The sequence below is a fragment of the Bacillus sp. JK62 genome (assembly GCF_053663455.1).
On sequence record NZ_JBSJQA010000004.1, the window covers coordinates 55,878 to 167,410 of the forward strand.

The 111,533-nt window shown below is 46.8% G+C and carries 122 protein-coding genes, 1 pseudogene, 7 riboswitches and 1 other annotated feature (2 of these 131 cut by a window edge); of the genes and pseudogenes, 90 read left to right on the forward strand and 33 right to left on the reverse strand.

The annotated features are described in order from the left end of the window. From ACWJJ4_RS11440 to ACWJJ4_RS11570, 27 genes are all read left to right on the forward strand, one after another. On the forward strand, positions 1-142 hold the final stretch of the coding sequence (locus ACWJJ4_RS11440; RefSeq protein ID WP_454021673.1) for a phage portal protein. 1,250 nt of this gene lie to the left of the window's left edge; 142 of the gene's 1,392 nt are visible here — the last part of the coding sequence; the start codon falls outside the window, past its left edge; the stop codon is at positions 140-142. 19 nt (positions 143-161) lie between these two features. Beyond that, positions 162-1,007, forward strand: a complete 846-nt coding sequence (locus ACWJJ4_RS11445) for an XkdF-like putative serine protease domain-containing protein (RefSeq protein ID WP_015417286.1) — start codon at positions 162-164, stop codon at positions 1,005-1,007. A 26-nt stretch (positions 1,008-1,033) separates the two neighbouring features. After that, positions 1,034-1,969 carry a phage major capsid protein gene (locus ACWJJ4_RS11450; protein ID WP_007407274.1) on the forward strand — a complete coding sequence of 312 codons (936 nt, stop codon included), beginning with the start codon at positions 1,034-1,036 and terminating at the stop codon, positions 1,967-1,969. Positions 1,970-1,985: 16 nt separating this feature from the next. After that, complete coding sequence (gene yqbG / locus ACWJJ4_RS11455) at positions 1,986-2,369, forward strand: protein YqbG (protein ID WP_094247025.1); 384 nt, start codon at positions 1,986-1,988, stop codon at positions 2,367-2,369. Further along, complete coding sequence (locus ACWJJ4_RS11460) at positions 2,366-2,722, forward strand: DUF3599 family protein (RefSeq protein ID WP_007610806.1); 357 nt, start codon at positions 2,366-2,368, stop codon at positions 2,720-2,722. Before yqbG ends, ACWJJ4_RS11460 begins: the two co-directional genes overlap by 4 nt. Beyond that, positions 2,719-3,222: an HK97 gp10 family phage protein gene (locus ACWJJ4_RS11465; RefSeq protein WP_121984194.1), complete on the forward strand. Its 504-nt coding sequence runs from the start codon at positions 2,719-2,721 to the stop codon at positions 3,220-3,222. The genes ACWJJ4_RS11460 and ACWJJ4_RS11465 overlap by 4 nt, the downstream gene beginning before the upstream one ends. Next, positions 3,219-3,665 (forward strand): phage portal protein, encoded by a 447-nt coding sequence (locus tag ACWJJ4_RS11470; protein ID WP_069473357.1) that lies wholly within the window; start codon positions 3,219-3,221, stop codon positions 3,663-3,665. The genes ACWJJ4_RS11465 and ACWJJ4_RS11470 overlap by 4 nt, the downstream gene beginning before the upstream one ends. Then, complete coding sequence (locus ACWJJ4_RS11475; RefSeq protein ID WP_003154839.1) at positions 3,662-3,871, forward strand: hypothetical protein; 210 nt, start codon at positions 3,662-3,664, stop codon at positions 3,869-3,871. The genes ACWJJ4_RS11470 and ACWJJ4_RS11475 overlap by 4 nt, the downstream gene beginning before the upstream one ends. Then, a complete protein-coding gene (locus ACWJJ4_RS11480; RefSeq protein ID WP_454021661.1) occupies positions 3,871-5,268 on the forward strand; it encodes a phage tail sheath family protein in 1,398 nt (465 codons plus the stop codon). The genes ACWJJ4_RS11475 and ACWJJ4_RS11480 overlap by 1 nt, the downstream gene beginning before the upstream one ends. 1 nt (position 5,269) lies before the next feature. Next, a complete protein-coding gene (locus ACWJJ4_RS11485; protein WP_003154837.1) occupies positions 5,270-5,713 on the forward strand; it encodes a phage tail tube protein in 444 nt (147 codons plus the stop codon). A 74-nt stretch (positions 5,714-5,787) separates the two neighbouring features. Next, positions 5,788-6,234, forward strand: coding sequence for a phage tail assembly chaperone (locus ACWJJ4_RS11490; protein ID WP_003154836.1), 447 nt, complete (start codon positions 5,788-5,790; stop codon positions 6,232-6,234). A 41-nt stretch (positions 6,235-6,275) separates the two neighbouring features. Next, positions 6,276-6,428, forward strand: a complete 153-nt coding sequence (locus ACWJJ4_RS11495; protein WP_015239684.1) for a hypothetical protein — start codon at positions 6,276-6,278, stop codon at positions 6,426-6,428. After that, on the forward strand, positions 6,416-11,335 hold the full coding sequence (locus tag ACWJJ4_RS11500) for a transglycosylase SLT domain-containing protein (protein WP_454021662.1): 4,920 nt from the start codon (positions 6,416-6,418) through the stop codon (positions 11,333-11,335). Before ACWJJ4_RS11495 ends, ACWJJ4_RS11500 begins: the two co-directional genes overlap by 13 nt. Next, positions 11,328-11,987: a LysM peptidoglycan-binding domain-containing protein gene (locus ACWJJ4_RS11505; protein WP_198863656.1), complete on the forward strand. Its 660-nt coding sequence runs from the start codon at positions 11,328-11,330 to the stop codon at positions 11,985-11,987. Before ACWJJ4_RS11500 ends, ACWJJ4_RS11505 begins: the two co-directional genes overlap by 8 nt. A gap of 13 nt (positions 11,988-12,000) precedes the next feature. Continuing rightward, on the forward strand, positions 12,001-12,978 hold the full coding sequence (locus ACWJJ4_RS11510) for an XkdQ/YqbQ family protein (RefSeq protein WP_039251762.1): 978 nt from the start codon (positions 12,001-12,003) through the stop codon (positions 12,976-12,978). Next, entirely contained in the window at positions 12,978-13,244 is a 267-nt protein-coding gene (locus tag ACWJJ4_RS11515) for a DUF2577 family protein (RefSeq protein ID WP_070081678.1), read from the forward strand. The genes ACWJJ4_RS11510 and ACWJJ4_RS11515 overlap by 1 nt, the downstream gene beginning before the upstream one ends. A 103-nt stretch (positions 13,245-13,347) precedes the next feature. After that, a complete protein-coding gene (locus tag ACWJJ4_RS11520) occupies positions 13,348-13,773 on the forward strand; it encodes a DUF2634 domain-containing protein (RefSeq protein WP_454021663.1) in 426 nt (141 codons plus the stop codon). Next, a complete protein-coding gene (locus tag ACWJJ4_RS11525) occupies positions 13,766-14,812 on the forward strand; it encodes a baseplate J/gp47 family protein (RefSeq protein ID WP_070081679.1) in 1,047 nt (348 codons plus the stop codon). Before ACWJJ4_RS11520 ends, ACWJJ4_RS11525 begins: the two co-directional genes overlap by 8 nt. Further along, positions 14,796-15,374: a YmfQ family protein gene (locus ACWJJ4_RS11530; protein ID WP_007407262.1), complete on the forward strand. Its 579-nt coding sequence runs from the start codon at positions 14,796-14,798 to the stop codon at positions 15,372-15,374. Before ACWJJ4_RS11525 ends, ACWJJ4_RS11530 begins: the two co-directional genes overlap by 17 nt. Beyond that, on the forward strand, positions 15,371-15,643 hold the full coding sequence (locus tag ACWJJ4_RS11535; protein ID WP_003154822.1) for a hypothetical protein: 273 nt from the start codon (positions 15,371-15,373) through the stop codon (positions 15,641-15,643). Before ACWJJ4_RS11530 ends, ACWJJ4_RS11535 begins: the two co-directional genes overlap by 4 nt. A 2-nt stretch (positions 15,644-15,645) precedes the next feature. Next, entirely contained in the window at positions 15,646-17,268 is a 1,623-nt protein-coding gene (locus ACWJJ4_RS11540; RefSeq protein WP_146276585.1) for a pyocin knob domain-containing protein, read from the forward strand. 12 nt (positions 17,269-17,280) lie between these two features. Further along, complete coding sequence (locus ACWJJ4_RS11545) at positions 17,281-17,652, forward strand: XkdW family protein (RefSeq protein WP_070081681.1); 372 nt, start codon at positions 17,281-17,283, stop codon at positions 17,650-17,652. 4 nt (positions 17,653-17,656) lie between these two features. Continuing rightward, a complete protein-coding gene (locus ACWJJ4_RS11550; RefSeq protein WP_071391956.1) occupies positions 17,657-17,854 on the forward strand; it encodes an XkdX family protein in 198 nt (65 codons plus the stop codon). 56 nt (positions 17,855-17,910) lie between these two features. Then, positions 17,911-18,672, forward strand: a complete 762-nt coding sequence (locus ACWJJ4_RS11555; protein WP_094247020.1) for a phage portal protein — start codon at positions 17,911-17,913, stop codon at positions 18,670-18,672. Positions 18,673-18,723: 51 nt separating this feature from the next. Continuing rightward, positions 18,724-18,987 (forward strand): hemolysin XhlA family protein, encoded by a 264-nt coding sequence (locus ACWJJ4_RS11560; RefSeq protein ID WP_003154815.1) that lies wholly within the window; start codon positions 18,724-18,726, stop codon positions 18,985-18,987. Positions 18,988-19,000: 13 nt separating this feature from the next. Next, positions 19,001-19,264, forward strand: a complete 264-nt coding sequence (locus ACWJJ4_RS11565; protein WP_003154813.1) for a phage holin — start codon at positions 19,001-19,003, stop codon at positions 19,262-19,264. Between the two features lie 13 nt (positions 19,265-19,277). Then, the gene (locus ACWJJ4_RS11570; RefSeq protein WP_024085195.1) at positions 19,278-20,156 is read left to right on the forward strand and encodes an N-acetylmuramoyl-L-alanine amidase; all 879 of its coding nucleotides are present in this window, start codon (positions 19,278-19,280) and stop codon (positions 20,154-20,156) included. Between the two features lie 34 nt (positions 20,157-20,190). Here ACWJJ4_RS11570 and ACWJJ4_RS11575 read toward each other — a convergent pair whose 3' ends face one another. From ACWJJ4_RS11575 to ACWJJ4_RS11600, 6 genes are all read right to left on the reverse strand, one after another. Then, complete coding sequence (locus ACWJJ4_RS11575) at positions 20,191-20,316, reverse strand: hypothetical protein (RefSeq protein ID WP_003154809.1); 126 nt, start codon at positions 20,314-20,316, stop codon at positions 20,191-20,193. A gap of 96 nt (positions 20,317-20,412) precedes the next feature. Continuing rightward, the gene (locus ACWJJ4_RS11580) at positions 20,413-20,583 is read right to left on the reverse strand and encodes a type II toxin-antitoxin system SpoIISB family antitoxin (RefSeq protein ID WP_003154807.1); all 171 of its coding nucleotides are present in this window, start codon (positions 20,581-20,583) and stop codon (positions 20,413-20,415) included. Then, positions 20,584-21,330 carry a type II toxin-antitoxin system SpoIISA family toxin gene (locus ACWJJ4_RS11585; protein WP_057079950.1) on the reverse strand — a complete coding sequence of 249 codons (747 nt, stop codon included), beginning with the start codon at positions 21,328-21,330 and terminating at the stop codon, positions 20,584-20,586. Positions 21,331-21,434: 104 nt separating this feature from the next. Further along, complete coding sequence (locus ACWJJ4_RS11590) at positions 21,435-22,433, reverse strand: inorganic phosphate transporter (protein ID WP_003154805.1); 999 nt, start codon at positions 22,431-22,433, stop codon at positions 21,435-21,437. A gap of 12 nt (positions 22,434-22,445) precedes the next feature. Beyond that, entirely contained in the window at positions 22,446-23,063 is a 618-nt protein-coding gene (locus tag ACWJJ4_RS11595) for a DUF47 domain-containing protein (protein WP_003154804.1), read from the reverse strand. A 285-nt stretch (positions 23,064-23,348) separates the two neighbouring features. Further along, on the reverse strand, positions 23,349-24,665 hold the full coding sequence (locus ACWJJ4_RS11600; protein ID WP_094247018.1) for an APC family permease: 1,317 nt from the start codon (positions 24,663-24,665) through the stop codon (positions 23,349-23,351). Between the two features lie 322 nt (positions 24,666-24,987). Between ACWJJ4_RS11600 and ACWJJ4_RS11605 the strand changes: the two genes are divergently transcribed. From ACWJJ4_RS11605 to ACWJJ4_RS11615, 3 genes are all read left to right on the forward strand, one after another. After that, entirely contained in the window at positions 24,988-25,938 is a 951-nt protein-coding gene (locus tag ACWJJ4_RS11605) for a ring-cleaving dioxygenase (protein ID WP_454021664.1), read from the forward strand. A gap of 183 nt (positions 25,939-26,121) precedes the next feature. Beyond that, positions 26,122-28,260 (forward strand): glycosyltransferase family 39 protein, encoded by a 2,139-nt coding sequence (locus ACWJJ4_RS11610; protein WP_094247017.1) that lies wholly within the window; start codon positions 26,122-26,124, stop codon positions 28,258-28,260. A gap of 11 nt (positions 28,261-28,271) precedes the next feature. Next, positions 28,272-29,243: a glycosyltransferase family 2 protein gene (locus ACWJJ4_RS11615; RefSeq protein WP_003154790.1), complete on the forward strand. Its 972-nt coding sequence runs from the start codon at positions 28,272-28,274 to the stop codon at positions 29,241-29,243. 86 nt (positions 29,244-29,329) lie between these two features. On the opposite strand, the gene ACWJJ4_RS11620 is transcribed toward ACWJJ4_RS11615, so the two are convergent. Further along, positions 29,330-29,506: a hypothetical protein gene (locus ACWJJ4_RS11620; protein ID WP_014417532.1), complete on the reverse strand. Its 177-nt coding sequence runs from the start codon at positions 29,504-29,506 to the stop codon at positions 29,330-29,332. 100 nt (positions 29,507-29,606) lie between these two features. Beyond that, a complete protein-coding gene (gene htrA, locus ACWJJ4_RS11625; protein WP_152036128.1) occupies positions 29,607-30,956 on the reverse strand; it encodes a serine protease HtrA in 1,350 nt (449 codons plus the stop codon). A 287-nt stretch (positions 30,957-31,243) separates the two neighbouring features. On the opposite strand from htrA, the gene ACWJJ4_RS11630 reads away from it, so the two are divergent. From ACWJJ4_RS11630 to ACWJJ4_RS11675, 10 genes are all read left to right on the forward strand, one after another. Then, positions 31,244-32,803 (forward strand): MFS transporter, encoded by a 1,560-nt coding sequence (locus tag ACWJJ4_RS11630; RefSeq protein ID WP_146283601.1) that lies wholly within the window; start codon positions 31,244-31,246, stop codon positions 32,801-32,803. A gap of 155 nt (positions 32,804-32,958) precedes the next feature. After that, positions 32,959-33,783: a M55 family metallopeptidase gene (locus tag ACWJJ4_RS11635; protein WP_007407248.1), complete on the forward strand. Its 825-nt coding sequence runs from the start codon at positions 32,959-32,961 to the stop codon at positions 33,781-33,783. A gap of 14 nt (positions 33,784-33,797) precedes the next feature. Next, a complete protein-coding gene (locus ACWJJ4_RS11640; protein ID WP_014304864.1) occupies positions 33,798-34,724 on the forward strand; it encodes an ABC transporter permease in 927 nt (308 codons plus the stop codon). 5 nt (positions 34,725-34,729) lie between these two features. Then, positions 34,730-35,677, forward strand: a complete 948-nt coding sequence (locus ACWJJ4_RS11645) for an ABC transporter permease (protein ID WP_077722106.1) — start codon at positions 34,730-34,732, stop codon at positions 35,675-35,677. Positions 35,678-35,682: 5 nt separating this feature from the next. Next, on the forward strand, positions 35,683-36,711 hold the full coding sequence (locus ACWJJ4_RS11650; protein WP_077722107.1) for an ABC transporter ATP-binding protein: 1,029 nt from the start codon (positions 35,683-35,685) through the stop codon (positions 36,709-36,711). After that, positions 36,708-38,327 carry a peptide ABC transporter substrate-binding protein gene (locus ACWJJ4_RS11655; RefSeq protein ID WP_146283600.1) on the forward strand — a complete coding sequence of 540 codons (1,620 nt, stop codon included), beginning with the start codon at positions 36,708-36,710 and terminating at the stop codon, positions 38,325-38,327. Before ACWJJ4_RS11650 ends, ACWJJ4_RS11655 begins: the two co-directional genes overlap by 4 nt. 87 nt (positions 38,328-38,414) lie before the next feature. Beyond that, positions 38,415-39,350 carry a S66 peptidase family protein gene (locus tag ACWJJ4_RS11660; RefSeq protein WP_146283599.1) on the forward strand — a complete coding sequence of 312 codons (936 nt, stop codon included), beginning with the start codon at positions 38,415-38,417 and terminating at the stop codon, positions 39,348-39,350. A gap of 36 nt (positions 39,351-39,386) precedes the next feature. Next, positions 39,387-40,454 carry a dipeptide epimerase gene (locus ACWJJ4_RS11665; RefSeq protein WP_217365440.1) on the forward strand — a complete coding sequence of 356 codons (1,068 nt, stop codon included), beginning with the start codon at positions 39,387-39,389 and terminating at the stop codon, positions 40,452-40,454. Then, entirely contained in the window at positions 40,451-41,350 is a 900-nt protein-coding gene (locus ACWJJ4_RS11670) for a C40 family peptidase (RefSeq protein WP_146283598.1), read from the forward strand. Before ACWJJ4_RS11665 ends, ACWJJ4_RS11670 begins: the two co-directional genes overlap by 4 nt. 3 nt (positions 41,351-41,353) lie before the next feature. After that, on the forward strand, positions 41,354-42,325 hold the full coding sequence (locus ACWJJ4_RS11675; RefSeq protein ID WP_071391950.1) for an ABC transporter ATP-binding protein: 972 nt from the start codon (positions 41,354-41,356) through the stop codon (positions 42,323-42,325). A 26-nt stretch (positions 42,326-42,351) separates the two neighbouring features. Here ACWJJ4_RS11675 and ACWJJ4_RS11680 read toward each other — a convergent pair whose 3' ends face one another. Together ACWJJ4_RS11680 and ACWJJ4_RS11685 are read right to left on the reverse strand one after the other, a co-directional pair. Continuing rightward, positions 42,352-43,401, reverse strand: coding sequence for a lactonase family protein (locus ACWJJ4_RS11680; RefSeq protein ID WP_024085204.1), 1,050 nt, complete (start codon positions 43,399-43,401; stop codon positions 42,352-42,354). Positions 43,402-43,471: 70 nt separating this feature from the next. Next, entirely contained in the window at positions 43,472-44,332 is an 861-nt protein-coding gene (locus ACWJJ4_RS11685; protein ID WP_094247011.1) for a dimethylarginine dimethylaminohydrolase family protein, read from the reverse strand. Between the two features lie 188 nt (positions 44,333-44,520). Between ACWJJ4_RS11685 and ACWJJ4_RS11690 the strand changes: the two genes are divergently transcribed. From ACWJJ4_RS11690 to ACWJJ4_RS11725, 8 genes are all read left to right on the forward strand, one after another. Further along, positions 44,521-45,039 (forward strand): acyl-CoA thioesterase, encoded by a 519-nt coding sequence (locus ACWJJ4_RS11690; RefSeq protein WP_017417623.1) that lies wholly within the window; start codon positions 44,521-44,523, stop codon positions 45,037-45,039. A 99-nt stretch (positions 45,040-45,138) separates the two neighbouring features. Continuing rightward, complete coding sequence (locus ACWJJ4_RS11695; protein ID WP_094247010.1) at positions 45,139-45,684, forward strand: GNAT family N-acetyltransferase; 546 nt, start codon at positions 45,139-45,141, stop codon at positions 45,682-45,684. A 12-nt stretch (positions 45,685-45,696) separates the two neighbouring features. Beyond that, positions 45,697-45,805, forward strand: a riboswitch (guanidine-I (ykkC/yxkD leader). A 66-nt stretch (positions 45,806-45,871) separates the two neighbouring features. Continuing rightward, the gene (locus tag ACWJJ4_RS11700) at positions 45,872-46,210 is read left to right on the forward strand and encodes a DMT family transporter (RefSeq protein WP_070081695.1); all 339 of its coding nucleotides are present in this window, start codon (positions 45,872-45,874) and stop codon (positions 46,208-46,210) included. After that, a complete protein-coding gene (locus ACWJJ4_RS11705; RefSeq protein ID WP_032874649.1) occupies positions 46,210-46,524 on the forward strand; it encodes a DMT family transporter in 315 nt (104 codons plus the stop codon). The genes ACWJJ4_RS11700 and ACWJJ4_RS11705 overlap by 1 nt, the downstream gene beginning before the upstream one ends. A 73-nt stretch (positions 46,525-46,597) precedes the next feature. Continuing rightward, positions 46,598-47,500, forward strand: coding sequence for a formyltetrahydrofolate deformylase (gene purU / locus ACWJJ4_RS11710; protein ID WP_017417625.1), 903 nt, complete (start codon positions 46,598-46,600; stop codon positions 47,498-47,500). A gap of 86 nt (positions 47,501-47,586) precedes the next feature. Then, positions 47,587-47,799: a binding site (T-box leader), on the forward strand. 70 nt (positions 47,800-47,869) lie between these two features. Further along, positions 47,870-48,982, forward strand: coding sequence for a glutamate 5-kinase (proB, locus tag ACWJJ4_RS11715; protein ID WP_044053138.1), 1,113 nt, complete (start codon positions 47,870-47,872; stop codon positions 48,980-48,982). After that, a complete protein-coding gene (gene proA / locus ACWJJ4_RS11720; protein WP_094247009.1) occupies positions 48,979-50,226 on the forward strand; it encodes a glutamate-5-semialdehyde dehydrogenase in 1,248 nt (415 codons plus the stop codon). Before proB ends, proA begins: the two co-directional genes overlap by 4 nt. A gap of 112 nt (positions 50,227-50,338) precedes the next feature. Beyond that, positions 50,339-50,764: an organic hydroperoxide resistance protein gene (locus ACWJJ4_RS11725; RefSeq protein ID WP_015388339.1), complete on the forward strand. Its 426-nt coding sequence runs from the start codon at positions 50,339-50,341 to the stop codon at positions 50,762-50,764. Between the two features lie 27 nt (positions 50,765-50,791). Here the strand turns inward: ACWJJ4_RS11725 and ACWJJ4_RS11730 are convergent, their stop codons facing one another. Further along, positions 50,792-51,238: a MarR family winged helix-turn-helix transcriptional regulator gene (locus tag ACWJJ4_RS11730; RefSeq protein ID WP_014304877.1), complete on the reverse strand. Its 447-nt coding sequence runs from the start codon at positions 51,236-51,238 to the stop codon at positions 50,792-50,794. A 137-nt stretch (positions 51,239-51,375) separates the two neighbouring features. On the opposite strand from ACWJJ4_RS11730, the gene ACWJJ4_RS11735 reads away from it, so the two are divergent. The 4 genes from ACWJJ4_RS11735 to ACWJJ4_RS11750 all read left to right on the forward strand — a co-directional run bounded on the left by ACWJJ4_RS11735 (position 51,376) and on the right by ACWJJ4_RS11750 (position 54,127). After that, positions 51,376-51,786 (forward strand): organic hydroperoxide resistance protein, encoded by a 411-nt coding sequence (locus ACWJJ4_RS11735; protein WP_003154758.1) that lies wholly within the window; start codon positions 51,376-51,378, stop codon positions 51,784-51,786. A 140-nt stretch (positions 51,787-51,926) separates the two neighbouring features. Continuing rightward, complete coding sequence (locus ACWJJ4_RS11740) at positions 51,927-52,511, forward strand: hypothetical protein (RefSeq protein ID WP_225979747.1); 585 nt, start codon at positions 51,927-51,929, stop codon at positions 52,509-52,511. 19 nt (positions 52,512-52,530) lie between these two features. Beyond that, on the forward strand, positions 52,531-52,995 hold the full coding sequence (locus ACWJJ4_RS11745; RefSeq protein ID WP_146283595.1) for a hypothetical protein: 465 nt from the start codon (positions 52,531-52,533) through the stop codon (positions 52,993-52,995). A 4-nt stretch (positions 52,996-52,999) separates the two neighbouring features. Further along, positions 53,000-54,127 (forward strand): glycosyltransferase, encoded by a 1,128-nt coding sequence (locus ACWJJ4_RS11750; protein WP_024085212.1) that lies wholly within the window; start codon positions 53,000-53,002, stop codon positions 54,125-54,127. 20 nt (positions 54,128-54,147) lie between these two features. Here ACWJJ4_RS11750 and ACWJJ4_RS11755 read toward each other — a convergent pair whose 3' ends face one another. Continuing rightward, positions 54,148-55,263, reverse strand: a complete 1,116-nt coding sequence (locus tag ACWJJ4_RS11755) for a BclA C-terminal domain-containing protein (RefSeq protein ID WP_146283594.1) — start codon at positions 55,261-55,263, stop codon at positions 54,148-54,150. A gap of 239 nt (positions 55,264-55,502) precedes the next feature. Beyond that, on the reverse strand, positions 55,503-56,687 hold the full coding sequence (locus ACWJJ4_RS11760) for an MFS transporter (RefSeq protein ID WP_077722115.1): 1,185 nt from the start codon (positions 56,685-56,687) through the stop codon (positions 55,503-55,505). 81 nt (positions 56,688-56,768) lie between these two features. Here ACWJJ4_RS11760 and yeiL point away from each other — a divergent pair, with 81 nt between their 5' ends. After that, on the forward strand, positions 56,769-57,440 hold the full coding sequence (yeiL, locus tag ACWJJ4_RS11765) for a transcriptional regulator YeiL (RefSeq protein WP_077722116.1): 672 nt from the start codon (positions 56,769-56,771) through the stop codon (positions 57,438-57,440). 48 nt (positions 57,441-57,488) lie between these two features. Here the strand turns inward: yeiL and metE are convergent, their stop codons facing one another. Further along, complete coding sequence (gene metE, locus ACWJJ4_RS11770; RefSeq protein WP_176283286.1) at positions 57,489-59,777, reverse strand: 5-methyltetrahydropteroyltriglutamate--homocysteine S-methyltransferase; 2,289 nt, start codon at positions 59,775-59,777, stop codon at positions 57,489-57,491. Positions 59,778-59,860: 83 nt separating this feature from the next. Further along, positions 59,861-60,015, reverse strand: a riboswitch (SAM riboswitch). Positions 60,016-60,154: 139 nt separating this feature from the next. Then, entirely contained in the window at positions 60,155-61,114 is a 960-nt protein-coding gene (locus ACWJJ4_RS11775; RefSeq protein ID WP_014304883.1) for a S8 family peptidase, read from the reverse strand. 219 nt (positions 61,115-61,333) lie between these two features. Here ACWJJ4_RS11775 and ACWJJ4_RS11780 point away from each other — a divergent pair, with 219 nt between their 5' ends. After that, positions 61,334-62,167, forward strand: a complete 834-nt coding sequence (locus ACWJJ4_RS11780) for an STAS domain-containing protein (protein WP_176283287.1) — start codon at positions 61,334-61,336, stop codon at positions 62,165-62,167. Positions 62,168-62,212: 45 nt separating this feature from the next. On the opposite strand, the gene ACWJJ4_RS11785 is transcribed toward ACWJJ4_RS11780, so the two are convergent. From ACWJJ4_RS11785 to ACWJJ4_RS11795, 3 genes are read right to left on the reverse strand one after another with little or no spacing between them, the layout of a single operon-like run. Then, a complete protein-coding gene (locus tag ACWJJ4_RS11785; protein WP_101562941.1) occupies positions 62,213-62,974 on the reverse strand; it encodes an energy-coupling factor transporter transmembrane component T family protein in 762 nt (253 codons plus the stop codon). Beyond that, on the reverse strand, positions 62,949-64,586 hold the full coding sequence (locus ACWJJ4_RS11790) for an ABC transporter ATP-binding protein (RefSeq protein WP_176283288.1): 1,638 nt from the start codon (positions 64,584-64,586) through the stop codon (positions 62,949-62,951). Before ACWJJ4_RS11790 ends, ACWJJ4_RS11785 begins: the two co-directional genes overlap by 26 nt. Next, positions 64,573-65,172 carry an ECF transporter S component gene (locus ACWJJ4_RS11795; RefSeq protein WP_003154744.1) on the reverse strand — a complete coding sequence of 200 codons (600 nt, stop codon included), beginning with the start codon at positions 65,170-65,172 and terminating at the stop codon, positions 64,573-64,575. The genes ACWJJ4_RS11790 and ACWJJ4_RS11795 overlap by 14 nt, the downstream gene beginning before the upstream one ends. Before the next feature lie 182 nt (positions 65,173-65,354). Then, a riboswitch (TPP riboswitch) is annotated at positions 65,355-65,468 on the reverse strand. Between the two features lie 148 nt (positions 65,469-65,616). On the opposite strand from ACWJJ4_RS11795, the gene ACWJJ4_RS11800 reads away from it, so the two are divergent. The 3 genes from ACWJJ4_RS11800 to mgtE all read left to right on the forward strand — a co-directional run bounded on the left by ACWJJ4_RS11800 (position 65,617) and on the right by mgtE (position 68,969). Beyond that, complete coding sequence (locus ACWJJ4_RS11800) at positions 65,617-66,879, forward strand: glycoside hydrolase family 18 protein (RefSeq protein ID WP_003154742.1); 1,263 nt, start codon at positions 65,617-65,619, stop codon at positions 66,877-66,879. 90 nt (positions 66,880-66,969) lie between these two features. Then, positions 66,970-67,107: a transcriptional regulator SplA domain-containing protein gene (locus ACWJJ4_RS11805; protein WP_003154740.1), complete on the forward strand. Its 138-nt coding sequence runs from the start codon at positions 66,970-66,972 to the stop codon at positions 67,105-67,107. Positions 67,108-67,213: 106 nt separating this feature from the next. After that, a riboswitch (M-box (ykoK) riboswitch) is annotated at positions 67,214-67,379 on the forward strand. A gap of 234 nt (positions 67,380-67,613) precedes the next feature. Beyond that, positions 67,614-68,969, forward strand: a complete 1,356-nt coding sequence (gene mgtE / locus ACWJJ4_RS11810; protein ID WP_014304888.1) for a magnesium transporter — start codon at positions 67,614-67,616, stop codon at positions 68,967-68,969. Positions 68,970-69,004: 35 nt separating this feature from the next. Here mgtE and tnrA read toward each other — a convergent pair whose 3' ends face one another. Beyond that, on the reverse strand, positions 69,005-69,337 hold the full coding sequence (tnrA, locus tag ACWJJ4_RS11815; RefSeq protein WP_003154734.1) for a MerR family transcriptional regulator TnrA: 333 nt from the start codon (positions 69,335-69,337) through the stop codon (positions 69,005-69,007). A gap of 194 nt (positions 69,338-69,531) precedes the next feature. Here tnrA and ACWJJ4_RS11820 point away from each other — a divergent pair, with 194 nt between their 5' ends. From ACWJJ4_RS11820 to ACWJJ4_RS11835, 4 genes are all read left to right on the forward strand, one after another. Then, positions 69,532-69,687: a hypothetical protein gene (locus ACWJJ4_RS11820; protein WP_003154733.1), complete on the forward strand. Its 156-nt coding sequence runs from the start codon at positions 69,532-69,534 to the stop codon at positions 69,685-69,687. Positions 69,688-69,775: 88 nt separating this feature from the next. Beyond that, positions 69,776-69,958, forward strand: a complete 183-nt coding sequence (locus ACWJJ4_RS11825) for a Fur-regulated basic protein FbpA (protein WP_003154731.1) — start codon at positions 69,776-69,778, stop codon at positions 69,956-69,958. Between the two features lie 142 nt (positions 69,959-70,100). Beyond that, positions 70,101-70,565 carry a MarR family winged helix-turn-helix transcriptional regulator gene (locus ACWJJ4_RS11830; RefSeq protein ID WP_007610911.1) on the forward strand — a complete coding sequence of 155 codons (465 nt, stop codon included), beginning with the start codon at positions 70,101-70,103 and terminating at the stop codon, positions 70,563-70,565. A 178-nt stretch (positions 70,566-70,743) separates the two neighbouring features. Then, positions 70,744-71,298 (forward strand): YkoP family protein, encoded by a 555-nt coding sequence (locus tag ACWJJ4_RS11835; protein ID WP_077722120.1) that lies wholly within the window; start codon positions 70,744-70,746, stop codon positions 71,296-71,298. Positions 71,299-71,307: 9 nt separating this feature from the next. Here the strand turns inward: ACWJJ4_RS11835 and ACWJJ4_RS11840 are convergent, their stop codons facing one another. Beyond that, positions 71,308-73,143 (reverse strand): DNA ligase D, encoded by a 1,836-nt coding sequence (locus ACWJJ4_RS11840; RefSeq protein WP_176283289.1) that lies wholly within the window; start codon positions 73,141-73,143, stop codon positions 71,308-71,310. Positions 73,144-73,145: 2 nt separating this feature from the next. Continuing rightward, entirely contained in the window at positions 73,146-74,027 is an 882-nt protein-coding gene (gene ku, locus ACWJJ4_RS11845; protein ID WP_025851726.1) for a non-homologous end joining protein Ku, read from the reverse strand. Positions 74,028-74,689: 662 nt separating this feature from the next. On the opposite strand from ku, the gene ACWJJ4_RS11850 reads away from it, so the two are divergent. From ACWJJ4_RS11850 to ACWJJ4_RS11865, 4 genes are all read left to right on the forward strand, one after another. Next, complete coding sequence (locus tag ACWJJ4_RS11850) at positions 74,690-75,259, forward strand: DedA family protein (protein WP_025851722.1); 570 nt, start codon at positions 74,690-74,692, stop codon at positions 75,257-75,259. A 246-nt stretch (positions 75,260-75,505) separates the two neighbouring features. Further along, positions 75,506-76,288, forward strand: a complete 783-nt coding sequence (locus ACWJJ4_RS11855) for a TerC family protein (RefSeq protein WP_025851720.1) — start codon at positions 75,506-75,508, stop codon at positions 76,286-76,288. Positions 76,289-76,564: 276 nt separating this feature from the next. Beyond that, a complete protein-coding gene (sigI, locus tag ACWJJ4_RS11860) occupies positions 76,565-77,320 on the forward strand; it encodes an RNA polymerase sigma factor SigI (RefSeq protein ID WP_003154719.1) in 756 nt (251 codons plus the stop codon). Continuing rightward, positions 77,317-78,495: an anti-sigma-I factor RsgI family protein gene (locus ACWJJ4_RS11865; RefSeq protein WP_071391927.1), complete on the forward strand. Its 1,179-nt coding sequence runs from the start codon at positions 77,317-77,319 to the stop codon at positions 78,493-78,495. Before sigI ends, ACWJJ4_RS11865 begins: the two co-directional genes overlap by 4 nt. Before the next feature lie 6 nt (positions 78,496-78,501). Here the strand turns inward: ACWJJ4_RS11865 and ACWJJ4_RS11870 are convergent, their stop codons facing one another. Both ACWJJ4_RS11870 and ACWJJ4_RS11875 read right to left on the reverse strand, forming a co-directional pair. After that, a complete protein-coding gene (locus ACWJJ4_RS11870; RefSeq protein WP_003154717.1) occupies positions 78,502-78,696 on the reverse strand; it encodes an alpha/beta-type small acid-soluble spore protein in 195 nt (64 codons plus the stop codon). A gap of 134 nt (positions 78,697-78,830) precedes the next feature. Then, entirely contained in the window at positions 78,831-79,532 is a 702-nt protein-coding gene (locus tag ACWJJ4_RS11875; protein WP_025851714.1) for a DUF1836 domain-containing protein, read from the reverse strand. Positions 79,533-79,680: 148 nt separating this feature from the next. On the opposite strand from ACWJJ4_RS11875, the gene htpX reads away from it, so the two are divergent. From htpX to ACWJJ4_RS11895, 4 genes are all read left to right on the forward strand, one after another. Further along, positions 79,681-80,574, forward strand: coding sequence for a protease HtpX (htpX, locus tag ACWJJ4_RS11880; RefSeq protein ID WP_007407207.1), 894 nt, complete (start codon positions 79,681-79,683; stop codon positions 80,572-80,574). Positions 80,575-80,733: 159 nt separating this feature from the next. Further along, positions 80,734-82,086, forward strand: coding sequence for a TrkH family potassium uptake protein (locus ACWJJ4_RS11885; RefSeq protein ID WP_014304894.1), 1,353 nt, complete (start codon positions 80,734-80,736; stop codon positions 82,084-82,086). 95 nt (positions 82,087-82,181) lie between these two features. Further along, on the forward strand, positions 82,182-82,856 hold the full coding sequence (locus tag ACWJJ4_RS11890) for a DUF421 domain-containing protein (RefSeq protein WP_165408971.1): 675 nt from the start codon (positions 82,182-82,184) through the stop codon (positions 82,854-82,856). Between the two features lies 1 nt (position 82,857). Further along, entirely contained in the window at positions 82,858-83,028 is a 171-nt protein-coding gene (locus ACWJJ4_RS11895; protein WP_003154711.1) for a hypothetical protein, read from the forward strand. A 41-nt stretch (positions 83,029-83,069) separates the two neighbouring features. On the opposite strand, the gene ACWJJ4_RS11900 is transcribed toward ACWJJ4_RS11895, so the two are convergent. Next, positions 83,070-84,092 carry an acyltransferase family protein gene (locus ACWJJ4_RS11900; RefSeq protein WP_128574873.1) on the reverse strand — a complete coding sequence of 341 codons (1,023 nt, stop codon included), beginning with the start codon at positions 84,090-84,092 and terminating at the stop codon, positions 83,070-83,072. Positions 84,093-84,347: 255 nt separating this feature from the next. Between ACWJJ4_RS11900 and ACWJJ4_RS11905 the strand changes: the two genes are divergently transcribed. Both ACWJJ4_RS11905 and ACWJJ4_RS11910 read left to right on the forward strand, forming a co-directional pair. Beyond that, positions 84,348-86,567 carry a PAS domain-containing sensor histidine kinase gene (locus ACWJJ4_RS11905; protein WP_070081716.1) on the forward strand — a complete coding sequence of 740 codons (2,220 nt, stop codon included), beginning with the start codon at positions 84,348-84,350 and terminating at the stop codon, positions 86,565-86,567. Beyond that, complete coding sequence (locus ACWJJ4_RS11910) at positions 86,564-87,061, forward strand: methylated-DNA--[protein]-cysteine S-methyltransferase (RefSeq protein WP_070081717.1); 498 nt, start codon at positions 86,564-86,566, stop codon at positions 87,059-87,061. Before ACWJJ4_RS11905 ends, ACWJJ4_RS11910 begins: the two co-directional genes overlap by 4 nt. Before the next feature lie 241 nt (positions 87,062-87,302). On the opposite strand, the gene mtnA is transcribed toward ACWJJ4_RS11910, so the two are convergent. The 3 genes from mtnA to ACWJJ4_RS11925 form a co-directional block, all read right to left on the reverse strand. After that, on the reverse strand, positions 87,303-88,364 hold the full coding sequence (gene mtnA, locus ACWJJ4_RS11915; protein ID WP_003154704.1) for an S-methyl-5-thioribose-1-phosphate isomerase: 1,062 nt from the start codon (positions 88,362-88,364) through the stop codon (positions 87,303-87,305). A 6-nt stretch (positions 88,365-88,370) separates the two neighbouring features. Further along, complete coding sequence (gene mtnK / locus ACWJJ4_RS11920; RefSeq protein WP_102421845.1) at positions 88,371-89,555, reverse strand: S-methyl-5-thioribose kinase; 1,185 nt, start codon at positions 89,553-89,555, stop codon at positions 88,371-88,373. A gap of 110 nt (positions 89,556-89,665) precedes the next feature. Continuing rightward, positions 89,666-89,821, reverse strand: a riboswitch (SAM riboswitch). Between the two features lie 91 nt (positions 89,822-89,912). Next, on the reverse strand, positions 89,913-90,692 hold the full coding sequence (locus ACWJJ4_RS11925; protein WP_167860087.1) for a carbon-nitrogen family hydrolase: 780 nt from the start codon (positions 90,690-90,692) through the stop codon (positions 89,913-89,915). A 92-nt stretch (positions 90,693-90,784) separates the two neighbouring features. Between ACWJJ4_RS11925 and ACWJJ4_RS11930 the strand changes: the two genes are divergently transcribed. The 6 genes from ACWJJ4_RS11930 to ACWJJ4_RS11955 all read left to right on the forward strand — a co-directional run bounded on the left by ACWJJ4_RS11930 (position 90,785) and on the right by ACWJJ4_RS11955 (position 95,793). After that, positions 90,785-91,957, forward strand: coding sequence for a pyridoxal phosphate-dependent aminotransferase (locus ACWJJ4_RS11930; protein WP_094246995.1), 1,173 nt, complete (start codon positions 90,785-90,787; stop codon positions 91,955-91,957). Between the two features lie 60 nt (positions 91,958-92,017). After that, positions 92,018-92,117: riboswitch (SAM riboswitch) on the forward strand. An 80-nt stretch (positions 92,118-92,197) separates the two neighbouring features. Then, positions 92,198-93,412 (forward strand): 2,3-diketo-5-methylthiopentyl-1-phosphate enolase, encoded by a 1,215-nt coding sequence (mtnW, locus tag ACWJJ4_RS11935; protein WP_146283588.1) that lies wholly within the window; start codon positions 92,198-92,200, stop codon positions 93,410-93,412. Continuing rightward, entirely contained in the window at positions 93,409-94,113 is a 705-nt protein-coding gene (mtnX, locus tag ACWJJ4_RS11940) for a 2-hydroxy-3-keto-5-methylthiopentenyl-1-phosphate phosphatase (RefSeq protein ID WP_146283587.1), read from the forward strand. Before mtnW ends, mtnX begins: the two co-directional genes overlap by 4 nt. After that, the gene (locus tag ACWJJ4_RS11945) at positions 94,071-94,700 is read left to right on the forward strand and encodes a methylthioribulose 1-phosphate dehydratase (protein WP_069473372.1); all 630 of its coding nucleotides are present in this window, start codon (positions 94,071-94,073) and stop codon (positions 94,698-94,700) included. Before mtnX ends, ACWJJ4_RS11945 begins: the two co-directional genes overlap by 43 nt. A gap of 15 nt (positions 94,701-94,715) precedes the next feature. Beyond that, a complete protein-coding gene (locus ACWJJ4_RS11950) occupies positions 94,716-95,252 on the forward strand; it encodes a 1,2-dihydroxy-3-keto-5-methylthiopentene dioxygenase (RefSeq protein WP_069473373.1) in 537 nt (178 codons plus the stop codon). A gap of 280 nt (positions 95,253-95,532) precedes the next feature. Continuing rightward, entirely contained in the window at positions 95,533-95,793 is a 261-nt protein-coding gene (locus ACWJJ4_RS11955; RefSeq protein WP_003154690.1) for an aspartyl-phosphate phosphatase Spo0E family protein, read from the forward strand. A gap of 210 nt (positions 95,794-96,003) precedes the next feature. Here the strand turns inward: ACWJJ4_RS11955 and ACWJJ4_RS11960 are convergent, their stop codons facing one another. Next, a complete protein-coding gene (locus ACWJJ4_RS11960) occupies positions 96,004-97,521 on the reverse strand; it encodes an ATP-binding protein (RefSeq protein WP_050556563.1) in 1,518 nt (505 codons plus the stop codon). 198 nt (positions 97,522-97,719) lie between these two features. Between ACWJJ4_RS11960 and ACWJJ4_RS11965 the strand changes: the two genes are divergently transcribed. After that, positions 97,720-98,166 carry a MarR family winged helix-turn-helix transcriptional regulator gene (locus tag ACWJJ4_RS11965; RefSeq protein WP_077722130.1) on the forward strand — a complete coding sequence of 149 codons (447 nt, stop codon included), beginning with the start codon at positions 97,720-97,722 and terminating at the stop codon, positions 98,164-98,166. Between the two features lie 35 nt (positions 98,167-98,201). On the opposite strand, the gene motB is transcribed toward ACWJJ4_RS11965, so the two are convergent. From motB to clpE, 3 genes are all read right to left on the reverse strand, one after another. Then, positions 98,202-98,987 (reverse strand): flagellar motor protein MotB, encoded by a 786-nt coding sequence (gene motB, locus ACWJJ4_RS11970; RefSeq protein ID WP_069473375.1) that lies wholly within the window; start codon positions 98,985-98,987, stop codon positions 98,202-98,204. After that, complete coding sequence (gene motA, locus ACWJJ4_RS11975) at positions 98,959-99,774, reverse strand: flagellar motor stator protein MotA (RefSeq protein WP_003154684.1); 816 nt, start codon at positions 99,772-99,774, stop codon at positions 98,959-98,961. The genes motB and motA overlap by 29 nt, the downstream gene beginning before the upstream one ends. Positions 99,775-99,942: 168 nt before the next feature. Then, positions 99,943-102,039 carry an ATP-dependent protease ATP-binding subunit ClpE gene (gene clpE / locus ACWJJ4_RS11980; RefSeq protein ID WP_454021665.1) on the reverse strand — a complete coding sequence of 699 codons (2,097 nt, stop codon included), beginning with the start codon at positions 102,037-102,039 and terminating at the stop codon, positions 99,943-99,945. A 401-nt stretch (positions 102,040-102,440) separates the two neighbouring features. Here clpE and ACWJJ4_RS11985 point away from each other — a divergent pair, with 401 nt between their 5' ends. The 6 genes from ACWJJ4_RS11985 to queF all read left to right on the forward strand — a co-directional run bounded on the left by ACWJJ4_RS11985 (position 102,441) and on the right by queF (position 107,283). Further along, positions 102,441-103,478, forward strand: a complete 1,038-nt coding sequence (locus ACWJJ4_RS11985) for a YkvI family membrane protein (protein ID WP_454021666.1) — start codon at positions 102,441-102,443, stop codon at positions 103,476-103,478. A 97-nt stretch (positions 103,479-103,575) separates the two neighbouring features. Beyond that, the gene (locus ACWJJ4_RS11990; protein WP_077722133.1) at positions 103,576-104,697 is read left to right on the forward strand and encodes a hypothetical protein; all 1,122 of its coding nucleotides are present in this window, start codon (positions 103,576-103,578) and stop codon (positions 104,695-104,697) included. A gap of 108 nt (positions 104,698-104,805) precedes the next feature. Next, positions 104,806-104,850, forward strand: a riboswitch (PreQ1 riboswitch). Between the two features lie 96 nt (positions 104,851-104,946). Continuing rightward, positions 104,947-105,606 carry a 7-cyano-7-deazaguanine synthase QueC gene (queC, locus tag ACWJJ4_RS11995; RefSeq protein ID WP_003154679.1) on the forward strand — a complete coding sequence of 220 codons (660 nt, stop codon included), beginning with the start codon at positions 104,947-104,949 and terminating at the stop codon, positions 105,604-105,606. After that, a complete protein-coding gene (queD, locus tag ACWJJ4_RS12000; protein WP_003154678.1) occupies positions 105,607-106,047 on the forward strand; it encodes a 6-carboxytetrahydropterin synthase QueD in 441 nt (146 codons plus the stop codon). Continuing rightward, positions 106,040-106,771, forward strand: coding sequence for a 7-carboxy-7-deazaguanine synthase QueE (gene queE / locus ACWJJ4_RS12005; RefSeq protein ID WP_003154676.1), 732 nt, complete (start codon positions 106,040-106,042; stop codon positions 106,769-106,771). Before queD ends, queE begins: the two co-directional genes overlap by 8 nt. A 17-nt stretch (positions 106,772-106,788) precedes the next feature. Continuing rightward, on the forward strand, positions 106,789-107,283 hold the full coding sequence (queF, locus tag ACWJJ4_RS12010; RefSeq protein WP_003154673.1) for a preQ(1) synthase: 495 nt from the start codon (positions 106,789-106,791) through the stop codon (positions 107,281-107,283). Between the two features lie 222 nt (positions 107,284-107,505). Here the strand turns inward: queF and ACWJJ4_RS12015 are convergent, their stop codons facing one another. Further along, a complete protein-coding gene (locus ACWJJ4_RS12015) occupies positions 107,506-107,715 on the reverse strand; it encodes a helix-turn-helix domain-containing protein (protein ID WP_101562959.1) in 210 nt (69 codons plus the stop codon). Between the two features lie 285 nt (positions 107,716-108,000). Here ACWJJ4_RS12015 and ACWJJ4_RS12020 point away from each other — a divergent pair, with 285 nt between their 5' ends. The 3 genes and pseudogenes from ACWJJ4_RS12020 to ACWJJ4_RS12030 all read left to right on the forward strand — a co-directional run bounded on the left by ACWJJ4_RS12020 (position 108,001) and on the right by ACWJJ4_RS12030 (position 109,307). Continuing rightward, entirely contained in the window at positions 108,001-108,339 is a 339-nt protein-coding gene (locus ACWJJ4_RS12020) for a GNAT family N-acetyltransferase (RefSeq protein ID WP_454021667.1), read from the forward strand. 282 nt (positions 108,340-108,621) lie between these two features. Continuing rightward, a pseudogene (locus tag ACWJJ4_RS12025) lies at positions 108,622-108,718 on the forward strand (hypothetical protein); the annotation flags it as partial. Between the two features lie 313 nt (positions 108,719-109,031). After that, positions 109,032-109,307: a DUF3219 family protein gene (locus ACWJJ4_RS12030; RefSeq protein WP_014304904.1), complete on the forward strand. Its 276-nt coding sequence runs from the start codon at positions 109,032-109,034 to the stop codon at positions 109,305-109,307. 72 nt (positions 109,308-109,379) lie between these two features. Here ACWJJ4_RS12030 and ACWJJ4_RS12035 read toward each other — a convergent pair whose 3' ends face one another. After that, positions 109,380-109,565, reverse strand: coding sequence for a YkvS family protein (locus ACWJJ4_RS12035; RefSeq protein WP_003154669.1), 186 nt, complete (start codon positions 109,563-109,565; stop codon positions 109,380-109,382). A 163-nt stretch (positions 109,566-109,728) separates the two neighbouring features. On the opposite strand from ACWJJ4_RS12035, the gene ACWJJ4_RS12040 reads away from it, so the two are divergent. The 3 genes from ACWJJ4_RS12040 to ACWJJ4_RS12050 all read left to right on the forward strand — a co-directional run. Then, positions 109,729-109,923: a hypothetical protein gene (locus ACWJJ4_RS12040; RefSeq protein WP_014304905.1), complete on the forward strand. Its 195-nt coding sequence runs from the start codon at positions 109,729-109,731 to the stop codon at positions 109,921-109,923. Between the two features lie 273 nt (positions 109,924-110,196). Then, entirely contained in the window at positions 110,197-110,820 is a 624-nt protein-coding gene (locus ACWJJ4_RS12045; RefSeq protein WP_070081729.1) for a cell wall hydrolase, read from the forward strand. Positions 110,821-110,935: 115 nt separating this feature from the next. After that, positions 110,936-111,533 carry the beginning of a polysaccharide biosynthesis protein gene (locus ACWJJ4_RS12050; RefSeq protein WP_039251635.1) on the forward strand. It continues 743 nt past the right edge of the window, so only the first 598 of its 1,341 coding nucleotides appear in the window; the start codon lies at positions 110,936-110,938; the stop codon falls past the right edge of the window.

Consider the following 111,533-nt stretch of genomic DNA (forward strand, 5'->3'; position numbering starts at 1 on the left):
TACGCCATTTATTTCCGCCGGCGCGGTCTCTCCTAATGACCTCCGTGATCTGGCGGGAAGAGTGCTCGGCAAGACGCTTGAGGAATGGCCTGAAGAGTACTACAGCCGGCCGGTGCTGAAAGGGAAAAAGGAGCAATTCTGAAAGGGGGTGAAAACATCTCGTGCCGAGAGAGTTGAGAAATGCTGTCATCAGTTTTGTGAGCTATGTCGATAAGGCGGCGAACCAAACGGAATTCTTTTTTACAAAATCAGCCGGAGGCCTTCCGTCATTTGAAAAAAAGGTGCAGGTGTTTACAAAAAACGAATCGGATGAGCAGAAGCTTGTTTACGGCATCGTTTACGAGCCGGATGTCCCGGATGCACATGGCGATTATATGACGGCTGAAGAGATTGAAAAGGCCGCTCACGGTTTTTTGGCGGACGCCCGCAACATCGATACAAATCATAACTTTGAAGGCGGGACCGGCGAGGTGGTGGAGTCGTACGTCGCCCCGGATGACTTTGAAATCGGGAATGCTGTGATCCGGAAAGGATCTTGGGTGCTTGTCACCAAAGCTTCCGATGAAGTATGGGATCAGATTAAAGCCGGTATCATTACGGGCTACAGCATGGCGGGAACCGCTGACGTTTACGAAGAGCCGGCAGAAAAGCAAGCCGGCTTATTCGGCGCGGTCAAGCAATTTCTCGACCGTGACCGCAAATCAAGAAACCGCAAGGGAGAGGACTTGAACAAGATGAGAAAAGAAGACGTAAGAGAATCGATTGAACACGCGCTGCACCCGCTTTTAAAGCGGCTTGACAGTTTGGACCAAAACACGGAAGACAAAGACGGGGCGGCTGCGCCGTCTGATGAAGAAAAGCTGAAAACGCTTGTTGAGGACATGCTGGCGCCGATTATTAAACGCATTGAAGCGCTTGAAAAAGTAAGAGGCGCATCAAAGCAGCCGGAAGAAGAGACGGGCGGGCAAGAGCCTGTTAAAAAATCCATTTGGAGCGGACTGCTTTAAGCCCAGTCAGAAGGAGGAACTGTAGAGTGAGAAATCAAGATATCATCAGAAAGGCGGAAATGTCACTTTCCGCTTTAAAAAGCGGCGGTTTAATGAACCCCGCACAAGCTTCAGCATTTATCCGCATGGTGCAGAACACGCCGACCATTTTCAGCGAATCGCGTGTGATTCAAATGGAAAATGACTCGCAGAAATTTGAAAAAATCGGTTTCGGCCAGCGTATTCTGCGTGCCGCTGAGGAAGGAAAAGCCTTAACTGACGATCAGCTGACCGTCCCGGCAACAAGTACGGTGCAGCTGAATACGAAAGAAGTCATTGCGGAAATTAATATCACCTATGACACGCTTGAAAACAATATTGAAAAAGACGGCCTGCAGCAGACGATCATGCAGATTTTGGCGGAGCGGGCGGCAGTCGATATTGAGGAGCTTGTCGTAAACGGCGATACATCTTCTTCTGATCCGTACTTGGCACAGCTTGACGGAATCCGTAAGCAGACTGTATCTCACGTCATTGACGGAAACGGGGAAGAGCTGTCCAGAGCGACATTTAAAAAAGGCTTAAAAGCCATTCCGGCAAAATATTTGCGCCTGCCTCAGGAATTCAGATTTTACACATCTCAAGGCATGGAGATTGAATGGAAAGACCGTGTGGCTGACCGTCAGACCAATCTGGGAGATCTTGCGGTGCAGGGCGGTTTGTCTTCAGCATTCGGCGTTCCGGTCAAAGGAGTGTCCAATCTGCAGCCGTACTCAGTCGGAGAAGGTGATTCCCAGTACGATGCGTCTGACATCATTCTGACTCACCCGAAAAATATCATTCTCGGTTTTTCACGGAATATCCGAATCGAAGTAGATAAAGATATTCGCAGCCGCAAATTTATTATCGTACTGACGGCTAAACTTGACAGCAAATTTGAAGAAGAAGATGCAAGCGCCAAAATCGTAAACGTTAAAGAATAAGACGGGGGTGGCAGTTATGTTAATTCAGCCGTCTGACGTTGTTTCATATTCAGTTTATGATCAAGTCAAAAACAGGCCGGAGCCGCTTCTTATACAGGACATTCTGGAGGCGGAGGCGGAAGCGGCCAGAATGGCGGGGCATTCGTTCACTGACCCTGTTTACTCACCGCTTCCCGAAAAGATTAAGCTTGCGTTATTAAAGCTTTCTCAATATTTTGCGCTGATCAACCAGAATGAAGCAGCCGCTTCCGCCTATCAATCTGAAAAGATAGGCGACTACTCGTATACGGTGGCAGGTGAAGGCGGAATCAGAAAACCGGCGGTGCGCCATCTGCTCTGTGAATATATCGCGCCGGGTTATTCCCCGGTTTCTGCACACGCAAAGGTGAGGCCTTTATGAGCTACGAACGGCTGCTCACTGACAGATGCGATATTTATCATGAGACGGTGTCAGTTCCGAAGGCCGGACGCTTCGGGATTCCCGCCGAAAAGCTCCAGCCTGTCTTTTCTTATCCGGAAGTGCCCGATGCTGAAGACGTGCCGTGTCTGTTTGTTGAAAAACAGCAGCAGCTTATTCAGCTTGAGCCTGATCATAAGGTATATCAGCGGTTTCTCGTTCATTTTCCGAAAGAGGCCGTTGTGCGTGTCAATGACAAAATCATTTGGGAAGGCCAGGCGTATATTCTGGAAATGCCGAAGAAAGCAAGACAGCACCATTGGGAGGTTATCGCTGTGAGAGATGACAGACTATGAACATAAAAAACCTTGAACAATGGAGTCGGTCGCTGCAAAAGGCGTCATCCGGAGAATTTGCCCGTCAGGCAGGCGAATGGCTGGAACAGTCAGGAGAGGATTTTCTCGACTTGGTACGGGAGGAGCTTATTCATTCGGGCGGGATTGATACAGAAAGCCTGCTGTCTTCTTTCCGAAAAGGAGCGCAGGATCACGTATGGATCATTGAAAACGGGGGACTGACCCTTGAAATCGGCACCAATGTAGAGTATGCCTCATTCATAAATGACGGACATTGGACCGTCTCAGATGAAAATGTCAGATGGGTGCCCGGGTATTTTCAAGGCTCCCGGTTCATCTATGATCCGTCAGCTTCAACGGGAATGGCGCTCAAAAAACAGTGGATCAGCGGAAATGGGTTTTGGGACAAAGCCCTTCTTTTGTATGAAACACTCTTCGCCGAATCGCTGGACAAGCGTTTCAATCAGTGGCTTAACACGTTGGGGGGAGATATCGGATGAATCGCGAGACCGGTTCAATCGCCGCTTTTTTGTATCAGCAGTGCGGCGTGCCCGTATATGAAAATGAACTGCCTGAACAATTTCAGGTGCCGTCACTTTACATCCCGCCCCCGTACGCTTTTGACGAGAATGACACAGTCTCCACCTTTAAGAAGACATACAGTCTGAATGTGAAGCTGTTCCATGCCGACTCGGTGCAGGCGCTCTATGCAGCCGACCGGATCGCCGATGCGGTGAGAGAATCAAGACAGCTGATCCCGCTGCTTACGGAATCAGGGGAGGATACCGGTGATTTCGTCCGCATCAGCCGTATCGAAACAAGAGTCGGAGACAAAGGCGAGGCAGTGATCACCATCCGCTGGACGAGCCGCTACTACTATCAGAAACAAACATCTCCCGCACTGCGGGATGTGGACATTAACAGCGGGGTGAAAGAAAAGTGAAACAATATAAAAAGAAAAACGCCGCAACTGCGGAACGAGCGGTTCTTTATGACACGGCGGATTTAACAAAGCACGCGAAGGAGCTTTTCGGCGTAAAACCCGAGATTCTCCAGGGGGCTTTATTCGGCGTGAAGCAAAAACAAATGACAAAAGCGCAAGCCAAGTCTTACATTGAAGCATTTTTAACCAAGGAGGTCATGCAATAATGAATGGCGGAACATTTACGCAAGGAAAAGAAAAAGAACGTGCCGGAATCTATTTTAACTTTAAAACAACCGCCCAGGAGCGGGTTTCGATCGGTGAACGCGGGATTGTCGCCCTTCCCGTCGCATCCGGCTGGGGGGAAGCGAAAACATTCGTTTCCATTTCAAGCGTTGAAGATTTGAATAAAAAAGTGGGGCTCAGTATTGAAGATCCGTCACTGATTCTGCTTCGTGAGGCGAAAAAGAAAGCAAAAACCGTTTTGATGTACCGTCTGACAGAGGGAATCAGAGCGAGCGCAGATCTTTCGCAAGGTGTTAAAGCAACCGCTTTGTACGGGGGTTCAAAAGGAAATGACATCATCATCCGCATCAGTGAAAATGTCCTTGATCAGACCGCTTTCGATGTGACCACTTACATGGATGAAGCGGAAGTTGACAAACAAACGGTGAAAAAAGCCGAAGAATTAAAAGCAAACGGCTATGTCACATTTACGGGAACGGGCGAACTGTTGGCTTCCATCCCGCTGACAGGCACTGAGGAAGAATCCGGGGAAACGTTAAACCCGCAGGCAGGCATCCGTCTCGCGGGAGGAACTGATAAAGCACCGGTCAACTCAGACTATACGGATTTTTTAGCTGCGGCTGAAACGGAGAATTTCGATGTCATCGCTCTTCCTGTCGCGGAAAACGATCAGCTGAAAGCGACATTTGCCGCATTCATTAAACGCCTTCGCGATGGGCAGGGACAGAAAGTGCAAGGGGTGACCGCCCATTACAGCGGGGATTATGAAGGCATTATCAATGTGACTGAAGGTGTGCTGCTGGAAGACGGAACTGAGATTAAAGCTGAAGATGCGACCGCCTGGGTGGCAGGCGCAAGTGCCAGCGCCGCATTTAATCAATCCTTAACATTCGTTGAATACGAAGGCGCCGTCGATGTGCTGCACCGCCTGACTCATGATGAAGTGATCGAACGTCTTTCCAAAGGTGAATTCCTTTTCTCTTATGATGCCCGTGATAAGTCAGTCAGCGTTGAAAAAGATATCAACTCATTGGTGACATTTACGGCAGAGAAAAACAAAAAGTTCGCGAAAAACAAAATCGTCCGTGTGCTTGATGCGGTGAATAACGATTTGACACGTGAACTGAAAGCCTTAATCAAATCGAAAAAAGGCACCGGAAGCGATCTTCCAGCGACAAATGACGGCCTTCAATTCGTCAAAACGATGATTATTCAATATTTGACAACGCTTCAGGATGCGGGCGGCATCGCTAACTTTGATTCAGACAAAGACATTACAATCGGCCTTAATGAAGACCGCGACGGCTTTTTAATCGATCTCGCCGTGCAGCCTGTGGATGCGGCAGAAAAATTCTACTTTAATGTGGAGGTAAACTAAGATGGCATTAAAAGCGCAAAACACAATTTCAGGAAAAGAAGGCCGTTTATTTCTCGACGGAGAAGAGATGGCGCATATTAAAACGTTTGAAGCAAACGTGGAAAAAAACAAATCAGAAGTAAACATCATGGGCCGCCGCATGACGGGACATAAAACAACAGGCGCCAACGGAACGGGCACGGCAACATTCTATAAGGTCACATCCAAATTCGCCGTGCTTATGATGGATTACGTGAAAAAAGGCAGCGACCCGTATTTTACGCTGCAAGCCGTTCTTGACGACAAATCATCAGGCCGCGGAACAGAACGCGTCACCCTGTATGACGTCAACTTTGATTCTGCAAAAATCGCCGGACTGGACGTAGACTCAGAAGCCCTCGAAGAAGAAGTGCCGTTTACCTTCGAAGATTTCGATGTGCCGGAAAAGCTTTCTGAAACGTTTTAATCAGAAACATTATGAGTGAAACAGGCCTTTTACAGGCCTGTTTTTTATAAAAAAAGAGTAAGGGAGTTTTCATCATGAGCGAAAAAAACGAACAAGTATATGATCTGTCATTCTTTATGCCGGGTAAAACAGTCGAGGCTGAGGAGATTCGGGTTCCGCTTTCAAAGCGTTTTGTCGATAAAAAAGGAAACATCGTGCCTTTTATTTTTAAAGCCATTACGACTGAGCGCATTGACGAACTGGAGAAGGAAAGCACGACATATAAAAATGTGAAGGGCAGAGGCCGCGTAAAAGACTTAGACAGCCAGCGCTTCTATGCGCGGATCGCGGTTGAATCTACGATTTACCCTGATTTCCGGTCTAAGGAGCTCCGCGACGCTTACAAAACGGCAGATCCGGTCGAGGTGGCAAAACGCGTTCTTTCAGTCGGCGGTGAGTATGCAAATTGGCTGAATAAAGCGATTGAGATCAACGGTTTTGAAGATGAATTAGAAGATCTGGAGCAAGAAGCAAAAAACTGATAAAAGATGGGAATAAGGAAGCCGTGTATCTCTATTACGCGATGCATGAGCTTCATTATTCTCCATCAGAACTGAAAGAGTTATATGAAGCACCGAGACATTTTAAGGCGCTGTTGTACGGTTTAATCGGTTACAAGCTGGACATTCTTGAAAAACAAGCGAAGAAAGGGGGAGCGACATCATGGCAAAGCTGACCGCCCGTTTTGAATTGGAAGATCGGGTTTCAAAGAAAATAAGGAAAATCCAAAATGGCTTCAGAGCGCTTGAGAAATACAGGAAAATGACAAAACGCCAAAGTGAAATTGATATACGCAAAGAGAGTAAATCTGTTTTAAGAACAATTGACCGCATCCAGCGCTCTATGAAAAGAAAGCTGGGCGCACAAATGATCTCTATTTCAGCTGAAGACGGAGCCAGTGCCGTCATTCAAAAGGTGCAAGCCCAATTAGCGGGTCTGCCTGCGTCTTTAACCGTTAAAATAGGAGCAAAAGACAGCGCGACAGCGGCATTTGAGAGATTGCGGGATCTGGCTGCCGGTTTTAAAGGATTTACCGTTTCACTGTATGCGTCAGACGAAGTGACTCCTGCCATGGAACGTATCAAACGCTACATGCAATCTGCGTTAAAGAACGGGTACTCTGTCACTATACGCGTCATAGATCACGTCATGAAAACAGTCGGCCGAATTTCAGCGGGGATTGATTCGCTGACGGGGAAAAACAATGTCATTCAATTATCGTTAAACGAAACGGTGACAGCACAGCTGGCTGCAATGCAAAAGAATATGCCGGACGTCGGAAAAGCTTCTGCATCTGCTGCTCCTGCTTCGCCGAAAAATGATTTTTCAATGCTTGACTCCATTGCAGACACCTTCATGAAAAAAGTCAATGACATCGCATCCAAATTTTATCCGGAAACAATCATAGCGGAACTGGATAAATTCGCTGCAAGCTTTATGAAGAAAGCGGACGAAATCGCAAGCAAATTCAGCCCGGCAACGATATTAGCCGAACTGGACAAGTTCACGACCTCATTCATGGGAAAAGTGGACGAGATTGCAAGCAAATTCAGCCCGCAAACGATATTAGCAGAGCTGGACAAGTTCACGACCTCATTCATGGGGAAAGTGGACGAGATTGCGAGCAAATTCAGCCCGGCAACGATATTAGCCGAACTGGACAAGTTCACGACGTCATTCATGGGAAAAGTGGACGAGATTGCAAGCAAATTCAGCCCGGAGACGATATTAGCAGAGCTCGATAAGTTCACGACCTCATTCATGGGGAAAGCGGACGAAATCGCAAGCAAATTCAGCCCGGAGACGATATTAGCAGAGCTGGACAAGTTCACGACCTCATTCATGGGGAAAGCGGATGAAATCGCGAGCAAATTCAGCCCGGCAACGATATTAGCAGAGCTGGACAAGTTCACGACCTCATTCATGGGGAAAGCGGATGAAATTGCGAGCAAATTCAGCCCGGAGACGATATTAGCAGAGCTGGATAAGTTCACGACCTCATTCATGGGAAAAGTGGACGAGATTGCGAGCAAATTCAGCCCGGCAACGATATTAGCCGAACTGGACAAGTTCACGACGTCATTCATGGGGAAAGCGGACGAAATCGCAAGCAAATTCAGCCCGGAGACGATATTAGCAGAGCTGGACAAATTCGCTGATTCGTTTATGAAAAAGGTAGACGGGGTCGTGAGTAAATTCAGTCCGGAAGCCATATTGAAAGTACTGGATAAATTCACTGATTCATTTATGAAAAAGGTTGATGACGTTGTCAGCAAATTCAGTCCGGAGACCATATTGAAAGAGCTGGATCATTTTACTGATTCGTTTATGAAGAAAGTCGACGACGTTGTCGGTAAATTCAGTCCTGATAAGCTAATCGACCGCGCCGAACAATTTGTAAATGACACGATTGACCGAATTTCTGAGAAATTCGATTTTCTCAATCCGGATAAGATTCTGGAAAAAGTGGAGCAGTTTACATCATCACTGTTCGGAGGCATTGATAAAAAGTTCGGCAAGTTCAGCCCTGATGCGATCATCGAAAAAGCCGAGGCATTTGTTGATAAAATTGTCAGCAAGATTGCCAAGAAATTTGAGAAATTCAGCCCGGACAAAATCATCGAAAAAGCCGGGGAATTAATAGAAAAAATATTTTCAGGAATCGCTGAAAAATTAGGCAAACTCAATGTCGGCGGATTATTAGGAGGCGGCACGAAAAAAGAAAAGAGTAAGGGGAGCCTTTCTGCCGGCGGCACCAACAGCCCGAAGCGTCCTGATCTGACAAAGGGTCCGCAGCGCACGGGACCATCACCGAAATCTTCAGGAAGGTCAGCCAAAAAAACCGGCGGGGCTTTGGGGGGCTGCTGCTGCTGTACCGGAGTGACGAGGGGTAAAAGCAGTAAAGTCGAAGGGCGGAATAAATCTTCGAAAAGAGGTTCCTCCGTAAAGGAAAGCAAACAGGCATCCGTAAACACGCCGAAAACAAAAGGGGCAGGTAAAGGCATCGGCGCGCTTTTGAAAGGCTTAGGGAATTCAAAGGCGCTGAAAGGCGGTATGAAAGGGTTAAAAGGTGCCGCTAAAGGAATTCCCGGCATAGGTGAATTGTTATCACTTACTGATTTAGCCGGCATCAATAAAGATAATGCAGGAGAGAAGGTCGGCTCAGCAGGCGGCGGTCTTGCAGGAGCCGCGGCCGGAGCGGCAATCGGCAGCGTTGTTCCCGGAGTGGGCACATTAATCGGCGGCGCGGTAGGCGGCATCGCCGGCAGTCTAGGCGGTTCCAGCTTGGGAGAGGCCTTTGATTCAGGGGCTTTGAAAGACACATGGAATGATATTTCCGAAGCGGCGCAAAGTGCTTGGACAACAATACAAGATACTTGGGGAAGCGTTTCATCCTGGTTCATGGAAAATGTATGGACGCCGGTTTCATCGGCTGTCGTCGGAGTGGCAACAAGCATCTGGTCAAATATCGTGAATGCGTGGACGACGATTCAAGGTGTCTTCAGCACAGTATCCGGCTGGTTTATGAGCACTGTCTGGGAGCCCGTAAAATCGGCTGTCGTCGGAGTAGCGACGTCCATTTGGAGTAAAATCACAGGAGCTTGGGATAAAATTAAATCTGTTTTCAGTACGGTATCCGGCTGGTTCATGGATATTGTCTGGAACCCGGTGAAAAACATGGTGGAAAAAGTCGGAAAAGGAATATCAGACGCTTTCACGACTGCTTTAGATACGGTAAAGGATATATGGAAAGGGTTAAGCGGCTGGTTTGAGAAACATATAAAAGAACCTCTTGTCAAAGTGGGAACAGCCATATCAGATGCTTTTTCTGCAGCATTCGACTGGGTGAAAAAGATTTGGGATAAAACCGGCGGCAAATTGATTTCAGGCGTAATGGACTTCGTCACAGGCGGCGGAGATAAAAAGAAAAAACCGGACAAAAACGCCACGGGCGGCTACATTACAAAGCCGACCATTTCCTGGATCGGTGAAGCCGGAAAAGAATTTGTCATCCCCGTCGACAACAATCGCGGCCGCGGGAAGATGCTGCTTTCACAAGCTGCGTCTAAGCTCGGCATGCGTGTTGTCGATGATATGGGTGCGGCTTCAACTCAATCTTCTGCTGTGCCGGCGGGAGCGGGCGGTGTTTCTTCTTCGGCGTCTGTATCGGCCGCTGCGTCTGTGGATGCTTCCGGATTTGCGGGGACGGCTTCATCACTCGGCAAACAGTTTACTGAAGGCTTTGACAGCGGAATCAGCAATAAAGCGGTGGATATGGACGGCTGGAAAGAGAAAAACATCGGTACGCCGTTTAACGCCCTTATTTCGTCTTCGCCCGATTACGGAAAGCAAGTCGCTGCGGGCTATGCCAAAGGTCAGAATACGTCACAGACGGGCACTGATTCGTTTTTAAAAACAAAGGTGAAAACACCTTATCAATCGGCGGTTAATCAATCGTCATCATGGGGCGCCGCCACAGTGAAAGGTTATTCGGCCGGACAGAATGCAAAAGATACGGGAACGTCGCAATACGTAAGCACACATATCAATAAACCGTTTGTTCAATCAAGAGATTCCGCGAACGGCTGGGGGTCAGGCCTGATCGGACACTTCGTATCAGGAATGACTGCAAAAGGAAGCGAAGTCAAACAGGCGGCCAAAGATATGGCCAAAAAAGTCGAGGACGCATTCAGGGAAGAGCTTGATATTCACTCTCCTTCCCGTGTCATGATGAGTCTCGGACGCTTTGCCTCAGTCGGCGTCGTCAAAGGTCTCAGCTCAGTTGACGTGAAAAAATACGCCGAAAAACAGGCAGGCTCGCTTGCAGCGGCCTTTTCCGGCATGGGTGCAGCGGGAGGAAGCGTCAAAGAATGGCTTTTGGCCGCAATGAAAGCAACCAATACGCCGATCAGCTGGCTTCCGGGATTAATGACGATCGCACAGCATGAGTCAGGCGGCAACCCTAATTCCATTAATCTATGGGACAGCAACGCCAAAGCCGGACACCCGTCACAGGGGCTTATGCAGACGATTCCGAGCACCTTTGAAGATCACAAAGCGCCGGGCATGAATGATATCAGAAATCCAATCCACAACGCCGCTGCCGCTATCGGCTATATTAAAAGCCGATACGGCTCGATCAGCAATGTCCCCGGGATTAAAAGTATGGCTCATGGCGGCCCTTACGTCGGTTATGCCAATGGGGGTCTGATTACCAAGGAGCAGATCGCCCGTGTCGGCGAAGGGAACAAACGGGAGTGGATCATCCCTGAAGAGCGGGGCATCCGCGGCCGTTATCTGCTGCAAAAAGCGGCTCAGGCGCTCGGAATGGAAGTGTCCGATCCGTCCCAGACGGAACCGGCGGCGCTTTCAGCCGGCACGGTATCCGCAGCCGTTAAAGGCGGCGGACAAACCGTTCAAAAAACGGGAACAAAAGAAATTAAAATCGAATTCAGCGGCGATCAGCATTTCCATAACGGACAGGACGCCGACAGCCTCGCCGCCAAAATCAAACAGGCGCTGATTGATGAACTGCAAAAAGACATTTATACCGGAGCAAAGGGGGCCGTTGCTTTTGACTAAATCTGTTTACGAATTTTGGCTGTCTCAGGGGAAGGACAAGCTCCGGCTTCCCGTTCTCCCTGAAGCGATTGATATCGCAAACAGCGTGCAGAATGATTCCGTGAAAGTCACCGGACTTGGAGAGGTGACGTTTATCGAAGAACCGGGAGCGAAAGAAATTTCGTTCTCTTCTTTTTTTCCGAAACGGTACAGCCCGATTGCCGAATATCAAAGCATTCCTTCGCCGGAAAAAGCCATTTCAGCCATTGAAACATGGATGAAAGCGAAAAAACCCGTTCAGTTTTTGATTACAGGGACAAAAATCAATGTCACATGCAGTATTGAAAGCTTTAATTACAGCGAAGGTGACAATGAAATCGGCGACCGGAATTTTGATATCGTACTGAAAGAATATAAAACCGCTTCGCCAAGAAAAATCAAACAAAAGAAAAAAACGAAAGCGAAGCGCCCGTCCAAAGCTTCACCCAAAACATATACCGTCAAAAAAGGGGATACGCTTTGGGACATCGCCGGTAAGTTTTACGGAAAACACACAGAGTGGCGGAAAATCTGGAACGCGAATAAAACCGCCATGATTAAGCGCAGCAAACGGAATATCCGGCAGCCGGGGCATTGGATCTTCCCGGGGCAGAAGCTGAAGATACCGCAATGAAACGGGTGAAAAGATGATTGAACTATTTGTCATAAAAGAAACGGAGTGGCTCGAGCTTGTCACAGAAAGCGTAACGCTGGAAGGACACAGATATCAGGCGCCCCGCTCCATCGAAGCGACGATTGTCGTAAAGCAGGGCAGCCAGACGTATTACGGCGTATCAGAAGGGGATACGGTTTTGTTCAAATGGAACGGAAAAGAGCTGTTCCGCGGCATTGTTTTTGCAAGAACGCCCGATGAGCATACCGTCGCCTTCACCGCATACGATATGCTCCAATACCTTGTGAAAAACCAGGACGTTTACGTGTTTTCCAACAAGCGCGCCGATCAAATATTAAAAAGGATCGCCAGCGATTTTCAAATTCCCGTCACATCCATTGCCAACACAGGCCATACCATTAAATCACTCGTTTTTAAAAATGATACAAGCCTTTACGATATGATGCTAAAAGCGTTAAAGCAGACAAAAAGCCAGACGGGGCGCAATTATCAGCTCTATTCAGAAAAAGGCAGGCTCGGCTTGCGTGAATGGCCGGAGCCGTCTGACATATGGGTGCTGGAAACAGGAGTTAATATTACAGGGTATCAATACAGCACCTCAATTGATGACACCGCAACCCGTGTTGTCATGCGGCTGCAAAAAGACAATAAAACGATAAAGGCTTCCGCCTCAGACAGCGCCGGCATGAAAACATTCGGCGTTTTGCAGTATACCGAAACGGTTTCTGACGACATTAACGAAGCCCAGCTGAAACAGCGCGCAAAAGTGAAGCAGGCTGAGAAAAAAGGCATTAAAAAAGAGCTGAAAAATATACAGGCGATCGGTATTCCTGGGTTGGAAAGCGGATTGCCTGTCTATATTTCAATTCCGGAAATCGGGCTGAAGAAAACCTATTATGTAGATACGGACCGCCATGAATTCCAAGGAACAAAACATACCATGACGATTGACGTCACGGAGAAAAATTCACTTCCGGAGGGGACATCCTGATGAGATTAAGTGATGCCATTAAACATTTAGCCGTCGGAGCGGTTGACGCCGAAGCGCCGGTGGAGCTGATCCCGGCCGAAGTGACCTCCGTTTCGCCGCTCGAGCTGAAACTGAAAGATCACGACAAACTTTTGATTCCGTCTGATGCACTCATTGTGCCGAAGCGGCTGAGATCCGGAGAAGATGATCAGCTCCAGGCGGGAGATCGGGTGATGACCGCCGCTTTAACAGGAGGACAGTCTTTCTTTGTACTGGACAAAATTTAACCGGCATCCGGACGGAGATATACGAGAATATCAGCCTATTAAAGCCGCTTCATCTGCCGAAGAGGGCTTTTTTACATGAACAAATCTAAAAGGAGCGGGTGCAATGGCCCTGACACCGGAAATCGAATTTGAAGATTTGGAGGATGCGAGTGAGGCCGTTGAGACTTCACAAACCTACCGAATTGATTTTGAAAACAACCAAATTACCAATGAACTGATAAACGGACTGGACGCAATCAGACAATTCGTCTATATCGCTCTTCACACAGAACGGTATTCATATTCGGTTTTCAGCCATGATATCGGAAACGAACTTCAGGAAGTGCTTTCAGATCAGAACACGACGGATGCTTATAAAAAAATGGAGATTCCAAGACTGATAGAAGAAGCCTTGCTGTATGATGACCGGATTTTGGCCGTTACCAATTTTGAGATTGAGAAAAAAGATGATGCCTTCATCGTCTCTTTTACCGTTGAAACTGATGAGGGCATGCTTGAGATAGAGGAGGTGCTGGGTGAGGATGTTTGAAGCTCAGACGTTTGACGACATTATGGACAGAATGCTGGCGCGCGTTACGGCGGACATTGATACGAGAGAAGGCAGCGTCATTTACAATGCGCTCGCGCCTGCGGCCGCTGAGCTCGCAAAGTCTTATATTTGGCTGGATACCGTGCTGGAGCTCGTGTTTTCCGATACGGCTCAGGGAGAATTTCTGGACAGGCGTGCTGCTGAAGCGGGAATTGAACGAACACCTGCCACAAAAGCTGTCAGAGCCGGAGAATTCACAGCGGGCATCACCATTCCGCCAGGCTCCCGTTTCTTCGTTGATAACCTGTATTTTCAATATACGGGGGATGGAACGCTTGAATGTGAAACAGCCGGTGAAGCGGGCAATGCCGGCATTTCAGGGCAAAACCTGCTGCCGCTTGATACGATACCCGGGCTTGAGAAAGCAGTCGTGCGCGATATATTGATTCCCGGCCGTGAGGAAGAAGACGACAACAGCTTAAGGGCGCGCTATTTTACCCGTGTCCGCCGGGAAGCAGTCAGCGCAAATAAACAGCATTATAAACAATGGGCCGAAGAGGTTGACGGCGTCGGCAGGGCGAAAATCTTCCCGCTTTGGAACGGAGACGGAACGGTGAAAGTTGTCATCACAAATGCGAATTTGGAACCGGCATCAGATATTCTGATCAAAAAAGTAAAGGATTATATTGATCCGGACGAAGGGCAGGGAGAAGGACAGGCGCCGATCGGAGCGGCAGTAACGGTGGAAAGCGCCGTATGGAAAGAAATCGAAATCTCCGCTTCCGTGCTGCCTGAGCTGAACAGCTCGATCGATGACGTAAAAGCGGAGATTGAAAAAGGCGTCCTGAATTTATTTAAGAAAATGGCCTTCGAAGAAAACACCGTCCGTTTATCACAAATTAACAACATCGTTTATAACTCGGCATCCGTCAGTGACTACGCCGATATCAAAATGAACGGTGCGGCGGAAAACCTCGTGCTCAGTGACGTGGAAATTCCTAAACTCAAAGAGGTGAGAATCCTTGAGCAGACTCGATGAGATGACGGCGTACCTCCCGCCGTTTTTAACCCGATTAAAAGAGATGGCACAACTGCTTGAGGCGGAAGCTCCTGAGTTTGAGCGGCAGAATAACGATATTTTCGATTTGACCGATCAGCTCTTTATCACGACGGCGACATGGGGGCTTGACCGCTGGGAAAAAATATTAAAAATACCGCGGGAATCAGGTGACACGGAGGATATGAGACGGCTCAGGCTGATTTCGAAGATGTCGAATATTCCGCCCATCACCCATCAAGCGATCGAGCAGGCGCTAAACCGTTTTTTAAAACATCCGTCAGCTTATGTTCGGATGTTCCCGGGGCAGTATCGTTTTTATGCCGATATCGGGCTTGATGACCTGCAGCACATGAACGAGCTGATTGAAACGCTTGAAAAAATCAAACCCGCTCATTTGGCGTATACACTGAGAGCCGCATTAAACGAAACACTGGAAATCAAAGACCGGGTCATTCTCAACAATCGGAGATACCGAAAAGTCAGTGAACTGAAGGTCGGTTATTCCGTCACACTCAACAATAACGAGGTGGTCTTACCATGATATCAGCTGCTTACAGACAGCGTGCCGCAGCCGATCTGAAAAACAGGATCACAAAAGTGCTGTTAAACGGCAAAGAAACTCCGATTGCGGACATTTCCGTAAAAGATGCCGCAGTCACCGTTCTCACACGCAGGGAAGAAGACGTCAAACACATTGAAACCGTGCAGATGCTTGACGAAACAGGAAGCGTCATTACAGAACGAAAAACAAATTTAGATCTCAGCAATAACAGAACGCTTGATTTAAGATTTACCTTTGAGGTGGTGTAACGATGGCTTACGAAGAAAAAACAGACTGGCTTCCGGACGATCCGATTAATGAAGATGATGTCAACCGCTGGGAAAAAGGCATAAAAGACGCCCACACGGATCTGGCGGCCCATAAAAACGACATGAACAACCCGCACAAAACGACAAAGGCGCAAATCGGCCTCGGAAACGTGGACAACGTCCAGCAGGCAGCAAAAAAAGATTTCGACCAGCACAATCAAGATCTGGACCGGCATGTGACGAAAGAAGAGCGGGCTGTTTGGAACGGTGCTCAGCTTTCTAAAATCACAAAAGATAATGGCTCCGCTTTTATTAATATCTCTGACGGACAGGATTTTCATCAGACCGCTGCCAGCCAGAATAAGACCTTTACTTTCTCAGCAGCTGCAACTGGAATAAATACCCCGCCTAAACCGTCAGAGGGTATATACCTTTATTCTTCAAAGAATAACGGAGAGGCGGTCGCTTTCTCAGATGACGGGGGATTTTGGAGAAAAACACTGAAAAACGGCATCTGGACGGAATGGATGCCATTTGAAACAGCTGCCGGAGCACAAGCAAAAGTAAATGAGCATGCCGACAAAACAGATCTTCATGTAACCAAATCTGACAAAGACAAATGGAATGCAGGGCAGTTATTCAATCTGACTGACAATGACGGGAATGCTAAAACGGTAACGGAAACAAACTTAGACAATATAAAAACGTCCGGCATCTACTATATATCAGTTCAGCATACGGAAAATAAGCCTGCGGAATACGGACAATTAATTGTCATGCAAAGAACCCGCGGAGCATCACCGACTTTTGTCCAAATGTTTATAGACACAGTGGCCGCCGGAAATCCCATATACGTCCGAAGTTTCAGCACTAAAGGCGTATGGTCGGAATGGAGCCAACAAGAAACAGATTCAGGCTCTCAAGCAAAAGTAGACGCTCACGCCAATAAAAAAGATATTCATGTCACACAGGCGGATAAAGATATGTGGAACGGCGCACAGCTTTCGAAAATAACAAACGATAACGGCGGCTATCTTCTGACAATTGGTGATGATGATAACTTTCTTGAAAAAATCGTTAAAAACGGCAGGGCGTTCGGCACCTTTTATTCAACCGGCAAAGCGGCAAACAGTCCGAGCAACGCTTCAACCCGCGGCATGTTTCATTTTACCTCTCTTGACAGTGAGGGGAAAGGAACGTTTGGGTATGTCCTTGCCGTCGATTATAAAAATAATATGTTCACGAACTATTTGGATTTGAACTTGGGCTGGCAGGGCTGGCGTCGCCTCGTTACCGAACTTGATACTGAGAATGTACCTTGGATAAATGTTCCTTATAAAAATGGGGCTAAATCAGGAGACAGGCCGCTTCAATACCGCAAAGTGGGAAACACCCTTCACCTGAACGGACACGTTCTTACGGACAGAGAAGTGGTGTTCGGGAGTGTGCCGTCCTCTTGTGCGCCGGCCAAAGGCGTTGTGACTATGGTTGCAGCCAGCGGCACCACCGGTTACAGCAAATTTATTATCTATTCTAATGGAGATATGAAGCTGACGGGAATTATGGCCAATATAGAAAATAACGTGAACGGCTATTATATTGACCTTGTTTTGGCACTCACGTAAAGGAGCGAGAATATGAAATTAATATTTCCGTATGACAATGACAACATTTATACAGGCACTCCGGTTGAGCTTTATCCGGATTCTGAGACAGGAGATTATATGATGCCGCCTAACGCTGCGGACTTTCCGCCGGAAATAAACGGCGAAGGCATGTGGCGCCCATTTTTTGATGAAGAGAAACATGAATGGGTGGAAACCGCTGACGAAGCATATAAAGAGAGCTTAAAAAAAGATACGGCTCCCGATTCAAACCAGCTTGCGGGCCTCGGCGGACAGCTGGCGAATGAGAAATTGGCCAGAAAAGCAGCCGAACAAGCGCAGCAGTCACTCGGCAGGCAATTAGCGTCTTTAAAACTGGAACTCTTACACGTAAAAGGAGAATGAAAAAATGAAAAAGCTTAACTTTTGGGTTTACGCCTTGTTTTATGAGTGGGCCTCAACAGAAATGGTAAAACAGGCTATGGGCTATGATGACTGCTCTGCCGAAGATCTGGCTGAAGGTGTGGCCGCGAAGTATGTCACACCTGAGGAATTTCAAGAAATAACGGGTGAAACATACGAAGACTATAAAAATGCTGTGTCATAAGCCAGACGGCTTTTTTTATTTGTCATTTTTAATAAATGAGAAAAGGAGGACGGCCGATGAAAAAGCATCCATTTGAATTTCCCGCCGATCAACTTGGCAGGCCCGGCGCTGTAAAAGCTTATCGCGGTAACAAAAACGATTATGTCACACCGGTTGCTGATTTGTCCGGAATGGCAGAGCTTCTTACCAATACGCCGCTAGAAGCGATTGAAGTTTACAGTCAATTCGGACAAGACCGTTTAGGAGCCGTCTTAATAAACAGAGCACAGGGGTGGGCTTATTCGGACCGCAGCGGAACTCTTTTTATCGAAGAGAGCGAGGATAACAATTCGTGGACAGCTTCACATTCTGTCGCAGTAAAAGGCGGAGTGCTGACCGCTTCGGGGTGGGTCTGCCTGACAAAAAGATATTACCGGTTCCGTTTTGAAAATGGAAATCAAAAACAGTCCGAATTTGTTTTATACCAATCTGTCGGTTCGGGCGGTGATATGGCGTTTTCATATACTGACGTGATTTTTCATGAAAATGCAGCAGAGGCGGGCGTGGGAAGCATCTTCTCAGCGGGCGCTTGGAAAAAACTTCTCGTCGAAATCACCGGCACGGCTGAGTCGGGCCATGTCGCGTTTTGGGGGAGATCCATCTCGGGAAAAAATGTGCCGATCAGAGGAATCAGGTCTGATGACGGGACATCAGCCGCCGGTACGTCAGGCACAGAAGAAGTGTGGTCGTTTGATATTGCCGGCTTTAAGGAAATCGTCATGGAAATCAAGAGCATTTCCGGCGGGAGCCTTTCTGTCAAAGGCACGGCATTTTCTTAAGAATGAAGCTTCCGAAGGGAGGTGAGAACAATGTAAGAGGGGGGAGCGGAAGTGCTTCTGGATGAACAAGCGGTGCAAAAAGAATTCGCAGGCATCAAAGGTGAACAAAAGGTGCTTGAACAGCGGGTAGCCGCATTAGAGCGGGTATCAGACCGGCAGGATCAGCAAATCATGACGCTGAATGAAAAACTGAACAAAATTGACGAAAACACAACATGGATTAAGCGGACCATTACAGGAGCGATCGTGACAGCAATCTGCACGGGCGTCATTGGCGGAGCCATCGCCATCATGTACAATCTGCTGCAAAAGTAAGGGGGAAACCGATATGAAATTCGCGGACAAAGGCACGGTCGTCAGGACGGTGCTTCTTTTGCTTGCTTTATTGAATCAAACTTTGCTGATGTTCGGCAAATCGCCGCTGAATATTCAGGAGGACCAGGTCAGCCAGCTTGCAGATACGCTGTATGCCGCCGGGTCGGCCGTTTTTACAATCATAACGACTGCCGCCGCCTGGTTTAAAAACAATTATGTTACAGCAAAAGGGAAAAAACAGCAGGCTTTATTAAAAATAAACAATTTATCGAAATAGGAGAGATGAGAATATGGTAAAAATCACACAGGATTTTATCCCGGCAGGAAACAATAACCGCCCAGGCTATGCAATGACACCGATTTACATTACGGTGCACAATACAGCCAATACCGCAGTCGGAGCTAACGCCAAAAGTCACGCAAGCTATGTGAAAAATCCCGATACACCGACAAGCTGGCATTTCACAGTCGATGATACGGAAATTTATCAGCATCTTCCGCTGAACGAAAACGGCTGGCATGCCGGTGACGGAAACGGGGACGGCAACCGTAAATCCATCGGTATTGAAATTTGTGAAAACGCAGACGGCAACTTTTCACAGGCCGTGGCAAACGCCCAATGGCTCATCCGCACATTAATGACGTCGCACGGCATCCCGCTTGCGAATGTCGTTGCGCACAAGCATTGGTCAGGAAAGCTTTGTCCGAGAAGACTGCTGGATACATGGGATGAGTTTAAAGCGGGAATCGGTTCTGAGGAAAGACAGACGTATACCGTCCAAAAAGGAGATACGCTGTCGGCGATCGCGCGGAAATTCGGCGTCAGCGTGGCCGATCTGCAGAAATGGAATAACATCGCTGACCCGAACCTGATTAAAGTCGGACAAGTGCTGATCGTCAGCCCGCCGGTTGAAGCACTGTATTCTCTTCCGGACGAGGTGATCAAGCTGACAGAGCCGTACACGTCCGGTGAAAAGGTATACCAGGTGCAAAACGCGCTCGCAGCGCTTTATTTCTATCCTGAAAAAGGAGCTGTCAATAACGGCATTGACGGTATCTACGGTCCGAAAACGGCAGATGCCGTGGCCCGCTTCCAATCTGTAAACGGACTGACGTCTGACGGCGTCTACGGTCCCGCTGTAAAAGCGAAAATTCTGATGCAGCTTTAACAAAAAAGGCTGAGTCCCGTTCACATTGCGGGATTCAGCCTTTTTTCTTTTTCAACCGGTTCAATAGCCCGAGATTCCTCGCCCGCATCCTCAGCGAATAAGCGGAAAGCCCGAAGCGTCCGTAATCCACAAACTTTACACGCCTGACAATTTTCTTCACATCATCACCTGTCGCATCTCTTTGTTGGTTTTATTATATGAAAGATAAGGAAAAAAGGAATAAGGACAAGAGCCGTGTCTCCTGTCCTTAGTGTAATCAAGCTTTTTTTTGTTTATACTTGTCAATCAGCCGCTCGTTTTCTTTGAAAATTCTGGCGGTATGAGGGCTGACCTGGTAACTTGCGATACTTGTCATTGAACGTTTTTTAAACATTTTGAACGGTTTCGCTCTTTGTTCCGGCTGCCCGTTTTGAAATGCCTGCTCCATTTAACCGTCACCTTCCTCTTCTATTGGCAGCATTAAATCATAAATGCTCGTTAGCGATGTGAAAAGCAAATAATCGAATTCCGTCAACAGGTTTTCCGACGTGAGTTTGATCACGTAATGGCGGTTCTGGACTGTAAACGGAATAAGCACAAGCCTGCCTTTTTGATCATAGTAGACGTCTTTACGGTTAAGACGGGACTGAACGTCCGCCGCATCAGGCATATGCTCCGTCAAGCGGTCCTTATCCGATTGTGCGGAATAGTCGCACAAGGAAGCCGTGACATTCATTTTTTCTCCATAAGCTGCCAGCAGTCTGCTGATGCCTTCCGCATAAGCTTCTGTACTTCCATAATATACATGGATCGGTTCATTTTTCAACAGATATTGATAGGTTTTCAGTTTTTCAAGATAGGAGTGAAGCATTTCGTTATTTTCTTCTAAAATTTCCCGCGTATCCGTCTCTAATTCATTGCCGGCGAGCTTTTTGATATACGCGCTCAAAAAGATAAACGCATCAATAAGGGCAAAGCAGACGGCAACAATCAAATATTGTCTCCATGCGGCAAAGAGCGATTCGGGATCATATGTCCAATAGACCATGGCGCCTACTACAAATAGTAAATACCACGTTTTACGGATGGCAAACATTTTTTCTTTTACCTTTGCCTCATACCGCCAGGATGCGTACACATATAAAATGAGTGCTGCCGCCATCGTCCACACCATGATCTGAAAAAACAAAAGCATGAGCATCCCTCACAATTCGAAAAATGGTCTGCTATGTTCATTCTATGTCATGACATCATTTTCCTGTCACAAAAAAAACCGCTTCTGTAAAGAAGCGGATGTCATCAGAAAAAGAGATCTAAGATGAAAAAGGCGATGGCGCCGAGTGTACCTGCAATCGGCAGGGTGATGACCCATGTAATGAGCATCCGTTTAGCCGTTCCCCAGTTTACGCCTTTTACGCGGTGGGAAGCGCCCACACCGAGAATGGAAGACGAAATGACGTGCGTCGTGCTGACAGGGAGATGAATAAACGTGGCCCCGAAAATAATGGCTGCGCCGGTTAAGTCGGCAGATACGCCGTTTACCGGACGGATTTTCATAATTTTTCCGCCGACGGTTTTAATGATTTTCCAGCCGCCGATGGATGTGCCGAGACCCATTGCCAGGGCACAAGAGAGCTGCACCCAAAAAGGAATGGCATCACTTTTATGTAAATTGGCCGTCATAAGCGCCATCGTAATGATACCCATCGCTTTTTGCGCGTCGTTCGTTCCGTGTGTATAGGACTGAATGGCAGCCGTCAAAATCTGCACTCTGCGGAAGCGTTTATTTGTTTTCGCCAGATTGCTGTCTTTAAAAATCAGCTTCACGATCGAATATACGATAAAGCCGAGAACAAAGGCGATAATCGGCGATAAAATAAGTGCTTCGATAATCTTAATGAACCCTTTATAATTAAGCGTCGCAAAACCTGACGCTGCAATGGCCGCTCCGGCGATCGCTCCGATAATCGCATGTGAAGAGCTGCTCGGAATGCCGAAATACCATGTGATCAAGTTCCAGGCGATTGCGGCGAGTAGAGCCGCCAGAATGACAACTGACCCGTTGTCTAATGTATAAGGATTCACAATGTCCTTCGTAATGGTTTTCGCCACACCGGTAAATGTCATCGCTCCGAGAAAGTTCATGATGGCGGCCATGACGATTGCGTGCCGCGGCTTCAGCGCTTTTGTCGAAACTGAGGTGGCGATTGCGTTTGCGGTATCGTGAAATCCGTTAATGAAGTCAAATACCAAAGCGCATATGACAATTAATATCGTTAAAAGTAATAGAGTATCCATTATAACCCCTCGTTACGCGTTTTTCATAATAATGGTTTCAAGGTTATTGGCAACGCTTTGGCAAGAGTCGGCAATTTCCTCAAGCGTTTCGTAAATCTCGCGGTACTGAATCACTTTAATCGGATCGGTTTCTGTGCCGAACAGATTTTTTAATGATTTACGGTGCAGGTTATCACAGCTGTGCTCGTATTCCTTAATTTTAATGGCGTGAGGGTGAATGTCCTTCAATCGGTTTTCTGCAAGCAGCTCAATCGTGATTAAAATTTCCTTCGCGCACTCTCTGATGTATCCGCTGAACTTATCGATATGCTCATCTGAAGAAGTGATCGAGAAAATCTCCATCATTGCAGAAAAATGTTCGATTCCGTCAAGCACGTCATCGAGGCTGTTTGTCAGCTCAAGGATGTCTTCACGTTCAATGGGAGTGATAAAAGCTTTGTTCAGCTCTTTAATCATGACATGAACATGATTATCTCCTTTTGTTTCAAACTCTTTTAACGTATCGGCAAATTCCTTTAAAGTCGTCTGGTTCGTCACTTTAAAGTTGACAAAGTATTCTGCGGTTTCGTCTATGTTTTTTGCGATTTCTGTTAAAAGGAGTGAGAACTTATCTTTTTTTCTTTTTATCATTAAAAACCCTCCATTGTTTGAATGAGACAATGCACACATCAAATTATTATATAGCCTTTTGTCGAAAAAAAACAGATAAAGTCGAAAAAAACGCCTCTTGATTTTTTCGTAAAAACGTGTCTCATCCTGTTTTTCTTATGTTACCCACTTCGCCAAAAAAACGTAACATACTTCGAATTCAGACATCTTGCTTAAAAAGTATAACAAAAGATGTGAATTTGCTGTCAACTTTTGCACGTGATTTTGCCAGAAAAAAAACGGCTCCCGTAAAAGGAACCGTTTTTGTCAGTTTTTTCTGCCGTTTTTCAGCCAAAAATAAAGCGGCAGCCCGGCGAGGCCGATCAAGAGGGACAGCGCGCAGCTCAGTGTATCTGTAATGATCGTGCTGATCAGCACAAACAGTGAACCCGCGATGGCCAAAACAGGAATGATCGGATACAAAGGCACGCTGTAGGCGCGCGGTTTTCCTCCGCTTTTTTTTCTGAGGATAAACACGGCGAAAAAAGCCATGACGTAAAAAATATAAATCATGAAAATAGAGATTTCAGACAGCTTATCGGGATTGCTGGCGATCATGAAAATAATGGCCAGCGCGATCTGAAATGACACGGCAATCCACGGGGTGCGGAATGTCGGATGCACCCGCGAAATCTGTCCGGCAAACGGCAGCTGTTTCCGTTCCGCCATCGCAAACGAGACACGCGGAAAAGCGAGAATCTTTCCGTTTAAACAGCCGAAGATGCTGACGATGATTCCGACGCTGATCAATTTTCCCCCGATGTCGCCAAACAGCATTCCGGCAGCTGTGCCGGTCGCATTTTCACCGAGTTTGACGATGTCGGTCGCAGGAAGAATGTGCAGCAGCGCAAGGTTAATGAAAAGATAAATGGCGGTGACGACCAAAAGTCCGCCCGTCATCGCTCTCGGGAGCAGCTTTTCCGGATTTTTCATTTCGCCGCCGAGTGCCGCAAGCAGAATCCATCCGTCATAAGCAAACAAGGTGGCCAGTATGGCAGCGCCGAAATTCATTTCCGACATGCTGCTTGTGACGGCTGTGAAAATATGCTGATCGCCTTTCCAAAGGCCGAACACGATCATGCAGATAATCGGAATCAATTTGCCGACAGTCGTAATTCCCTGTACGATGCCGCCATATTTCGTTCCGATAATGTTAATGATGCTTAAAAACAAAACGGCTGAAATCCCGATCAATTTAGACCAGCCGGAATCCCAGCTGAACAGATGGGCCATCAAGGAGCCGAAATACAAGCCGATTGCTCCGATAATGGCGGGGCCGTAAATGATAATTTGAACCCATCCGCACAAAAAGCCCCAAAATTCGCCGTACACTTCTTCGAGATATGTATAAAGTCCGCCCGTTTTCGGAATCTGAGTGCCGATTTCCGCAACGGTCAAGCCGCCGGCAAGCGTCAAAATGCCTCCTAACAGCCACGCGATAAGCGCGGTTTTCGCATCACCGGAGTAGGCAAGCACGGCGCCTGGTTTCATAAATACGCCGGAACCGATGATGGTGCCGATAACAAGTGAGAGGGCGATGGTAAGGCCGATCTCTTTTTTAAGTCCGTTCTCTTCAATCTGCATATCCTTTCCCTCCAGATGTAAAATCGTCATGCTGAAAAAACTATTTTCCATATTGTAAACCCTAATTGCTGAAACACGAATAAAATAAATTTTCTGATTTTGGTGTTTTGCCTAAAAGAGAGAGGTTTCTGCTTTTGAGAAGGAAAAAATTCGGTTTTAAAAGCGAACATTAATGGTTTTTTAATTTCAAAAGTTCGTTATTTTGAGAGCGGCAGTCTGCAGACCGTCTGTGAAGCAGATGGGTTGACTTTACGATCCGGATAACATAAATTGTATATATAAAATATCTCGAAATCGAGATAATTGACTGGAGGATAATATAATGAAAGTTAATGGAATACACCATGTATCAGCATTGACGGCTGATGCGCAGAAAAATTTAGATTTTTATCGAAATATCCTGGGGCTGAAGCTTGTGAAAAAATCGGTAAACCAGGATGAACCGACGATGTATCACTTATTTTACGGTGATGAATCAGCCAATCCGGGATCGGAATTGACGTTTTTCGAGATTCCGCGGATCGCGCCGTTCCATGCGGGGACAAACAGTATTTCTTCAATCGGCCTGCGTGTTCCGGATGCACAAGCGCTTCAATATTGGAAAAAACGATTTGAAGAGCATCAGGTCTCTCACAGTGAGATCGTGAAAATAGCGGGCAGGGACACACTCGCTTTTCAGGATCATGAAGGACAGCGGCTTGTGCTGACAGCTGACGAAAAAGGAAAAGACATCGGTGAAGCGGTGAAGCAAAGCGGCATACCGGAAGAATATTCTTTCCGCGGTCTTGGTCCCGTTGAATTAACCGTCCCGTACGCAGAACCGACGCTGCGTGTGTTAACCGATGTGCTGGGCTTCACTGAAATCGGGAAAGAAACACATGAAGACCGGGGCACGGTTACGGTGCTCGAATCCGGAAACGGTGGCGCGCGTACAGAAGTCCATCTCATTGAAAGAAACGATCTTCTGCGCGAGCGTCCTGGAAAAGGCAGCGTGCACCATGTGGCCTTCCGTGTTCAGAATGAGGAGGAGCTTGCTTTATGGCACCGCATCATTACGAAAGAAGGTTTCAGCAACTCAGGCATTGTAGAGCGTTATTATTTCAAAGCGCTGTACTTCCGGGAACCGAATGGAATTCTGTTTGAATTGTCAACGGACGGTCCGGGATTTATGGTTGATGAAAAACCTGAAGAGCTAGGCAAAACGGTTGCGCTCCCGCCTTATCTCGAACACCGCCGTTCTGAAATAGAAGCGCGGCTGAAACCGATTCAGTAAATCAGAAATAATGAAAGATGCCTTCCGGCTTGACGGGGGCATCTTTTTTTTGCTTTTTTACCCGTTTTGTCATTCTTTTTACCTATTTGTAAACGGCAAAATAATTGTCTTTGTTTATTAATAAATTTTTCACATTTGGTTGTTACACTTGTTCAAAGTTAAACAAAAGGAGTGAAAACACAGGTGAAAATGAAAAAACGCGAGATAGACGCAGTCTTAATCCTCATTTTACTCGCTTCCGCATTCTTGAATATGTACAACATCTGGAATGACGATACGGTGAATCCTTATTATACCGCAGCGGTAACGAGTATGCTTCAAAGCTTTCATAATTTCTTTTACGCTTCATTTGACGCAGCCGGATTTATCACGGTAGATAAACCGCCTGTTACATACCAGATTCAAACGATCAGCGCGCTGATATTCGGTATGCACGGGTGGAGCGTCATCCTGCCTCAGGCATTGGCGGGGGTAGGTTCAGTTCTATTCATGTACTTATTAATAAAGCCGACGTTCGGAAAAACGGCGGCGCGCATCGCTTCGTCTGTCATGGCGTGTACGCCGATTGCTGTAGCCGTAGCGCGCACAAACAATGTCGATGCGTTACTGGTCTTTTTCCTCTTGTTCGCCACATGGCTTCTCTTTAAAGCGATTCGAAAAGGAAAACTGATCTGGCTTTTGGCGGCATTTTTTGTCGTCGGAGTAGGCTTTAACACAAAAATGCTTCAGGCTTATATGATCTTACCGGCCTTCTTGCTGTTCTATATGATGGCGGCAAATACCACGATTAAGAAAAAAATCATTTCACTGGTAAGCGCGCTGGCCGTATTAGCAGCCGTTTCATTGTCATGGCCGCTCATTGTTGACAATATTCCTACAGACAAAAGGCCATATGTCGGAAGCAGCCAGACAAACTCCGTATTGGAATTGGCTTTCGGATATAACGGGATTCAGCGGCTGACGGGGCAAAGTTCCGGCGGCCAGGGCGGGCCCGACGGAAACGCATCGAAAGAGATGTCTTCTTCCGGCGGTTCTTCACAAATGCAAAAACCGCCCGGCCAGTCAGCAAGCGGAGACAAATCACAAACCGGCAGTATGACGGCACCTCCATCTAACGGCCAAATGCCAAGCGGCGGTCAAGGAGGCCCTCCAAGCGGCGGAGATGGCGGCAATGGCGGTCCTGGCGGAGGAAAAAGCGGTACAGGCACCGGCTCGAAAATGCAGTCAGGTTCAGGAATGTTCGGTACGGGAACACCCGGTCCGCTGAGACTCTTCCAACAAGAATTATCAGATCAGATCAGCTGGCTCCTGCCGTTTGCGATTTTTGGATTGGCCGGTTTATTGATCGCCGGGGCGAGAGAAAGAAGAAGATTATCAGCAGAACAGAAGGAAACGATCTTTTGGGCAGCGTGGCTTGTGCCGATTGCCGGATTCTTCAGTGTGGCGGAATTTTTCCACCATTATTATCTCATTATGCTGGCGCCTCCGATTGCTGCTCTTACCGGTGCGGGATGGGTCGCCCTCGTTCATCTGTACCGCGAGCAGACAGGCTGGAAAACTTGGCTTCTGCCGGCCGCTATTTTTGTGACAACCGGATTTGAGCTGTTTATCCTCAGAAACTACAATGATCAAATCGGCGCGGGCTGGAGCATCGGAGCAGGTGTTATCGGCGCAGTGGCTGCAATCGCCCTGTTCGTGTTCAAACAGCGTCAAAAACCGCTCAGTTACTATGTTTCACTTGCAGCCCTTCTCGTCTTGATGGTGATGCCGATTTATTGGGCGAGCACACCGCTTCTGTACGGAGGCAACAGCTCATTGCCTGAAACAGGCCCTCAGCTTGCGTCAGCAAGCGGAAAAGGCATGGGAATGGATAACGCATCTGTCAATACAAAACTGATCAACTATTTAGAGAAACATAACGCCGGAGCGGACTATCTATTTGCTACAACCGATTCCAACACAGCGGCGCCTTACATTATAAAAACGAAAAAAGCGGTCATGGCGATCGGCGGATTCAGCGGGTCTGACCCGGCCATTACGCTGACTCAATTTAAAAAGCTCGTAAAAGAAGGGAAAGTAAAATACTTCTTAACATCCGGAATGGGCAAAGGCGGAAACAACGATATTGTTGAATGGGTTGAGAAAAACGGAAAGAAAGTATCTTCAGACAAATGGCAATCAAGCACAGATCAGAAAACGAAAAATCATGATGCAGCTGATACAAAAAGCAGCAAGGCCGCGGGTAAAAACAGCCGGATGAGCGGCGGGCCGGGCGGAATGAATCAGTCAGCTTCACTATACGAACTTCAATCTGATGAATAGGAGGAAAAAACATGAGCAGACATATTCAATATTCAATAGTCGTCCCGGTTTATAACGAAGAACTCGTCATTCAGACAACCTATCAGCGCCTGAAAGAAGTCATGGATCAAACAAAAGAGCATTATGAATTGATCTTTGTTAATGATGGAAGCAAAGACCGCAGTATTGAGATTTTAAGAGAGCAAAGTCTGATTGATCCGAGAGTGAAAATTATTGATTTTTCCAGAAACTTCGGACATCAGATCGCGATCACAGCGGGCATGGATTATGCAGAGGGGAATGCAATCGCCGTCATTGACGCCGATTTGCAGGATCCGCCTGAATTAATCCTTGATATGATTGAGCAGTGGAAAGAAGGCTACGATGTGGTGTACGCCGTCAGAACGAAACGAAAGGGAGAAACCTTTTTCAAGAAACAGACGGCCTCTCTGTTTTACCGGCTGCTGCGGAGCGTGACTGATATTGATATTCCGCTTGACACCGGAGATTTCCGCCTGCTGGACAGAAAAGTCTGTGATGAGATGAAAAGATTAAAAGAAAAAAACCCTTTTGTCAGAGGACTCGTCAGCTGGGTCGGCTTTAAGCAGACTGCTGTAGAATATGAACGAGATGAGCGGCTTGCGGGGGAAACGAAATACCCGCTTAAAAAAATGCTGAAGCTTTCCATGGACGGGATCACAACGTTCTCTCATAAACCGCTCAAGGCGGCAAGCTATGCGGGAATGCTCATGTCCGGAGCGGGTTTTCTCTATATGTTTATCGTTTTATACATGAAGCTTTTTACAGACAGCACCATTACGGGCTGGTCCTCTCTGATTGTGATACAGCTGTTATTCAGCGGCATCGTTCTATTAATGCTCGGAATGATCGGCGAATATATCGGAAGGATTTATGACGAAGCAAAAGACCGTCCGCTCTATATCGTGCAAAAAGCGTACGGTATGAAAAACGAAAAGATTTATCGGGACCAGCATATGTCTTAACAAACACCCTGTCCGGCCGGCGGACAGGGTGCTTTTATGTAAAATAAAAGCCGCGGGATGACAGAATGTCCCGCGGCTTTTTTCATTCATCTGCGGCCGGTCTGCGTGTGCAGAGAGCGCATGATCAGTCCGGTTCCCGAAAGGTTCAGTAAAATGCTTGCACCAAGCGTCATTCCCCAAGCAGCGTTTTGCTGAGGAAGCTGAATGCTCAGCTGCAGCAAGATCAGGCCGGTAACGACCAGCAAAAGTCCGGTTTGTTTCATGTGTATGTATCCTCCTTTGCACACTGAGTCATACGGCTGATCCAGGCCTAAAGTTTCAGCTGTATATAAAAAAATCCAAGGCGGCTGCCTTGGATTTTTGTTAAGAAGATGTTTCTTCTTTTTGAGTCAGTTTCATTTTTTTCGTCATTTCCTTGCCGTTTCTGATAATCTTCACGTCAACGGTGCTGCCGACTTTCGTATTCTTGTAGAGAATATTGCGAAGTTCGCTGCCCGTGTCAGTTTCTTTCCCTTTTAAGCTGATAATGATGTCTTCTGCTTTTAATCCGGCTTTGGCAGCAGGGGATCCCTGCGCCACTTCGCGAATGTAAACCCCTTTATTCAGCTGTTTGCCGAAGAGGCCGAGTGTGCCTTCCTGATAGTTTTGCGGCACTTGTTCCAAGTCGATCATGCTCACGCCGATATAAGGGCGCTCCACCTGTCCTTTCGTGAGAAGCTCTTCGGCGATCGGTTTTACATCGTTGCTCGGAATGGCAAAGCCGATGCCTTCTACATCATTTTCGCTGATTTTCATGCTGTTGATGCCGATGATTTTGCCGTCTGTATTCAAGAGCGGTCCGCCGCTGTTTCCGGGATTGATGGCGGCATCGGTTTGGATGACGTTGATGCTTGACTCACCGGCTGACGTGGAGATCGAGACGGTTCTGTTTAAGCCGCTCACGATGCCCTGTGTGACGGTGCGGGAAAGGTCTTTTCCGAGCGGATCACCTATGGCGATGACGGATTCACCCGTTCTGAGAGCGGATGAGCTGCCGAAGCTTGCCGTTTTTGTTACGTGTTTATCACTGATTTCTAAAACGGCCAAGTCTGTCAGAGAGTCGCTGCCGACGAGTTTAGCTGTTACATCGGTGCCGTCATATAATGACACTTTAAGGGAAGAGGCGCCTTCGACCACGTGGTTATTCGTAATGATATACGCTTTGCCGTTTGCTTTCTTAAAAATAACGCCTGAACCCGATCCCGTTTCCGCATCATCACCCGATGAATTAGAGTTTGAATCTGAGCTTGATCCGAATCCGAATAAATCGGAACTGCTTTGCTGCTTTTGCAGATTAGTGATTCCGACGATCGCCGGTGAAATGTCTTCCACCATATTCGAAATGCTGCTTGAATTTGCCGATGAGCTGTTTGCCGATTTGCCGCTGCCGGATTCAGAAGATGTCTGCTTAGCGGTTACCGATGACGTTTCCTGAGCGGGAGCCGGATTGGAAGTATCTTGAGTCTGATGGTCTCCAAGCGGCGTAAATGTATAGATGCCGAGGGCGAGCCCTCCGCCGATCACTCCGCCGAGAAGCGGTCTGAACCAGCCGAAGCTTCGTTTTTTCTTGTCCTCGTCCGGCGCGGAATATCCGGCCGGCTGCGGGTTTTCTTTTACTAAAAGGACTTCCTGTTCTTTTTGGTCTGTCCGATTTTCATCACGATAGTTATCCATCATGTTCACTCCGTTTCTCTATTTCATCATAGCATGATTTGCCTATTATTACTGACTCCATCTTAAACAAAAAGTGTGGGATAATAATGAAAAGATTGTGGGAAATTGTGAAAAAGACGAAATCGGACGGCGGCGCTTTATATTGACAATTTCCATCGGATTTGAAATAATAAATGAGATATTATGTTCAATCCTTCACATGAAAAGATATGAAAAATTCTGTTAAGCTAATGGGGGAAATCTGTTAGCTTTTTCACTTTGTCAAATAGTAAGAAAGGAGCTGTCAAATGAAAGAAAAACATCACTGGATCATTTCTCTGCTTGCTGTGCTGGCGGTCGGGCCGGGGCTGATGTCGAATACCGCTCTTTCGGCTGTCCAAAGCCTTGTCCGGCAGACGGTCGGCGGGGAAAACTTTGACTCTCTTCATCCGATTATTATCGGTAATATGGCATTTGCCTTATTCGTGCCGGCGGGGCCGTATTTAAGAAAAAGATTCGGCTCCCGGCCTGTCTATATGATTTCGATGGCCGCGGGTGTCATCGGAGCGCTGCTTGCTGCTGTGACAAATGATATTTATCCGCTCGCCGCGGGCCGTTTTTTACAGGGAGCTGCGGCGGGCACTATGCTGATGATTATGATTCCGATGCTGGTGCTTTCGTTTCCGATTGAACGCCGGAATTACGCATTATTTGTGTTAATCGGCGGATTTTACGGGTCCGTCATTATGGGGACCGTTTTAGGCACGGCGGCGGCAAGCGCCGGCCATTGGCATTGGCTGTTCGGCATTTTTGGCCTGCTGTCTTTTTTCGGCCTCATTTTCAGTTATATGTGGCTGAGGGATGACGTTCATAAAAATGCTGAAAAATCTCCATTTGACGGCATCGGTTTTCTGTTAGCGGGTGTATCAGCTGTGCTGACCGCCTATACATTTATTCATCTGCCGAAATGGGGCTTTTCATCATGGCAGACATTGGCGGGATTTGGAGGAAGCATCGTCATTCTTCTGATCTTGCTGATTATGCAGTACAGAAACGAACATGCGCTGATTTCGATTAAACTTATGCTGATTCCAAAGCCGATTTTGGGTGTTTTCATGATCGCTGCGGGCAGTATTTCCATAGCGGTCAGTCTTTCTGCATTTCACGGGGAGCTTCAGACCGCATATCACATGTCACAAACTCAACAGATATTCCTTTATGCGAGCCTTTTGGGAGGCGTGGCCATCGCCGCTGTTATCAGTGCATTAGCATATGATAAAGTCGGTCCGGGCATGCTCGGCATAACAGGCTCTGTTATACTGGTGTTCGTGAATTTCCAATGGATGACGGCGGATCATCATATACCCCTTATTCTATTTGCGGGGCTTTTCGTGATGCTGGCGGCCGGGACAGGGCTTATCGTGGCAGCCGGACTGATGGGAGCCGCGTTGGGCGGACCGCTTCCGGAACTGGTGAAACGCATGACGGCCGTTCAGTTTTTGAGGCTGTTCATTTATATGGGCGCACCTGTTTTAATAGGGTATTTTACGAAAAGAGATGCTTCCGGCATGCTTCGGGGCGCGCGCGGCACACAATCGCCGCATGACCTGCTGATGGGGACATACAGCGATTTGTTTCTTATTGCTTTCATCTTAAGCTTGCTTTTAGTGTGTTTATCATTTGTCATGAATGCGACCGGCATGGGACATAAGCTGGCGCATAAACCGCATGCCGTCCGTAAGCAGGCGGATGAAGAGCCTTCGCCGCAGGCTCCTGGACCGATCAGGCATCAGGTCATTCCCGATCGCGAATACAGAAGTGCGGTCAGACAGTTTCGGGGTCACCCTATCAACAAAAACGGTATGTAACTTTTTCTATCAGCAAACCCTTTTCCCGGTGAAAAGGGTTTGTTTTTTCCTATAATGGCAGAATGGTATATTGCATGTTTCATCCTTTTTTAATATAATTTGTTAGAATATTCATAATTTAATATCGAAATTTTAAGTAAAAAAGGAGGCATTACATGAAACTGTATCTATCTGTGGATATGGAAGGGATTTCCGGACTGCCTGATGAAACATTTGTCAATTCCCGCATGCACAATTATGAGCGCGGCAGGGTTCTGATGACCGAAGAAGCAAACTGGTGCATCGCAGAAGCGTTTAATAACGGATGCACGGAAGTGACCGTGAATGACAGCCACTCAAAGATGAATAATCTGCTCGCGGAAAAGCTTCACCCTGAGGCAGAGCTGATTACGGGGGATGTCAAGCCGTTTTCCATGATGCAGGGGCTTGATGAATCGTATTCAGGTGTGATGTTTATCGGCTATCATGCGAGAGCGTCGATGCCGGGCGTCATGTCGCACAGCATGATATTCGGCGTCCGCCACTTTTACATAAATGATAAGCCGGTCGGTGAACTGGGGTTAAATGCCTATCTCGCCGGATTTTACGATGTCCCGGTCATCATGGCTGCCGGAGATGATTGCGCCGCAAAAGAGGCGGAGGAGCTGATCCCGAATGTGACGACTGCCGCCGTCAAACAAACCATTTCAAGAACTGCGGTCAAATGCCTGTCCCCTCAAAAAGCCGGACGGCTCCTGACGGAAAAAACAGCCTATGCGCTCAAAAATAAAGATAAGGTCAAACCGCTGACTCCGCCTGAAAGACCTGTATTAGGCATTGAATTTGCCAATTACGGACAGGCTGAATGGGCCCATTTAATGCCGGGCACAGAAATCATCCCGGGAACGACAATCGTTCAATTTCAGGCAAAAGACATGCCGGAAGCCTATCAGGCCATGCTCGTCATGACAGAACTCGCCATGAGAACAACATTCTGTTAAAGGGGTGAACGGCATTGCTGCGGTATTTTATCAAACGTTTTATCGCCATGATGATGACCGTCCTCGTCATCACCACTCTGACATTTGTCATGATGAAAGTGATACCCGGCTCGCCTTTTAACGAAGAGCGGGGCACAAACGAAGCGGTCCAGCGAAATCTTGAATCCTACTACCATCTGAACGAACCTCTTATCACTCAATACGCCATCTATCTAAAATCCATTCTTACCTTTGATTTCGGTCCTTCAATCAAAAAACCGTCAGACAGTGTAAACGCCATGCTTGAACGCGGATTTCCGGTTTCCTTCGAGCTTGGGATAACGGCGATCATCATCGCTGTGATTTCCGGACTCGCGCTCGGCATAACGGCCGCTCTCAGGCGCGGCGGCTTTCTCGATTATGCGGCCATGAGCCTTGCGGTGCTCGGGATTTCCATTCCGAATTTTATAATGGCTACGCTGCTGATTCAGCAATTTGCGGTTCATCTGAAATGGTTTCCGGCAGCTACCTGGACGAGTCCAGTTCACATGGTTCTGCCGACTGTTGCGCTTGCCGTCGGTCCCATGGCCATTATCGCGCGGCTGACAAGATCAAGCATGGCCGAAGTGCTGACTCAGGATTACATCCGCACGGCAAAAGCAAAGGGGCTTTCTCCCGTCAAAATTGTGATCAAACACGCATTGAAAAATGCTCTTATGCCTGTTGTGACAGTGCTCGGGACGCTTGCCGCAAGTATTTTAACGGGCAGTTTCGTCATCGAGAAAATTTTTGCCATACCGGGAATGGGCAAATATTTCGTAGAAAGCATCAATCAGCGTGATTACCCGGTCATCATGGGAACGACCGTATTTTACAGTGTGATTCTGATCGTCCTGCTGTTTCTGGTTGATTTAGCATACGGCCTGTTAGACCCGCGCATAAAACTTCATAAGAAAGGGTGATCCTGATGAATCTCCCGCAAGAAACGGTAAAACACACAGAAGTGCCTGATGACTGGTTTCAGCCGGGCGCGGAAAGAAAGGGTGAAACCGAGTCGGTCAAGCGTCCGAGCCTGTCTTACAGTCAGGATGCGTGGCGGCGGCTTAAAAAGAACAAATTGGCGATGGCCGGACTTGTGATATTATGCTGCCTGTTTCTATCGGCTGTGTTCGGCCCGCTGATATCACCGCACAGCGTGACGAGGCAGACGCTCGCCGAGCAGAATCTTCCGCCGTCTTTTTCACACTGGTTCGGAACCGATGAACTTGGCCGGGACGTGTTTACAAGAACGTGGTACGGAGCGAGAATCTCTTTATTTGTCGGTGTGATGGCGGCACTGATCGACTTTTTGATCGGCGTTATCTACGGAGGCGTCGCCGGCTACAAAGGGGGCCGGACAGACAGCGTCATGATGAGAATCATCGAGGTTCTCTACGGATTGCCGTATCTGCTCGTTGTCATTTTGTTAATGGTGCTGATGGGGCCTGGGCTCAGTTCCATTATCGTCGCTCTGACCGTGACGGGATGGGTCGGCATGGCGCGGATTGTGAGAGGGCAGGTGCTGAGGATGAAGCATGATGAACACGTATTGGCATCGAAAACGTTTGGAGCGAAAACATTTCGGATCATTAAGAAAAATCTGCTGCCGAATACGATGGGAGCCATTATTGTCCAAATGACGCTGACGGTGCCGGCGGCGATTTTTGCGGAATCATTTTTAAGTTTTCTCGGACTTGGCATTCAGGCGCCGTTTGCAAGCTGGGGAGTCATGGCAAATGACGGGCTGCCGGCGATTTTATCAGGCCATTGGTGGCGGCTGTTTTTTCCCGCTTTTTTCATTTCCTTAACGATGTACGCGTTTAACGTGCTTGGAGACGGCTTGCAGGACGCGTTAGACCCGAAACTGAGGAGGTAGGAAAAATGGCGCAGCAAGTTCTTTCCGTTCAAAATCTGCATGTTACTTTTTCAACATACGGAGGCACTGTAAAAGCCGTGAGAGGCGTCAGCTTCGATTTATATAAAGGTGAAACGTTTGCGATCGTCGGTGAATCGGGATGCGGAAAAAGCGTGACGTCACAAGCCGTGATGGGTCTTCTTCCGAAACATTCGGCAAAGATTGAATCCGGAAGCATACAATTTAAACAGAAAGACCTTTGCCGAATGTCGGATCGGGAAATGCGGGGAATCCGGGGGCGCGATATTTCTATGATTTTTCAGGACCCGATGACGGCGCTCAATCCGACTTTGACCATAGGGGATCAGCTTTCAGAAGCGCTGTTGGAACACCGCGCCATGACAAGAAAACAAGCTGAATCCGAGGTTCTCGCCATGCTGGATCTGGTCGGTATCCCGGACTCGAAATCCCGCCTGAAGCAGTACCCCCACCAATTAAGCGGGGGCATGCGGCAGCGGATCGTGATCGCGATGGCTCTGATCTGCGAGCCGGAAATTATGATCGCCGATGAACCGACAACGGCTCTTGATGTGACAATTCAAGCACAAATCCTTGAATTATTTAAGAAGATTCAAAGAAAAACAGGCGTGTCTATTATTCTGATCACCCATGATCTCGGCGTCGTCGCTCAGACCGCCGACAGAGTCGCCGTCATGTATGCGGGGAAAATCGCCGAAATCGGCACGAGGCATGATATTTTTTACCATCCGGCTCATCCATACACAAAGGGGCTGCTTCGTTCAGTGCCGCGGCTGGATATGGAGGATAGTGAGCTTTCGCCGATTGACGGGACGCCGCCTGATTTATTCGATCCGCCGGCGGGCTGCCCGTTTGCCGCCCGCTGCCCGGACAGGATGATCGTCTGTGAAAAGGTATACCCGGCAACAACCGTGAAATCCAAAAGCCATATCGTCAACTGCTGGCTTCAGGATCACCGTGCAGAGCGGCTGAAGCAGCAGCTGACGGCAGCAGAGGAAAAAGGGGGATTGAAATGAAAAAGAGATGGGCGATCGGTGTGATTGCTGTTGTTTCGTTTGCTCTGATGGGCTGTACAGCCAATGAACAGGCGGGGACAGAACCCGGCAAAGCAAAAGAACAGGGGGGTGAGACGGTGCTGCGGCTCAATAACGAAAATGAGCCGACCTCACTTGATCCGCCGATCGGATTTAATAATGTTTCCTGGCAGCCGCTGAATAACATCATGGAAGGATTGACGAGGCTCGGAAAAGATAATAAGCCCGAACCGGCCATGGCGGAAAGCTGGGAGGTGTCCGCTGATAAGCTGACATATACCTTCAATATCCGTGATAACGCCGAATGGACAAATGGCGATCCTGTCACGGCGGAAGACTTCGTGTACGCCTGGAAGCGGATGCTCGATCCGAAAACGGGCGCATCTTCCGCTTTTCTCGGCTACATGATCAAAGGCGGAGAAGAATTTAACAGCGGAAAAGGCAAACGAGAAGACGTGAAAGTCACGGCAAAGGATAAAAAAACGCTTGTCGTCACATTGGCGGCCCCGCAGGATTATTTTTTGAGCGTCGTGTCCAATCCGGCGTATTTCCCGATTAATGAGAAGGTCGCCAAGGCTGATCCGAAATGGTTCACTGAAGCAAAAACTTTTGTCGGCAACGGGCCGTTCAAACTGACGGAATGGAAGCATGACGACAGCATGACGATGGTCAAAAACGAGACGTATTGGGATAAAAAGACGGTGAAACTGGATAAAGTGACATGGGCGATGGTCAGTGACCGGAATACCGACTATCAGATGTTCCAGTCGGGGGATTTGGATACCGCCTTTGTGCCGGCAGAGCTGAGCGAGCAGCTGATGGGAGGAAAAAATGTCCGCACGTGGGATCAGGCCGGACTCTATTTCTATCGTTTTAACGTTAAAATGGAGCCGTTTCAAAATGAAAAGATCAGAAAAGCGTTCGCTGCAGCGATTGATCAGAAAGAAATCACGGATTATGTGACCAAAAACAGTGAAAAGCCGGCACATGCCTTTGTATCCCCGGGATTTACTCAGCCTGACGGGAAAGATTTCCGCGAAGCGGGCGGCAGTTTACTAACTCCGGATGAATCAGAAGCCAAAAAACTGCTGGAAAAAGGCATGGCGGAAGAGCATTATGACAAGCTGCCCGCCGTTACATTGACATACAGCACAAAACCGGAGCATAAGAAAATAGCGGAAGCGATTCAGCAGAAGCTCAAAAGTGTGCTCGGTATAGACGTTAAGCTCGCCAATATGGAATGGAACGTCTTTTTAGAAGAGCAGAAAGGACTGAAGTTCCAGTTCTCTCAAAGCTCATTTTTACCGGATTACGCAGATCCGATCAGTTTTCTTGAGGCTTTCCAAACGGATAATTCCATGAACCGCACCGGCTGGGGCAGCGCGGCATACGACGGCTGCATCAAGCAGGCAAAACAGGAAGCCGATGCCAAAAAACGTTTTGCGCTCATGCATAAAGCGGAAAAGCTGCTCATGAACGAGGTTCCGATCATTCCGATTTACTTTTACAATCAGGTGCATCTGCAGAACAGCGGCGTGAAGGGCATTGTCCGGCACCCCGTCGGGTACATTGATCTGAAATGGGCGGAAAAGTCCTGATCTTACAGCGGAAACATATGCCGCTCTTTTGCCGTTAAAGGAGCGGCGTGTTTCACTTTTCAATCCGGAAAGGAGATTGAAAAAGTCATGAACCATAAACCGAAAGCACTGCAAAAAGGCGACACGGTCGGTGTGATTGCGCCCGCAAGCCCGCCTGAGAGCGGGACGCTGCAAACCGCGCTGCTGTTTTTAGAGAATGAGCTTGGCCTTCAAGTGAAACTCGGCCGGGCGCTGAAGACCCGTCACGGCTATTTGGCGGGAGAAGACCGGGCGCGCCTCGATGATCTCCATGACATGTTTAGTGATCAGAATGTCAAAGCGGTGATATGCGCGTGCGGAGGATTCGGCACGGGCCGCATTGCCGCCGACATCGATTTCGGCTTAATCCGCCGCAATCCGAAAATTTTCTGGGGATACAGCGATATTACGTTTTTACATACCGCCATTCATCAAAATACGGGGCTCGTCACATTTCACGGCCCGATGCTGAGCACGGATGTCGGGCTTGAAGATGCTGATCCCCTGACAAAAGCGTCGTATCATCAGCTTTTTACAGAAACGGAATTCACCTATACGGAGGACATTTCTCCGCTGGAGGTGCTGACAGGCGGAAGGGCCGAGGGAGAGCTTTCGGGCGGCAATCTGTCGCTCATTACATCCACACTCGGCACGCCGTTTGAAATTGATACGAAAGACAAATTGCTGTTTATCGAGGATATTGATGAGGAGCCGTATCAAATCGACAGGATGCTGAATCAATTAAAGATGGCCGGAAAACTGTCAGACGCAGTCGGAATCCTGGTCTGTGATTTTCACCAATGCGAACCGAAGCATAAAGAAAAGTCTCTTACTTTAGAGCAAGTGCTGAACGATTACATTGTCAAATCAGGAAAGCCAGCGCTTAAAGGCTTTAAAATCGGCCATTGTTCACCGAGCTTCGCCGTTCCGATCGGGGCCCGCGCGGTTATGGATACGGCGGCCAAAGCGGTAACGATTGAATCGGGGGTTTCCGGAAGGGAGTGATCAGGTGTGAGGATTACAGATATTCAAACGGGACGGATGTCCGTGCCGCTGAAAAAGCCGTTTAAGACCGCTTTGCGCACGGTTTACAATGCTGAATCGGTCATTGTGAAGCTCACATTTGACAACGGTCTGACCGGCTGGGGCGAGGCGCCGCCGACGGTTGTCATTACAGGCGACAGCACGGACGGTATTGAAAGCGCAGTCCGCGATGTGCTGAAGCCTGCTCTCTTGGGGCGGAGCCTTTCCGGCATGGAAGCTGTTTTGTATGATATCAGCCGGCTGTTGGAAAGAAATCAAAGCGCAAAAGCTGCGGTGGATATGGCTGTATATGACGGATGGGCGCAAATGCACGGACAGCCGCTTTACCGGCTTCTCGGAGGCTATCGGAATACACTGGAAACAGATTTTACCGTCAGCGTCAATTCTCCTGAGGAGATGGCGGGGGATGCAGACCGCTATGTGAACAAGGGATTTCATATTTTAAAGATAAAAGTCGGCATAGGTGACATATCGGACGATGTTGCCCGGATTCAGGCGATCAGATCACGTGTCGGCGGTAACGTCAAACTGAGATTGGACGCCAACCAAGGCTGGACGCCGAAAGAAGCCGTGACTGCGATCCGAAAGATGGAAGACGCCGGCCTCGGCATTGAGCTGGTCGAGCAGCCTGTTCATAAAGACGATATCGCCGGGCTGAAGCAGGTCACCGATGCCGTAGACACGCCGATTATGGCGGATGAGAGCGTCTTTACCCCCCGTCAGGCCTTTTGCGTGCTGCAGACGAGAAGCGCCGATTTAATCAATATTAAGCTGATGAAAGCGGGCGGCATAAAGCAGGCGGAAACAATCAATGCCATGGCCGAAACATGCGGCGTGGAATGCATGGTCGGCAGCATGATTGAGACCAAGCTCGGCATCACCGCCGCGGCTCATTTTGCCGCGGGCAAACGGAATGTGACAAGGTTTGATTTTGATGCGCCGCTTATGCTGAAAGATGATTTGATTAAAGGCGGCATCACATACAGCGGCAGTCAGATTACGATTCCCGATGAACCGGGTCTCGGCATTATCGGTGTGTCGATACAAGAGGAGGCGAAAAGATGAGAGCAGCCGTTACAGCGGCGGCAGCCAACGTATGGACGCTGCCGTCATCTCCCCGTTCGTATGATGCGCCGATGCTTGAAAACCCGCCGCAGATCAGAAAATGGTTAGCGTCTATGGGATATGAAGAGCGGCTGCAATTATGTACAGACAACCTTGTCCAAACGCAAGCGCTTTTCGGGGAAGAGGTGATCATTCTCAAAGAGGAAGGGGAATGGGCTTTTGTTGCCGTTCCCGGCCAGCCTTCAAACAAGGATGCGCGCGGATATCCGGGCTGGATGAAAAAAAGCCAGCTTTCAAAAGACGGCTTTTATACATCTTCCCCCGCCGTATGGATTACCAAACCGACAGCTTTTTTATATCACACAAACGGCGAACCGGACTTGGAAGTAAGTTTCTTAACGCGTCTTCCGGCATCAGGACGTGAGAACGGCTTTTTTCGGGTTGTGACGCCTCTCGGAGAACGGTTCGTAAATGAAGCTGACGCAGACGAGTACCGGCATACGGAAGGACGGGTAGCCGATGTCATCGAAACGGGCATGATGTTTCTCGGGCTTCCGTATTTATGGGGAGGACTGAGCGGTTTCGGGTTTGACTGTTCCGGGTTTATGTATTCGATATTTAAAGCAAACGGCTATACCCTTCCCCGTGATGCAAAGGACCAAGCAAAAGCCGGGTGCGGCGCGGCGGTAAACGATATCCGGCCGGCTGACCTTTTGTTTTTCGCCTATGAAGAAGGAAAAGGCGCGATCCACCATGTCGGTTTGGCGCTGGGAGACGGCCGAATGCTGCACTCCCCGAAAACGGGAAAAACAATCGAAGTGCTGTCTTTGGAAGGAACGATCTATGAAAAAGAATTATGCACCGTACGCCGCTGTATAAGCGAAAAGGGGGAATAGAAAATGACGGCATCTCCGCTCCTTGAAGTCAGCGGGCTGAAAATGCATTTTGACGCAGGAAGAAAGAAAGCCGTAAAAGCAGTCGACGGTGTCAGTTTTCACATTAAAAGAGGGGAAACATTCGGACTTGTCGGAGAATCGGGATGCGGTAAATCGACGCTCGGAAGAGTTATTCTCCGTCTGTATGACCCGACGGCCGGTTCGGTATCATATGAAGGGACGGATATACACCGTGCCGCGGCAGAACAGCGGTCGGTCTTCTTCCGCAAGCTGCAGATGATTTTCCAAGACCCTTACGCCTCGTTAAATCCGCGCCTGACCGTAAGGGAAATTATTTTAGAGCCGATGGAAATCCACAATCTTTACAATACAAGAAAAGCCCGTCTGATGATGGCGGATGAACTGCTTGAAGCTGTCGGGCTCCACCCGGATTTCGGCAGCCGGTATCCCCACGAATTCAGCGGCGGACAGAGGCAGAGAATCGGAATTGCCAGAGCGCTCTCTCTGCATCCTGAATTTATCGTGGCGGATGAGCCGATTTCCGCGCTGGATGTGTCGGTACAGGCTCAGGTCGTCAACCTTTTAAAAAGGCTTCAGAAAGAGAAAGGGCTGACATTTTTATTTATCGCCCACGATTTATCAATGGTCAAGCATATCAGCGACCGGATCGGCGTGATGTATTTGGGCCGCATGATGGAAATTACAGAAAGCGCTGCGCTTTACCGGGAACCGCTTCACCCTTATACGAAGGCCCTTTTATCCTCAATCCCGATTCCTGATCCGCTTCTTGAGGACAAGCGTGAACGGATTATTCTGAAAGGGGAGCTGCCGAGCCCCCTTAACCCGCCGAGCGGCTGTGTATTCAGGACGCGGTGTCCTGAAGCGATGGAGCTCTGCGGTAAGATAACGCCTGAGCTTGAAGAAGTGAAGGCGGGGCGTTTTGTCGCCTGCCATTTATACAAAAAAGAAAGCTGACAATATAATGTCAGCTTTCTTTTTGATTAAACCTGATGCAGAAATGACACGCAGACCGGATACGGAACCGGAATGTCAGATTGAAGCAGAGTCAATTTGCCTGTTTCCGGATCGCGTTCAAACAAAACCAGATTTCCCGTTTCTTCGTTTGACGCGACAAGGAATGTCTCGGAAGGGTCAAACGCGAAATCACGCGGCCAGTTGCCTTCTGTCGGCACCCATTCAATAAGAGACAATTCACCGGAATATTGGTTGATCTTAAAGATGGCGATGCTGTCATGTCCGCGGTTGGCGGCATAAAGAAATCTGCCGTCTTTAGATATGCGGATTGCGCTGCCTTGCGATTTGTCCGTAAAGCCTTCAGGCAAAGCGGAAATGACCTGCAGCTCTCTGAATTCACCTAAGGTCGGGTTGTATTCAAGCGCGATGACTTCATTGCTGATTTCCGTCATGACATAGGCGTATTTTTCCGCCGGATGGAAAACGATGTGGCGCGGCCCTGAACCCGGTGCGAAAGAATGAGTTTTCACCTCTGTGAGCGAACCGTTTTTCATTTGGTACGTATACAGCGTATCCGTCCCTAAATCGACGGCTGCAATGTAGTTATGCTCAGGTGTATAGCCTGCGAAATGGGTATGCGGTTTCTCTTGTCTTTCATGAGGACCTGTTCCCGTATGAGCGGCTTCGGCAGCCGGCTCCTGCAGACTTCCGTCCTCATTGACGGGAAAGGCGTGCACTTTTCCGCTGTGGTAATTAGCGGTTAACACATATTCATGTTTATCATCAATGCTGACGTGGCATGGAGACGGGCCTTCAATCAGCTGGTGGTTTACAAACGTTAATTCCCCGCTGTTCTGATGAATCTGATAGGCTGCGACGCCGCCTTTTCCGTCTGCCTTTTCAATGGAATACAGCATGCTGTTATCAGAATTCGGAGTGACGTATGTCGGGTTGCCGAGCTTTGCTGCCAGCTTCGGCCGGCTGAGCCTCTTCGCTTCTGTATCAAGTTCAAAACAATAAATGCCTTCGCTTCCGCCTTTTGTATATGTTCCCGCGTATCCTATGTACTTAGCCATTCGGTTTCCCCCTTTAGAGTCTTGTCTTCTCTATATTAACGTATCTTGAAGGAAACTGCCTTGTAAATGTTTAAGATGTTCTGACAAGCGGCAAGGTGCAGCAGCGGAAGGAACCGCCTGACTTAATAATTTCGGAAAACTCGGTTTCAATGACTGTATAACCTCTTTTTCTGAGCTCGCGGTTCGTATGGCGGTGCTGCGGCAGGCTGATAATTGTCTGATTCCCGATGGACAGGATATTCGGGCCGAGCGTGAATTGCTCTTCTTCAGGCACTTCTATCATCTCAAAACGTTCGGCGAGAAGATCAATTTCTTTCTGCCGCAAGCCATTTTTGCAGTATAGCGCTTCTGTTTCCGAGATCATATTAAATACACAGTCCAAATGTAAGAAATCCTCCTTGAGAGGGATCGGCACAACAGTCATCTCCGGCAGCGCCTCCCGCAGCTCCCGGACAGCCGCTTTATCCGTGCGCTTGCTCAGCCCGGCGTAAACGGTGCCGTCTGCGATCAAGATGTCGCCGCCTTCAATGTTCGCTTTTTTCAGTTGCGTATAAGGGATTTTCTTATCGTCAAGCAGGTCTTGAAACACTTTTTCTTCTCCCTGCCGGACTGAAGCCGCCATGTTTGAAATAAACGCCGTCTCGCCTAAGACAAATCCGATATCCCGGGTGAATACCTGCTCAGGCAATGCGGGATCGGCAGGCAGCAGGACGACTTCAATCTGATGAGATCTTAAAATGTCAATAAACTCACTATGCTGTTTGAGGGCAACGGGTATGTTAATATTTTCTTGTTGGAAATGTTTCTGCGTTCCGTTAATAATATCCTTGATGGTCATGTGTTCCGGCCGGCATAAGATGACTGTCTGCAAAGCATCAAACTCACTGCGGCAAGCCGGTTTCCGCGTGGATTTGGGAATGGATACGTCCATGTGATATCCTCCTATCGGTATTCAATGTGCGTTTATTATTCCCGGATGTGATGAATAATGAAACATTTCTGATAGAATATCTAACCAACTTAATATTTAAAATTTTAGACAAAACGAGCAAAGTATTGTTTAATAGGGTACAGATGAAATGTCAAAACGACCAGACACCAAAGGGGAGTTTAAATAATATGAAGTTGCCAGAATCAAGATTTTGCAAAGAAACAAGGGTTGTCAAGACAAGCAGGGTTTTTCCGCTTGATACGAATAATCACAATACGCTGTTTGGCGGAAAGCTGATGAGCTATATTGATGATATCGCTTCAATTTCCGCGGCCCGCCACTGCCGGTGTGAAACAGTCACGGCCTCAATGGATTCTGTAGATTTTTTGCGCCCGATCGGCCAACAGGATTCCGTATGCCTTGAATCCTACGTCACATGGGTCGGCACATCCTCTATGGAGGTGTTTGTCAAAGTCATTAAAGAACACCTGATGACGGGTGAACGCGAGCTTGCGGCAACGTCGTTTCTGACATTCGTCGCGCTCGATTCAAATGGGAAATCGGTGCGCGTTCCGCGAATCGTGCCGGAAACCGAGGAAGAAATCATGCTTCACAATACGGCCGTACAGCGCGCCGGAGAACGAAAAAACCGCTTAAAACACAGCAAGGCCCTGGCCGAGGCGCTCGGAACAGATAAGCCTTGGTAATCGTCAAACCGCTTTTTTGAAAAGCGGTTTTTTTATGCTGAAAAAGGACTTTTCCTGCCGGATCCATAATCTATTACAGGGAAAGGAGACGTGGCGTGCATGATGAAACATAAGTCTTCCGGCACCATCCTGACAACCGGGCGTATCCGTCTGCGGACTATGCGGGATGACGATGAAGACAATTTGTACGGGCTGTTTACCGACAGAGAGGTCATGAAATATTATCCTTCTCTTAAAAGCAGACGGGAAACGAAGGAATGGATTGCCTGGAACAAACGATTGGCCGCAGGATACGGCGTCAGTCTTTGGATCGCAGAGGATAAAGTGTCGGGCGCATTTCTCGGTCAATGCGGAATCGTTCCGCAGACGATAAGCGGAAACACTTTGATGGAAATCGGCTATATGTTTGCCCGCCGCCGCTGGGGCTGCGGCTATGCGACAGAGGCGGCGAACGCCTGTCTGGACTACGGTTTTCATACGCAGCAATACGGACGCATAGCGGCGCTGATTGATCCGGAAAACGCTGCCTCCGTCCGCGTCGCGGAAAAAATCGGCATGGTGCCCGGTGAGACCGTTACCAAATGGGGGAGGCGGCTGACGGTATTTGACATCACATCTGACGTTGAACGTTTCGGCGAAATGTAGTATGATACGAACAGACATGTTTTCTAGGGTTCCGCATGTTCATACATGGCCTGGTCCGAGAGAAAACACATATGCGGACATATCCCGCATATGCACACGGAGGGAAAAAAGCCCGGGAGAGTCAATCTCATGTGAGACGACTATTCCGGGCTTTTTGTATTGTCCGGAAACAGAAAGGATGAAGAACATGAAATGGGGTTTAGTGGTCATAGCGGCCGTATTTGAAGTGGTATGGGTCACCGGCCTGAAACATGCTGATTCAGCACTGACGTGGAGCGGTACGATTACGGGAATCATCATCAGTTTTTATCTATTAATCAAGGCGACGGACAGCCTGCCCGTAGGAACGGTATATGCGGTCTTTACCGGACTCGGGACAGCGGGCACCGTGCTCAGTGAAATCCTGCTTTTCAAAGAACAGGCCGATCCGGTGAAAATCTTGCTGATCGGCGTTTTGCTGATCGGTGTCATCGGATTAAAGCTGGTCACACAGGATAAGCCTGAGACGAAGGAGGAGAAGGCGTAATGCATTGGATCAGCCTGATAGCCGCGGGTCTTTGTGAAATGCTCGGGGTCATTTTAATGAATCAATTTCAAAAAGAAAAGAAATTCAAGTGGATTCTCTTCATAATCGTCGGATTTGCGGCTTCTTTTTCCCTGCTTTCTTATGCGATGGAGACGATTGCGATGGGCACGGCCTATGCGATCTGGACCGGTATCGGCACGGCGGGCGGCGCTTTAGCCGGCATTCTTTTCTACGGCGAGCAGAAGGATGCGAAGCGCATCTTTTTCATTGCGCTTATTTTGTGCGCAGCCGTAGGGCTGAAAATTCTTTCGTAAATTGATTTTTATCAAATTTTCAGTATAATCTATAATAAGTTACGAATTATGAAGATACGAGGGATTAAAACAGATGAATTCATATATGACACAGCGGCTGAAAGAATACCGCCGCGGGAATGAGGAAAAAGGGCGCCTGCTTGTCAGCTGCCCCGATCAGCCGGGAATTGTATCGGCTGTGTCCGCGTTTTTGTTTGAACACGGCGCGAATATTATTGAATCAAATCAATATACGACTGACCCTGAAGGCGGACGTTTTTTTCTCAGGATCGAATTCGACTGCAAGGGCATTCGTGAGAAAAAAGAGGATTTAAAGCAGGCGTTCGCCTCAATCGCCCAGACATTCGGCATGACATGGAGCCTCTCTCTGGCAAGTGAGCTGAAGCGAGTGGCGATCTTTGTATCCAAAGAGCTGCACTGCCTTCATGAACTCATTTGGGAATGGCAAAGCGGCAATATGATGGCCGAAATTGCGGTCGTCATCAGCAACCATGAAGAGGCGAAAGAAGTGGTCGAGCCGCTGAATATTCCGTTCCATTACATGAAAGCTAACAAAGACATCCGCGCCGAAGTTGAGCGGCGCCAGCTTGAGCTGCTGGAGCGGTATAAGATTGATGTGATCGTTCTGGCCCGCTACATGCAGATTTTGACGTCTGATTTTGTATCTGCCCATCCGAATCGGATTATTAACATCCACCATTCATTCCTGCCGGCCTTTATCGGCGCTAATCCGTATAAACGGGCTTATGAGCGCGGAGTGAAATTAATCGGCGCGACCTCTCACTATGTGACGGACGATCTTGACGAAGGGCCGATTATTGAACAGGATATTGAACGCGTCGATCACAGAGATCACGCAGAGGATCTGAAGAATATCGGCAGAACGATTGAGCGGAGCGTGTTGGCAAGAGCCGTAAAATGGCATCTGGAAGACCGCGTCATCGTTCACGGAAACAAAACGATCGTATTTAATTAATGACGGTCCGCCGGGGAGGCGGGCTGTTTTTTATGGATGAAAATGTCTTGACAAGAACCTGTTTTCTTTGCATAATATAAAAAAATCATTGAGCGTTGAAGAGGATCAGTACGCAGAACTTTCTGTGACAGAGAGCAAAATGGCCCGCTGAAACATTTTGCCGCATGAAACCTGCCGAACCTGCCTTGGAGTCCTGAGGGGAAAACTCAGGCGCGATACCTGGCGTTACAGGAAAGCGGGACGCGTGAAAAACGCGTTCAAACAAGGTGGTACCACGGAAAGCCCATTTCGTCCTTATTTTTCAGGACGGAATGGGCTTTTTTTTATTGACGAGAGCCGGTTTGGATTGATTGCCACGGAGGAGAAACGATGAAAAAACAAAGAATTGTTGTGAAAATCGGGAGCAGCTCGCTCACCAACAGTAACGGAAGTATTGATGAAGCAAAAATCAAGGAACATACGGAAGCCATTTCTTTATTAAAAGAAAACGGGCATGAAGTGATCCTCATTACCTCAGGCGCGGTGGCAGCGGGTTTTTCCGCTCTCGGCTATCCGTCGCGACCCGTTACGATAAAAGGAAAACAGGCAGCTGCCGCAGTCGGCCAGACGCTTTTAATGCAGCAATATATGGACCATTTAAAAAGATACGGTCTGACGCCGGCACAAATTTTATTAACAAGAAATGATTTCTCAAAAAGAGAGCGGTACAGAAATGCCTATGCCACCGTAATGGAACTGTTGGAGCGCGGCGTCGTGCCGATTATTAATGAGAATGATTCCACATCAGTCGAAGAGCTGACGTTCGGTGATAACGACATGCTGTCGGCGCTTGTAAGCGGTTTGATTCATGCAGACCAATTAATGATTCTCACAGACATTAACGGGCTGTACGATGCCAATCCGAATGAAAACCCGGACGCAAAGCGGTTTGACTATCTGAATGACATCACACCTGAATTGCTCGGATATGCCGGGTCAGCAGGCTCAAAGGTCGGCACCGGAGGCATGAAGTCAAAACTTCTCGCCGCTCAGACCGCATTGTCGCTCGGGGTGAAGGTGTTTATCGGAACCGGCTCCGGACGTGAAAAACTGATGGTGATTTTAGACGGAAAAGGCGACGGCACTTATATCGGCGATAAAGATCTGTCCTCAGTGAATAATACACGGCAATGGATCATGTTTCATTCTCCGATATCAGGGGAAATCATCATTGATGGGGGAGCGGAGCAGGCGATGATCCATAACGGGTCAAGTCTACTCCCGGCCGGCGTCGCCGATGTCTGCGGCAGTTTTCCGAAAGGAGCCGTAGTGGAAGTCAGAGGGCCCGGCGGCATTATCGGCAAAGGGCAGACGCAGTACTCATCCGATGAAATTTTAGAAGCCAAAGGGAAGCGGAGCGACCAGCTTTCAGGAACGAAGCAGGTGGAAGTGATTCACAGAGATGATTGGGTGAATTTATTTGACGAGGGGGAACACAAATGAGTGAAGTATTGCAAAAAGCAGCTTTGGCAAAAGAAGCGGCTGCCGAAATGGTCATGAAAACGACGGCTGAAAAAAACGAAGCGCTCCAATGTATTGCAGACGGCCTCAGAAATGAACGGCAGCTGATTTTAACAGAGAATCAGAAAGATATTGAAGCAGGACAGAAAAGAGGATTGACACCTGACATTATTGACAGGCTGACGCTTGATGAAAAACGCCTGCTCGATATCGCGGACGCTGTGGAACTGTTAATCGGTCTTGAAGATCCCGTCGGTGAATCATTGGAGACCATTCAAAAAGAGAATGGATTATTCATTGAAAAAATCCGCGTGCCTCTCGGAGTAGTAGGCATGATCTATGAAGCCAGACCGAACGTTACCGTAGACGCGGCCACACTCTGTCTGAAAACCGGAAACGCGGTTGTGCTCAGAGGAAGTTCTTCCGCCATCCACAGCAACATAGCGCTTGTCAGTGTGATGAAGCGCGCACTTGGGCTGTCAAAGCTTCCGATTGATGCCGTTCAGCTCATAGAAGATACAAGCAAAGAAACCGCCAAACAGCTCTTTACATTAAATGACGGGCTGGATGTATTGATCCCGCGCGGCGGTAAAAATTTAATTGATCTTGTGGTCAGGGAATCAACCGTACCCGTTTTAGAAACCGGAGCGGGCAATTGCCACGTGTACATAGATGAGTCAGCAGATCCTCAAATGGCAAGCGAGGTCGTCATCAATGCCAAAACACAGCGTCCTTCGGTCTGCAATGCGATTGAATCTCTTTTGATTCATGAAAAATGGGCCGAAGAACACGGACGAAAGCTGCTGAATCAGCTGACAGAAAAAGGGGTGGAGCTCCGAGGAGATCAGGTGATATGCGGGCTGGAGCCTCAAGCGAAACAAGCAGAAGAAGCCGATTGGGGAGCGGAGTACCTGGCGCCGATTCTCAGTGTGAAAACGGTGCAGGACGTACAGGAGGCGGTCCGCCACATTCAGCAGTACGGCACAAACCATTCAGAAGCCATTCTGACGGAGAACGCCGAGCATGCGGCTTACTTCCAGACCGCCGTGGACGCCGCCGCCGTGTATCATAATGCTTCAACCCGGTTTACGGACGGTTTTGAATTCGGATACGGAGCCGAGATCGGCATCAGCACGCAAAAGCTTCACGCGAGAGGGCCGATGGGGCTTCCGGCGTTAACATCTACAAAAATCATCATCAAAGGAAACGGACAAATCCGGATATAATCTTTTAAGCTTATCCTTCAAAAGGGTAAGCTTTTTTTATGCGGAAAGATTGACGGCTTCTATTATATTTTGTAAAATTAAGTTGTACACAATATAATAGAGGTGAATTTACATGACAAAACCATTATTTACTGCAACCGTTTCAGCCGCAGGCGGACGTGAAGGGAAAGTCACGTCTTCTGACGGGGTGCTGAATCTTGATGTTGCCATGCCGGGAACGCCAAGAGCAAAAAAGCTCGAACAAGCTACAAACCCTGAACAGCTGTTTGCCGCAGGATATTCAGCCTGCTTTGACAGCGCTCTTCAACTCGTAGCAAGAAAAGAGCGTCTGAGTATTGAAACAGAGGTCACTGCGCATGTCAGTCTGCTGAAAGATGAAAGAGACCAAGGATATAAACTCGGTGTTACGCTTGAGGTCAAAGCATCCGGCATTGAGAAACAGGAGCTTGAAGCCCTTATCCAAAAAGCGCACGGTGTCTGCCCGTATTCAAAAGCGACGGCGGGAAATATTGAAGTGAAGCTTCTGGCAGCAGAATAAAAATAAGGATGCCCATTCGGGGCATCCTTATTTTTTGCCGTGCAGCGTTTTCAAAACCTCATAAAGCGACTGTTTTACCTGCTTTAATTCCTCTTTTGACAGTCCCGTCTGTTCCAGCATGGCAATGGGGATATCCGCCGCTGTATTCTGCAAGGCCCGTCCTTCATCTGTGAGCCTGATCGTCACGGATCGCTCGTCTTCAGCCGACCGCTTTCTCATGATGATTCCGTGCTGCTCCATCCGTTTCAGCATCGGTGTCAGCGTTCCGGAATCCAGGTGCAAAAGCTCACCCATCCGTTTCACATTCAGTTCTTCGTGCTCCCATAATAAAAGCAGCGCCAAATACTGGGGATAAGTTACGTTGAGCTTATCAAGCAGCGGTTTGTACCGTTTCGTCATTTCCCTTGAGCTTGCGTACAGCAAAAAACATAGCTGATTCTCCAGTTTCATATGTTCAAAATCTTTTTCTGCCATTACTTCTTTCACCAACTCTTTTTTGTTAACGTTACCCCTATTGTAGCCGAAAAACGGCCCATTTCCTATTGCAATCATGTTTAAAAATATGAGCAGGGGCAATATATACAGTAAGTACAATGAGGAGGCTGATAATAATGGCATTATTTACTTCAAAAGCGACCGCAGTCGGCGGACGAGCAGGACATATTAAATCCGAAGACGGGGTGCTGGATTTTGACATCATCATGCCGAATGCAAAAAAAGACGGAGAAACCGGCACAAACCCTGAACAGCTCTTTGCGGCAGGATATGCTGCCTGCTTCGGGGGAGCGCTTGAGCTCGCCGCCCAAAAACAAAAAATCGACATGACCTCTGAAATTGAAGGACAGGTCAGCCTTTTAAAAGATGAGAGTGACGGAGGTTACAAAATCGGTGTAACGCTCGTCATTGATACAAAAGATCTTGATAAAGAAACGGCGGAGAAGCTAGTGCACGCCGCTCACGAGTTCTGTCCGTATTCAAAAGCAACAAGAGGAAATGTAGACGTCAAACTTGAATTGAAATAAAGAAACGAACGAATATCCCGGATTTCATATCCGGGATATTTTATTAACGAAAACATCAGTAATGATCTCTTCCCTCCCGGAATAAGAATACGATATAGCACTTTTGCATAATGACACCAAGAGAAAAGAGGGAGAAATCGATGTCTCTTCCAAACATACCGAACATCACCCCCGACATTACACTCTCCAGATGTGAGACCCTGAACCTCCTTCTTTCATCCGTGGCTATGGAAGAAATCGGACTATCCCATATTCTGCAGGCGGAAGCGGAAAGGATTCAAATGTTTCTCAGCGCTTCCGGCGATCCCTCCTTAGGGGAATTATCATCAATCAATAGAAGCACTGAACGGCTCCTGCGCACCGTCATGAAATCACAACTCCTTTTGCAGACGAAGCTTGAAGACATTATCTACTTACAGGATGCTGAAGCCTGTATAGACCCGGACGATCCAAGTAATCCGAGTGATCCAGGCGATCCTGATGACCCGTGGAATCCGGATGATCCAAGTAATCCGAGTGGTCCGGGTGATCCTGATGACCCGTGGAATCCGGACGACCCAAGTAATCCGAGTGATCCGGGCGATCCTGATGACCCGTGGAATCCGGACGATCCCAGTGATCCGGAAGATCCGTGTGACGACCTGTTTTACGGCCGCATTGGCTGCTGTGAGTGCGGGGATTGTGAGGAATGCGATTGGAAGAAAAAAGGCGGGGAGCGTTCATAAAAAAAGACGGGTGAAGCATATGCCGTATCAAAACATCTCAAAAGCGAAACAGACATCTTTTGAAGCCTTGCATTGTCTCACGATGGCGCTGTTAAATATATTATCTGTGACCGTGGATAAAAGAAGGGGTTCAAATTACAAAGAAGAAATCAGGCTGTTCTCCGCATTGTGCCGCTGGCAGATGGAAACAGGCGGCCGGCTGTTTTTAATGATCAGCTTGGAAGAAGAACAGAAGCAGATGTATGAGCGGCACTTTCATGAAATGAAGACAGTGACGGAACGAACGAAAAAATTCATTTGTGAAAGCCCGCGCGAATTTCGGGCGCATCCCATTACGAAGCGGGCTGTCAGGCAGCTTCAGGAATGGGATGCAGAATCAACTGCCGAACCTGCCGTCAGATGGGTGCGGCCTGTCATCATAACGATGAACGGCACTCCTGAACGGCCTTGGTTCAATCAACAACTCCAAAATCGGGAAAGGTGAGAAAATGAGCGGAAATGCTGAATGTAAGCTGACTCTTTGCATGATTGTGAAAAACGAGGAGAGATACATCTCCCGTTGTTTATCAAGTGTACAAGACATCGCTGATGAGATCGTCATCGCAGACACCGGATCACAAGATAATACAAAAGATATATGCAAAAGCTTTCAGGCAAGAGTGTTTGATTTCGAATGGGAGAATGATTTCGCAAAGGCCAGAAATTACGCCCTTCAGCATGCCGAAGGGGATTGGATTTTAGTGCTTGACGCGGATGAAGAGCTCGATCAGGAGACGGGCCGTTTTTTAACTTCGCTGCTTCATGACGGATTACCGAGCCGGGGACTTTTGAAAATCATCAATTATACGGGGAAGCAGCTCGATGAAAACGAAGCGTTTGAAAGCATGCAGCCGAGACTGTTCCGCAATCATAAAGGCCTTCTGTATCAAGGCAGAATTCACGAGAATATCTCGGCTCCCAATGAGGAAGAAAACAATGCTTTTTTCACGCTCCCATGTGTGATTCATCACTACGGCTACTTGGAGCAGGAAGAAAAAATCAAGCAAAAACATAAACGGAATATCAGCATATTAAATGAAGAACTTTCAGAGGAAAATCCTGATCCGTGGCTAGTCTATCATTTGGCAAGTGAATGTTACAGAATAAAAGACTATGAAAAAGCATTACATCTTGTCAACGGCTCGATATTTCAATTTTTAAGTGAGAAACGAATGCCTCCGTCTCTTCTGTATTTTCTAAAATATACAATATTGCTTGAGCTCAAGCGATATGAAGAAGCCGAACAAGGAATTGAAAAAGTGCTCAAGCTTTATCCTGATTACAGCAATCTTCATTATTATAAAGGCCTTGTATTATATCATTTGGAAAAGTACAGAGCGGCAATCAAAGCATTTGAAGCCGGAACGCAGGTTGAAGGAGAAAACGCTGATCACTTCATTTTAAAAGGTGCCGCCGATTTCAGAGCTTTTTATTATATGGCGAAATGCCATGCTGCATTAAACCATGATATGACGGCCATCGCTTACGCCAAAAAATCCGTGAAATTCAATCCGCAATTTAAACCCGCGCAAGAACTTCTGTCTCAATTAAAAAAGGATCAGCGGACAAACGCCTGATCCTTTTTTTGCATGTTCCATTAAGATAATCGAATAATGTTTAAAGCTGCGCCGGCACTTCCTCCAAGCAATGTGGCCGCACCCAATAATCCGAACAGCTGGAGCTGAATGGTGCTGCCTGCTGTCAAAGTCACAATAAAGGAGTTATTGAAGTTTGCCAAAGACGCGACCGGGGCAATAATCGAACTTGCAGCCGGAGTGCCGTTGATTAAGATGCGCGAACTTACTAGCAGGCCGGCCGTTAAATTAATATGGTAGGAAATATAGTACCGTCCTGCCGGAGCAACGGTGAATACAGTATTTGCGGCATTAGCGGTAATATCCGCTGAGAGGTTTTGTTCATTCGGTAAGGAAATGGCCGTGCCGCCGTTAATAACTGCGACAACACCGCCGCCCGTATTGCTCGCATAGCCGGAAGTGGCTGTCAGACTTGTTCCGGTGCTTCCCGGAGGCCCTGTAATGCCGGTAGCCCCGGTAACACCGGTCGGTCCTGTAACGCCAGTAATTCCAGTTGATCCAGTACCGCCAGTAACCCCGGTAACACCGGTAGGTCCTGTGGAGCCAGTAGCGCCGGTGCTTCCCGCCGCAGCTAAAAGTGTATAGTCAGCTGAGGTTCCAGGGGTTCCCGACGGGCTGTTTACGTTTGCCACATAAGAGCTGCCGTTATACAAGACAACCTGTCCGGTCGTGTAAGTAGGGGCGGTCAGCGGATTAAAAGCAACAATCCCTTGAAGACCCGCACCGGTGACCCCTGTCGGCCCGATCGGTCCGGTTGGCCCCGTCGCTCCGGCCGGGCCGATTGCTCCCGTCGGCCCCGTGGCACCAGTCGGCCCCGCCAGTGTAGGGATATTTGAGATACTGTCCAATTTTGAACCGAGAAGAAGCTCCTGTTTCATTAAGCTGTCAAGCGTATCCCGGACGCTCTCATTCAGATTAAGAATATCCGCAAGACTTGACGGGGGTCCTGTTAATCCGGGAATCGTCCCGAGCGCGTATTGGATTTTTTCCCCTTCCGCATTCAGAATATGTGCCATTCCCAGCTCTTCCATAGCAATTGACGAAAGAAGAAGGTTAATGGTATCGTCTCTGGAAAGTGTAACGACAGGGGTGATATTGGGCAAATTAGGCTGTGACACAATGTCCCTCCTTATGAGTTGGCTGAAAATCATTTTATTACGAACAAAGTTCCCCCAAATGAGCGTAAGCAGTACTGTATCATTATATTCACTGATTCTGTCCAAGTTTCTGAACGAATTCCCTTCATTACTTTCATCATATATGAAGGAAATACTTTAAATATAGAGAAAATACATCGCACAGCATTCGCAAATCGTCAAAATGACAGCGGGACATGTGATCGTCTATAAAGCGATGGCTATATATCTTGTGCGTTTCCTGCAAAAACGCTCTTTTTCATTTCAAGTTTTCTGTATAAAAGGGCGAGAAGCATGGACGGTATCGTACAAACAATCATTCCGATAAAGGCATACCGGGGTTCAATTTCATATAAAAAACCTCCGAAAATAGTAAATACCGCAGTGCTCCAGCTGAGAGCAAGCGCTGAATATATGCCTTGGGCTTTCGGGATTTGCGCGGGTGAAATATTTTTAATTAAGTATTTCATAAATGCATAGTGTCCCATCGCGAATGAACAGGCATGCAACGTCTGCGCAATACAGAAAATGATGACATGCGGAAAGGCAAATACGAGTAACCAGCGTACGGTAGCACCAAGCGCCGCCAGGGCGAGCAAAGAGCCTGCCGTAAATTGATGAAAGTATCGGTCAGCGATTGCAAAGAAGATAATCTCCGCGATAACGGCGATGTTGATGATGATTCCGATGGCATATGCGGGCGCATCGATTTCCTGCAAAAAGAGATAACCGTAATTGTAGTAAGATGCATGTGCCGCCTGCAGTAAGATAACGATTGCGAGCACCAGACCGAAATATTTGATGCGAAATAAGGCAAACATGCCCTCTTTTCTTGCACGGTCTGTTTCCGGCCGTTTTGAAAGAACAGCTGGCGCATGCATAAAGCTGAGGCATGCGAATATCAGGGCGCCCAAAAGCAGTGCCCATAAAATCGCTTGATCTCCGAATATACCTGTAAAGACGGACAGGATGACGCCGGCTGAAACAAAACCCGCGGACCCCCACTGCCGGCTTGTCCCATAAGCCTTTAATTCGTTATGCTGTACAAGGACGCCGCAAGCGCTGTCTAAAGCAGGCATTAAAGCCGGGTAAAACACATGCAGCACTAATGTGACAAGAAGCAGGCTTTGAAAAGAATCAGCGGGAATATAACATAAAAGTGCGAGAAGCGTCCCGATTCTGGCGCCGTTTAATAAGGCTTTGCTGCTGAATTTTCCTGATAAATAAGGGAAGAAAAATAATGTGGAAATCCCTCTTGCCGCCAGGCCCAGACTCATAATGAAACTGGCTTCGGATACGGAAACCCCTTTTATATGCACCATCCATCCCGTCCAATAGGGCAGAAAAACACCCCATGTCATAAAAAAACTAAAAAAATGCAGACTCATCCAGCGATATGCTTTCATTCCCGTTCCTCCTTTAATTGGCATGTTATCATGTAAGGACATAAAGACAATATGAGATATCTCATATTTTTGGGGTGGACGATGGAAATTTATAAAGGCGAGAAAAAGCGGCATCAGTTAGAAAAACACTCAATCGCGCATTTATTCTCTTTCCCCGCTGAAGAGTTTATGGAAGTGCGCGAATATGAGCGGGACGAATGGATTATTCAAGAGGGCAGGAGACCTGACTTCCTGTTTTACGTGATTGAAGGAAAAGCGAAAATATATGTAACCCACCAAAACGGGAAAGTCTCTTTAATTAATTTTATCAACAAAAATGATTACATCGGAGAGATGGAACTATTACATGAAGTGTATTACACAAAAGGAATTCAAGCCTCAGCGAAAACTGTTTGTTTTGCTCTGCCTATTTACCGCTGCCGCGCGCAATTGCTGCAGGATGCGAAATTCCTGCGTGAGCTGGCTAAGTTTTTAAGTGCTAAGGCAACGCTTATGGCTTCGAAATATTCACAAAGTCTGGCGTTCCCGCTTGAAAACCGGCTTGCTGATTTTATTTTGCAGACGGCTTATAAAGGGGTTTATAAAGAGAAGCACGTAACGGTCTGTGATTATTTGGGTGTATCTTACCGTCATCTCTTGCATGTGCTGACGCAATTCTGCCAAAAAGGGTATTTGCAAAAAGAAGGGCGGGGCTATCAAATGAAGCAGTATGATTCATTGTATGAACTTGCAGAAGCGCTGCAGAATAAGTAGCACGCCCAGAAAAAACAGCCATCCGCAAATTACGGATGGCTGTTTTGATTATACAAGCTGAGCTTGTTTTTTTCGTGCCTGTTTCGCGGCGTCGACCATATTTTTTAATGCCGCAACGGTTTCTTCCTGCTGTCTTGTTTTCAGTCCGCAGTCCGGGTTTACCCAGAAGCGGTCAGTCGGACACACTTCAAGCGCGTCATCAATAATTTGATAGATTTCTTCAGTTGCCGGCACACGCGGGCTGTGAATGTCGTATACACCGAGTCCGAGGCCTTTCACGTAAGGATGTTCTTTCAGGTACTCTAAAAATCCTCCGTGGCTTCTGCTGTGTTCGATTGTAATGACATCCGCGTCAAGATCATTGATCGTATCTACGATATCTTCAAAGTTGCTGTAACACATATGCGTATGAATCTGCGTCTCGTTTCGCACAGAAGATGTCGTTAACCGGAATGCTTCTGCGGCCCAAGTTAAATATTCATCCCAATCCTGCGTTTTTAACGGCAGTCCTTCGCGGAGCGCGGGTTCATCCACTTGGATAATCTGAATACCGGCATCTTCAAGCGCTTTTACTTCTTTTCTGAGGGCAAGCCCGATCTGGAAGGCGATTTCTTTTCTTGAAATATCCACACGCGGGAATGACCAGTTTAAGATGGTGACAGGTCCCGTCAGCATGCCTTTCATGTGTTTTTCAGTCAGCGATTGGGCGTAGACCGTATCTTTTACCGTCATCGGTTCGATAAATTCGACATCTCCGAAAATGACAGGCGGACGTACGCAGCGTGAACCGTAAGACTGCACCCATGCATATTTCGTAAAGGCGAATCCGGCCAGTTTTTCACCGAAGTATTCGACCATGTCCGTCCGCTCAAATTCTCCGTGAACGAGCACGTCTAAGCCGATTTCTTCCTGAATGTCAACCCAGCGCTTCGTTTCCGCATTAATAAAGGCTTGGTACTGTTCATCCGTCCAATCTTTTTTGCGCCATTTTTGCCGTGCGCTCCGCACCTCGGCAGATTGAGGGAAGCTTCCGATTGTCGTCGTCGGCAGAAGAGGAAGACCGAGTGATTCATTTTGCAGCGCCAATCGTTCTTCAAAGCTTGCCGGACGGGAGAAATCTTTTTCCGTCAGCTGATTCAGCTCTTCTTTTTGAGCTGAGTTCGCTCCTGTTGCGAATGCTTTTAAAGCCTTAAGTGCCGCTTTTGATTCTTCGATCTGCTCACTGACGGCCGCTTTTCCGGACAGAAGCCCTTCTTTTAAGACGCCGAGTTCCGCCAGTTTTTCTTTAGCGTATGACAGGCCGTTCAGCAAATCCTTTTCAAGATGCTCGTCAGGGTGTTTCGCCACCGGCACGTGCAGAAGACTGCTTGAAGGCTGAATCCATAACTCCTCAACATCAGCGTGGCTGAGGATATCCAAAGCTGCATCAAGGCGTTCTTCAACATCGATTTTCCAAATGTTCCGGCCGTCGACCACACCGGCTGCCAGCACTTTATCTTTCGGGAAGCCGTGCTTTTTCAATTGCTCAAGGTTTCTGCCTTTATCATGCACGAAATCAAGTCCGATTCCCTGTACGGGATAAGAAACGAGTTCTTCATATGCATCAACTGAATCAAAGTATGTCTGCAGGAGGACATTCAGTCCTGAAAGCTCTTTTGTAATAGATTCATAGAGGTCTTTTGCGGCGCGGACATCTTCAGAAGAAGCTGTCACAAGGGCAGGCTCATCAATCTGAACCCATTTGACGCCTTCTGCTTCAAGCTCTTTCAGCAGCTGCACATAAAGAGGAACAAGGCGTTTTTGAATCGCTTTCGCTTCTGATTCTTCGTATCCTTTCGCAAGCGTGACGAATGTATACGGACCGACGATGACAGGTTTCGTTTCCGCTCCGAATTCTTCTTTGATCCGGCGGTAGTCGTCAAGCTGTTTGTTTCTCGTCAGACGGAATTCAATGCTTTCGTCATATTCAGGAACGATGTAATGGTAGTTGGTATTGAACCATTTCGTCATTTCACTGGAAACGGCGTCTTTTACACCGCGGGCAATCGCAAAGTATGTATCAACGGGATCCGTGATGCTGCGGAATCTTTCCGGAATCCAGTTAAAGCTGACGGCGGTATCAAGCACATGATCATAATGAGTGAAATCAGAGACCGGCACGATATCGATATGTTGGTCAAGCTGTGTTTTGACAGCTGATAAGAATAAACCGTCAAGCTTTTTAAGAAACGTTTCTTTATCAGTGTTTCCTTTCCAATAAGCCTCAAGTGCTTTTTTCCATTCTCTGTTCAAGCCGATTCTCGGAAAACCGAGGTTCGAAGTTTTGATTGTTGTCATTAAGTCTCCTCCTTTAAGTGAGATGTAACAAAAAAGCCTCTTTCTCATGAGAGAAAGAGGCTTTAACTTCAAAATGCAAGCCTCTCTTATCTCTCAGATCACGTCTGATGGAATTAGCACCGTGCCTTATGAGACAATCGTCTCGGCGCAAAAATCACGCGCCCCATTTCACAATGGAATTACGGTCGGTTGCTGTTGGGGTCAAAAGGCCAATCCCTCGCCCAACTCTCGATAAGAGAAAGTATTTCAATTTTTTTGAAAAGTTACATCATTTGTTGGTTATCTTATCAGCTTATTCAGATCACTGTCAATAGAAAATCTCACAATTTAAAAATTGGTGATGTGACAAACTGATCAATCATTATACGAGAAAAATATCAGAAAGACAGCAGCTGTGCCTGTTCGGCTCTTTCCATCAGTACTTCAGGCGCGTCTAAATACAGAAATCCGTTCCCGGCCAATGTTTTGGCGATGTCCAAAGGAAGGGTCCGCCGCACGAGCTGGGCGTAGACTTCAGCCTCAGAAAGCGTCCGCTGAAACGCGTCCTGTTCAAGCCCTTTTATTAAGGCAAGCGCTCCGCTCACATGCGGGGCGGCCATTGAAGTGCCCGTCAGCTTCCCGTATTTATGGTTGGGAAGGGTGGAGAGAATATTTTCTCCCGGAGCCACCAGGTCAATCTCTTTATTAGCGTTTGAAAATTCAGACGATTTACGGGCGATTGAGACTGATCCGACTGCGATCACTTCGTTGTAAGCGGCCGGATACGACAGTTCCTCTGTACGCTCGTCTCCGTCGCCTTCGTTTCCTGCCGCGCAAACGACCAGAACACCGCTTTTTACCGCATTTGTGACCGCTTCTTTCAGTTCAGGCACATCGCTTGGCCCGCCGAGTGACATGGAAATAATGTCCGCCTTTTGTTCAACGGCGTAGTTGATGCCGTTAATAATCCATTCGTATTTGCCGCTGCCGTTTTTCCCGCCGAGAACTTTAACGATTAAAAGGCTTGCTTCCGGCGCGACACCCGAAATTCCGCCGTTTGAATCATTGGCTGCAATCGTTCCGGAAACGTGTGTCCCGTGTCCGTTGTAATCGGAAATCACGTCTTCTTTGCCTCCGTCATCATCGGTGAAGTTTTTCCCGCCGACAATCCGGTCTTTCAAATCAGGATGATTGATGTCGCAGCCTGTGTCAAGCACCGCGATTTTAATATCCTTGCCTTTAAACCCTTTTGCCCACAACTCTGGCGCCTTAATCACTTTAATCCCCTCAGGAAGCTCGTTCACATCCATGATCTGTTCATCCGTGACATAAGGAATCAAATGCATTTCACCATTCATAAAAAAGCCCTCCTTTTTTATGCTTGCGAGTGGATACAAGGGTGTTGCTACTATTTTATGGCAGAGCATGCCGGCCGGAAAGAGTCATTTGAAGCATTTTCATAAAAAAGGCGTAATCTATCGGACTAAAAAATTTCAAATAAATGGATAGTTTGACAGCTTTCATTTTCATTCATGACCCGCTGACGCTATAATTGGAAATGGGAAAGGAGAAGAGAGATGAAGATAAATGAAGCGTTATACAGCTATTTTTCAGAACAAGTGGATCAAATTGCGAAAGAGTGGATCGAAACGATGGAAGATTCGGATCCGAATTCGATTTATTCTTTGACAAATCCCGTCATCACAGAAGAACTGACGGAGCAGGATAAAGAATTTTACCGGCATATTAATAAAATGTATATCATGCCGGAAAAAGAATTTTTAGAAGAGTTCGAGCGGTGGGTGATTGAGCTTGCGAAAGACCAGAAGCATCTGGATACTCCCGTCCAGTATGTGGTCCGTGAATTCATGAGAAACCGGAGACTATACATCAGTTATTATGATGCGTTTGCCGATAAACATGAATCTTCGTTTGCTCAGGGAGAAAGGAAGAAATGGGAGAATTTAATTACGCAAGTATTTGATTTTACGATTTACACGTTTGTCGATCATGCTGAGCATAACTCAAAAATGCAGCTGAATGCGCAAAGAGAAATGATTTTGGAGTTAAGCTCGCCGGTTATCACGCTGAGCAAACGGACGGCGCTGCTGCCGCTTGTCGGCGATATTGACACGGAGCGCGCCAAATTCATTCTTGAAAATACGCTGAGCACATGTGCAAAACGGCTGATTGAACATCTGTTAATTGACCTGTCGGGTGTAGTGGTTGTCGATACGATGGTGGCGCATCAGATTTTTAAATTAATTGAGGCGCTGAAATTGATCGGCGTCACGTCCACTTTATCCGGAATCAGGCCGGAAATCGCTCAAACCGCCGTACAGCTCGGCATTAATTTCTCAGATATTACGGTCAAGTCCAATCTCGCTCAGGCTCTCAATTATCATCAATAACATACATAACAAAACAGGCTGCCGAATCACTCCGGCGGCCTGTTTTTATATAAACAACAATGAAATGAGCCAGCTTGCCCCGAATAACAGAAGCACGAGCAGGAAAAAGCACCAGTCGGCGCGGCGCACAGTAACAGTTCTGTAAAACGTGCGGTTTCGGCTCCCCGTAAAGCCTTTAGATTCCATCGCGATCGCCGTGCGTTCCGCCTTTCTGATTGCGCCTGCCAATAGCGGAATGGTGAAGCGCCTGAAGGCGGAGAGCTTCCCTTTCAGCCCGGAATCAGACGCCGCACCCCTGATTCTGTGCGCCTGCCGGATGATCAGGATTTCATCTTTCAGAAGAGGGAGAAACCGGAATCCCGCGATAACGCCGTATGCAAGCTTGGGCGGCAGCTTACACTGCTGAATCAGACTGAGCATGAACAGAATCGGATCGGTTGTAAAAAGAAACATCATCGACAAAGCGGAAAAACATAGAATACGAAACGCGATAGAAATCCCGAGCGCCGCGTTATCACTGTTGACGGCAATCGGCCCGAGCTTAAACAGCAGATTGCTTCCGGTTGTCGGGACGTTTCCGAATACGGCGGCTGTCCATAAAGAACCGAAGGCCAGAATGACAAACGGAATCGTGAACAGCAGCCATTTTTTCAGCGGCACACGCCCCGCCGAGAGGACGCCTCCCGCAATGATGATATAAAACAAAGCAGGGGTGTACGGATTATAAATAAATGACAGCATAATGACGCATAACAATACAGCCGCCGCCTTTATTGACGGGTTAACAGCCTCCAGCCGCAAGTTCATTTCTCCGCCTCCTGTCGTGTTTCATCCATTCATACCGCAGCGGCAAAGCCAAATGTGCCTGCTCGGCGATCCCGATGTTATCAGAAAACAAAGCGTCGGGAGTTCCCCGGAATACCAGTTTCGTGCCGCAGAGCACAAGGATCGTGTCGGCATAATCCGAGACGAGTTCCATATCGTGTGTCACCATCAAAACAGCCGTTCCTTCCTTTTGAATCTCACGGAGCATTTGCATACACTCCCGCGCCGTTTTGGCATCCTGTCCGAAAGTCGGTTCATCAAGCATCAAAACGTTCACATTGTGCATAAGCATCGTCGCGACGCTGAGCCGGCGTTTTTGTCCTTGGCTTAAAGAAAACGGATGCTGTGAGGCATGGCGTCTCAGGCCGAATCGGGTTAACAGCTGAAGAGCTTTCTCCTTTGCGGCTCTGTTGCTTTCAAAACTGAACATCAGCTCTTGAATGACGGAATCTGTGACAAACTGGTGTTCAGGATTCTGGAAAACATATCCGATCTGCCGCCGCAGCTCTTTTTCAGAATAGGAATCAATCGGTCTGCCGTCTATTTTGATGTCTCCGCCCAGCGGACGGATGAGCTTGGCCGCAGCAGAAAGGAGCGTGGATTTTCCTGTTCCGTTAGGGCCGGCAATCGCGGTGATTGATCCTTTTTTTACGGAAAAGCTCACATCCTGAAAAATGACGTCTGCTCCTCTTGAGAATGACAGCCCGTGAACGCTCAGCGCGTCTTCTGCCGAAAGCGCAACGGGCCTGGGTTCAGGCAGAGATGGTACAGGTTCGTGAAACAGATTTTCTTTACACAATGTAAAAGGAATGCTGACGTGCTCCTGCAATGAGATCACACGCGGAATCGGAATGCCGAGCTGCATCAGCTCTTCAATCTTGGTTTCAAAGATAACATCCGTCTCTCCGTCCATCACCTTCTGACCCGTTTCGTCAAGCACAATCGTCCTGTCCATCCACGGCGCCCAGTGATCAAGCTGATGTTCGATAACGAGAAGGCCGAAGCCTTTTTTTGCTTGAAGATCTTTGATCAGCCGCACTAATTCACGTGCGGAATATGGATCAAGCTGTGCCGTCGGTTCGTCCAAAATAATGAGTTCCGGTTCCATTGCAATGATACAGGCAAGCGCCACTTTTTGTTTTGAACCGCCTGACAGCGAAGCGATCGTTCGCGTTTTCAGATGAGTGATCTCTAATTTTTCTAAAACGTCATCGATGATTGCGTCCATATCTTCTTTTGTATATTGCAAATTTTCCAGGCCGAAGGCGATTTCATCTTCAACCGTCAGCATGCAAAACTGCTGGTCCGGATCTTGAAACACGACGCCGATGGATCTGGCGGCGGGTTCTGTCAGATGTGAAAGAGGTGTTCCGTATAAAGAAACGGTTCCCGATTGAACCCCATCGCATGCTTCCGGGTACAGACCGTTTAAACAGAGAGCGAGCGAGCTTTTGCCGCATCCGCTCGGCCCGAGCAACAAAGCCCGCTCTCCTTTGCGGAGCTGAAAGGACACGTTTTGAAAAATCGGCTTTTCATCCTGATCATAAGAAAAGGTAAGACAGCTGGCCGATAGAAGGGGTTCAGATGCCTGCATCTTGGTTCACCTGTTTCTTTTTCTTCTTGAATTGTTTTCCGAGCGCCATGCCGTTCAGCACTCCTGTGTAAGCCAGCGCATCACTGATTGCTTTGCCGAGAAGGCCGGCAAGAAGCGCACCTGAGACCAGACGGATGAGAAGCATGACGGCTAATAAACCCGGATTCAAAACAGAGTATCCGGAAACGAACAAGTCATAAATGAAGCTTGTCACAGAAGACCCCATACCGGATAAAAGAAGCACGGGCAGGGTATACACCCGCCAGCGTGTCGCTAAAAAGACCGCTTCCGCACCGATTCCCTGTGCGATCCCGATCAGAATCACCATCGGTCCTGACGGATTTCCGAGTAAGCACTCCACAAACGCGGCGATGATTTCAGAAACGAGAGCCGCTCCCGGTTTTTGAATAATGTACGCGGCAATCACCGAGACGATAAACCAGATACCGTAAATCGGTTCATAACTCATCCGGCCGAAAAATCCTGCCGCTATATTGCTTGCATGAGTTGATACTAAATAAATGACAGCAAATACAACACTGATGACGGACATGACGACAATTTCTCTCATTTTCCAATTTTTCATTGTGATCTCCTGCTTTCTTATCGGATAGTTGTTTGTATGAAAGAGTTGATTTTACGAAAGACGATTGATCGTAAGTTTCATATTGCGGTGTCCTCCCCCGTTTTTTAATGAAAAATAAAAAACTGCATATCCGAGGGAATATGCAGCAGCAGAACGAAAACGCATGGGGAAAAACCCTGCGCTCCGGTCAATCTGCACTTCCCCACGCTGGTATTATCCAGATCGGGTTATAAGGGATCAAAACACGCTTGCCGCATGTTTTATCTCAGCCGATAACAGCACCCCTAGTGCGTTTCCTATACAGTTTTTTATGATGACATCATCATAGTTGATCATGTCTGATTTGTAAACAGCCTTTCTCCGAACAGAGTTTGGAATCGGACCGGAGGATCATTCATAAAGATAAGAAGACCCCTTTTGATCAAAAGGAAACGGAGGACATCTATGTTTGTTCATACAGTGCAGTCTGGCGACTCGTTATTTTCCATCAGCAGAAAGTACGGATATCCTGTTGACAGCATCAGAAGCGTCAACGGGCTTGAGGAAACGAATATCGTGCCGGGACAGGCGCTTTTAATCCCCCTTAATGAATATACGGTTCAGCCGAATGATACGTATGCCGTTATCGCAGGTAAGGCTTATGTGCCGCAGATGCAGCTGATGCAGGCAAACCCGGATATTCCGCCGAACCGGCTGCGGACGGGTATGAAAGTGAAGATCCCTGATATCTCTAACTATCTTGCGGGAACCCTGCAATTTTATGTCATTCGGACGCCTGAAGCGGATAGAGAGCTCATTAATGATTTTGCACCCTATTCATCGGCGATTTCTTTGTTTGAATATCATTTCGGCCCGAACGGAGATATCATGAATGATTTAAACGACAGAACCGCAATAGAAACCACATGGCAGAACAGAGTGCGCCCGCTTGCCGTCATTACGAATCTGACAGAAGGGGGATTCAGTCCGGAATTAGCCCATCAAGTGCTGCAAAATCCGGCGGCAAGAACGAATCTCGTCAACAATATCGTCTCCTTAACCGTAAGAAAGGGGTACGGCGGTGTAAATATCGATTTTGAACGGGTCAGAGAAGCTGACAGGGATCTCTTCACAGGATTTCTCCGGCAGTTAAAAACCCGGCTTTCAGAGCATCAGCTCGCGTTAACGATATCGGTTCCGGCGAAAACAAGTGATGCAGTGCCGTGGCTGAGGGGATATGATTACGGCGGAATCGGAGCCGTCGTCGATTACATGTTCATTATGGCGTACGACTGGCACCACGCCGGCAGTGAGCCGGGACCCGTGGCGCCTTTAACAGAGGTCAGGCAAACGATCAATTTTGCCATCAGCAGGGTGCCGAGAAGAAAAGTGATTCTCGGTGTTCCGCTGTACGGGTATGATTGGGTGATTCCGTACCGTCCGGGAACGATCGGATCCGCCATCTCCAATCAGCGCGCCATGGAAACGGCGATGAAGCATCAATCAATGATCCGTTATTCCCAGCAGGAGCGTTCCCCTTACTTCCGGTATACTGATGAAAATGGAAGAACGCATGAAGTGTGGTTTGAGGATGTACGGAGCATGAGTGAAAAAATGGTTCTCGTTCGGGAGTTCGGACTGCAGGCGATCGGCGCGTGGCAATTAACGCTCGGTTTCAAACCGGGCCCGTGGCTGCTTAGGAACTTTTTCACGATCCGAAAAATATAGCTGCATGTCCTTCTCCGCAAGTGATTTTTTCTTTCCTATGATAACGGAGCTTCTTTTGGACAATCTAAAATTGAAAAGGAGGTCTGTCATATGAAGAAAAGGGAAGAGCAGTATATCAACGAGGCTGAGTATGTACCGCACCCGACGAAAGAAGGGGAATACGCGCTCATGCTGCATGAATCCTATCATTTCCTTTCAGAAGAGGATGAAAGCGATTTGCCGGAATAAGGGTTTTATGCCTTTATTCCGTTTATTTTATAGGCATGTGCTGAAATCACAAATTTAAGGTTGACACATTCCTTTTTTTTCTGTAATCTCAGTGTGTCAATTCAAATAAGAACTTCGTTAGGTGAGGCTCCTGTATGGAGATACGCTGCTGCCCAAAAATGTCCAAAGACGCCAATGGGTCAACAGGAATCATCGACATAAGGTGATTCTTAACGCAGCTGGATGGCTGTCCTATGCCATACAGTGCTAAAGCTCTACGATTGGAGGCCCCGCACGTTTATTTGCCGTGCTTGTTTTCGCCTTCATATCGGAAGGTTTTTTTTATGCCTCAAAACGTACACGACTGAGCATGATAAGGAGGTGCGGAGTATGGATTCTCCCCATTCGAGTATGTCAGAAGAAGTACCCATATACAGCCAGATAACCAGTGACGACATGATGAGGAGACAAACCGCCGCACTTCCCTTGACGGACGGCGCGTCTCCGTAAAGGAGGTACGAGTCCCGATGGTCCAAAACATGACCTATGACGAACTCATATTACGCATTATCATTTTATTGCGGGACGGAAAAATAAAAGAATTCCGAAACATGATAGATGAGCTTCAGCCCTATGACATGGCATTTTTATTTAAAGAAATGCCGGAAAAGCACCGGGCCCGCTATCTGTCATATATGACGGTTGATGACATCACCGACATGATCGGAGAGCTGGAGCGGGAATTTCAGCTTGCCGTTTTGCATAAAGTCGGTAAAACGAAAGCCACTCTCGCAATGAATAAAATGGATAACGACGATCTCGCCGCTTTGCTGGAAGAGATGGATGAAGAACTGAAAGAACAGCTTTTATCCAGCATGGAGGCTGAGGAATCAAAGGCCGTACAGCTTTTGATGAACTATCCGCAAGAATCGGCGGGCCGGATGATGACGAACCGCTTCGTCTGGATTCCGCAGCATTATACAGTAAAAGATGCGGTCGTGAAGCTGAAAAGCTTTGCGGAAATCGCAGAATCAATTAACTACTTGTACGTGATTAATGACAGCAAGCAGCTTGTCGGGGTGCTCTCTTACAGAGATTTAATTCTCGGCGAGCCTGACGATAAAGTGCAGGATCTCATGTTTACGCGTGTCATCTCGGCCGGGGTGCTCCAAGACCAGGAAGAAGTCGCCCGGCTGATCCAGCGGTATGACTTTTTAGCCATTCCCATCGTGGAAGAAAATAATGTGCTTGTCGGTATTGTCACTGTCGATGATATTATCGACGTCGTGATCAAAGAAGCCGATGAAGATTACGAAAAATTCGCAGCCTCCGGTAAGGCGATTACATTTGATACGAAAGCATACGTGGCGGCGTACAGACGTTTGCCGTGGCTCATTCTGCTTTTGTTTATCGGATTGATTTCCGGAAGCATTCTGAATTATTTTGAAGATACATTGCAAAAAGTAGTCGCCCTCGCGTTTTTCATGCCGATGATCGCGGGAACGACGGGTAATACAGGCACACAGTCACTCGCCGTCGTCATCAGAGGACTGGCTAAAGAAGAAATGAATAAAAAAACCATCTTTAAACTGATTTTCCGTGAATTAAGAACCGGTATCTACATCGGCATCGTCTGTGCGATCGCGATAACGATTGTCGCAACCGTCTGGCAGAAAGACTTAACGCTCGGTTTTGTCGTCGGTTCATCGCTGCTTGCAACGTTGATTATCGGTACGATGGCCGGAACGATCGTCCCTATTATTCTTCATAAACTGAACATTGACCCGGCGATTGCGTCAGGCCCGCTGATTACGACACTGAACGATATTTTGTCCTTATTAATTTATTTCGGCATTGCAACTGCATTTCTTCATGCTTTATAAAAAAAGTCCGTCTCACAGGAGGCGGACTTTTTTGATCAGCGGTTTTTATACTTAAAATGAGCATTAAGCTGTCCTTCCAGCATTTTTTTGCGGAGCTGTGGGTCGTTTTTGAGAGCCTGTTCTTTTTTTCGCATGTCTTTTAAAATCTCGGCCGTCTGCACGCCGTCTTCCCGTTTGTTGGCAATATCCATCAGCCGCTCAACGTCCGCGAAGGAATACTTTCTCGTTCCCCGTGATGATCGCTGCGGGTAGATTAATTTCCGTTCTTCATAGTATCTGATCTGTCTGACTGACAATCCGGTTAATTCGCTTACAATGCCGATCGAGATTACTTTTTTATCTTTGTAAGATTGTTCGTCTGTCGTCATTTTTCCACCCCTGGATGTCTTTTACTCATATTATATAAGAAAAAAAGAGAAAAAACCTGACGCTTGTCAGGTTTTCTGACGCGGAATAGAAAATTTTAGAAAAAAAGCGGCAGAAAAATTGACAAGGTTAATGCATGGTCCTGTGCCCCGTTTTATTCTGTATTATACAGACACAATGAGGAGGAAGGATAGGAATGGAGAAAGAAAAAGCGGTTTCACTGGCAAAAGAAATCATTGAATTAGATATGAAACGCGATGAAATGCTGGAGGCGTTCATGCAGCTTGCCGGGGAACACGCTTTTCCGCTGCTCAGAGCCGTCCAGAACGGTCTTTACCGAAAAACATCATAATCTACAGAAGTTTTACAATGGCTTTATACATCCTTGATATAAAAGCGTTATTCTGATCATAGAATAACGGAAAACAAAGGAGGCCGTCATGAGTCGTTTGCTTCAAAATGCATTGGATAAAGAGAGAAACCATTATTCCAAAAAGCTTCTGCAGATCGGAGTCTATACGAAAGAAATACTTAATTCCATGACAATTACGGAGCTGAGAAAGGAATACGCGTATTTTTTTCGGAACATTCCCTATAAAGAACGGAACCCTTATACAAATTAAATGATGTATAAGGGTATTTTTTTATATAAAAAAGAAGGAATTCTGAAAAACGGCACGAATAGAATATAAAACAAAGAACGACTCTTATGAATTGTAAGGGTTTACATTATTTTTTTATAAAAATCTTAAATACGGGGTAGATATGATGAGATTATCATTTAACGAAGAAGAAGTGATGCGTTCGATGAATTTGTACAAAGTTTTTGCAAGGGCTTTCAAGAGTGTGTCTGAACACAGCATCCGCGACAGTAAAGAACACGGTTTTAATCCGACTGAATTTGCCGTTTTGGAGCTGCTCTATACGAGAGGACCGCAAAAGCTTCAGCAAATCGGGTCGCGTCTTTTGCTTGTCAGCGGGAATGTCACCTATGTCATCGACAAGCTTGAAAGAAACGGGTTTTTGGTCAGAGAACAAGACCCGAAGGACAAACGGTCTGTTTACGCCCATTTAACTGATAAAGGAAACGAGTATTTGGATAAAATTTATCCGATTCATTCATTGAGAATTGCGAGAGCGTTTTCAGGACTTATGCCTGAGGAACAGGAACAGCTGATAGCCTTACTGAAAAAAGCGGGAATTCACAGCCAGCATTTGCTTTTCCGTTAAAAGAAAGCGGATACAGACACTCTTCTTCATGAAGAGTGTTTTTTTCTGTTTCGGACAGTAGAGCCTGACGCGGTTTTTGCATAAGCTGATACAGGGCGGCATCATTATTTACCAATCATAATGTGACATGCCCCATGCCAAAATATGAGGGTGCTTTGAATATAAAGAAGGTGAACATGTGAGAAGCTGTCTGCTGTCTATATGGTACTTACTTGATCCGCTTTATTTCTTCTTTACCCGGCTGACGCTGATTGATAAACGGCAATCGAATGTATTCCGCGTCCGTTTGACTAGATATAAAGGAAAAGAAGTCATCCTGAGCGACGGAACCAGAATTAAAAAAAACGACGTGTTAGTTAAGATTCATCTTCATAATGTCAAACTCCTGAAAGAGCTGCAGCCTATTGAAAGCGCGGTCAGAAGGGGGATTATGCTATATCAGAAGGTATATCAATCCATGCCTCATTTAGCGGATTATATTAACCGGCATAAACGGAAAGACGAGATTAAGGGAGTCGTCGGCATTACAATGCTTCATAAAGGAGCGGCGAGACTCGGTTTTGATGTGATAAAACCGTCCAGCGGCTGCTACAGGCTGTTTAAGAAAGCGGCCCATCTTCCGATTTTATACTTTACTGCAAAACAGCTCACCCTCAAAAACATTCCTTACTCCTGCTATTTATTTATTTCCAAAGAAAAATTGATGTGCACGTATCAGACTGAAAAGAGCTGACAAAAAGCGTCAGCTCTTTCTCTTGATTTGCTCAAGCACGATTGAAAGCGGGCCGTCCTGCGGATTCCGGTAAAAATCATAAAACGGATCTCCCTCTGTCCTGACGCGGTTCACTACTGTATCGATCGTATAATCATCAGGTGTTAAAGAGGAGTTGACTTCGCTCCAATAAAGGGGAGCCGCAACCGTTCCCAATTCGTTGCCCCGGGTCGAATAGGGGGCGATAATGGTTTTCCCTTCGGCATGCTGCAAATAATCTAGGTAGAGCCTGCCGTTTCGGTTTTTGATAAACCGCTCTGTCGTAAAAAGATCCGGGCGCGTCCTGACGCAATAATCGGCGATGAGCATTGTGAAGGCACGGGTTTCTTCATAGGTGAATGCTTCCGGTGAAAGCGGGATGTAGAGCTGAATGCCTTTATTTCCGGAGAGCTTCGGGAATGACGTCATGCTGAATGAGTCAAACAGCTGTTTCAGCACATGCGCAGCCTCTACTGCCATGGGAAAATCATTCCTTGACGGAGGATCAAGATCAATGACGATTTCTGCGGGCCTTTCAGAATGAACTTTCTGAAACGGAACGTGAAATTCAAGCGCCAGCTGATTAGCCAGCCATAGAAGTGACGGTATGCTGCTGCATACGATGTGCTCGTGGCTCCCGTCAAACACGCTTGAGACAAAGTCCGGCGTGTAGTCCGGTTTGTTTTTTTGAAAAAAAGATTCGCCAGGCGCGCCGTGCGGATAACGGATCACCGTGACGGCCCGATCTTTAAGAAAGGGCATCAGAAAATCGCTCATTTTTACCATATAACTAAGGAAATCTGCTTTCGTTTTTTCACGTTTTTTAAAAACGATCTTATCCAGGCTTGTGAACTGCAGCTTCGGCGGCAGCGTTTTAGAGCGGAGGATAAGCTGCTGATACGTGCATTCCGTCCAATCCATTTCAAACTGAAAGGACACAAAAGATACTTCACGCAGCGTGTCCTGCAATATGGTTAAATACTGCACGGTCATGCAGATAGAAGGCTCAAGTGTATACTCGCCGCTTTTTTGTTTTTTTCCGTGGGTCTCCATAATGGTTCTGACGGCGTTTTTTTCTTCCGCCTGCATGCCGTGGGAAACGGAAGCGATCGGGACGACGATGCCGTCTTTCAAAACAGAGGCCGTCACATACCCGTTCTTCGGATTGAATCCGGTTAATAGCACGTGAGCCGTTTTCATATGTTTATACTTCTGCCAGTCGGGAGACCGTTTATTTTCCGACCAGCCGCTGGAAGCCCTTTTGGCTACGATACCTTCTCCGTCATGGCGGACGACCTTGTCCCAAAGCGCATTAAAGTCAGTGTGCTCCGGAATGTATTGAATCGCTTCTTCCGCTAAGTGATGAGGGCAGGCGGGAAGATTTGCTTCTTTAAGCAGCTTGGAAAGGGCGCGCTTCCGTTTCACATACGGTAATGAGACGGTGCCGGCGCCTTCCAGAACGAGGAGATCAAATGCCAGAAAGCGGCACGGCCGTCTATCAGCGGTGCTTTCAATTGCTTCCGTCCGTTTTAAACGTCCGCGGATTTGAAGATGCTCAAAGTCCGCTCTGTACGGATTGATTAAATAGACAAGCTCTCCGTCAAGCGTAATGGGGAACCTGTCTTTCATGTGCTGAAAACACCGGGCCGCAAAAGCCGTGATTTCCGGAAATTGATTCGTCAGCGTCTGTCCGTTTCTGCTGGTTAATGTAACACCGCTTTCGTCTATGCGGAGAAGACAGCGGAATCCGTCATACTTTACCTCATAGCGCCACTCGCTGCCTTCAGGCGGTACAGAGGTCAAAATCGGCTGCATCGTCAGCACCATGATTAAGACGTTCCGGCTTTTTGTCTGGTCGTCTTCTGCTTTTTGCCTCCGCCGCCTGCTGACGCTGTGTCTTTTGTCCGTGCCGGTGCAGCCTGTTCGCGATTCGGCCGCTTCGTCCGGTCAATGCTTGCCTGAAGCGCGCTGACAAGATCAATGACATCTTCTCGCGGGCCGGCAGGAGCAGGTGTCACACCCGCTTCTTCATGTTCGAGCTTATCGTTAATTTTGGCGAGAAGGGCTTTCCGGTATGTGTCTTCATATTGTTCTGGGTCAAACTCGGTTGTCAGCTCATTAATTAACGTAATCGCCGTCTGCAGCTCTTTTTCATTAATGGCTGTCTGCTCAGGAACGCCCGGCACATGTCCGGCATTTCTGACTTCATCCGGATAATGAATGGATTCCATCACGATACAGTTGTCATACACGCGAAGAATTGCAAGCTGCTGTTTAGAGCGGATCGTAATGGAGGCAATCCCGATTTTACCCGTCGTCCTCAGCGCTTCCCGCAGAAGTGTATAGGCTTTTGTGCCGTTATCTCCCGGCCCGACATAATATGATCGGTTAAAATAAATCGGATCAATTTCCTGCAGCTGGACAAAGTCAACAATCTCAACCGCTTTTTCTTCATGTTCCTGTTTTACGTCTTTCAAGTCTTCGTCTGTCATAATGACGTATTTCCCTTTTACATACTCATAGCCTTTCACGATTTCATCAGGCTCCAGACTCTTTTCACATCCGGTGCAGATTTTTTCGTATTTAATCGGCGCATGGTCTTCTTTATGAAGACTGCGGAATTTTATATCTTTATCTTCAGTGGCCGCAAAGAGCTTGACCGGGATATTGACGAGGCCGAAACTGATCGAACCCTTCCACATCGTGTGCATGAATAAAAACTCCTTTTTGTCTTTATTGTGGATAAACGGGTCCGTTCCATGTGTAGCAACTTATGGGTGATGCGGCGCTTCATGGAGCGGCTGTTCCATTTCCTCATGCGGTAATGCCCGGCTGAAAAGGAAATCGCATTCTTATTCATCTATTTACAATCAGTGAATCGGTAAGTTCTTTAAAGCGCTGAAGTCCCCGAAAATCATCAATGATAATCAAAAAGAGTATACAGAATCATTCCCCGGGAAATGCCCACACATTTCCATGTAGTGACTGAGAGTTTCCCGCTCCCATAAAACAGATTCGGTGGCAAAGATCCCGGCAAAACGCACTGCCCATATGAACTGAATCCCGGTCAGCCGCCGCTTACCGCGAAGGGTAACTTTTCCAGAGATCTTAAGTGATGTAACCGCCGCCAGACGAGCAATCAGGAGAAAGGCGGGATGTTGTATTGCGCATGTCATTCCCTCCCGCTATACCGATCTGAAACGACTCACATTTATAACGGGCATGTCTAAAAGATATTTCAGCCTCAAGGTTTTGTGTTAAAATCATTCTTAAGTTTCAGAATATAGACGTAAGCCGGGAGTGATAGATCATCGAAGATTTCATCATATCAATAATTGAAGCGTTTAAAAGCTTATCTTACGCCGGAATTTTTTTGGCGCTCAGTATAGAATTCATCCCGGCGGAAATTGTTCTTCCGCTTGCGGGCTATTGGGTCTCAAAAGGGGATATGACGCTTGCCGGAGCCGTGTTTGCCGGTTCGCTCGGCGGTGTTTCAGGTCCGCTTGTCTTATATGGGATCGGCAGGCTGGGCGGTCGGCCGTTTTTGCTGAAATATGGAAAGTGCATATGGATAAAACCCGAATCCCTGCAGAAATCAGATGATTTCTTTCAGAAGCACGGAGGTTTGGTAGCGTTCAGCGGCCGTTTTATACCGGGGGTCAGGACGCTGATTTCTTTGCCGTGCGGCATTGCAAAGATGAATATCTGGGTGTTCTCTCTATATACATATGCAGCGATGCTGCCGATTACATTTGCTTACGTATACCTCGGAATGAAACTCGGGGAAAATTGGAAAAGCGTCGGTTCCATTCTCGATCAATATATGCTTCCGCTAGGTATATTCATTGTGTTGCTTCTCGTTCTTTGGATGTTTTTGAAGAGAAGAAAACAGCGGATCAAAACAGAAAAAATTTCTCAATTTGTTAAAAAAGTTAAGCGTTGACAAATGATGAAACAGGCTTTATTATGAGCGTATAAACAAATATTTCTTGAAATCCCAAAGGGGAGTAGCGTCCGGATATTCCGGAAACAAAGTCGTCAATTCATGGATCATATCCATCGGCTTTGTTGGCATGCCAATCATTCATGTCTAGCAAGACCTTTGCCTTATATCGGCAAAGGTCTTTTTTGCGTAAAAAAACCGCCGGTATAAGCTCGGATGATAGAAAAAAGAAACGGAGGGAATGGATTGGACTTTGCATTATTATTGGAGTATGGATGGGTTCTTCTTGTTTTAATCGGGCTGGAAGGGATTTTGGCGGCGGATAACGCGCTGGTGATGGCTGTGATGGTGAAGCATCTTCCAGAAAAACAAAGGAAGAAGGCTTTATTTTACGGATTGGCGGGCGCATTTATTTTGCGTTTCGGGTCGCTGTTCGCTATTTCTTTTCTGGTGAATGTTTGGCAGGTCCAGGCCGTCGGCGCTTTATATCTGTTTTACATTGCGGTCAGCCATTTGCTGAAGCGGTATGTATTCAAAGATAACGCCGGTCAGAAAAAGCAGAAAGAAAGCGGGTTTTGGCAGACTGTCTTGAAAGTGGAGCTCGCAGACATCGCTTTTGCCGTTGACTCCATTTTAGCGGCGGTCGCGCTTGCCGTAACGCTTCCGGGGACACGGCTTCCCGCCATCGGCGGCTTGGACGGCGGTCAGTTTCTCGTTATTTTAGCCGGCGGCGTAATCGGTTTAATCATTATGCGTTTTGCGGCATCAATGTTCGTATCCTTACTGAAAACCAGGCCGGGCCTTGAAACGGCGGCATTTGTGATTGTCGGATGGGTAGGCGTGAAGCTCGCTCTTTATACGTTGGCCCATGAGGAACTCGGTATAATTCCGGCAGATGTCATCCATTCGGCGGCCTGGAAAATCATTTTCTGGGCGGTTCTGGCTGCCATTGCGGTTTGCGGATGGTTTATGTCAGGAGCAAAACAAACAGAGTCCGGCGCGGCATCGGAAAAAAGAGAACACGCGTAAAATGATCAAAAAGGGAGTCTGGCTTTTTAAAAAGCAGGTTCCCTTTTTTGTTTGAAACGCTTACATTTAAGACATATGATAACAATTTTATAACAGCATTGTTACAAAAAACACAGAGAAAACCCCCTTAATTCTGCATGGGGGCACGAAATCATGTATAGTACGTCTTATTGGCTTGTCATAATTGAGACAAATGAAATCGATTTCTCTTTTTCTTCCTTTGCGAATCCCTACTAAATTAGCTATGATTATGAGTAGTTATAGGGAGGAACTGAGGTGAAACCAGTGCTTAGCCTTTTGTTTAAATTGGGAAAAAAGAAGCAAACGCTTGAAACATCTGTTGAAAAAATACAAAAAGGCGACAAAGATCTGCAGAACGATTTAATACAGCAATATAAGCCTTTTATCGCGAAGACGGTTTCATCCGTTTGTAAACGATATATAGATGAAAAAGACGACGAATTCAGCATCGGGCTGATCGCGTTTAACGAAGCCATTGAAAAGTATTCGGCTGAAAAAGGTAATTCGCTGCTTGCATTTGCAGAGCTGATTATAAAAAGAAAAGTGATAGACTATATCAGAAAAGAAGCAAGAACCGCTCAGCATATCAATATGGATGTGCAGGAAGGCGACGACCAGGAATCTTCGCAGAGCCTTATCGAAGCGGAGCTTTCCATTGATGAATACCGCAAACAGATAGAGCAGGAACAGCGCCGGGAAGAAATTCTTTTTTTTCAGAAGCAGCTGAAAGAATACGGCCTGTCTTTTAAAGAGCTGCTGGAACAATCGCCGAAGCATACAGATGCGAGGCAGAATGCGATTAAGGTAGCCTATACGCTTGTTGAAAATGAAGAGCTGGCGTCCATTTTGCACCAGAAAAAACAGCTTCCTGTCAAACAGCTGGAGCAGCTCGTATCGGTCAGCAGAAAAACGATCGAACGGAACCGAAAATATATCATCGCCATGAGTATTATTATTACAGGTGATTATATTTATTTAAAAGATTATCTTAAAGGGGTGTTGCACTCATGAGAAGAGGGATCATAGTAGAGAAAAATAAAAAATTCGTCACGTTGCTAACCCCTGACGGACAATTTTTAAAAACAAAAAATGATCACCGCACTTGTGAAATCGGAGAGGAAATTACGTTCGAAGGCGAAACGCGTATGGGAAGAAGGGCCAGCTTTTTTGATTTTCTGAAACTGCGCCCTTTTAAATTGGGAGTGTTTACGATGACTGCTATTATTTTGTTTATTTTAATTTTGCTCCCGGTTTTTTCTGATAACAAAGCTTACGCGTATATGACGCTTGACATTAATCCCAGCATTGAAATGGCTTTAAACAGCAAATATGAAGTCATTGAACTGACACCGCTGAACCATGACGCCAAACAGGTCATCAGTGATATCGGAGATTGGAAAAGCAGCGATTTTAAGGAAGTCATCAGTAATATTATTACCGATTGCAGCAAGCATGGATATGTAAAGGAATCAAAAGAGATTTTAATTTCCACGGTTTATGAAAATACAGATGACAATACATATAAAAAAGGCGTTAAAAAACAGCTGGCTGACATGACTGAAAAATATAAGGGCACCTACCAGGTCCAATCGCTTGAATCTGATATGGAAACAAGAGAAAAAGCAAAACAGGAAGGGATGTCAACAGGCAGCTACATAAGAAGAAACGAAAAGAAAACAGAAGAAAAACAGTCTGAAAAGCAAACCGACAGCAATGAAACAGATCAAAAAGATACCGAAACAGACGCTGATCAAAGCAAGCAGCCGGACACAGAAAAGCCGGCGGCTGATGAAAAGACAGCTCCTGATGAAGAAAAGGCAGCAGAGAAGCCGGAAAACAATGAAACAACGCCCGGCACGGAAGAAGCGAAGCCGGACAGTCAGGACGGCAGTCAGCAAACCGACAAAAATGCAGCTTCCGGATCAGAAGAAAACACACAGAAGGAACAAGATGGGGAAACAGAGCAGCCCCCAACACAAAATCCTCAGGAAAACGGAAATGACAAAGAGCCTAAGCAAAAGTATTACAATCATTACTGGAATCAGCGGAATCATGATCGCAATGAACATTGGGACTCCTATCGGCATCATGAAGATTCATCAGACCGCAGGAATCCGAACGGCTACCGGCACGGAAAGGAGAATGCCGATAAATATCAAAATTCGCCGAGAAGTCCCGGCGAATAAGCTGCATTATTGATTTTTCCCGTTTAATTGTGATTGAGCCTGCTGTACAAGACGTTTTGTCATTTCCCCGCCTACAGAGCCGTTTGCGCGTGCTGCTGTATCAGAGCTAAGGTTCACGCCGAATTCTTGAGCCACTTCGTATTTAAATTGGTCAAGTGCCTGCTCAGCCCCTGGAACTAAGAGTTTATTTCTGCTCGCCATCTTTTTCATCTCCTTTTCTCTGGCAAGATGTGTTTACGCATTTTAGTTTCAAACGGAACGGTATTGATTATGCTGGCAATTGTTGTACAGCAAAAAACCCCGGCGCAGACACCGGGGCGAAGAAGCGTTATGAATTATAATAAATGGCTGGTCATTTTGTAGGCTGAGGCTTGAATATGGAAAGTCAAAACGGAGAGCACCGTGACCGCGATGATGGATCTGATATCGTTCCATTGTCCGCTTCCGAGTTCTTTAAAGCAGCCTTTGAGCTTGTCCGTCTGCTCTTCAACGAGCTCCTGCAGGCTCGTTTCCTTCATCGGCGGGTTTGCCTTATGATGAAGATAATCAATCACTTGGGCGCAGCTTTCATAGTAGCTGATCGGGCTGATGACGTCGTCTGATCTGTCTGTGATCGTGTTAAAAGCGATTTTTAATATGCCGCGTATATGTTCGAAGTCATAAATTGATTTTAAATCACGTACAATGAGAAGGATGACAGCTTGTTCAATTGTATATTTTTTGCCGAGTAAGGGGTGGCCGATTAAATCTTTAATATCGCGTTTCACCCAGTTTTGGACGGCGGTTGATTTTAAAGACGTCAGCTCGCACAGATTTCCCAGCTCGACAATCTCGTTAGTTGAAAGCCCGTATTCCTTTTTCTCTTTTTTTCGTTCGAATCTCGTCAGAAATTCAGGGATATGCAGACGGCTTTCCGCTTCATCCAATGTCATATCCGCTGATTGCAATAAGATTTGGAGAGGAGTTGCGTCTCCTTGGCCTTTTAACGCGTAAAGAAGCCGGACCATATCAGTTCGGGTCAGTTTAAACGTGTTCATGGTTCACCTCTGATTGATTACGTGTTCACTTTCTAATATCACTGAGAATTACATTAACATCATACGTCGAAATTGTTGCATTTTCAAACAGATCATTTATAATTTAATTAAATAAGTTCTTTTGATCTTAAAAAAGACGGAGGTAATTATGGCGAAAAGAATATTTCTGTTTATTTTAACGAACCTTTTGGTCATTACGACAATCGGAATTGTGCTTACGATTATTACAAGCGTTACCGGTGTCGGCTCGTATATACAAAATGGCCGCATTGATCTGATGGCATTGCTCGTGTTCAGTCTTGTCGTCGGTTTTGTCGGTTCTTTTATTTCTCTCGGAATGTCCAGATGGATGGCCAAAACGATGATGGGCGTCCGGGTGTTAAATCCGAAGAAACAGTCACTCAGCTATGAAGAACAGCAATTGGTTGACCGTGTGCACAGATTGTCCCGTGCCGCAGGGATGACGAAAATGCCTGAAGTCGGCATTTATCATTCCCCGGAAGTCAATGCTTTTGCGACCGGACCTTCTAAGCGCCGTTCGCTTGTCGCGGTTTCTTCAGGTTTATTGCAGCAGATGGATGATGCTGCGGTGGAAGGGGTTCTTGCCCATGAAGTCGCACACATCACAAACGGTGATATGGTCACGATGACGCTGCTGCAGGGAATCGTCAATACGTTCGTCGTATTCCTTTCCCGAATCGCGGCATGGGTTGCAAGCCGCTTTGTCAAAGAAGACCTCGCACCGGTCGTGCATTTTATCGCGATGATCGTATTTCAGATTATCTTTTCCATTCTCGGCAGTCTTGTCGTCTTTGCCTACTCGCGGCACAGAGAGTTTCACGCTGACCGCGGCGGTGCAGACCTTGCCGGCAAGGATAAAATGATTCACGCTCTGCGTACGCTGAAGTCTTATACAGGACATGTGAATGAAGAAGACCAGACGGCGGTGCAGACGTTAAAAATTAACGGCAAAAAGCATTCGTCACTGTTCTCCACACACCCTGATCTCGATGAGCGTATCCGCAGGCTGGAAGCAAAATAATAAACAAAACCTCTGACAATCGTTTCAGAGGTTTTTTTGTTTAAAGATCGGCAAATTACATAAGGTAATGAAAAATCTTTCTAAAAAGACCTTTAAAAATTCTCCCAATATCATTAGAATAATTACGTACTACATTTGAGAGGCAGAAGGAACTATCTTATGAAATTAAAACTGAAAAAATTCATACAGATCTTGTCGCCTGCACAGCTGATTGCATTATATTATTTTCTTGCTGTGACGGTGGCATTTATTTTGCTAAGTCTGCCGGCCGCCCACAAACAAGGGGCCAGCTGGTCGTTTATAGACGCGCTGTTTACGGCTGTCAGCTCAGTCAGTGTCACCGGTTTAACGGTCGTCAACACGGCTGATACATTCAGCACGGCCGGGATTGTCATTTTGGCTTTCGTGCTTCAATTCGGCGGAATCGGCATTATGACGCTCGGAACATTCGTCTGGCTCATTATGGGCAAACGGATCGGTCTGCGGGAACGGAAGCTCATTATGGTGGATCAGAATCAATCGCAGTTTTCCGGTATCGTCAACCTGATGAAGCAAGTGCTGTTTTTGATTTTATTAATCGAGTTTTTAGGCGGCATCATCTTAGGAACATATTTTTTAACGTATTATGATTCGTTTGAACAGGCGTACTTGCACGGATTCTTTGCGAGCGTCAGCGCCACGACAAACGGCGGTTTTGATATTACGGGAAATTCACTCGTCCCGTTCAGACATGACTATTTCGTGCAGTTTATTACGATGCTTCTGATTATTTTCGGTGCGATCGGTTTTCCGGTGCTCGTAGAAGTAAAAGACTTTTTGTTTTCAAAACAGCGCAGATACTCATTCACGCTGTTTACGAAAATTACGACCGTTACGTTCGGAATGCTCGTTTTGTTCGGAGCCGTGGGCATTTACGCGCTTGAAGCAAGCCATGTTATGAAGGGGAAAAGCTGGCATGATGTTTTATTTTTATGTCTCTTTCAATCAACTGCTACGCGAAGCGGCGGGCTTGCGACAATTGATATCAGCCAGCTGTCGGCGCCGACATTATTTTTCATCTGCGCCCTCATGTTTATCGGCGCATCACCGAGCTCGGTCGGCGGCGGAATCCGTACGACGACGTTTGCGCTTAACCTTCTTGCCCTGTTTCATTTTGCCAGAGGGAATAAAGCGGTCAAGGTCTTTAAACGCGAGCTTCATCAGGCTGATGTCATGAAGTCGCTGGTCGTTACGATGATGGCGATTCTGCTCGTGTTCGGGTCGACGCTGATTCTTTCCGTGACGGAGACAAATCAGACGCTCCTCGGACTGCTTTTTGAAGTGTGTTCCGCTTTCGGAACGACGGGCCTGTCGCTCGGGATTACTCCGCATTTAAGCGATATCGGAAAATGTGTGATCATGATTGTGATGTTTATCGGCCGGATCGGCATTTTGACTTTCCTTTATTTGATCGGCCGAAAAGAAATCGAAGCAAATTATCATTATCCGAAGGAAAGGATGATTATCGGCTGACACCGCTTTTCAGAAAGCGGTGTTTTTTTATTGCCGTAAAATGGATGAGTGGAAACAGTTTCTTTGGAGATTCTACTTGTAAAGAGGTGACGTCATTGTTTGCCGTATTTTGGAAGTCGGTAGTTATGATAGCGGTCGGTACCTTTTTATTGCGGATCGCCGGACGGAAATCAATCAGCCAGCTGTCGGTGACCCAAACAGTCATCATGATTTCGATCGGTTCGATTATTATTCAGCCGTTTATTGAACATAATTTATGGGAAACCATTTTCGCGGCGGCGATTTTTATTGTGGTGTTAATCCTGATGGAATATTTAGAAATCAAATCAAGCTTTTTTGAGTTTTTATTTTCAGGAAAAACCGTCGCCGTTGTCAGAAACGGAAAAATCATCCCGGAAAACTTAAAAAAAATGCGTTTTACCGAAGACCAGCTGTCAATGAGGATCAGGCAGGAAGGCCTCGGAGACATTCAAGATTTTAAATATGTGCTGCTTGAGCCGAACGGACAGATCGGCTATGAACTCATTGATGAGGCCAAAAACGTGACAGTGCGCGACTTAAAAAAAATGCTTAATGAATTCAAAACAGATTTGCTGACAGAAGGAGGAAATCAAATGAAACGCAAAGCAGCAAAGAATGAAGCTTTGACCAACAACAACACACCGACTGAGAGCATGGACAAAGATGCATACAAAACACAATATGACGGTGATCCCGGACTGAGAGGCGCAAACCGCAAATCAAAACACGGCAAACAAGGAGGCGAGTAACATGACGAAAAAAAACCGCCACAGCAAAGACATGCAAAACCATAAAAAGCCGATGGACCCTAAATTGCTTGAAGAAGAGTTTTCAAGCGAGCTCGGTGATTATAACGCCGGAAAATGGATTGAAACGCTTGAACAGACGAAGCCGAAGAAAAAAGAAGACGGCAAAAAATAAAAAATACCTCTTAGGCGGCAACGCTTAAGAGGTATTTTGCATTATTTCGAATAAGCACCGTTTCTTGTTCCTTTCACCGCTTGAAGCAAGCCTGTTATCCGCAGCTCAATAAATGGCTGTGCGGCCGTTTTCACCGCATTGCTGGAGAGAATGGACGTAAGGGCGGCCGTTAACATTAAGAGTATGACTAAATTCTGATAATCAGACAAGTGATCTTCAAGCCCGATCTGCCGCAGCGTTTTTATAATGAATCCATGCAGCAGATACACGTAAAACGTTCTCGTACCCCATTTCGTAAAGAAATAACGCTTTTGCGGAACGAGCGCCAAAAAGCTGAAAGTGGCGGCAAAGGCCAAAACATACCAGCCGATCCGTGACAGACCGCTCAACAGCGACACTGTGCCGAATGTAGAATAAGGCTCCGATCCGAACAGCCACGAGTAATCAAAATCAATGCACCAGCATAAGAGGAAAACAATCCCCAGTACGCCCGCGGCAATCTGCCTGCCCCTTTTAGCCCGCAGTAAATCAAAGTGCTGTTTTTTCAAATAAAACCCGACGAGGAACATCGGAAGAAAGACAAACGTCCGTGAAAGACTCAGCGTGCTGCTGATAAAATCAAGATACCCAATCATGACGGCAAGCCCGCAGCTCACACCAAGCGCCCACATTTTCGGCAGCTTCGTAAAGGGATAAAGCAGCAGATTCCAAAAGAATAAGCTGACTAAAAACCAGAGAGACCATTGCGGATCAATCGGATTGACGCTTGTCATGCTTTCATCCTGAATCAAGTAGTAAAAAACCGAGTAAATGCCCTGAAAAATCAGGTACGGAATAATCAGCTTCACAGCGAGCTTCTTCACATAACCTTTCCGCTTAAAGTTTTTTGCGAAATAGCCGGAAACCAGGATAAAGGCCGGCATATGAAAAGTATAAATGAATTTGTAGAGATGGAGCATAAACTCATTTCCGTTAATAAATGACCGGAGGATATGGCCGAACACCACCAGAAAAATCAAGATAAACTTGGCGTTGTCAAAGTAACTGTCTCGCGATTTTGTCATAGCATCACCTTCTCTTCAAAAATCATCCACTGCATGATTATTTCCTGTTGGTGTTCATTTTAAAATAAAAAACAAAAAATTGAAGGAGGACAAAAGGGATTGTTAGGATGATGTAACGGGGAGGTAAGGATCGTAGAAAAAGACTTTAACTTGTCATATCATTGAAATTTTCTGAAATGTATAGGGCGAATGAAGGAAGATGAGGTATTTTGTAGAAATATTGAGGGATAGGTTTTTGAAGAAGGAGTGTACTGAATGGCTGAAACTCTGGATTTGCAAACAAACGAGTCGCTGAAAGAGCAGCTGAAGCGGATGAAAGAGGAAAATGACCGCCTGAAGAGTGAATTGAACCGGTATCATGTGATTATGAATAACACGCTTGATGCCATTTTTATATGCCGTAAGGAAATGAAAATCGTCCAGGCGAACGAGGCTGCGGCCCGGATGATGCAGATTGAGGCAGAGAGCCTTATTAACCGCTCCGTCCTGGACTTTTTATATTCCGTGCCTCAGGAAGAACTGAATAAGGCCGTGAAAAGGTTTTTAAAAAAAGGCCATCTGTGGAAAGAGGTGCCGATTAAGCTTGACAGCGGCGCGACGAAATACATTGAATTCCTCGCCAGAGACGGAATTGGGGAGGATTATTTTTTTGTGGTGATGAGGGACATCTCCTCTAAAAAAATATTAGAGCGCGAATTCTCCATGAACGAGCAGCTGTTTAAAGATTTGTTTGACAGGGCTGTCGACGGCATCGTGCTGTTTGATAAGGACGGCGGGTTTATTGATGCGAACCTCTCTTTTTGCAAAAGCTTTGAGATCGGCCAGAATGAATTGTCCCATCTGTCGCTCCGCCATTTTACCGACGGAGAAAACAAAAAGCATCTGAAAGAAATCTGGGAAACCCTCCGCAGAAAAGGAAACGCCAAAGGAGAACTGCCCGTCAAGCTTCGGTCCGGTGAAGAGAAGCTGTTTGAATTTACGATTACGTCCAACTTAATCAGCGGGTTCTACATGTCCATTATGAGAGACATAACAGAGAAACGGTTGATGGAATTGAAACTCTTTAAAAGCGAAGAGCGATTCCGCGAAATTTTTGAAAACGCCATGGACGCGATTGTCATTTGGTCTGATGACGGAAAGATTGCCAAAGCAAACGAATCGGCGTGCCGCATTTTCGAACTGCCGATGGATAAGCTGGTGGAGACGAATTTATGTACGTTTATCGTTGATCCGCAGAAAAAATACAAGCAGATTAAGAAGAAATATGAAAAATACGGGGAAATCCGTGAAGAAATGCTGTTTCAGATGGCAAACGGCCAATACAAAGAGCTTGAGTTCACATCAAAACGAACCATACTTGAAGGTCAGCATTTAACCATTTTAAGAAATGTCAGCGATCGTAAGCGGATGGAAAAAGAATTGCGGGAAAGCGAGCTGAAATTCAGAAAAGTATTCAACGGCTCAATGGACGGCAAGGTCTTATTTGACAACCAATTCCGTATTATTGACGCGAATCCTCTCGCAAGCCGTATACTCGGCATGCCGGATGAGGAGCTGAGAGCGTACACCGTTCCGGATATTCTTTCTTTATTTGATATTGAAAACGCGGGTGTTCCCGCCAGAAAGATTGATTTAGAAGGAATGGATAATGAAATCCCCTTCCTGTTAAGCAGCAGTGACAGCCGCAAACTGGAATTCTCCTTCAAAAGAAATATCATTCAAAATATGAATCTGGCCATCTTTAAAGATGTCACAGAGGCCAAAGAGCTTGAAGAGAGGCTGCGGAAATCCGACACTCTTCATGTTGTAGGGGAGCTGGCGGCGGGCATCGCCCACGAAATCAGAAACCCGATGACGGCGCTGAAAGGGTTCATTCAGCTTCTTCAAGGAAGCATTGAAGGCGAATATTCTCTGTACTTTAACGTCATTACCTCAGAATTAAAACGCATCGAGTCTATCATCACTGAATTTTTAATTTTAGCGAAACCTCAGGCGATATTATATGAAGAAAAAGACGTGACGCAGATTATGAAAGACACGGCTGATCTTTTGAATGCCCAGGCCAATCTTGTCAATGTGCAGATTCATCTGAACCTGACCGGAAACATCCCGCCGATTTACTGTGAACCGAATCAATTAAAACAGGTGTTTATCAATATTTTAAAAAACGCCATTGAAGTCATGCCGGGCGGCGGCAATATCTATGTGACCATCCAGCCTTCTGATCAAGACCACATTTTGATTTCTTTTCAAGATGAAGGAACGGGTATTTCCGAAGACAAATTAAAACGTCTGGGCGAGCCATTTTACACGACAAAAGACAGGGGAACGGGCCTCGGTCTCATGGTCAGCTATAAAATCATCGAAGAGCATCAGGGACGCATTCATGTGGAAAGTGAAGAAGGGAAGGGCACGGTTTTTCATTTGACACTTCCGATCCGGCAGAATACGGAAGAAAGAAGGAGCGGGGAATGATCTGTTTTACAAGTGTAAAAGCGCCATTTGGAACCGTCATCGTAACAGAGGAAGAGAGCTTTATTACCGGCCTGTTTCTCACCGGGGAAGATTTTGAGGAATGGCAAAAAGACGCACCCGGCGTAAAGCCGTGCGAAACCGCTTTGCTGTCGGAGGCGAAACAGCAGCTGGCATCATATTTTTCAGGAGAAAGAAAGCAATTCTCTCTGCCTCTTAGACAAAAAGGCACAGCCTTTCAGGAAAAGGTATGGAACGCGCTGACGATGATTCCTTACGGGGAATCCCGAAGCTACGGCGATATGGCTGAAGCGATCGGAAAACCGAAAGCGGTGCGCGCCATCGGACAAGCCAATAAACGAAACCGGCTGCCGATTTTTGTCCCGTGCCATCGGGTAATCGGCAAAAACAGCGCCTTAACGGGATACGCGGGCACGAAGACGGATGTAAAAGCGGTGCTGCTGAACATCGAACAAATATCCTATAAAGAAAAATAAAACATATGGCACGTTCCGTTTTTTCGCGTCCGACATATCATTTTATTAAGTGAAAAAAGTTGGTCTGGCGAAAAAGGAGGACGAAGCCTGATGAAAATGAGCCGTCCGCAAAAGATAGCCGGTTATGCAGAGCTGTTTTTTAAAATGCATCTCATTACAGCCGCCCAAAAAGATGAAGTGATTACATTGTGCAGACAAAAAAACCGCTGAGATTGCCTGAGGCAACATCATCAGCGGTTTTTCAGCTCAACTGGCAGTCAGCGAATAATTGTTCAATTTCTTCCGTGTAAGAACCGGTCACAATTCCTTTCTCGGTGATAATGCCTGAAATCAGGCTGCCCGGTGTGATGTCAAAGGCCGGATTGAAGACCGGCACATCTTCGGGAGCGGTGCGTATGCCTGAGATCTGTCTGACTTCATCCGGATCTCTTTCTTCAATCGGAATCTGATCGCCGTTTTCAATCTGCAAGTCAAAGGTCGAAAGCGGTGCGGCCACAAAAAACGGAATCTGAAAGGCGTTTGCCAAAATAGCGAGGCCGTACGTTCCGATTTTATTGGCCGTATCTCCGTTTTTAGCAATTCTGTCAGCGCCGACAATGACTGCTGAAATATGTTTTTCCTTCATTGTATGGGCGGCCATGCTGTCCGTAATGAGGGTGACATCAATTCCGCCCTGCATCAGCTCCCACGCCGTCAGCCGTGATCCTTGGAGAACGGGTCTTGTTTCACATGCGTAGATATGAAGGCCGAGGTCTTTTTGTTTCGCTAAGTAAAAGGGAGCAAGCGCCGTACCGTACCGGCTTGTAGCAATCGAGCCCGCATTGCAGATGGTCATGATCTGATCGCCTTTTTTAAAAAGGTGCAGCGCATTTTGGCCGATCATTCGGCAGGTTTCTTCATCCTCAATCTGAATTTGAATGGCTTCATGAACGAGTGTTGTCTTCGCTTCATTGATTGAAATCGCATCCCTGATGGAATCCGTCAGTCTGTCAAGCGCCCACGCGAGGTTGACGGCAGTGGGCCTCGAACTGTTTAAATACGCTTTGACATCCGCGAACTGACGTCGGAAATCTGAAAGGTCGCGGGCTTCAAATGACTTGGCGGAGAGCGCGAGTCCGAATGCCGCGGTTATACCGATGGCAGGGGCGCCCCTTACTTTCAGCGTGACAATCGCGTCGAATACATCTTCCTTTGTTTCAAGTTCCACATACTCAGTGACGTCGGGAAGCTTTTGCTGATTTAAAATGCGGATGTAGGTTTCTTTCCATTCCACAGAACGGGGGATGGCAAATTCATTGGTCATGCTGCATCATTCCTTTACACGGAGCTTAAATTGGTCCAGAACCTCGGTGATATGCTTCAGTTCTTTTCTGTTTTCGATATAATAGGCGCCGATCTCAAGCGCCAGCTTCTTCCGTTCGATTCGTTTGTCAAACGGAGTGATTTCATCTAAGTCAGCCACATGGGCGAGTCCGATCGTGCGCCGGATCAATTCGCATCCCGCAAAACCGACCGCTTCTTCAAACGCGTTTTTCAGTGTGTCTTCCAGCAGGTGTCTGCGGGAAGGCAGGCAGTCTTTCTCCCATGCTTCACTGAATGTTTTCACAAATGTATCCCATACGGCGGCAGTATGGTCATATAACGGCTGTCTGTCGTCACCGTCGCGGCTGAGGGCGTTTAACAGCAGATTGGCGATAAATTGGCCGATATCAAACCCGATCGGTCCGAAGAAAGCAAACTCGGGATCAATCACCTTTGTTTCAAGTTCATCGGCGAAGATGCTTCCCGTGTGCAGATCGCCGTGAACCAATGTTTCCGCGGAATTCAGAAAGATGGCTTTCAATTCGTCAGCGCCTTCTTTCAGCCGGGAATTGTTCCAAACTTTTTCTGCGTATGGGCGCAGCTCCTCTTCAAAATCGTTTGTCTCATGGTCGAGAAACGGTTCTGTAAACACAAGCCTTTCTGTAATATTGCAAAGCTCAGGATTTGTAAACTGCTTTGCGAGCTGCTGCTTTACTTTCGCATCGAGCGCATAATCGGATGAGTAAAAAAGCGTTTTCCCTAAAAATTCACCGATATGAACCGATAAGTTCGGATAATGCTGCCCTTCCAGCAGCCCTTTTCTTGAAATCTGCAAATGTGAGAGGTCTTCCATTACCGTGACGGCCATTTCAGTATCGGAATAGTAAACGGCCGGAACGAGGTGCGGCACGTGTTCGCCCTGGCGGATGAGGGCGCTGCTTTCGATTCTCGCCCGATCAATTGTAAGCGGCCAGCTTTCACCGACGACTTTCGCGTAAGGAATCGCCTGTTTGATAATCAGTCCTTTTTGGTTTTCTTTATCGTAAACATGGAAGACGTAATTTAAATTGCCGTCGCCGATTTCACGGCATGTCAGAGTGCTTTTGCTTTGGAATAAGCCGAGCTTGACAGCTAACGCGGCGGCGGAGCTTTCTGTTAATTGTTCATAAAGACTTGTTTTAGTTGCTGACATGGATTTACCCTCCAATTATGTAGTGGTAGTAAGAGATCGTGACGGAGAATACGCCCGAAAAAAAAGCCTCCTTCTCTGAAAGAGAAGGAGGCTGAAACAGTGCAGTCCGCCTCTTATCTCTCAGATAACATCTGATGGAATTAGCACCGTGCCTTATGAGACAATCGTCTCGGCGCAAAATGTACGCGCCCCATTTCACAATGGAATTACGGTCGGTTGCTGTTGGGGTCAAAAGGCCAATTCCCTCGCCCAACTCTCGATAAGAGAAAATATATTGATTTGTATCACAATTCGGATTAATCAGTTGATGAAAATATTAGCAGGTGCCGGATATTCTTGTCAACGTTTTTTTGAAAATTAATATAAATCACGCCGCAAGTCTTGGAAAACCGGAATGGTTCCGCGGACGGCCGCGCTTTCTGACACATCAATTTCCGCCCGGACTGAGCCTTCCGTCCGGTCTCCTTCGGCTAAAATCCGGCCCCACGGGTCAATAATCAGGCTGTGGCCGGCAAATTCATTATCGGGATTGGACCCCGTGCAGTTAGAGGCTGCGACAAAACATTGGTTTTCAATTGCTCTGGCGATAAGCAGGCTTCGCCAATGATCAAGGCGGGGCAGAGGCCATTCCGCAGAGATAAACAGGACATTCGCGCCCTGGGACGTATGCTTTCTGATCCATTCGGGGAAACGGATATCATAGCAGATCAGCCCGGCGCACTTGACACCGTCAAGCTCAAAGGAACCGTCGCTGTTTCCTGCTGACAAGTAAAGGTGTTCATCCATCAGCTGAAACAGATGGGCTTTCTGATACCGCTTCACGATCTGTCCGCTGTTATCGGCGATGTACATGGTGTTATAGACATCTTCGCCTTCTTTGACCGCAAAAGATCCGGCAACGAGGTGTACGTTGTATGTTTTTGCCGTTTCTTTAAGCCACTGTTTCGAAACTTTGCCGTTTTCATCCGCCAGCTGGTCTAGCCGTGTGAGATCATAGCCGGTCGTCCACAACTCAGGAAGCACGATTACATCCGCATGGCGGCTTTCTTGCTCAATCAAAGATTCTGCTTTTTTAAAATTTTCTGAAGGATTTCCGTATGAAATATCAAATTGCAAACAGGAAACGGTCCATTTCATTTTTTAACACCTCAAGTTTCTCTTTACTTTTTTTATTTAACCATATATGATGATGGACTATCATTTCAAGACATTTTTAGAAGGTGAAAAATATGAACTTTGAAATCTCAGATGTACTCAAACAGCTGCCGGAACAATTTTTCGCATCATTGGTGCAAAAAGTGAATCAAAAGCTGAAAGAAGGCAGAGACGTCATCAATTTAGGGCAGGGAAACCCTGATCAGCCGACGCCTCAGCATATCGTTGAAGAAATGAAGCGTGCCGTCGAAAGGCCGGAAAATCATAAATACTCCTCATTCCGGGGCGCTTACAGCTTCAAAAAAGCAGCCGCTGCATTTTATGAAAGGGAGTACGGGGTCACGCTTGATCCGGAAACGGAAGTCGCCGTGCTGTTCGGAGGCAAGGCGGGACTTGTTGAGCTTCCGCAATGTCTTTTAAACCCGGGAGATACCATTCTGGTGCCTGATCCCGGATATCCTGATTACTGGTCGGGCGTCGCCCTTGCGAAAGCGAAAATGGAAATGATGCCGCTGACGGAAGAAAGAGGGTTTCTCCCTGATTACAGCGTAATTCCTGAAAAGGTGCGGAGCGAGGCGAAGATGCTGTATCTCAATTATCCGAATAATCCGACCGGCGCTGTGGCGACTGAGGCGTTTTTTGAGGAGACGGTCGGTTTTGCGGAACAAAACGGCATTTGTGTCGTTCATGATTTCGCGTACGGAGCCGTCGGTTTTGACGGGCATAAACCGCTGAGCTTTTTACAGACGGAAGGCGCAAAAGAGACGGGAATCGAAATCTATACCTTGTCCAAAACGTATAATATGGCGGGCTGGCGGGTCGGATTTGCCGTCGGAAACGCTTCTGTTATCGAAGCGATCAACCTTTATCAGGATCATATGTTTGTCAGCCTGTTTCCCGCGGCGCAGCAGGCGGCGGCAGCCGCTCTTTTAGCGGATCAGGCATGCGTCGCAGCGCAAAATGACAGATATGAATCAAGACGCAATGCATGGATTAAAGCCTGCCGCGGTATCGGCTGGGATGTGACGGCTCCGGCGGGCTCCTTTTTTGCATGGCTCCCTGTGCCCGACGGTTATACGTCACAGTCGTTTTCAGATCTGCTGCTCGAGAAAGCGGATGTCGCCGTCGCTGCCGGAAACGGGTTCGGAAAATGGGGGGAAGGCTATATAAGAGTCGGTCTTCTGACAAGTGAAGAAAGACTTAAAGAAGCTGCGGAACGGATCGGGAAACTGAATCTTTTCACCTGAAAAAGCATTGACATATCAGGATAACAATGCGATAATTCAAAATACTTTATAAAATCATTATTCTTATCAAGAGCAGGCAGAGGGACGAGCCCGATGAAGCCCGGCAACCGACTGATAAAGCACGGTGCTAATTCTTGCAGCAGGAGCTGAGAGATAAGATTCGGACATAACACGAAGCCTCTTTCTGCTCATACGGAAGAGGTTTTTTATGTTTTGTGAAAGAAAGAGAGGCGTTCACGCATGAGCGAAGTATTGGCAACATATCTTCTGACAAACACAACGGACAGTGAAAAGCGGGCGGAACAGATTGCGGCGGGGCTGACGGTAGGCTCCTGGACTGACCTGCCCCTGGTGAAGCAGGAACAGCTCAGAAAACATAAAGGCCGGGTCGTAAAAGTTGAGGAGAAAGAAGGAACCTCAGAAAACGAAACACAATCCGTCATCACTATCGCCTATCCTGAGGCGAACTTTTCAAGAGATATTCCGGCCGTCCTGACGACGGTATTCGGAAAGCTGTCACTGGACGGAAAAATAAAATTGACTGATCTTGAATTTTCCGAAGGGTTTAAACGCTCCCTTCCCGGGCCGAAATTCGGTATATACGGCATCCGCAAACTGCTGGGCGAATTTGAAAGACCGCTTCTGATGAGCATATTTAAAGGCGTGATCGGACGGGATCTCGCCGACATTAAAGAACAGCTCAGACAGCAGGCGCTCGGCGGCGTGGATCTGATTAAAGATGACGAAATTTTCTTTGAAAATGAACTGGCTCCGTTTGAAACCCGCATTATCGCAGGAAAACAAGTCCTGAAGGAAACCCGGGAGGAGACGGGGCATAAAACGCTGTATGCCGTAAACCTTACGGGAAGGACCGCTGAACTGCGGGATAAAGCGAGGCGCGCGGCAGAACTCGGGGCGGACGCGCTTTTATTGAATGTGTTCGCTTACGGTTTAGATGTGATGCAGAGCCTTGCCGAAGACAGGGAAATCCCGCTTCCGATCATGGCGCATCCGGCAGTCAGCGGCGCGTTCACATCATCTCCCGTTTACGGCTTGTCGCATGCGCTTTTGCTCGGCAAGCTGAACCGCTATTGCGGCGCTGATTTCAGCTTATTTCCGTCACCTTACGGATCCGTTGCTCTTCCGAAGGAGTCCGCGCTTGCAATCCATGATGAATGTGTAAAAGACGATGTCTTTCATCCGTCGTTTGCCGTCCCGTCAGCAGGCATTCACCCCGGTATGGTGCCATTGTTGATGCGCGATTTCGGCATCGATCACATCATCAATGCCGGCGGTGGCATTCACGGCCATCCGAAAGGAGCCGAGGGCGGCGGAAAAGCGTTCCGCGCCATCATTGATGCGGTGCTTGAAGCGCAGCCGATTGAAGAAAAAGCCGCGTCGTGCAAAGATCTTCAGCTCGCATTAGACAAATGGGGAAGGGTGGAAGCCGTATGACCCGCACACCGCTGATTATTTGTGATTTCGACGGCACGGTCACCATGAACGACAACATTGTCAGCATGATGAAAGAATTCGCGCCTCCTGAGTGGCTTGAATTAAAAGACGGTGTTCTGTCTAAAAGCATATCAATCCAAGAAGGGGTCGGCCGGATGTTCGGACTGCTGCCGAGCAGCTTAAAAGAAGAACTGACCGGCTTTATTCTGAAGGATGCGAAAATACGGGACGGCTTTTTGGATTTTGTCTCGTTTGTCCGGTCAAACGGCCTCCCGTTTTATATCGTAAGCGGAGGAATGGACTTTTTTGTGCATCCGCTTTTGGAAGGGATCGTAGAAAAGGAGCGGATTTTCTGCAATCATGCATCCTTTGACAATGAATATATTCATATAGACTGGCCGCACGCCTGTGACGGAGGCTGCACCAATCAATGCGGCTGCTGCAAACCGTCAGTCATCCGGAAGCTGTCCGATCAGCAGAAATTTCTCATTATGATCGGTGATTCGGTCACGGATGTCGAGGCTGCAAAGTTATCCGATATGTGTTTTGCGAGAGATTATCTTTTGACTGAATGCAAAGAACTCGGCCTCCGGCATCTGCCTTTTCAAGATTTTCATGAGGTGAGAACAGGCATTGAAAACATCGGGGAGGTGCAGGCATGGCTGCAAAAGAAGAACGCTGGCGCGAACTTGCCGAGGTAAAGCGCGAGCTGGCCGAAAGAGACTGGTTCCCGGCAACGAGCGGGAATCTTTCCATCAAAGTATCCGACGCGCCGCTGACTTTCCTCGTTACGGCGAGCGGAAAAGACAAACGAAAAGAAACAGACGAAGATTTTCTCTTAATCGATGAGAACGGGAAGCCCGCTGAGACCGGCCATTCTTTAAAACCTTCAGCGGAAACGCTTCTCCATACTTACTTATACCAAAAGACAGACGCAGGCTGCTGTCTGCATGTCCATACCGTCAATAATAATGTCATCTCAGAGCTTTACGGGGATGAAAAACAAATCACTTTTCAGGGGCAGGAGATGATTAAGGCGCTCGGATTATGGGAGGAAAACGCGTCCGTGACCGTTCCGATCATTGACAACCCGGCGCACATCCCGGCATTAGCCGAAAGCTTCGCGCACCATGCGGACGCCGGCTCAGGCGCGGTGTTAATCCGCAATCACGGCATTACGGCATGGGGGCGGACCGCATTTGAAGCGAAAAGGGTGCTGGAAGCCTATGAATTTTTATTCAGCTGCCACCTCAAGCTTCTGTCACTTCGGCCGCAGCTAGTAAAATAAAAGGAGGAATAGAAAATGGCGACCATCAGAATTCATGACGAAAAGAATACGCTCATTGAAAAACAGGAAGAAGTAGCGCGCTTCTTAGACGAACAAGAGGTGATCTATGAGCAGTGGAACATTGAAAAACTTCCGTCTGAGCTTTCGGAGAAATACAATCTGACAGAAGATGAAAAAGAAAGGATTCTCGCAGTGTTTGACAAGGAGATTCAGGATATTTCAGCCCGGCGCGGATATCAGTCTCAGGATGTCATTTCTTTATCAGATACCACGCCGAATCTTGATGAATTATTAAAAAATTTCCAAAGAGAACATCACCACACGGATGATGAAGTCCGCTTTATCGTCAGCGGACACGGCATCTTCGTCATTCAAGGCAAAGACGGCACATTTTTCGACGTCCGTTTAAATCCGGGAGATTTGATTTCAGTTCCGGAGAACATCCGCCACTACTTTACGCTTCAGGAAGACCGCCGGGTCGTCGCAATCCGAATTTTCGTGACGACAGAGGGCTGGGTGCCGATTTACGAAAATGAAAGTGTGCAAAACTGATAGACGCCCGAACCTCTCATGCCCCCGCCGGCATGAGAGGTTTTTTATTGTAATATAAAGTCAGCTGTGGCTGTTTTTTAAATCTTGAATATGCCGCATTCTGTTTATATCATTACCTGAATGGGTATTATTCTCGTATTCATGCTAAAGATTCCAATATGAAATGAAAAAATAAGTTATTTAGTAAAAAAATGTTTACAAATAAAGTATAATCTGTAATAATGCTCAATAACCCAATCAAACTTGTTTCCTATTCTTTTAGCGGTGAGGGGTGAAGTGAATGGGCAGTTATTCTGAACAAGAAAAATTGCTTGTATCTATTGATAAAAAAAGAAAAATGATGATAGATGCGGCTAACAGGCAAGGGTTTACAGGATATGACACGATCAGGCACAGCCAGGAACTGGACTGTCTGATGAACGCGTATCAGCAGCTGGTAAACCGTGATCGTACACATCACCAAGGAATACAGGGCCTTGTGAAGAAAATAGGCTTGTTCTCCCGCGGTGACGTCATGCCTGCATATGAAGCAAACAAATGATTGATGATAAAACAGATAACGAAGACTGAATGCGCTTCCTGATCAAGCGCCGCATCCGAAAGATGACCGCGTACAGTCAGCAGATTTTTCCGCTGGCACGGCTCACGAAGCGCCTCGTACTATCTGCCGGCTATGATGCCGTTCCTCTGGTATATCCTCTTACACATATTCTTCTTTAAATAAAAAACACCCCGATCCAGGGTGTTTTTTTCATCGTGAAGCGGCAGGGAGGGTAATGGTGACCTCTGTCCCCTTATCGACTTCGCTTTGAATGTCAATCGAACCGCCGTACATCAGCATGATTCGTTTACATACGACAAGGCCGAGGCCGGTGCCTTTTTCCTTTGACGTTACAAACGGAAGAAAAATGTGTTCAAGCATATCTTCAGAAATGCCCATTCCGTTGTCGGCCACCTTAATGACTGCTTTATGGTCGCGGGCTTCTAAATAGATGGACAGCCGGCCGCCTTCCTGCATGGATTCCAGTGCGTTTTTTGCGACATTTAAAATCACCTGTTTAATATGGTCTTTCGTACAGTTGACCTTGAGCGGCCGATTGACGAGAATCTCCACATTCACTTCCACATTATACAGATTCCCTTCAGAATAAATAATCGGCATAATCTCATCAAGAATATCCTGCAGCGAGTTCACTTCCAACCGTTCAGCAGTAGGTTTACCGAGCACTAAAAACTCACTGACAATCTGATTGATCCGTTTAATCTCCTGCTCAATAATTGAGAAATACAGCTGATCTTCCTCCGATTTGTATTTTTTCTGCAAAAGCTGAATGAAGCCGCTGATCCCTGTAAGCGGGTTGCGGATTTCATGGGCGGTGCTGGCGGCAAGCGTTCCGATCAGCTCCAATTTCTGCGCTTCATTTTGAGCGCGCTCCAGCTGGGTCTTGCGCTTAAGCAGATAATATTGAACGAGGATGAACAGAATATTCAGCAGCACGGCAATACTGGACATCGGCAGCAGCACGCTTTTGGTCAGCTCGTTCAGCTCAACCGGTTTCGGATAAACATTGATATTCCAATTAATATCATCCAGATAGCCGCTGACCGGTTGCACCCCTTCTGATTGATCAGCCCGTCCGCTGGCAAATATCACTTTATTCTGATTGGTTGCCTTGACATAAACGTCAGGGCTCAGCATATTGATCATATTTCTCAAATAATCGACTTGAATGGCGGCTACTAAATAATCCGTGACTTCCCGTTTTGCGTCTAACACCGGCACGCAGATCGTGAAGATGCGCTGGCCTGTAATTCTGCTGGAGTAGTCATTTGTGATAACCGTTTTTTTCGTCTTTTTCGCCTTCGTAAAATACGGTCTGTCGGCCAAATTCACCTTTGATTTCAGATCAGTCGTGCTTGCGATGACATCACCTTTGGAATTCAGCATATACAGACCGCTGAATCTGGGTTCATCCTCAAAAGCCTGATCGAGAATATCAATGATCTTTTCTTCATTGACAGGCTTATCGACAGCGATCGCAAGTGTTGTCATCCGGGCTTTTGTTTCACCGATTAAATAATTGAGCTTATTGCGGTGAAGGTTGAGCATCATACTGGCTTCCTGTATGTGTTTATCGGCTATTTTCTGCTTTTCTTTTTCATAAATGAAAAAGCTGATAATAAGTGCCGGGATGATCACCAATATGAGATAAAGTTTGATCTTTCCCCGGGCACCTTTAAATGTATTCACTCTGCATCGCTCCAACATTACACTTGAATAGAGGTATTATATCATTTTTATACTTCTTTAATAAGAAAAAATAACCAAAATGATAGAAAAACAAATTATTTTATTAAGGCCAGACAAAAAGAAGAGAAATTTTGGAAACATTTTTGTTGACATTTTTCATTTTGTTTATTAATGTTTCTCTGTAACGGTTTCTTTTGTAAAAGGATGATTGAATGTATGACGGATAAAACAGAAAACTCATTGAAATTATTTATTGTACTGTCACGTGCGTACCGATCTATTAACGACCATATGAATAAACATATTCATAAGCACGGTCTGAACCCGACGGAATTTGCGGTGCTTGAGCTGCTGTACCACAAAGGCAACCAGCCGCTTCAGCAGATCGGCGACAAAATTTTATTAGCGAGCGGAAGTATTACATACGTTGTTGACAAATTAGAGAAAAAAGAACTTCTCATCAGAAAAGCCTCGCCGACTGACAGAAGAGTGACTTTCGCACAAATTTCCGAAAAGGGAATCCGTCTTTTGGACGATATTTTCCCTAATCATGCTGAAGAAATTAAAGAAATGATCAGTGTGCTGAGTGATGAAGAGATAGAAATGTGTACGGAAATGCTGAAAAGAGTGGGGTTAAACGCTAAACATTTTCATCAGAAATAAAAAAGGAAGCCGTTTGAAAGGCTTCCTTTTTTATTTTACTGATTTTGGTCAGTCGCGGCGTTTCTAGGCTGTATCAATACCTCGACGCGCCTGTTTTTGCTGCGCCCTTCAGCGGTTTTGTTCGACACGGCCGGTTTATACTCTCCGAAACCTTTGGCGCTGAATACTTTTGCGTCAAGTTTCGGGTTTTCCGTGAGAATAGCCATGAAGTTGACGGCCCGCATGACGCTTAAATGCCAGTTAGATTGATATTGTGAGTTTTTAATCGGCACATTGTCCGTATGTCCGCTGATGATAATGTTCCTCGGCGGATTCAGCACAAGGAGATTCGAGATTTCCTTGGCAAGCGGAATATCTTCCTGACGGATATCCGCCCGTCCGGAATCAAAAAAGATACTGTCTTTAATGGTAATTAAGAGCCCTTCTTTAGTCATCTTTGTTTCCAGCTGAGTTTCAAGCTTTTTGTTTTTTATAAATTGATTGACTTGCTTTTGCACGCCTTCAAGTTCTTCGCGGTCGGCTGCTTCTCTTTCTTTCTTTTTCTGTTCTTTATCTTTTTCCTTGTCTTTTTTTAACTGATCAATGCCGTCTTTTTCGTTTTCAGGAGGGGTGACGCTTGAATATTCAAGAACACCCGTGCCTCCGGTAAACACGGCGTTAAATGATTTAGACAGCATTTGGAATTTCGCCGCATCGACCGAGCTCATGGCGAACAATACAATGAACAGAGCCAAAAGAAGGGTGAGCAAATCCGCGTACGGGATCAGCCAAGACTCATCCACATGCTCGTCATCATGCTTCTTCTTCTTTTTTCTCGCCATTGTTTGCCTCTCCTTCTTGTTCAGCGACTTTTGCGCGTTCATTCGCAGGAAGATACATGAGAAGTTTTTGTTCGATCACTTTCGGGGCCTGTCCTTCAAGCACTGACAGAACGCCTTCGATCATGATTTCACGCAGTTTGACTTCCTGCTTTGATTTGCGTTTCAGTTTGTTGGCGAAGGGATGCCAAAGTACATACCCTGTGAAAATCCCGAGAAGGGTGGCGACAAACGCCGCACTGATGGCATGTCCGAGCGCCTCGGTATTGTTCATGTTGGAAAGAGCGGCGATAAGGCCGATGACCGCACCCAAAACGCCGAGTGTCGGCGCATATGTGCCGGCTTGTGTAAAGATGGCTGCGCCGGCCTGGTGTCTGTCTTCCATCGCTTCAACTTCCTCAGTCATAATATCTCTGATAAATTCTGCGCTTTGTCCGTCAACCGCCATGCTCAGGCCGTTTTTCAAAAATGCGTCATCCACGTCTTCAATGCTTGCTTCTAATGCGAGCAGACCTTCACGTCTGGCGATTTGCGCCCATTGAGAGAACATAGGAATTAATTGCGCAATTGTCAGCTGTTTGTTTTCTTTAAACAGCACTTTAAAAAGGGCAGGCACTTTTTTGATTTCTTTTCCGGGGAATGCGATGATCACCGCAGAAATCGTACCGAACAAAATAATCAGAATAGCTGCCGGGTTAGCGAGTGCGCTTAAGCTGACCCCTTTCAGCACCATGCCCACGCTTAAAGCAATCACGGCGAGGATGATACCGATAATCGATGTTTTATCCATAGTTTTCACCAAATCCTTTATACTAGCTTTCTATGGTTAATATCGGTGGCAGTGCATGGAACTTTAGGGTGATTGAGAAATTGTTCCCGAATTCTTCACAGTTTCTCCCTTCCGGCATGGAGAAAAAACAAAAAAGCGGCTCCCCGCGAGGAGGGAACCGCTTTTTTCTTATTGTGCCCGGACTTTGATGCCGTCCTCTTCCATTACGACATGGAAGGCATTGATTTCGTTGTCATCCAATAGAAGATCTGTCATTTCGTCCTCGATCAATTCTTGGATGGTTCTTCTGAGCGGGCGTGCTCCGAAAGCGGGGTGGTAGCCGATTTCAGCGATTTTTTCTTTCGCATCATCGGTGACGCTCAGGCTGATGCCGCGCTCTTTTAATGTGTCTTCAAGCTCTGTGAGAAGCAGGCTGACGATTTTCACGAGATGTTCTTTTTTCAGGGATTGGAATTCAATAATGCTGTCAAACCGGTTTAAAAACTCCGGTTTGAAGAACGCGCTCAGTGAATCAATCAGCGTTTGTTCTTCCATGACGCTCTCTTCAGATTGGAATCCGACTTTCACCTGTTTTTCGCCGGTTCCAGCGTTGCTAGTCATAATCAAAACGGTATCTTTGAAGCTGACCGTTCTGCCCTGGCTGTCTGTCAGACGGCCGTCCTCCATAATCTGCAGAAACATATGCTGGACATCAGGATGGGCTTTTTCAATCTCGTCGAGCAGCACGATGCTGTACGGATTGCGGCGCACTTTTTCCGTTAATTGACCGGCTTCATCGTGTCCGACATATCCCGGCGGTGAACCGATAATTTTTGATACGGCGTGTTTTTCCATGTATTCACTCATATCGAGACGGATAATGGAATCTTTTGTACCGAACAGTTCATCTGCGAGTGTCTTTGATAACTCGGTTTTTCCGACTCCGGTCGGTCCGACAAAGAGGAAGGAGCCGACAGGTCTGTTTTTGGATTTTAAGCCGGCGCGGCTTCGTCTGACCGCTTTCGCCACTTTTTTCACGGCTTTTTCCTGACCGATGACACGCTGATGAAGATGCTCTTCAAGTTCCTTCATTTTGACTTGTTCATCAGCCTGGAGTTTTCCGACCGGAATGCCTGTTTTCTGTTCAATGATGGCTTGAATATGCTCCGCGCCGATTTCAGGTGAAGAGGCCGGTGTTTCATGCGCCAGCTGCTTTTCCAAAGCCGCTTCTTCATCACGCAGTTTCGCGGCAAGCTCATAATTTTCTTCCCGAAGCGCTTTTGTTTTCTCCGCGTCAATTGCTTTGAGTCTCTCAGCCGCATCTTCTTCATTTACGGTATCAAGTTCCAGGTTCGCCTTAGAGCCGGCTTCATCTAATAAGTCGATCGCTTTATCCGGCAGGTGGCGGTCCTGAATGTAACGGGATGAAAGCGTAACACAGGCGTTTATCGCTTCATTGCTGAATGTGACGCCGTGGTATTTCTCGTATTTATCTTTAATGCCTTCCAGAATGCTGATGGCTTGTTCTATTGTAGGCTCGTGAACCATGACAGGCTGGAAGCGTCTTTCAAGCGCCGCATCTTTTTCAATCTGGCGGTACTCTTTCAGCGTTGTCGCCCCGATGACCTGCAGCTCGCCTCTGGCAAGGGCCGGTTTCAGGATGTTCCCGGCATCCATTGATCCCTCGGCAGAGCCGGCGCCTACGAGAAGGTGAATCTCATCAATGAACAAGATGACATTTTTCCGTTCTTTTAATTCGTTCATTAATTGTTTCATTCTTTCTTCAAACTGGCCTCTGATCCCTGTATTGGCGACGAGAGAAGCGACGTCAAGCAGGTAAAGCTCTTTGTTTTTCAATTTGTTCGGCACATCGCCTTCAGCGATTTTAAGCGCGAGGCCTTCTGCAATAGCCGTTTTACCGACGCCCGGTTCACCGATCAGCACCGGATTGTTTTTATTCCGGCGGTTCAAAATTTCAATTACGCGCGCCACTTCATTATCGCGGCCGATCACAGGGTCAATCAGACCTGCTTTTGCGCCGTTTGTGACGTTTTGAGCGAGCTCGTCGAGCAGGCCTTTTTCAGGGCCGGCCTGCTGTTTATTTTGATTGGGAGCGAAACCTTGCTCAAACGGGAATCCGAATGATTGCGGCCCCATGCTCATAGACGGTTTTCGGGTTAATTCTGTATAACATGTTTCACATAAAACGAATTGTTTTTGAATGGAATTGACTTGCATGTTCAGGCGAATCGTCGCCTCGTTTTTCTGACAATGTTGACAACGCATTTGCCAAAACCTCCTCGAAAAATGTTTGATCATCTTTGACCAAATGGGTTAGAAAATAAGGCCGAAACTTTGACCTTCTTTGATTATTAGTATACTCTGACCTTCTTTGACTTTCAAGTATTTTGTTTCAAACCCCGAAAAATAAATGTTTACAGCATGATAAGTGATATTCGTGAGGTTTGATTATTTTTGACCAATATAGTCGGAAAGGAAATGAAATGCTTTGACCTTTCTTGATGAAGAGTATACGCCGGCCCTTTTTTTCTTTCAATATTTTTGCTTAGAGGAGAGAGCTGAATCTGTTTTTTCCGGGGAAGGACGATTTGTTCGTCTTTTCGGGAGACTTGTCTCATAAGCATATATAAAGGCCTGGACAAATCTGCGTTTAGCCGGAGGGTGAAATGGGACAAACAAAAGGTTCTGCAAGTCAGCTTGCATTTGTATACGTAGGCACGGTTGTAGGAGCCGGTTTTGCCACGGGACGGGAAATCGTTGAGTTTTTTCTGAAGTTCGGCTGGATCGGTCTGTTCGGTATCGTGGTAAGCGGTCTGATGTTTACATATTTAGGCGCCAAAATCATGATTATTTCCAAACGGATTCATGCAGCATCTTATCAGGAATTGAACACATATTTATTCGGCCAGTCCATCGGCCGCGCCGTGAACATGTTTATGATGTTTATATTGCTGGGAGTGACCTCTGTCATGCTGTCCGGAGCTGGAGCGCTGTTTCATGAACAGCTTGGCTGGCCCGCACAAGCGGGGATCCTTCTGACGATCGTACTGAGCCTTGCCGTCATGACAAGCGGTGTTAAAGGTGTGTTCGGCGTCAATATATTGGTGGTGCCGCTTTTAATTTCTTTCTCTTTTATCGTGACAGCTGATTCATTTGTATTTACAAGCACGAGAAACGCGGACGAATGGGTATGGCCTGATAAGTGGAACTGGCTTTTGTCCGCCGTCTCTTACGGCGCGTTAAATTTATCGCTCGCCCAAGCCGTCCTTGTGCCGCTTGCGAACGAAATGTCTTCAGAGAAGGTGATCAGAAGGGGAGCTTATTTAGGCGGCGTTCTGTTGACACTGGTGCTTGCCGCGAGCTTCTTATCATTATCGGTGCTGCCGGATGTGCTGGAGTTTGACATTCCGATGGCTCAAGTTGTCTATTCGTATTCGCGTTCGCTTCATATCATTTATTTGTTTATTATTTTCGGGGAAGTGTTTACGTCGGTTATCGGCAATTTATACGGATTGGAAAAACAATTAAACAGTTTTCTTCATATAAAAAGTACATATATTTACGGCGGCATTTTGGCGTTTGCTTTCATTATCAGCCAAATCGGTTACGGTCAGCTGATTTCCACCGTTTATCCAGTGTTTGGGTATGTGAGCCTCGCTTTCATCGGCGCATTGATTTGCAAAAAAATCCCGAAAGAAAAATAAGGATATAAGGAAAATGTCTGTATTTTTTGGGAATTCCCCTTCTTTTTCCCTGCCATTTCTGTATAATAAATTGGGAAATGATGGGGAGGAGTAAGAGATGAAGGATCGACGTGTATTATTGGGATTTATTTTTATTTGTATCGGCATTGCGTTTTTTTTACAGAAGGCGGGAGTTATACATATATCCGCAGGTTCGGCGTGGCCGTTTCTTTTCATTATAATGTCCGCAGGATTTCACGCCGGATTTATTTTTGCGAAAAAAACGCCTGAACAGGCGGGACTGCTCGTTCCCGGCGGTATGTTTCTTGTGCTGGGCTGCCTGTTTTGTTTTGAGACCGCAACGGGATGGACGTATTCAGGCGTGACGTGGCCTGTTTATATATGGGCGCCTGCTCTCGGTCTGTTTGAGCTGTGGTATTTCGGCGGGAGAAAGATCGGCGTATTGATTCCTGCTTTCATCCTGACAGCCGCGGGAGCACTATGCTTTGCCGGAATGCTGATGACGGGGCTGTGGCCGCTTTTGATCATCGCAGCCGGGCTTTTGTTTCACGCCGCTGCCTTTATGCAGCCGAAAAAAAGATCGGGCCTTCTTATTCCGGGCGGCATTTTGCTTGTGACGGGCGGCTTGTTATGGTTTGAAACGCTGACGGATTGGACATACGCAAATGTGACATCGCCTGTCTACCTCTTTGCCGTTGCGTTCGGCCTGTTTGAAGCCTGGCTGTTCGGCAGAAGGCAAAGAGGGCTTTTGACTGCTGCGGCGGTTCTGTGCGCCGCGGGCATTTTCGGCATATTCACCAATGCAAATGAAGTCATCAGCGAACGCGGCTGGCCCGTTCTCATTCTTTTGCTGGGCGCCGCTTTTCACATTCCGATTTTCGGCCCGAAACCTGTCAAAAACGCGGGGCTTCTCGTACCGGGCGGCATCTTATTGATTACGGGGTTCTTGTTTGTCTTTGAAACGGCAACCAATTGGTCCTACTCCGATGTGACATGGCCTGTTTACCTGTTGGCAACGGCATTCGGTTTATTTGAGCTGTGGCTGTTCGGCGGGAAACAGAAGGCGCTGCTCATCCCGGTTGCGGTGCTGACCTTGACAGCACTTTGCTTTATGATGACGTATCAGCCGATTATTCCGGTTTCTGTTTTCTGGCCTGCTTTATTTGTTCTGATCGGGATTGCGCTGATGGTATTTCCGGGGAAAAAACGCGGGGCTTAAATCCGCTTTTGCAGCCTGACACAGGTTTCAGGCTGTTTTTTTATTGTCACGGGAAACAATATTATGGTATGATAGCAAAAGTGAAAAAAGAAGAAAATCCGTATTGATGCGGGAGAGGTTCTAGCTACACCCTCTATAAAAAACTAAGGACGAGCTGTATCCTTGGATACGGTTTTTTTATGTTTTTTAGGGCGCCTTCTCCGAAAAAGGCGCTTTTTTTATGGAATGATAGATAAGGGAGAGAAAGACATGAAAAAAGAAAAAGCAGTTGTGGTGTTCAGCGGAGGCCAAGACAGCACGACTTGTTTATTATGGGCTTTGCAAAACTTTGAAGAAGTGGAAACCGTTACATTCCATTATAATCAGCGTCACCAAGAAGAAATCGATGTGGCAAAATCGATTGCCGAAAAGCTCGGTGTCAAAAATCACTTGCTTGATATGTCTCTTTTAAATCAGCTTGCGCCGAATGCGCTGACAAGAGATGATATCGAAATTGAAGCGAAGGACGGGGAATTGCCGACAACCTTTGTACCGGGACGCAACCTTGTATTTTTATCCTTTGCATCGATTCTTGCATATCAAATCGGCGCGCGCCACATTATTACCGGTGTTTGCGAGACTGATTTCAGCGGCTACCCGGACTGCCGTGACGAGTTTGTCAAATCCTGCAATGTCACCGTCAACTTGGCGATGGAAAAGCCGTTCGTCATTCATACGCCCCTTATGTGGCTGAACAAAGCAGAAACGTGGAAACTTGCGGATGAGCTCGGCGCGCTTGATTTTGTAAAGAATAACACACTGACTTGCTATAACGGCATCATTGCGGACGGATGCGGCGAATGCCCGGCATGCCTGCTCCGTAATAAAGGATATGATGAATATATGAAAATGAAAGGAGAGCGGAACTAATTGCTTTCTCAAATTTACCCGCAGGTTCAGCATCCTTATTCGTTTGAGTTGAATAAGGACATGCACATTTCAGCCGCGCACTTTATTCCCCGCGAAAGCGCCGGAGCGTGCAGCAGAGTCCACGGGCACACGTATACAGTAAATATTACAGTTGCGGGGGATGAACTGGACGATTCAGGCTTTCTCGTGAATTTCAGCGTGCTGAAGAAATTGGTGCACGGCGCTTATGACCATACATTGCTGAATGACCATGAGGAATTTTCTGATGATGACAGATATTCACTGCCGACGACCGAGGTCGTGGCCAAAACGATTTATGATAAGGTGCAGTCCTACCTCGAAACACTGGAGAATCAGCCGGTCTGCGTGCAGGTTTTTGTCAGGGAAACCCCGACAAGCTATTGCGTATACCGCCCGAAAAAAGGTGATAGGAATGGCTAAAGGAATTCCGGTATTAGAAATTTTCGGACCGACGATACAAGGGGAGGGCATGGTTATCGGCCAGAAAACCATGTTCGTCCGCACGGCGGGCTGCGACTACTCCTGCAGCTGGTGCGACTCCGCTTTTACATGGGACGGCTCAGCCAAAAAAGATATCCGCTGGATGACGGCGGAAGACATTTACCGCGAGCTGAGAGAAATCGGCGGAGACGCCTTTTCCCATGTCACCATCTCAGGAGGAAACCCGGCGCTGTTAAAGCAGCTTGATGCGCTGATTCTGCTGCTGAAAGAGCACGGGGTGCGCGCCGCTTTAGAAACGCAGGGAACGGTCTATCAGGATTGGTTCACAATGATTAACGATCTGACGATTTCACCGAAGCCGCCAAGTTCGGGGATGACAACCGATTTTGCAAAGCTCGATCACATTGTGTCTTCGCTTGATGCGGCAGAAAGGCTTAACGCGGTCAGCTTAAAGGTCGTCATTTTTAATGATGAAGATCTGCAATTCGCGAAAACCGTGCACAAGCGGTATCCGAATATTCCGTTTTACCTTCAGGTCGGAAACGATAACGTCCATACGACGGACGACCGGGCATTGATCGCACATCTGCTCGGAAAATACGAAACACTTGTTGATAAGGTTTCTGCCGATTCGGATCTGAATCTCGTCAGAGTCCTGCCTCAGCTGCATACATTGCTTTGGGGCAATAAACGGGGAGTTTAATAGAAAGGGAGATTTATATGACAAGAAAAGAATCAGAATTAGAAGGAGTTACGCTCCTGGGGAATCAAGGGACAAACTATTTATTTGAATATGCGCCGGAGGTTTTGGAATCATTTCCGAATAAACACGTGAACCGTGATTATTTCGTTAAATTCAACTGCCCGGAATTTACGTCGCTTTGCCCGAAAACGGGACAGCCGGATTTTGCAACCATCTACATCAGCTATATTCCGGACGAAAAAATGGTGGAAAGCAAATCGCTGAAGCTGTATCTTTTCAGCTTCCGCAACCACGGAGATTTCCACGAGGACTGCATGAACATCATCATGAATGATTTGATCGAATTAATGGACCCCCGCTACATTGAAGTATGGGGCAAATTCACGCCAAGAGGCGGAATCTCCATTGACCCGTATACAAACTACGGCAGACCGGGAACAAAATATGAAAAAATGGCCGAACATCGGATGATGAATCATGATATGTATCCGGAGACGATTGACAACCGTTAATTTCAGACGGAGTACGGACTCGGAATATAACCTAAATACCCCCGGTTGCGGTCCGAAGTGTGAAACGGAGTGAGGTCACGATAAAACCCGAACATTTAGCGTCAGTTTTAGACGGAAATGTGAGCGAGTCACAGCGAAGTGTGACCCGACTGTGACCCGAAGAAGCCATAGTGTGACCACGATCCCTGTCTTTCTAGGCGGGGATTTTTCAATACGTTCTATTTATTCAGCGTCCTCAATTTCGAATAGCTCATCGACTTCTACGTCGAGCGCTTTCGCAATCGAAAAAACGTGCCAGTCTTCGTGGCGACTATTCTTATCGAAGCGCGATATCGAACCTTGTGGCACACCAGATGCTTCCGAAAGTCTTACCTGCGTCCACCCTTTCGCCTTCATAACGGCGTTTAGGCGCGGCGCTGCATTTAGTTTCATTTTGACCACCTCTGCGACCATTATAAGTCTTTTTAAAAGAGCAAGTATAGTCTATTCAGTTTATTTCTAAGGTTGCTTACGCTCAGGTATAAAAATATATAAAATGCTATTCACCTAAATGGTGAAAACGAAAGCAATTGCAATAAGAGCAGTTGCTTTTTTTAGCCGGGCAGCATTTCTGTAATAAATAAAATTTAATTTACGGAAGAAACATGGCAGTTAGCACAACAGAAAATTATAAAAAAGATATAATAGTTCTAAATAACATCAACTTGGAGGGAAAAAATGAAGTTAGAAATACGATTAGCAAGTGCAGAAGAATATCAGATTGTGCATAAAATTATGTTAGAGGCATTTGAAGAATATAGATTTCTTGAAGTTCCCTCTAGTGCATTAAATGAACCGTTAGATCATCTATTAAATGCAATGAAACAAGGATTAGAAAAAGCATTGTTGTGCTTTGTAGATGGGGAACCAGTTGCTTCTTCTAGAATCACATTAAAAGATACCTCGATATATTTTTCAAGATTATCCGTTACATCACACGCAAGAGGAAAAGGGATAGCGAAAGCAATATTATTATGGATTGAGAATTATGCTATTGAAAATAAAAAAAGAAAATAGAATGCCGTGTTCGTGCATCATTACCAAAAAATATAAGCTTGTACGAAAGAATGGGTTACATAGTTTATAAAGAAGAAACGGTTACCAACCCTAATGGTTATGAAGTTAAAACAGTAGTAATGGAAAAACCTATACTTTAGAAACTAGGTGAACTTCTTGTAACAAATGAACTGCAAATTGGATAGTTTGTGAAGTAATACACTTAACAATCGGGTGCATTTGCATATTATATATGTCTAATATGTATGACCCCTTATTTTAAATGTAGTCTTGATAACAGCAGGACGATGTGATAACTGCGACTATATGCTATTCAAAAGTTCGGTGAAGAAATGGGAAGTTTCCTCGGGAGTGCCGGCGGTCTCGGAATATAACCTAAATACCCCCGCCTTTTAAGCGGGGGTATTTTTCGTCTGTGCCACGCAGCCAAAAAGGTGCATGATATTCGCACAGAACTTCTATAAGGAAAAGAGAGATCATTTGGAGAAAAGAAAAAGACGAGTAAACCCGGGGGGAGTGTACTCGCCGCTTCAATACGTGACGGGTGCTGGATGGCAGCTCGTCTGTTTCATTATAAAATAGGGAACGTATGTTTGTAAAGGCCTGAGCTGTTTTTTCTTATTCGGAGCGGATCAATTGTAAAGGAATGGCCAGCATGGTAGCATGTCCTGTAAAAAGAAGGAGTGTTCGTTATGGAGCCGTTAGAGTTAAACGGTGTAAGGCTGAAAATGTATGATTGTAAAGAAAGTGCGGGTAAAAACGGCCGTATGATTTCATTCGTATTGAAGGTGACCTCTGAAACGTATCATGATATTGCCGTCCTTTTGTACGAAAAAACATTTGACATCAAGGCGCCCGAGCGTGGGCTTGAATTCCGCGGTAAAATAACCAACTACTATACATCCGTCACAAATCTTTACAATAAAGATGAGACCGGTGATTTTTTTGTGGAAATGACTGAGATCTGAATTCATTTGAAAAAGCTGCCGGGCGGCAGCTTTTGTGCGGGATATGTAAATGGTTCGGATTGTTCGGGGGGTTTAATAGGAGTCTCTGATGATTTTATAATTCTTATGGTTGACGACAGTGAGGGAATCTAATTCAAGGTCACGATAATTATCCATGATGGTTACATCAACGATGACGGAGTTTTCATTTACTTTTTCAACAATACCGGTTAATCCGTTTTTAAATTCAATGACGTTTCCAACCTTAGCAATTTTCACGAGCTTCCTCTCCTTTATCATAAATCCTGTTTGAAAATATTTTGCAGTATTTTCTTTAAGAAGTAAAGCGATATGGGTATCAGCCCGCTCAATCATTGTCCCGGCGGGGGAAAGATGGTATATTGTTTTTCGGGAAAAAGCCGAGAAAAGGAGGCTGTATTCGTTGCTGCCTGAGGAAATTTCAGAACGTATCAACCAAATGCGCACCGGTGAAATCAAAGAATTCAGGGTGCAGAAAGAACATTTTCTTGCATTTCGAGCGGTTTTGTCGAAGCAGGAAGATTTTAAGCATTTCCGCGGTATTGCCCAGCAGGGCGGAGATGTTATCTTCCAGTATTTAGAACAGCCAAGAAGCTGACGGCTCCTCGCCCTTGAGGAGTCTTTTTTTGGTTTCAGTTTCTCATTTCATCTGGCTGTAACAGATGTAAACAAAATGTAAAATCCCTCCGATGGATACTTTTACTGCTATTTGGTTAATGTTGTGAAAATGACGGCTGTTTTCCTGCCAATAACAAGGCTGTTAACAAACTTCTTCCATCATAAAAGCTGATTGGGAGCACTGGAAAATCTTTAAACGTGAATTTGCGCACAGCTCTTGTTAAGGTAGTGAAGTATTTAAGGAGGAAATCGTATGACGACAAAATTTGCTGCCTTGGCTGTCTTTTTTCTATGTTTTATGCCTGCATCAAAAATTGAACATACAGAAGCTCTGTTTACTTTTGCGAAGAAGCCAAAGCAAGAACCCAGCACCCTGGTTGCTGATTTAAATAAAAAAAGCCCGGTTCCGAAGCTTTCAAAAACGGATCATAAGCATTCTATCCAACCGATAAAGCTTTCATCTCACCAAGAGATGAAAGCAAAACCGGAAGAGACGGCTTATCAGCCGCCGAAAAAAACGTATTCCCGCGCTGACAGACAACTCCTGTCACGTCTCGTTCACGCAGAAGCGAAAGGTGAATCTTATAAAGGGAAGGTTGCCGTAGCCAGCGTAGTGCTGAACCGCACTGAAAAAAACGGTTTCCCGGATACTATTCGGGGCGTGATCTATCAAAGGAATGCATTTGAACCGGTAGCAAACGGAAGCATTAATCAAAAGCCGGATAAGGATTCCATCGCCGCTGCAAATGAGGCGCTTGACCATCCGGGCAGAGAAACGAACGCGTTGTTTTTCTACAATCCGAAAACGGCATCTGATCACTGGATCCGTTCCCGAAAAATTATCGAACGGATCGGCAGACACGTATTTGCGATGTAAGCATAGCGGGATCAAAAATATCCCCGCTATGCTTTTTTCAATTTTGAGAAATCGAAAATATTTTCAGAACTTGTCTCATATGATGATGGAAGAACGAGAGACAAGGAGAGACACCATGAATCGATTTGTGAAAGGGATCATTCTTTTATCCATCGCCGCCTTTTTCGCGGAATGTCTGGAATTTGTCGTGAATATGATACTGGCGCGGGAGCTTGGCGAGCATGGGATGGGGCTTTACATGAGCATTCTGCCCACCATCTTTTTAATTATCGTGATCGCCAGTCTGGAGCTTCCGATCTCTATTTCAAAATTCATCGCGGAATCCAATCAGAAGCTGCATGAAAGCATGCTCCGGCATGCCTTCAGAATGACCGCCGTTTTTACCGCGTTTTCAACCGCGGCCGCAAGCGTCGCGCTGCCGTTCATTCCTGTATTCGATACGTATCACCCCTTTATTAAAGGGATTGTCATCGGGCTGATTCCAGTCGTCGCTTTTACATCCATCGCCAGAGGTTATTTTATGGGTGTGCAGCAAATGGGAAAAATCGCGGTTGCGAATGTCTTGAAAAAAATCATTCAAGTGCTTTGTCTGTTTATCTTTTTTCAATGGTACTCTTTTGAAATTGATATGGCCGTGCTCATTTCGTTATTTGTGCTGGTCGCAAGCGATGTTGTGGTGTTCGTTTACTTGTATACGCAGTTTATTTTGGCGC

Excerpts from the sequence above, each read along its gene's own strand:
- ACWJJ4_RS12015 (WP_101562959.1), bottom strand. The coding sequence starts at position 107,715 with ATGAAACTAAATGCAGCGCCGCGCCTAAACGCCGTTATGAAGGCGAAA.
- ACWJJ4_RS11875 (WP_025851714.1), bottom strand. The coding sequence starts at position 79,532 with ATGAACACGTTTAAACTGACCCGAACTGATATGGTCCGGCTTCTTTAC.
- metE (WP_176283286.1), bottom strand. The coding sequence starts at position 59,777 with ATGACAACAATCAAAACTTCGAACCTCGGTTTTCCGAGAATCGGCTTG.
- ACWJJ4_RS11515 (WP_070081678.1), top strand. The coding sequence starts at position 12,978 with ATGAGATTAAGTGATGCCATTAAACATTTAGCCGTCGGAGCGGTTGAC.
- ACWJJ4_RS11805 (WP_003154740.1), top strand. The coding sequence starts at position 66,970 with ATGAAGAAAAGGGAAGAGCAGTATATCAACGAGGCTGAGTATGTACCG.
- ACWJJ4_RS11965 (WP_077722130.1), top strand. The coding sequence starts at position 97,720 with ATGACGGATAAAACAGAAAACTCATTGAAATTATTTATTGTACTGTCA.
- ACWJJ4_RS11510 (WP_039251762.1), top strand. The coding sequence starts at position 12,001 with ATGATTGAACTATTTGTCATAAAAGAAACGGAGTGGCTCGAGCTTGTC.
- mtnK (WP_102421845.1), bottom strand. The coding sequence starts at position 89,555 with ATGTCAGCAACTAAAACAAGTCTTTATGAACAATTAACAGAAAGCTCC.
- ACWJJ4_RS11745 (WP_146283595.1), top strand. The coding sequence starts at position 52,531 with ATGCCGTATCAAAACATCTCAAAAGCGAAACAGACATCTTTTGAAGCC.
- ACWJJ4_RS11830 (WP_007610911.1), top strand. The coding sequence starts at position 70,101 with ATGATGAGATTATCATTTAACGAAGAAGAAGTGATGCGTTCGATGAAT.
- ACWJJ4_RS11600 (WP_094247018.1), bottom strand. The coding sequence starts at position 24,665 with ATGCAGATTGAAGAGAACGGACTTAAAAAAGAGATCGGCCTTACCATC.
- ACWJJ4_RS11535 (WP_003154822.1), top strand. The coding sequence starts at position 15,371 with ATGATATCAGCTGCTTACAGACAGCGTGCCGCAGCCGATCTGAAAAAC.
- ACWJJ4_RS11595 (WP_003154804.1), bottom strand. The coding sequence starts at position 23,063 with ATGATAAAAAGAAAAAAAGATAAGTTCTCACTCCTTTTAACAGAAATC.
- ACWJJ4_RS11660 (WP_146283599.1), top strand. The coding sequence starts at position 38,415 with ATGAACCATAAACCGAAAGCACTGCAAAAAGGCGACACGGTCGGTGTG.
- ACWJJ4_RS11820 (WP_003154733.1), top strand. The coding sequence starts at position 69,532 with ATGGAGAAAGAAAAAGCGGTTTCACTGGCAAAAGAAATCATTGAATTA.
- mtnX (WP_146283587.1), top strand. The coding sequence starts at position 93,409 with ATGACCCGCACACCGCTGATTATTTGTGATTTCGACGGCACGGTCACC.
- ACWJJ4_RS11465 (WP_121984194.1), top strand. The coding sequence starts at position 2,719 with ATGAACATAAAAAACCTTGAACAATGGAGTCGGTCGCTGCAAAAGGCG.
- ACWJJ4_RS11485 (WP_003154837.1), top strand. The coding sequence starts at position 5,270 with ATGGCATTAAAAGCGCAAAACACAATTTCAGGAAAAGAAGGCCGTTTA.
- ACWJJ4_RS11990 (WP_077722133.1), top strand. The coding sequence starts at position 103,576 with ATGAAGGATCGACGTGTATTATTGGGATTTATTTTTATTTGTATCGGC.
- queF (WP_003154673.1), top strand. The coding sequence starts at position 106,789 with ATGACAAGAAAAGAATCAGAATTAGAAGGAGTTACGCTCCTGGGGAAT.
- ACWJJ4_RS11780 (WP_176283287.1), top strand. The coding sequence starts at position 61,334 with ATGAAGATAAATGAAGCGTTATACAGCTATTTTTCAGAACAAGTGGAT.
- ACWJJ4_RS11620 (WP_014417532.1), bottom strand. The coding sequence starts at position 29,506 with ATGAAACAAACCGGACTTTTGCTGGTCGTTACCGGCCTGATCTTGCTG.
- ACWJJ4_RS11470 (WP_069473357.1), top strand. The coding sequence starts at position 3,219 with ATGAATCGCGAGACCGGTTCAATCGCCGCTTTTTTGTATCAGCAGTGC.
- ACWJJ4_RS11615 (WP_003154790.1), top strand. The coding sequence starts at position 28,272 with ATGAGCAGACATATTCAATATTCAATAGTCGTCCCGGTTTATAACGAA.
- ACWJJ4_RS11585 (WP_057079950.1), bottom strand. The coding sequence starts at position 21,330 with ATGCTTTTGTTTTTTCAGATCATGGTGTGGACGATGGCGGCAGCACTC.
- ACWJJ4_RS11800 (WP_003154742.1), top strand. The coding sequence starts at position 65,617 with ATGTTTGTTCATACAGTGCAGTCTGGCGACTCGTTATTTTCCATCAGC.
- ACWJJ4_RS11690 (WP_017417623.1), top strand. The coding sequence starts at position 44,521 with ATGAAGTTGCCAGAATCAAGATTTTGCAAAGAAACAAGGGTTGTCAAG.
- tnrA (WP_003154734.1), bottom strand. The coding sequence starts at position 69,337 with ATGACGACAGACGAACAATCTTACAAAGATAAAAAAGTAATCTCGATC.
- mgtE (WP_014304888.1), top strand. The coding sequence starts at position 67,614 with ATGGTCCAAAACATGACCTATGACGAACTCATATTACGCATTATCATT.
- ACWJJ4_RS11550 (WP_071391956.1), top strand. The coding sequence starts at position 17,657 with ATGAAAAAGCTTAACTTTTGGGTTTACGCCTTGTTTTATGAGTGGGCC.
- ku (WP_025851726.1), bottom strand. The coding sequence starts at position 74,027 with ATGCACACGATGTGGAAGGGTTCGATCAGTTTCGGCCTCGTCAATATC.
- ACWJJ4_RS11725 (WP_015388339.1), top strand. The coding sequence starts at position 50,339 with ATGACAAAACCATTATTTACTGCAACCGTTTCAGCCGCAGGCGGACGT.
- ACWJJ4_RS11910 (WP_070081717.1), top strand. The coding sequence starts at position 86,564 with ATGATCTGTTTTACAAGTGTAAAAGCGCCATTTGGAACCGTCATCGTA.
- ACWJJ4_RS11645 (WP_077722106.1), top strand. The coding sequence starts at position 34,730 with ATGAATCTCCCGCAAGAAACGGTAAAACACACAGAAGTGCCTGATGAC.
- ACWJJ4_RS11520 (WP_454021663.1), top strand. The coding sequence starts at position 13,348 with ATGGCCCTGACACCGGAAATCGAATTTGAAGATTTGGAGGATGCGAGT.
- proA (WP_094247009.1), top strand. The coding sequence starts at position 48,979 with ATGAGTGAAGTATTGCAAAAAGCAGCTTTGGCAAAAGAAGCGGCTGCC.
- htrA (WP_152036128.1), bottom strand. The coding sequence starts at position 30,956 with ATGGATAACTATCGTGATGAAAATCGGACAGACCAAAAAGAACAGGAA.
- ACWJJ4_RS11570 (WP_024085195.1), top strand. The coding sequence starts at position 19,278 with ATGGTAAAAATCACACAGGATTTTATCCCGGCAGGAAACAATAACCGC.
- ACWJJ4_RS11870 (WP_003154717.1), bottom strand. The coding sequence starts at position 78,696 with ATGGCGAGCAGAAATAAACTCTTAGTTCCAGGGGCTGAGCAGGCACTT.
- ACWJJ4_RS11590 (WP_003154805.1), bottom strand. The coding sequence starts at position 22,433 with ATGGATACTCTATTACTTTTAACGATATTAATTGTCATATGCGCTTTG.
- ACWJJ4_RS12045 (WP_070081729.1), top strand. The coding sequence starts at position 110,197 with ATGACGACAAAATTTGCTGCCTTGGCTGTCTTTTTTCTATGTTTTATG.
- ACWJJ4_RS11750 (WP_024085212.1), top strand. The coding sequence starts at position 53,000 with ATGAGCGGAAATGCTGAATGTAAGCTGACTCTTTGCATGATTGTGAAA.
- ACWJJ4_RS11460 (WP_007610806.1), top strand. The coding sequence starts at position 2,366 with ATGAGCTACGAACGGCTGCTCACTGACAGATGCGATATTTATCATGAG.
- motA (WP_003154684.1), bottom strand. The coding sequence starts at position 99,774 with ATGGATAAAACATCGATTATCGGTATCATCCTCGCCGTGATTGCTTTA.
- ACWJJ4_RS11865 (WP_071391927.1), top strand. The coding sequence starts at position 77,317 with ATGAGAAGAGGGATCATAGTAGAGAAAAATAAAAAATTCGTCACGTTG.
- ACWJJ4_RS11950 (WP_069473373.1), top strand. The coding sequence starts at position 94,716 with ATGGCGACCATCAGAATTCATGACGAAAAGAATACGCTCATTGAAAAA.
- ACWJJ4_RS11500 (WP_454021662.1), top strand. The coding sequence starts at position 6,416 with ATGGCAAAGCTGACCGCCCGTTTTGAATTGGAAGATCGGGTTTCAAAG.
- ACWJJ4_RS11895 (WP_003154711.1), top strand. The coding sequence starts at position 82,858 with ATGACGAAAAAAAACCGCCACAGCAAAGACATGCAAAACCATAAAAAG.
- ACWJJ4_RS11565 (WP_003154813.1), top strand. The coding sequence starts at position 19,001 with ATGAAATTCGCGGACAAAGGCACGGTCGTCAGGACGGTGCTTCTTTTG.
- ACWJJ4_RS11495 (WP_015239684.1), top strand. The coding sequence starts at position 6,276 with ATGCATGAGCTTCATTATTCTCCATCAGAACTGAAAGAGTTATATGAA.
- proB (WP_044053138.1), top strand. The coding sequence starts at position 47,870 with ATGAAAAAACAAAGAATTGTTGTGAAAATCGGGAGCAGCTCGCTCACC.
- ACWJJ4_RS11960 (WP_050556563.1), bottom strand. The coding sequence starts at position 97,521 with ATGTTGGAGCGATGCAGAGTGAATACATTTAAAGGTGCCCGGGGAAAG.
- ACWJJ4_RS11790 (WP_176283288.1), bottom strand. The coding sequence starts at position 64,586 with ATGCAGGCATCTGAACCCCTTCTATCGGCCAGCTGTCTTACCTTTTCT.
- queE (WP_003154676.1), top strand. The coding sequence starts at position 106,040 with ATGGCTAAAGGAATTCCGGTATTAGAAATTTTCGGACCGACGATACAA.
- ACWJJ4_RS11825 (WP_003154731.1), top strand. The coding sequence starts at position 69,776 with ATGAGTCGTTTGCTTCAAAATGCATTGGATAAAGAGAGAAACCATTAT.
- yqbG (WP_094247025.1), top strand. The coding sequence starts at position 1,986 with ATGTTAATTCAGCCGTCTGACGTTGTTTCATATTCAGTTTATGATCAA.
- ACWJJ4_RS11540 (WP_146276585.1), top strand. The coding sequence starts at position 15,646 with ATGGCTTACGAAGAAAAAACAGACTGGCTTCCGGACGATCCGATTAAT.
- ACWJJ4_RS11930 (WP_094246995.1), top strand. The coding sequence starts at position 90,785 with ATGAACTTTGAAATCTCAGATGTACTCAAACAGCTGCCGGAACAATTT.
- ACWJJ4_RS11655 (WP_146283600.1), top strand. The coding sequence starts at position 36,708 with ATGAAAAAGAGATGGGCGATCGGTGTGATTGCTGTTGTTTCGTTTGCT.
- ACWJJ4_RS11605 (WP_454021664.1), top strand. The coding sequence starts at position 24,988 with ATGAAAGTTAATGGAATACACCATGTATCAGCATTGACGGCTGATGCG.
- ACWJJ4_RS11775 (WP_014304883.1), bottom strand. The coding sequence starts at position 61,114 with ATGAATGGTGAAATGCATTTGATTCCTTATGTCACGGATGAACAGATC.
- ACWJJ4_RS11985 (WP_454021666.1), top strand. The coding sequence starts at position 102,441 with ATGGGACAAACAAAAGGTTCTGCAAGTCAGCTTGCATTTGTATACGTA.
- ACWJJ4_RS11760 (WP_077722115.1), bottom strand. The coding sequence starts at position 56,687 with ATGAAAGCATATCGCTGGATGAGTCTGCATTTTTTTAGTTTTTTTATG.
- ACWJJ4_RS11705 (WP_032874649.1), top strand. The coding sequence starts at position 46,210 with ATGCATTGGATCAGCCTGATAGCCGCGGGTCTTTGTGAAATGCTCGGG.
- ACWJJ4_RS11840 (WP_176283289.1), bottom strand. The coding sequence starts at position 73,143 with ATGGTGCTGACGATGCAGCCGATTTTGACCTCTGTACCGCCTGAAGGC.
- ACWJJ4_RS11925 (WP_167860087.1), bottom strand. The coding sequence starts at position 90,692 with ATGAAATGGACCGTTTCCTGTTTGCAATTTGATATTTCATACGGAAAT.
- ACWJJ4_RS11900 (WP_128574873.1), bottom strand. The coding sequence starts at position 84,092 with ATGACAAAATCGCGAGACAGTTACTTTGACAACGCCAAGTTTATCTTG.
- ACWJJ4_RS11665 (WP_217365440.1), top strand. The coding sequence starts at position 39,387 with ATGTCCGTGCCGCTGAAAAAGCCGTTTAAGACCGCTTTGCGCACGGTT.
- ACWJJ4_RS11490 (WP_003154836.1), top strand. The coding sequence starts at position 5,788 with ATGAGCGAAAAAAACGAACAAGTATATGATCTGTCATTCTTTATGCCG.
- ACWJJ4_RS11730 (WP_014304877.1), bottom strand. The coding sequence starts at position 51,238 with ATGGCAGAAAAAGATTTTGAACATATGAAACTGGAGAATCAGCTATGT.
- ACWJJ4_RS11525 (WP_070081679.1), top strand. The coding sequence starts at position 13,766 with ATGTTTGAAGCTCAGACGTTTGACGACATTATGGACAGAATGCTGGCG.
- ACWJJ4_RS11695 (WP_094247010.1), top strand. The coding sequence starts at position 45,139 with ATGATGAAACATAAGTCTTCCGGCACCATCCTGACAACCGGGCGTATC.
- queC (WP_003154679.1), top strand. The coding sequence starts at position 104,947 with ATGAAAAAAGAAAAAGCAGTTGTGGTGTTCAGCGGAGGCCAAGACAGC.
- ACWJJ4_RS11795 (WP_003154744.1), bottom strand. The coding sequence starts at position 65,172 with ATGAAAAATTGGAAAATGAGAGAAATTGTCGTCATGTCCGTCATCAGT.
- mtnW (WP_146283588.1), top strand. The coding sequence starts at position 92,198 with ATGAGCGAAGTATTGGCAACATATCTTCTGACAAACACAACGGACAGT.
- ACWJJ4_RS11545 (WP_070081681.1), top strand. The coding sequence starts at position 17,281 with ATGAAATTAATATTTCCGTATGACAATGACAACATTTATACAGGCACT.
- ACWJJ4_RS11785 (WP_101562941.1), bottom strand. The coding sequence starts at position 62,974 with ATGAACTTGCGGCTGGAGGCTGTTAACCCGTCAATAAAGGCGGCGGCT.
- ACWJJ4_RS12020 (WP_454021667.1), top strand. The coding sequence starts at position 108,001 with ATGAAGTTAGAAATACGATTAGCAAGTGCAGAAGAATATCAGATTGTG.
- ACWJJ4_RS11685 (WP_094247011.1), bottom strand. The coding sequence starts at position 44,332 with ATGGACGTATCCATTCCCAAATCCACGCGGAAACCGGCTTGCCGCAGT.
- ACWJJ4_RS11680 (WP_024085204.1), bottom strand. The coding sequence starts at position 43,401 with ATGGCTAAGTACATAGGATACGCGGGAACATATACAAAAGGCGGAAGC.
- purU (WP_017417625.1), top strand. The coding sequence starts at position 46,598 with ATGAATTCATATATGACACAGCGGCTGAAAGAATACCGCCGCGGGAAT.
- ACWJJ4_RS11650 (WP_077722107.1), top strand. The coding sequence starts at position 35,683 with ATGGCGCAGCAAGTTCTTTCCGTTCAAAATCTGCATGTTACTTTTTCA.
- ACWJJ4_RS11635 (WP_007407248.1), top strand. The coding sequence starts at position 32,959 with ATGAAACTGTATCTATCTGTGGATATGGAAGGGATTTCCGGACTGCCT.
- ACWJJ4_RS11945 (WP_069473372.1), top strand. The coding sequence starts at position 94,071 with ATGGCTGCAAAAGAAGAACGCTGGCGCGAACTTGCCGAGGTAAAGCGC.
- mtnA (WP_003154704.1), bottom strand. The coding sequence starts at position 88,364 with ATGACCAATGAATTTGCCATCCCCCGTTCTGTGGAATGGAAAGAAACC.
- clpE (WP_454021665.1), bottom strand. The coding sequence starts at position 102,039 with ATGCGTTGTCAACATTGTCAGAAAAACGAGGCGACGATTCGCCTGAAC.
- motB (WP_069473375.1), bottom strand. The coding sequence starts at position 98,987 with ATGGCGAGAAAAAAGAAGAAGAAGCATGATGACGAGCATGTGGATGAG.
- ACWJJ4_RS11740 (WP_225979747.1), top strand. The coding sequence starts at position 51,927 with ATGTCTCTTCCAAACATACCGAACATCACCCCCGACATTACACTCTCC.
- ACWJJ4_RS12030 (WP_014304904.1), top strand. The coding sequence starts at position 109,032 with ATGGAGCCGTTAGAGTTAAACGGTGTAAGGCTGAAAATGTATGATTGT.
- ACWJJ4_RS11670 (WP_146283598.1), top strand. The coding sequence starts at position 40,451 with ATGAGAGCAGCCGTTACAGCGGCGGCAGCCAACGTATGGACGCTGCCG.
- yeiL (WP_077722116.1), top strand. The coding sequence starts at position 56,769 with ATGGAAATTTATAAAGGCGAGAAAAAGCGGCATCAGTTAGAAAAACAC.
- ACWJJ4_RS11735 (WP_003154758.1), top strand. The coding sequence starts at position 51,376 with ATGGCATTATTTACTTCAAAAGCGACCGCAGTCGGCGGACGAGCAGGA.
- ACWJJ4_RS11630 (WP_146283601.1), top strand. The coding sequence starts at position 31,244 with ATGAAAGAAAAACATCACTGGATCATTTCTCTGCTTGCTGTGCTGGCG.
- ACWJJ4_RS11905 (WP_070081716.1), top strand. The coding sequence starts at position 84,348 with ATGGCTGAAACTCTGGATTTGCAAACAAACGAGTCGCTGAAAGAGCAG.
- ACWJJ4_RS11700 (WP_070081695.1), top strand. The coding sequence starts at position 45,872 with ATGAAATGGGGTTTAGTGGTCATAGCGGCCGTATTTGAAGTGGTATGG.
- htpX (WP_007407207.1), top strand. The coding sequence starts at position 79,681 with ATGGCGAAAAGAATATTTCTGTTTATTTTAACGAACCTTTTGGTCATT.
- ACWJJ4_RS11955 (WP_003154690.1), top strand. The coding sequence starts at position 95,533 with ATGGGCAGTTATTCTGAACAAGAAAAATTGCTTGTATCTATTGATAAA.
- ACWJJ4_RS11555 (WP_094247020.1), top strand. The coding sequence starts at position 17,911 with ATGAAAAAGCATCCATTTGAATTTCCCGCCGATCAACTTGGCAGGCCC.
- ACWJJ4_RS11580 (WP_003154807.1), bottom strand. The coding sequence starts at position 20,583 with ATGGAGCAGGCATTTCAAAACGGGCAGCCGGAACAAAGAGCGAAACCG.
- ACWJJ4_RS11675 (WP_071391950.1), top strand. The coding sequence starts at position 41,354 with ATGACGGCATCTCCGCTCCTTGAAGTCAGCGGGCTGAAAATGCATTTT.
- ACWJJ4_RS11480 (WP_454021661.1), top strand. The coding sequence starts at position 3,871 with ATGAATGGCGGAACATTTACGCAAGGAAAAGAAAAAGAACGTGCCGGA.
- ACWJJ4_RS11885 (WP_014304894.1), top strand. The coding sequence starts at position 80,734 with ATGAAATTAAAACTGAAAAAATTCATACAGATCTTGTCGCCTGCACAG.